Source organism: Streptomyces sp. NBC_01446 (assembly GCF_026340095.1).
GTDB lineage: Bacteria > Actinomycetota > Actinomycetes > Streptomycetales > Streptomycetaceae > Streptomyces > Streptomyces aureus.
Genome location: NZ_JAPEPO010000001.1, coordinates 972,890 through 1,088,232, shown reverse-complemented (window position 1 = coordinate 1,088,232; position 115,343 = coordinate 972,890). Strand labels below are relative to the sequence as shown.

The following is a 115,343-nucleotide window of genomic DNA, read 5'->3' as shown; positions in this document are numbered from 1 at the left end:
GGCCGTTCTTGTTGTACTTGTGCCGCGCGTCCTCGAACATCTGCACCGCACCCGGCCCGGGCTTCTCGGTCCCCATGAGGGCGACTACCAGCGTGGCGGGAGCCATTTCCTCGAACATCATCCGGCTCGCCTCCTCGGCGAGCCGCTCCCCACGCGCGTTGAACCGATCGAACAGTTCCTGGTCTATGAGGTCGAGCCCGACGATCATTTCGCGCGCGGCACCACGATCCAACTTGGCCCTACCCGTGTCGCTCCACTTCGACTGGATCAGGTAGACGTGGGCGGGATTGGCCGTGATCGCGATGGCATCCAGCCCCTGATCCTTCGCGCCGTCGATCACACACGCTGCGGCGTTCTCAGCGGTGAAGCCGGTGACCGTGCGCACGGCCAGTGCACTCATGGCCCGAGACCTCACCCGGGGAGTGCGCTCCGCCAGGCCCAGTGACGCAATGTCACCGATGTCCAGACGCTGTTCGTAGTCGCGTTTCAGCGCGATGCGAACTTGGCGGGCGAAACGTTCTGCTTCCTTGGCGCTGGTCATCTTCCCCCCACTTTCTTTACTGGCTCGCGCATGTCTAGCGGCGGTTACCGCTGGCGGTGGAGACGTCGAATTGGCCGGTCACGGCGGCGGCGATGAGGGCCTGACGGCGTTCCGTCATCAGTTCGACCTGTCGGCGAATCTTGTCGGTGAGGTTATCGATGCGTGAGTTCTGACGGCGGATGGCATCGACGATCTCGGCCTGCTCATCCAGTGATGGCACAGGGATACGCAACATCTGCAGATCGGGCACGTAGATCGTCTTATGTGTGGAGCCCATCGCCAGTCGACCCAGCAGATCCGAACGCATAGCGCGGAGGCACCAAAGCAAGAAGTACGGGTTCAACCGCGGACCGCAGGTCCAGGTGATGAAGTCCTGGCTCGTAGCCATGTCCGAGCCCATAACTCCCGAGTAACCAGCGGAAGCTGTCCGACAGAGAAAGACAGTCCCCTTCGGATGTAGCTCGGCAGCAGAGTTGGCGAGTCCCAACTCGCTGATTTTCTCGCGTGTTTCGTGGAGGTCTTCGAGGCGATCGTCTCGTACCTGCTTCACCTCGCCCGTGGTGATCCAGGGGACGGTGCAGTCCACCCACCACTCTGGGTGAGACCGGCTTGGTGTATGGCCGCTGCCCATGCGGGCCATGAGTCCGACGCGTACTTCTTGCCACGACTCCGGGATCGACTCCAGCCAGGCAAGCGTGGACGCGCGGTGCTCGGTATGTTCGCCGCCTGATACGGCAGTTACCACTCCAGCCGTCCGACGCTCGGCCAGACGGTCCAGTACGCGCTGTTCTGCGTTTACAAGGTCATCGATGCGGGAGGTCTCGGCGTCGAGGAAGTCGGCGATGCGGCGCTGCTCACGCTCGGCGGGGAAGCAAACCCGCAGATCCCGAACCTGTGTTTCATTGACGAATGGAAGTGGCCCCGAGCCAGCCAATTCACTTAGATCGATAGTGGAGAGCATGTAGACCCAGAAGCGAGGATCGCCTACTCGAGGCACTACAGCCATCAAGTTATTGTCCATTGCTGACGGTCGCTGCAGTAGTCGCCGCGGGTTCTTGAGAAGAGCTGCGCCGACCTTAGGGAAGACCACTGAGCCCGCTGGAGCCAAGCGCGCACCAAGCGTACTGATGTCGCCACGGCTGACCCAATTTTGCGCCCCGACGACGCTGTAGCCGCTTCTGTGAATAGCAAGATCGGACACCTTTAGGAACGGGTGCTCCCCAGATTCCCGCCCTTGGTAGGGGTGAGGGAATCCCACCCCGCTGATGATCCGGGCAACGCGTCCTAGCTTGACCGTAGGGTAGGGAGACATTATTCCGTCACCTCACCCAACAGCGCGTGAATTTCAGCCTCCAGCGACTTCAACTCCGCGTCAATCTCCGCCAGCGGCCTCGGCGGCTTGTACACGTAGAAGTGCCGCGTGAACGGGATCTCGTAGCCGATCTTGGTCTTTGCGTGGTCGATCCACGCGTCCGGTACGTGCGGCAGCACTTCGCGCTTGAGGTAGTCCTCGACGTCCTCGCCGAGCGGCACGTTCTCGTAGTCGCGGTGGTCCGCATCCGGTTCCGGCGCGCCCTTGACCTTCTGGACCTCGCCCTCCGGGTCCCGGATGCCGATCGTCTCTCGCACCGTCTTCGCGAACGGCGCACCCGGCGGCCAGGTCAGGCCGGCCGCGACCACCGCGTCCTTGAGCGCGATGAACGCCTCGGACTTCGTCGTCCAGGACGAACCAAGCAGCGTACGCACAGCCGCGACGAACTCCTCACTCCGCTCCAGTTTCGCCACCGGCTTGGCCTCCGCCAGCGCCGCCAACGTCTCCTCCGTCACCTCGAAGCGCAGCTTCAGGGGGCGTTCTACGGTGATGCGCTGGTAGCCGAAGTCCTCGTTGGCCAAGACCTTGACCTTGCCGTGCAGCGGGTGCTCGGGGTCCTGCGCGACCTGGACGGCCTCCGCGTACAGCCGGGTGATGTCGCCGATGTGGTTGGGGCGGCCGTTCTTCCCGTCGCCGAGCTCCTTGCGCTTGTCGCCCAGCGACTTGCGCATCTTCAGCCACTGGTCGCGTGCGTCGAGCAGCACGACCTTGCCCTTGTGGTCGGCGTCCTTGCGGTTGGTGAGGATCCAGAAGTACGTGGAGATGCCGGTGTTGTAGAAGAGCTGGTCCGGGAGGGCGACGACCGCCTCCAGCCAGTCGTTCTCCAGGATCCAGCGGCGGATGTTGGACTCGCCGGACTCGGCCGCGCCCGTGAAGAGCGGGGAGCCGTTGAAGACGATGGCGATGCGGGAGCCGCCCCCGCCGTTCACGTCCACCGGCTTCATCTTCGAGATCATGTGCTGGAGGAAGAGCAGCGAACCGTCGTTGATGCGCGGCAGGCCCGCGCCGAAGCGGCCGGCGTCGCCGAGCGACCTGTGCTCGTACTCGACCTCCTCCTTGACCTTCTTCCACTCCACGCCGAACGGCGGGTTGGCGAGGATGTAGTCGAACTTCCGGCGGGCGTGGCCGTCGTCGCTGAAGGAGTTGCCGAAGGCGATGTTCTCCGGGTCCTGACCCTTGATCATGAGGTCGGACCGGCAGATCGCCCAGGACTCGGGGTTGAGCTCCTGCCCGTACACCTCGACCGTCGCGTGCTCGTTCTCGCCCTCGATATGGTCGTCCATCGCGCTGAGCATGCCGCCAGTGCCGCAGGCAGGGTCCAGGACCGTGCGGACGGCGCCCGGCATGGTGAGGACGTCAGCATCGGGGGCGACGAGGAGCTCGACCATCAGCTTGATGACCTCGCGCGGGGTGAAGTGCTCACCGGCCGTCTCGTTCGACTGCTCCGAGAAGCGTCGGATCAACTCCTCGAAGATGTAACCCATGTTGTGGTTGGGCACGGTCTTGGGGGTCAGGTCGAGGTCCGTGAACTTGCCGATGACTCGATAGAGCAGGTTCGCCTCGTCCAGCTTCTTCACCTGCTGCTGGAAGTCGTACTTGTCGAGGACCTCACGGGCGTTCTCGGAGAAGGCGCCGACGTAGATCTGAAGGTTCTTCGCCGCGTTCTGCGGGTCGCCCGCGATGTTCTTGAGCCTGAGCTCGCTCGTGTTGTAGAAGGCGTGGCCCGAGGCGCGGCGCAGGAAGTGGTCGGTGTCGATCTCCTGGCCGTCGAACTTGGCGACGGTCTCGACGACCCTCTCGCGCGTCGGTTCCAGGACGCACTCCAGGCGGCGCAGCACGGTGAGCGGCAGGATGACCTTGCCGTAGTCGGACTGCTTGTAGTCGCCGCGCAGGAGATCGGCGACGGACCAGGCGTGGTTCGCCAGCTCCGTGTGCTTGCTGCTGTTCAAGAGGTCCCGGCTTCCTTTCGAAGAGTGCCGTCCGGGCGTTGGACGGCAGGGGATCCAGTGTGGTCGTGTGTGGTGGGACGCGTTGGGCGTTTCAGGCGGAACGGCTGTCCGGGGTGTCCGGGGTGTCCGGTGGCAGGAGTACGCCGGCGGTGAGGCCGGTGGTCAGGGTGGCCGCGGTGTCGGCGGCGAGGTTGGCGGTTCGACGGACGGCCGCGCGCAACTCGTACACGCGGCGGAAGGCCTCCCCGTAGCGCCTCTGCTCCTCCAGGGGCAGCAGTGGTACGCGCAGGCGGCCCGGTGTGACGTGCACATGGGTGCTGCCGGTGGACGCGGAGGCGATGTTGTCCTCGGCGCCGAGGAACCCGGCGAGGAACCATGGGTCGAGGCGGGCCGGGTCGGGGCGCAGGAGGTGGATGTGTGGACCGAGCAGTGCTTCGGCGTCCTGGTCGTCCGCGACCCGGGTCATCGCGGCCGCGTCGCCGCCGCCCGCGACGGCGCGTACGAGGACGTCCCCGGCGGCGACGGGTTGCGCGGCGTCCGCGTGGATGTCAACGGCCGTGCTGGACGGGGAGTTTCCGGCGGAGATGTCGTGGGCGGTGAGGACCGGCCGGTCCACGGTGGGGGCGGCGGGGCCCTTGGAGCCTCGTGTGCCGGGCGCCGCCGCCCGCACCACGGTCAGTGCCCCGCCGCGGGCCAGGTCGGAGACGGTCGCCGTACGCCACTCGCGGGCTGACGCCCCGGACGGCTGCCACCCGCCGGACGCGGAGGCGGCCGCCAGGGCGGCGACCTGCTCGGCCAGTTGCCTGTGCAGGTCGTGGACGCGCCCGGCCAGGGCGGCTGGGTCGATGTCGGCTGCGGTCGCCCGCACATGGCGGGCCGGGGTGACGTCGACGACGTCGTCGAGGAGGTCGACGAGCGGCACCGCGCGGGCGACGCCGGGCTCGTCGGCGTAGGTGTCGGGGGCGGTGGTGAACGCGGCCCACTGGCCGAGGACCCGGTCGGTCAGTCCCGCCCAGTCGAAGGAGGAGACGGAGGTGGAAGAGGCAGGGGCAGAGGAGGCGGCGGAAGAGGAGGAGCCGGATCGGCGAGGGCGCGAGCCACCGCGGGCGCCGGCGCCGGCCGTGGCCGTATCGGTGGCGGACGGCGTGCCCGTGGCGCCGTCCCGCTGCTCGCCCTCCCCGTCGACGAACAGCACCGTCGTACGATCCGTGCCGCCCGGCTCGGGGCGTTGGAACACCCAGACCTGCAGGCCGATGTGGAGCGGATACGCGGCACGCGCCGGAAGTGAGACGACGGCGCGCAGGGCCCCGCTGCGGATGAGTTCCGCGCGGATGCGGCGGCCGGAGGAGCGGAAGGCGAGAGCGGGCGGCAGCAGCATGACCGCGTGGCCGCCGGGCTCCAGGTGCGCGAGGGCGTGCTGCACCCAGGCCAGTTCGGATTCGAAGCGCGGCGGGAGTCCGTACGCCCACCTCGGGTCGTAGGCCAGCTCGTCATGACCCCAATCGCGGTCGCCGAACGGCGGGTTGCACAGGACGGCGTCCACCGTGACGTCGGGGAAGGCGTCGGCGCGCAGGCTGTCGCCGACGCGGATCGCCGTCTCGGCCTCGGGCGCGGCTAGCAGCAGCCGGACCGCGGTGCGCTGGCCCTGGACGGGGAGCGAGTCCTGCCCGAACAGCTCCTGTGCGCCCTGCCGGGCGGCGGCGGTGAGGAGCGTGCCGCTGCCGCAGGCAGGGTCGAGGACGCGGGACGTGCCGGCGGGCAGGAGCCGTGCCATGAGCAGGGCCAGGCCCTCCGGGGTCTGGTAGACGCCACTGGCGGCGCCCTCGTCCAGTTCGCGTTCGGCGAGGACGTTGACGGCGGCCTGTGCCCCCACCTCACGGACGCAACCCAGCAGCGCGCGGACCGCGCCCGCATCGTTCGGTCCGTAGCGGACCGGCTCGGCCTCGGGCACAGCTGCGGGGAGCTGGGCTGCGGCCTTCTCCGCGCGGGCGATCAGCTGGTCGTCGGGCACGGTGGCGAGTTCGGACAGCTCCTCCGGCGTGCGGCGGGACGCGGCAGCCACCAGCGGGAACAGTCGCGCGGCCACACCCGAGCCGGGTCCCAGTAGCCGTAGCGCCGTACGCAGCTCCTCGGTCGGCGAGGCGGTGGAGGTGTGCCCGCGTCCCCGCAGCCATGCCTGGACGGCCGGCAGGTCGTAGAGCGGGCTGGTTTCCGTGCCTCCGCTGGGGGCCGGGAAGTCGTCGTGGCGGCGCCGCCAATTGCTGACAGTGGCGCGCGTGACCCCTGCGATGCGGGAGATCTCGGCGGCTGTCACGTGCGCTGAGGGCGCCAGTTGGGCTGGTGGCTGCTGGGGCATGGCGTGGGGTTCCGCACCTCTCGGGCCAGTCGGATAGTGGACGGTTAACACATTACAGCGGTCGTCAAGTCTGACAAGCTGTTTGACGATGCTTTCAGTGTCGTGCTTATCTAGTTCTGCTTCCGAGTGGAAGCGGCGGCCCGAGGCGCTCTGCTGAGTCCGCGCCGCGCATCCGATCTCGTCAGACCCCTGCCGATCCCAACGGGCGTCACGCGCCGCCTGTCCTCTCTCCCGCTGCCCCCCGAGGGCTACCTGCTCGGAAAGGAAGTCAGCCATGACCATCACTGTCGACTCCTCGCGCCTCTCCCTGGTGCGTGAGGAGTCCACTTACCTGGCGATCCGCACCAGCCAGGGCGGCCGGACCGTCTACACGACGCGCATTCCGCTCGCCGACCTCTCGGTCATCCTCACCATCCCGGACCCCGCCAAGCCGGACCCGGACAACCGCAAGGTGGACATCACCCACGCCAAGGGCTTCGGCCAGTACCTCGCCGACAACCCCAGGTGGGTGGCTCCGGCCCTCCTCATCCGCGACACCGGCGGCTGCCGCTTCGAGCCGATCAGCGAAGACGGCTCGGTCGGCTACCTCACCGTCCCGTGGTCCATCGGCGGCATCGGACGCCTGATCACGATCGACGGCCAGCACCGCATCCTCGGGGTCCACCTGGAGAAGAAGCGCATCACGGACGAGGTCTCCCGCATCGACCGGGAGATCCACCGCGCCAACGAGGCCAAGAAGACGAAGCTGGAGCAAGACCGCGAGGCGCTGATCGGCCGAATGCAGCGACTCAAGGACGAGTTCGTCGGCATTGACATCTACGTGGAGCCCGACGGCGTCAGCGGCCAGCAGATGTTCGTCGACGTCGCGGACAACGCCAAGGGGATCTCCGGTGCCGTCCGGGCCCGCTTCGACACCTCGCGCATCGCCAACCGCACGCTCAGCGACATCGTCGTCCACCCCCTCTTCCTGGGCAAGGTCGACATCGAGCGGGACCGGATGACCCTGATCAACCGCAACCTGATGGGCGCCAAGCACGTCGCCGACATCACGCGGGCCGTCATCGCCGGTCCCGGTGGCCGTGTCAGCAAGAAGGTCGAGTCGCTGACCGACAACGAGGTCATCGAGAGCGTCCGCGGCTTCTTGGATGTCATCTCCATTGCTTTCACCGCGCTCGCGGAGATCACTGAGGAGGACGTGGACAACTACGATCCCTCGCTCTCCGTCAAGAAGAAGAACGAGCCGCCGGCTCCCCCCACCAAGGCCATGAGGCTGCGCGAGTCCTCGCTTCTGGGCTCGGTGGGCATGCTCCGCGTCCTGGGCGGCGTCTACCGCAACCTGAAGGAGGACGGAGCCGAGGACGGTGACATCCAGGAGTTCTTCAAGCGGCTCGACCAGCACATGACCGCCCCCGTCACCGAGGACAGCATCTGGCGCACCACGGACGCGAACGAGGACTTCGAGCCGAAGGCCTCCGCCCCGATCATGCGTCAGCAGAACGTCGTGCACCTGACCAAGGTGATCACGGACTGGTACAAGAAGGCCCCGGCTGCCATCTGACCCACCAGCACCACCGGAGCCCCTCCGCAATCTGGCAGATTCCAGGGGTCATTGCAACGCAGTGATGGCGCCTGACCCACACGGCCAAGCTCGGCGGGCGTCACGCGCCGCGCGCCCTCTTTCCCGCTGTCCCGTCGCGAAGACAAGGAGGCAACAACTGTCATGGGTCGTCGTTCTCCCCTCGCCCACGCACCGCGCCCCGCCACGTCCGCTTGCCGCCAGGTGTGCGTGAACGAAAAGGTCAAGGCCGTCGCCGGGCCGATCGTGCTGGCCACGGACGCCTCGGTCGGCCCGGACCGGGTGGCCTCCGGCTACCTCGCCACCACCGGCCACACCGGTCTGCGCGCCCACCTCTACCCGAAGCACCTCGTACGACCCCGCTCCCGCGTGGTCGTCACCGAACTGCGCGCCGTGTACTGGGGTCTCAAGGCGGTCCTCCACGCGCACCCCGGCCGACCCATCGAGGTCCGCGTGGACAACCTGCAGGCGCTGCGGCACTTGCACAGCTGGCAGCAGGGCGGGACGGACATGCCCGAGGGCTACGACACCCACCTGCGCTCCCAGGGCCGCCGGCCCAGCCTGGTCAAGCTGCAGTTGTTTGCTGAGTACACCCCTCACTTGACCTTCGTCCATGAGAAGGCCCACGCCGGTCACCCTCTCAACGAGGCCGCCGACTCCCTGGCCAAGCTAGGCCTGCGCTGCGTGCGCGGCACCGTCCCGCGCACCGAACTCCCGCGCTTGGTCCCGCTGTGGGCTACAGGCGCCCTCGCCGCCTGGGCCGCCTGACGCACATTCCAGCTTCACAAGTCACACGCACCCGCAAGGTGCATCTACATCCCCTGGGGGGGACCATGAGCCAGCAGCAGTACCCGCAGCAGCCCCAGCCCGGTTGGGGCGGCCCGCAGCAGCAGGGCTACGGCACTCCGCCGTTCCAGCCGCAGCCGCCGAAGAAGTCGAAGGCAGGAAAGATCGTCGGCTTCGGCTGCCTCGGCGTCGTTGCCCTCTTCGTTCTGATCGGCATCGCCGCCGCGGCCGGCAGCGGAAACGGCGACTCCACCGACACCGGCGCCAAGGACAAGGCCGTCGCCGCCGGCCGCACGCCGGAGTCCGACAAGGCCGAGGCGACGCCCGCGCAGAAGACGAAGACGCAGGCGGAGCAGTTCAAGGCCTGCGTCGCCAAGTCCGGCACGGCCACGGAGAAGAAGGCCGTCCAGCACGTGACGAAGGTGACCGGCGCGGACAAGCGGAACGACATCCTGGACTCGGCTGAGGTCTACACCGACTTCAGTGGCGGGCTCATGAGCGACAACCAGGGGGACGCGAAGCTCATCGCCTCTGCGTTCACGTCCTGCTACGAGTCCAAGAACGGGCTCGTCAGCGTCTACGGCCAGGATGGCGACCTCATCGCCAACGCCAACTACTGATCTCTTCGACCAAGGCCCCGCCGACCCGTGACGGTGGGCCTTGGTTCGTTCAACCGTGCACGCCCCGTACCGACTTCACACACCCTGGGGGACACGATGCGCCGCATCACCAATACCGTGATACTCGCCGCTGCCGTGCTCGCTTCGCTTGCTGCCTGTGGCAGTACCAGCGACGACAAGACGCCTGCCAAGCCGAAGGCGTCGCCGAGTGTCAGCAAGGAAGTCAAGTTCCTCGACGCCGTGCACCTTGCGTCGTGGCGCAGCTGGGCCGAGCGACAGCCATCCGACGGTGACCTCATCGACTTTCCACAGGAGTGGTGCGACGCTCTGGGCGAGGGGCACAGCGTGCAGTGGATGTTCGACGAGGGCGGTCTGTACCCGTACGGACCGGACTGGGGCACGCAGAAGCAAGAGGCGAACGAACTGCTGTTGATGGGCGTGAAGGCGTACTGCCCGGAACTGCGGGCGCAGGTCGTGAGTGAGCTACGGGACAGCGGCGCATACTAACCAGCCCGCACCGAGGAGGCCGCCCCGCGCACAGCCGCGAGCGGGGCCCGTCGTGTCCGGGCGAATTGCAGCCCCCAAGATCCGCCACCGTCTGAAATCCGTACCTTCCCGCTCAGGGAGGTGACGGTGGCGCGGCGGCAGCTCATTCTTCAGCGGCAAGTGGACCGACACCAACGCCGGCTGACTGGCTGCCCGAGCGGGTCAGTACGCCTTCGAGTGCGGCGGCGAGGCGATGCTCCGCCGCCTCCGCGCCGCCCCGGCCACGACCTGCTGCGTGGTTTTCACCCTCCGATTCCTTACCTGAAGGACAACCGTGAACCGAGCCAACGTCATTGCCATTGCCGCCTGCGGGTTGACGCCCTGTCCGTCCCCGCGGCCACGGTGGACCACGTCAGTACCCACTCTGCGCTCGCCACCGCCCGCCGCCAGGCGGCTACTGCCGACCACCGCGCCCATCAGGCCGAGTCTCGCCCGCCCAAGGTCATCACCCATACGGTCACCAAGACTGTGGACAAGCCTGTCTTCGGCCGCTCAACACTTCTCGGCGCCTATGCCTCCGGCGCGATATCGGGGGCGTGTACGTCGACGACGGCAGCATGACCTACACCGCGAGCGACAGCACCTGCTCGCAGGAGTACGCCCAGATCTCCCAGGAGCCCAGCGGCGGCACCATCCACCGTGACGCCTTCATGAAAGCCTGCCTGACCAACGTCGACGACATCGCCAAGACCGACCCCCGCGCCCTGACCGGCGGCGCTCGCGCCGACCGGCAGGTCACGTGGGCGCATCGGGCGCGGCACCCCTCAACGAGGCCGCCGACCCTCTCGCGAGCTCGGCCCGCACTTCGCGCGTGACACCGTCCCGCCCACCGAACTCCCGCGCCTGGTCACGCTGTAGGCCACCGGCGCCCTCACCGAGTACCGACGCCCTCGGGCCGCCTTTCTCCCCACTGCCGGCCGGGGGTCCGGTGAACCTGCCCCGCCTTCGGCCCGGCCCCCGGGCTCTTCCATGTTTCCCGCGCCCACCCCGGAGCACCTCATGACCGAGAAGGAACAGCCCCAGCACACCGCGCACCATTCCACCCAGCCGCCCCAGACCGCCCCGTCCATGCCCGTAGCCGAACTGGTAGAGGCCCGCCTCGCGGAGGCGGTCCTCAGCGAGCCGGTGAAGGTGCTCCTCAAGGACGCTCTGGGCGAGGGGGAGGCCGAAGGGCTGTCCTCCGTCGGCCGGATCTACCTCGACTCCGTCTCCGTGGAAGGCTTCCGTGGCATCGGCCCCCGCGCCTGGCTCAACCTCAGCCTCCGGCCGGGTGTCACCCTCGTCGTGGGCCGCAACGGCTCCGGCAAGTCCAGCATCGCCGAGGCCGTGGAGACGGCGTTCACCGGGACGAACACGCGATGGCTGGGACAGGACGCGACGCGCACCAGCAACTGGCGGAACCTGCACGAGAGTTCCAAGACGGAAGTCGAGGTCAAGCTCGCGGCAGAGGGCGACAACGGCCTGAGCACGCTCACCCGCACCTGGTCCGGCAACGACATCGGCGACTGCGCGGGCACGTTCCGGCGGCCCGAACACGGCACGGTCCCCCTCGACCAGGTGGACTGGAAGCAGGCCCTCACGGACTACCGCCCCTTCCTGTCATACGTCGATCTCGGCCGCATGATCAGCGGCAAGCCCTCCCAGATGTACGACTCCATCGCCACGATCCTCGGACTGGGGCACATCAGCGCCGCGTACAACCGCCTCGGGCAGCAGGAGAAGGCGCTGGGTGACGCCTTCAAGGCGGCGAAGAACGAGGTGCCGGAGCTCAAGGACGCGCTGTACGCACTGCAGGACGACGAACGTGCGGTCCAGGCGCTCGTAGCCATCGAGACGAAAGGTCGACCCGACTTCGAGACTCTTGAGGGGCTGGTGGTGGGCCTGCCTGCTACTGACGACGGCCTCCTCGCCGAGCTGCGCGCCGCGGCTGACGTGCAGGGACCCGACCTGGAGCAGGTCGGGGCCGCGGTGGACCGGCTGCGCGAGGCGCTCGCCGGAGTCGAGGACGTGCGCTTGACCGGGGCCGAGGACGCGCTGCAGCGTGCCCACCTCCTGGAGAAGGCACTGGCCCACAACAACCGCCACCCCGACGAAGGGTCCTGCCCCGTCTGCGGCACGGAGCAGGTCCTCGACGTCGCGTGGGCTGCCGGCGCCAGTGCTCAGATCGCCCTGCTTCGCCAGGAGGCGAAGACGGCCGAGGACGCCCGCAGCGAACTGCGATCGGCGACACGGGCGGCGCAGGACCTCGTCCAGACGCCCCAGCGGATCCCGGTCGCCCTGACCGATCCGTGGAACGCCTGGCTCGCCTGCCGGACGGTCAGCGACCCGGGTGAGCTCGCCCAGCGCGTCCACGACACTGCATTGACCCTGGCCGATGCCTGCGCCGCGGTGAAGGACAACGCCGCCAGGGAGCTGGAGAAGCGGGACGAGCGGTGGCGTCAGCTCGTCACCCGCCTGGCGAGCTGGACGGAGAAGGCCCGCGCCGCGGCGGAGGGCGAGCCCCAGTTGAGTCACGTCAGGAAGGCCCGCGCCTGGGTCAAGGCGCTCTCCGCCGAGCTGCGGGAGAAGCGCATGGAGGGCTTCACCGGTCACTCCCAGCGGATCTGGGAGAAGCTTCGCCAGGAGAGCGACATCGACCTCCAGTCAGTGACTCTTCAGGGCAGCGAGAAGGCTAATGTCCGCAAGCTCGTCATGGACGTCACCGTCGACGGCGAGGAGGCTTCGGCACTGAGCGTCATGAGCCAGGGAGAGCAGCACTCTCTCGCGCTGTCCCTGTTCCTACCCCGGGCCGCCACCGCCGACAGCCCGTTCGGCTTCATCGTCATCGACGACCCCGTGCAGTCCATGGACCCCGCCAAGGTCAACGGACTCGCCCAGGTCCTGCACGAGCTCGGCGAGCACCGGCAGGTGATCGTGTTCACCCACGACACCCGGCTCCAGCGCGCCTTCACGACCCAGGAGCTGCCGGTCACGGTGTTCGAGGTGGAGCGGGGCAAGTCGTCCAAGGTGCACGTCAAGCCGGTGACCGACCCGGTCCACCAGGCAATCGGGGACGCCAGGGCCCTTGCCAGCACCAGAAACCTGCCGGAGGCAGCACGCACCCATGTCCTGCCCAGCCTGTGCCGGATCGCCCTGGAGAACGCCTTCGTCGAGGCCGCCTGGGTCCAGCACCACCGCTCCGGAGGCTCCGAGCATGATCTCCATGCCGCCGTAGCCGACGCCGACAAGCTTATGAAGATGGCCGCGCTGGCCTTCTTCGGCGACGTCGACCGCACCGACGATGTGTATCGGGAACTCCGCACCCGCTGCGGACCGCGTTCGGTGGACCTCCTCAAGCAGTGCCAGAACGGCGCCCACGCCACGGGTGCGCGGATCGCCGATGCCCACCGCTTCGTGGACGAGATCAAGGATCTCGCACAGAAGGTGCGTACGGCAGGGGTGACCAAGTGACGACTACCCCAAGCACCTCCGTCGAAGAGCTGCTGCTGACGGCCGACCTGTTGCTCTCCGACCCCAACGTCGGGGCGACGGCGGCCCTCGGCCGGCACCGCGGGGCCTCCCTCGCGCTGCGGACGGCGCTGGAGATCGCCGTCGACCGCACGCTCGACGCAGCGATGCCGGGGCTCGCTGGCATCACCATGCGGGCCAAGATGCTCTGCCTGCGCTGCTACATCGCCGCGACGACCGCCCGCCGGACCAACGCCGTCTGGTCGCACCTCTGCCTGGGGTGCCACTACCACCAGTACGAGATCGGTCCCACCCGGGATCAGGTCCGCGCGTGGCGGACGGAAGTCGGCAATCTGGTACAGGAATTGACCCCCTGACCCGGTATTAACAACTGACCAATGTGTCTGATAAGTCTTTTGCCGGGGGCCGGGCGTATGCCCGGCGCGCGGCGCCTCTCGCGGCGCCTCTCGCGGCGCCTCTCGCGGCGCCGCAGGGGGAGGGGACGTACATGAGCACCACCACACGCGACGAGATCATCGCCGAGGAGCAGAAGGCGGTGGACCGCGCCTACGACTGCGACGAGAAGCCTCTGGCCGAACTGAGTGGCGACTTCATCACCTCGACCTCCGTAAGCGGCAAAGACAGCGTCGCCAACCGGAAAGACGCCGAAGACAAGGCCGCGGAAGACACCGGTCTCGGTGACGCGTCGCTGGTCATCAGCCGCGTGGACACGCGGGATGGGCAGGACGGGAAGCCGGATACCTGGTACGTCGGCCGTCGTGTCGTCTCCGATGTGGAAACCCGCGACACCGGCGTCGTGCTGTGGACCACCCAGCTGGCGCAGAAGTGTGCCGGTCGCACACCTTGCGGTCCTGGTGCCGTAGTTCGGTGAAATTGTCGAGTTCGAGGCCAGTGTGCCTCGGGCCGGTTATGGGAGGGACGAAGGTGCGCCAGATAGACACCCGGCTCGTTCAAACGGCCGTGATGGGCGGTCGGGACTCGGACCGCCCCGTCATCCTGCCCGAAGAGCCGCACAACCTCGACGAGTTCCGCCGTCAATACGGGACGGACCGATTCTGGTGCGGAACGCTGCTTGGTGGCTGCGGCGAGAAGCTGATGACCAAGCGCTACGAGACCAAGGTCTGCCACTTCTCCCACTATCCCGACCGTACGGGCACCGTCGCGCCGTGCCACCGGACGTCCAACGGTGTCGACAGCGCCGATCATTTGTTCATCAAGCAGCATGTCAAGGAATGGCTGATCGGTCAGGGGCATGCTGCGCAGGCCGACCTCCGCAGCCTCGGTACAGGACCTGGCGACGCCGTGGACTTCTGGCTCCGAGCCACGGGACAACATCTGCGCTTCGAACTTCGCCCCGAGGACTACCGCCGCTGGCGCAAGGCCGCCGAAAGTCTTGGGGCCCGCGAAGGGCATGTTGAGTGGGTGTTCGGCCCCGAAGGCGCGATCACGCGGGACATGGTCGCCCGACAGGGCTACGCACTGAGAGTCCGCTGTGAGACGTCCGGCAACGACCGCCGTGTCCTGATCGGGACAGTGACCGCGGATTCCCCCGTCTCATGGACTCCACTGGACACCTGCCGTTTGACCACGGACGGCATCGTGACCCCCACCCTGGACGAACTACGCGCTGCCAAGAAGATACGCAGCGGCGGCATGCGCAACAGTCCCCTCCCTGCCAGCCTCTCCCTGCAAGGCGCGCAGCTTGTCTTCGCCGTCGACACAGAGACGGACGCGCCGGCGGACTCCCCCCTGGCCGCCGATGGGCGTCTCCTATACGCGGGTTATCTCAAACCCTCCGGAAGCAGGATCGCTCGAGCCCTGCTCTCCCTGCCGAACGATGTTCCGCCACCCGCCGATGATTACGTCTACCAACTGACCGGCATGGTCCGCCTCTTGCTAACCGACCCCATCGGAACATCCGACACGTCGTGGGCCGTCCGCTCAGACGGGATCCACCGGCTGAACGGACTTGACGCGGAACGCACCGGACTGTGGCGCCCAAGCGTCGCCCTTGGCGCCCCGGAACACGCACCTCGTCGCCAGGACGCCGTTGCTCCCAAGCATGTGCGTGACGAGCCCCCCGCACAGCCCAAGCGCAGCCGCCAGGCAGCCGTCCTACGCAAGGCACTCGAACGAGTCGCGACCCAGCAGACCACCACGACATGGAAGCAACTCGCGCGAGAACACGGCCTCAGCCTGGCAAACCTCTCAGACTCCGCACGCCGCAACCTCCTTCTGGAGGCGGACCGACCCGTACCCGCAGGAGCCGTACCCCTCTGTGTATTGGTCCTTGCGCCCGGAGCCCGGCGCGCCTTGCCTTACCTGAGCACGACGCTACGCCAACTCGGTGTGGTGGCCCCCGCGTCGGATGCTGCACTGCAGCGGTGGAGCGCAGACGCGATCCGTCGAGTGCACGCGACGTACGGCAAACATGTCGCCGTGAGTGTCGCCAGCCCTCGCGCCGCAGATACCGGCCCTGCGAAGCCACCGAGCCGGGTTGAGTTGGGTGCCGCCAACCGGCATGTCCAAGCGCTGCGTTCGAAGTTGGCAGAAGCGACGAGTACTAGGTCTCGAGCGACCGGGCGTCGCGCTGCGCGACTTGCGACGGCGATCCCCCGGGCGGAAGACCACGTCAAGGGCTTCACCGAAGCACGTACGGAAGCCCGAGCCCTCCGTCAATGGATCCAAACCGGAGACCGCCTGCTGGACGAGCTCGATCGCCTGGTTGGTCCACCTGTCGAGGCGCCCGATTCAGCGACGACCCGCCCGTCCACCCCAACCCCGCCAACGAGCACGACTGCCGCTCGCACGGATCCACCGGGCGGTTCTCCCGCCACGCCGCGGGCCACGAGAAGCCTCACCGAAAGGACACCGCAGGACCTGCCGCGCATCGCGGAACTCTTCGCGGAAGCCAAGGCGTCAGGAGACCTCACGAGTGCAACTCGCCTCAAGCGCGAGACCGACGTCCTTCGCGAAGCCCGTCTCTCTTTCCAAGCGAAACTGCAACTGAGGGCGCTGAAGGATGAGATGCGTGAGTGGATCAGGAACCACGAGGCACAGGAAGCGCAGGAGTCCCTGCGTACCGTCTTCGAAACCTTGCCCCAACCGGGCGCCCCCGAGGAGCAGACCAGGCTCCGCAGCGCACTGGCCCACGCCAAGATCCTCAAGCGCCGCTGCCCAGGGCCCCTGCCAAATGACCTTTCAGACGAGTTCGACGCCCTCACGCAGCGGATGAGCGCTGCATCCGAGCGCGCGGCGCAGGGCGGTCAGAAGGCCGCGCCGAGTGGCCCCCCGGCGGAGCAGGACGGGGCCCACGCCGAGGCACGCGCCGAGTTCGACTGGCTCGTTGATGAGATGCGGACAGCACAGCAGACCGGCGACCTCGCATCTGTTGAAGCCGCACGTCGACTGGCCGGCCCTGTGTATGGGCTCCGTCTCTCGCCCGAGGACCGCGAGACGTTCACGCCTTTCATGAAGGAAGTGAAAGTATGGTGCCAGAACCACACCAACCGTCCCGAAACGGATCCTCCCCTCAAACAGATCAGACGGATGCTCGCGCGGCTCGATGCGGCCCGCGCCACGGCAACCACAACTGATATCAGCGACGTGCTCGCTGCCATTCAGGAACTCCGGGGAGCCCTGACTGGCCCCCTCCCGTCCGTAGAGGAGACGCGGTTGCGGCGTTGGCGGAGCCGGTTGAACCACCAGAGAGCCAAGTCGCAGCCCCTTACAAAGCCGGCGTCGCCACTCACGGCTGTGGACCTTCCCCGCGCCAAAAGGAATCCGTCGTTGCCGGGGCCCGACCGGCTTACCCGCGCCGCCATCGACCGGTTGGCTGACCCGGTCCGTGCCGTGCTGGTGGACACGGCCCGTGCCGGTGGGTCAGTTCTGACCTGGGGCGCACTCCGAGCGCGCATGCAGGAGGCGCTGCCTCACCTGCACCCTGACGATCAAGGAGAGCTCCTCGTCGCCGTTGACTATCGAACTCCGCACGACGAACCACTGTTGACGACCTTGATCGCAAGTGTGGATGCCTCGCAGCACTGGTTGTATCCGCACGTCCGACACAGCCTCGGCCGCCCGCGCATTCCCGACGATGAGCTGGAGGTGCACTGGGCGCAGGAGATTTTGAGGCTCCGGCAGGCGTGGCGACACAGGTGAGCGTCGCGGATGTCGATCACCAGCCGCGCCTGGCTGCTCCAGCCTCCCCACTTTCCTGCGCCGATGGACGCGACGATCTTCCCCCATTCGCTGAAAGCTCGAAGAGGCCAGCGGATCAAGCGATCGAAATGGGGCTCGTGAACGCCTCCAGGAGATAGGCGGTCTCGTCCCCGGCGAACCCGAAGGCTACTACGACCGTGCTCGAGCGGGCGGCGGCCAGCCGCGCGGGTGCCGTGGTCCAAGTGCGCGGCGCGGCTGCGGCTCGTGCTGAGGCCGAGGCGACGCCGCATCGGAAGCCGACCGAGTGCTCGGTCTCCACTATCAGGCTGAGTATGTTCTCGGACTGTCCAAGGGCGGGAGGTATGTGGGTGGGGTTGGGATTAGGCTCGATCCAGACGACACCGGATGCTGCGGCGTCCTCGACGACTTAACGGACGAGATGCCGAAGATCCGCGTTTGTGCGGACCAGTTCGACGACGGCGCGGTAGCTGCTCTGGAAGGGCGTTGAAGGACGGGTAGTGGCGGACTCTCGGGAGGAGATTCGCCGTATTAGTCGACCGGATCGATGAGAGCTTCAGCGCGCCTTCGAGGTGGAGGTGAGTTTCAGCCTTGGGTAGGCGTAGGGACAGCGGCCGGCGGTCGAGGAGCGCAAGGGGCTTACGGCCCGTTGGGGACTGCTTGCCCCTGGGGTGCGGATCGAAGACGGTTACAAGCGTGGCGATCTGGTATTCGTTGATGAGTCCGCCGAGGACCGCTGTGCGGTGGACGCGGTGCTCGGCGAGGTCGATGGGGCGCGGCGGTCCGGCTTCAGCTTGCGATGGACAGAGTTGGCTCAGCGCGCGGTGAGGGCCGGTGCCCGTTGTAGTGCTCCAGGTACCTGGTGAGGGTTCGGCGCAGGTGGCGTTCGTTGAGGATGAGTGTCCGGTCGAGGAGTTCGCGGTGAAGGGTGCCGTTGAACCTTTCGCAGTGTGCGTTCGCTTTTGGGGCCTGGGGCCGGCTTTTGAGGGCGCGCTGGCCGCCGTCGGTGAACTGGCCGCTGCGGTCACGGATCAGGAACTTGATGCCTGAGGTTAGTGGCGGTACAGATTGGCCACGTCGTTGCGCAGCCATTCATCATATTCTTGAGTCCGATGGACACCGAGGATTCGGTCTAGATGCTCCTCAAACGCCTGCTCTAGCGGGCTCAGCCCCGCGTTACGCATCACGAGGATTCCATCCGCGCGCGGAGGAAGGTGCACGCAGCCGATCCCGGGATTGCGTGCATTGCTCGCGCGGGACAGAGCACCCTCGGTGAATCCACCTGCCGCGTAGAGCACTCCGCGGTCACAACCGACGTCGAGCAGTTTGCCGACGAACTCGTCAATGGTCCCAATGCTCACCGGCCGCTTGTATCGCTTGGCCTCGATAGCAATCGTGATGTTCTGGCCGACTACCTGCCCGCGTACCAAGGCGTCGAGTTGTCGCAGGGTCCCGCTGACCAATCCCGGTATGTGAGCATCCTGCTCAACGAAAGCGCCCGAATCGAGGCCTTCGACGAGTTCGGCGACTTCTCCCTCGAAATCCTGCCACGGCTCCTTCTTCGCCCTAGCCTGACCACTCCGATTCTCCGCTCCCTGTCGACTCACCCCCGCATGGTAGCCAGATCTCCGTTTTGTGGCCCGAGGAGTTGACCTAACTTGGCCATTTCCAGCCTAGGGCTGCGGCGTAGTGGGTTTGCCTTGGTGCTGATGAGTCGGCTCAGCCATGAGCCCGCGCTCGGCCATCTTCGCAACGCCTTCGGCTCACGCCCGACGAGCCCACCAAAATCGGCTCGGTTCAGGTTCTCTGGCAGCTCGGGGCGTACTGACATCTGGCTTGTTCCTGTTCACGGGCAAATGGCCACGGGTATCGGATATGACTCGGCCTGCACGTTAGCTGACCCCTGTACGAGTGCGCTCGGTTCCTGGAACCGTATCCCTCGCGCTCGACGAGCCCGGACCTGGTTGACGCTCACCTGACGAAGGCCGTCGACAAGACACGTGAAAGTCGCTGAGCGCCGATGGTGTGGGGCTCAAATATGGGATTCGGCTGCTGATCTGCGGGTTCGTAGTGGTGTCAACTGGCGATCTGGTACTCGTTGATGAGTCCGCCGAGGACCGCTGTGCGGTGAACGCGGTGCTCGGCGAGGTCGATGGGGCGCGGCGGTCCGGCTTCAGCTTGCGATGGCCAGAGCTGGCTCAGTGCGCGGTGAGGCCGGTGCCCGTTGTAGTGCTCCAGGTACCTGGTGAGGGTTCGGCGCAGGTGCCGTTCGTTGAGGATGAGTGTCCGGTCGAGGAGCTCGCGGCGCAGGGTGCCGATGAACCTTTCGCAGTGCGCGTTCGCCTTCGGGGCCTGGGGCGGGCTTTTGAGGACGCGCAGGCCGACGTCGGCGAAGACGGCGTCGAAGGCGTCGGTGAACTGGCCGCCGCGGTCACGGATCAGGAACTTGCCTGCGATGTTCATGCCGGTGTCCATGAGGAAGTTGCGGGCGGCCTGGGTGGTCCATGGGCCGGTGGGGTGTGCGGTGACGCCGAGCAGGTGGGCGCGGCGGGTGCCGTGTTCGAGCATGACCAGGGCGTAGATGCGTTTGAGGTTGATGGTGTCGACGTGCAGGAAGTCGACGGCGACAATGTGCTCGGCCTGGGCTTGGAGGAACTGCCTCCAGGTTGCTCCGGTACGACGTGCGGCGGGGTCTATACCGGCCTGGTTGAGGATGTTCCACACGGTGGAGGCGGCCATCTTGTGGCCGAGGCGGGTGAGTTCGCCGTGGATGCGCCGATGGCCCCATCCCGGGTTCTCAGCCGCCACGCGAAAGACCAGGGCTTTGACTGCGGGGCTCGTGGGCGGGCGTCCGGGCCGGCGCCGCTGGCTGTAGTCCCACTTCTTCGCGATGAGTTTGCGGTGCCATGCCAGCAGCGTGGACGGGGTCATCGGGAAGACCTGGGCCCAGCGGTGGCGCGGTATCAGGTGCGAGAGTGCGGCGAACCACAGGCGGTCGGCTGGTTCGTAGCGCATGCGCGGGACGTGTCGGCGCAGGACCGCGTTCTCGTGTCGCAGCACCAGCAACTCGGAGTCCTTGGAGACATCACGCCGCAGCAGCAATGCGGGCAGCGAGAGCAGGCGGCGGGTGACGGTGTACACCGTGGACAGGATCACGGAGCATGGTCCCAGACGGTAGAACCGCTGCGCGGGGACCGGGTCCCGCTCCTCATGGCGACGGGCTTCAAAGCCGTACCAGATTCGTGTTTTTGAGCCCCACAGCTCTCCTCGGCTTCATCTTGTGTCTCGTTCACGTCGTGCAGTCGAGTTGCTTTGTCATGGCGGGCACATAGTCCTGCAAGAACTTCTGGAGCTTCGCTGCCCCAGCTTCGGAGTTCTCCACCTGGCTTCCGAATAGATCGATGTTGAAGAGCAAGGAGTCCGAAGGTGCAGCGTTCTGGCACTTGGCAGTGATCCTGGCGCCGTCCGCGCCGATGACGGCGGCCCCAGGGAAGGAGACCTCCCGCTTCTTGGCGTTCTTGTACTTGCTCAGCGCCGTGTCCCAGTCCTCGGACGCCAAAGGCCCGTCCAGGGTGCGGATCGTGGAGTTCAGGACCCGGCTGCCAGCGACGTTCAAGGAGCACACGATCTCTGTGGCCGCTGACCCATCCTGCTGGGTCTTGACCTCATCCCCGTCAGGAAGCAGGGCCGAGAGCGTGGACTTCTTCAACGGGGCACCACAGAACTTTCCCGGTACGTCGAGTTCTTTGCTGCTGCAGGCCGTTGCCATGGCCGCTATCGCGACGCACGCCAGAACCACAGCCCCATGCCGGACCACCTTCACTACTGATCTCCTGAGAGTCCGTCGGCATGCTCGTTACCGTCGTTCGCAGCTGCGGCGATCTGGTCGTACATACCTTGCTTGTATGAATAGCCGGGGTGCTCCTCGGCCCAGTCCGGGTTGGTCTGGTACCACTGCCGAGCGAGCTCATCGAGTTGGTGCTGCCGAGAGGTGTACGTCGCCTGGTTGTCGCTGGTGAGCTTCTCGGCCTGCTGTTGTTGCTCGTCCATAATCCAGGCCGTGGTGACGGCGTCGGCTCCGCGTTGGGCGATGTCGCCGACTCCTGGGATGAAGTTGAGGATGGCGCCGGAGGCGTGATAGCTCCACGCCTTGTCCCAGGTGTAGTCGTGCTGGTCGCCCTTGAGCGCGTTGTACCGGGCTTCCTCCATGAAGCCGATGGCATGCCCGGCCGCGTGGAGCGTGTCCTCGGGATTCCGGCTGGAGTCGTGCATGTCCCCGAGGATGGCGTAGTTCATGCCCTCGTGAAGCATCCCGTAGGAGTCCTGGCTACGGGAGACCTGCTTGGCGACTTCCATGACCTGCTGCTGGTCGAGCGAGGCCAGGGGATCGTTCGACTGGCCGCCGATCCTGCTCATGGACTGGTAGACCTCGTCACCATGACTGGTCATGATCTTGGCCATGCCGTCGCGGAATGCGGTGGGCATGTCGTCACCCTGGTCGGCGAACGTCGACATCGCGGAGCGGAAGACGCGGTCGTTGGCTGCGGTGTGGTGATCCGGGCCCTGGGCGTTGCTGTTCGGATCGTGGCCCGTGGCCGCCGCGGTGAGGGCGTCATTGAGGCCCTGGCGGTTGTCGTCGTCCATCTTGGCGCCGGCGTCGACCTCGACGTTACCGCCGGGGCCTTCGCCGCGGGTCTGGTTTATGAGGTCCCAGTCGCGGCTGCCCTCGCCGTCGCCGACGAGGTAGTCGAAGCGCTGCTTGCCCAGGGTGGTGCCGGTGTCGAGGTAGTGCGCGGAGCCCTCGGGCGTGCGGGACATGACCTGGAGGGAGGCGTCGACGGGGTCGTTTGCGAACCAGCCGCCGTCCTTGCCGCTGAAGCCCGCGCCGTACAGGTTCCAGATGCCGGGGTGGTCCTTCTCCATGGCGATCATGTCGTCGGTGACGGCCGAAGTGAACTCCGGGTCGAAGTCGCTGTGGCCCTGCTGCATCATCGTGGACAGCAGCTGGTAGCCGCGGACCTGCTGGTCGTGGCCCTTGGCGACGGTGTTGACTGCCTCCCCGGCCACCTTGAGGTCGTACTTGTCGTCGCCGACCTCGCGCAGTCCATCGCGCCAGGTGCGGTAGAACTTCGCGTCGTCGGTCTTCATCCAGTTGTGCATGGCGTCGTTGTACGCGCCGCTGCCGTGCGTCAGGGGTTTGCCGCTGGCGTCCTTGAAGGCGGGAACGCGGGTGGCGGTGGCGAGGGAGTCGGCTATGCCGCCGTTGATGTTGAGGTACGCCTTCTTGTTGCCCGTGTCCTCGTTGTACGCGAGGTCGTCGATGCCAGCGGTCAGCTTCAGCATCTTGTCCGGGCCGAGGGAGTTGAGGAAGGTCCGGCTGAACGCCTTGTCGTCGGAGTTGTCGCGCATCAGGCGCTGCCACTCCGCCAGATCACTCGGCTTGCCGCCCGCCAGGATCTCGTCGGCATACGCCTTGGCCTCGCGGGCCTCGTACACCTCGATGTCACCGACGGCCTTGCCGTTGAAGGTGTGACCCTGGCCCAGCGCCTCGTCCGCCATCCTCTCGAAGAGGCCCTTGATGCCGGCCGCCTCGTGCAGCGCGAGCTTGACGCCCAGGTCGGCGTCGTCGACGGCCCGTACCGCGTGCTTGATCTTCTTGGTCCAGGCTTCTTCGGCCTTCTTCGCCTTCGAGACGTACTCGCCGTAGTTCTCGTCGTGCCGGTACGGGGTGAGTTTGCTGAAGTCGTAGAGCACCTGGCCCTGTGCGTTGACGGAGAGATCCTGCTTCTCCGCCGAGGCGACGATTCGTTTCACCTCGCCGACAAGGCGGGTGAACTGGCCATGGGCGTCGCGCAGGATCGACGCGATCGCGCGGGCCTCGGTCTGCGCGTCGCGGTACTGCTGGCTGGTTGCGGAGAACTGGCCGGAGGCCGACCCCGCCGCGATGCCCGTCCATCCGCCGCCCTCGGGAACCCTTTTCACCTTGGCGTTATAGATGCCCTCCATCGTGCCCAGGTCCTTGGCCATGCCGTCCCAGGCTGTAGCGGCGTTGGTCAGTGCCCCGAGCTTGATGGTGATCACGTCTTGATAGGTGAGCATGCCCGCCCCGACTCCCCGTTTCTGCTGCTCTGCTGCTGGTTCAGATCTCGCGACGCGGTGCGCGTCCCGGATCGACCCGGGCTATCTGGCTCTTCACGCTGTGGTCGACGAACTGGAACTCGCCGTGCGCCTTGGTCAGCGCCGTCTGATCGTTGCCCAGGCGGCCCTTGAGGTTGGTGACCTGCAGCTCCCACTCCTTGTGAGCGTCCGCCAGGCCCTCGCTCGTGGCCCAGCCAGAGAACGTCTGCGCCGCGGTAGCCGACGCTTCACGGGCGCCGTCCCCGGCCGTGTCCGTGCCCGGCCGGATCTCTTCCTGGAGCGCCTTGACCGCGGCCCGCTTGCCCATCGGATCCGTCTTCAGGTTCTGGGCCCCGCTGCCGGTGGCGACGCCGCCGTCGGACGGGATGCTGTTCAGTTGCATGGGCTGCGGCGGCTCGCCGCGTCGTTCCCGCGCGTCCGATTTCAGTTGCTCCCACTCGTCCCACGCCATGTCATGGCCTCCCCGTGTGGTTGGTGTCCTGGTACGGCGGCCACTGCTGCCCGCCCTGCGGCGGGCCGGGCGGGGCCTGTTGGTTCCAGTCGGTCGCGTACGGCTGCTGTGGTGGAGGGGTCGGCTGCCAGGCCGGTACCGTCTGCGTGGCTGTGGCCTTCTGACGCCTACGGCCGCGCTGGGTAAGTGCGGCGACCGCGCCCCCGGCGAGAACCAAGGCTCCGACTCCACCCAAGATCCAGGGCATTGGGTTCATGCCGTCGCCGTCGGGGGCCGCCGCCGGTGCCGTGGCTCCCTTCGAAGAATCCGGCCCCGGAGCCTTCGATGCCGACGAGGAAGCCCCCGGCTTGAAGTCCGGCAGTGGGTACTCGTCGGCGGGGCCCGGATCACCGGGGTTCGCGAGCGCGATACGCGGGCGTACAGCGCCGTAGCCGATGGAGTCAGAGCGCTTCAAGCCGCTGACCGGACCGCTCGCGGTGTTCAGCAAGACCCGGAGGACCTGGTTGTTTGTCCAGTCCGGGTGCTTCGACCAGATCAGGGCCGCCGATGCCGACGCGATCGCGGTGGCGTCGCTGGTGCCGTGCGACTCGCACAGGCCCGTCTTGCCTGTGCAGGTATGGAGCATCTCGGCGCCGGGGGCGACCAGGTCGACCTGCGGGCCGTGCTGGGATTCGTTCGTCTTCTTGAGGTCCTTGCCGATCGCCCCGACGCCCACCACGCCCGGCGTGGCCGACGGGTACTCCAGCCTGTTGGTCCCGGAGCCGGTGTTGCCCACCGCAGAGAAGATCAACTTGTTCTTGGACAGTGCGTAAGAGACCGCGTCGTCCAGCTTCTTCGAGTGTTCCTCGCTGCCCAACGAGATGTTGATGATCTGGGCGTCCGAGTCGGCCGCGTAACGGATCGCCTTGGACACATAGGTGGGGAAGTCGTCCGGGTTGCCGTCGCCGTCTGCGCGGCTCCGCTCGATGAAGTCCGGCACCCGGACCGGGAGAATCTTCGTTCCCGGAGCCAGGCCGTACGAGCCGGTCGTGCTGCCCTTCGCGCCGGTGCCGGCGATCAGAACGCCCATGCTCGTCCCGTGACCGTCGTAATCCGAGTGCTCGTCGCCGGGGTAGTAGGAGTAGTCCTTCCCGGACAGCACCTGGCCCCGCAGGTCGGGCAGGCTCCGGTCCACACCAGAGTCAACGACCGCGACCGTGATCCCCTTGCCGGTGCTGGTCTTCCACATCTGCTCGGCCCGCATGGCATCCAGGTACCACTGCCGGCCACGGACGGTCTCGGCGTGGGCAGGCGCCACGGCCACGCCCGCGAGGACGACGCCGGACAGCGCCGACAGCAGCCGGAGCCTTCGGACCTGCTTGGTACGGGAACCCATGGTCATCCTTCGTGTCACACCTCGTCGTCGGGCAGGCCCGGCAGACGCGGTGGGGGCAGAGGCCGTGCCGCCTGTCGTTCGGTCTCCGACTCCTCCTGTGTGCGCCGCTCGTCGCGCGGGCGCTCCGCGGGCACAGTCCGAGCATCATCTTTGCGTGACGCCGTCGATGATCCGCGGGCGGGTCCACCACGTTGCACCGGGGCGGGGTCGCCCTCCGCACCGCGTACGAGGCCCGTCCCTCTCGTCGGGGCAGAGGGACTTCGGCGCGTCTTCGCCTGCTGGGCCTGGCCGCCGGCGATGCCGTCGGAGTGCGCGGGCATCCGGGCCCCCGTCGTCGAGCCACTGCCCCTCCCCGCGACAGGACCGGCCCCGCGGGCGGGTGTGGCTCCGGGACGCGCCCCGCTCACGGCGCCGCCCCGAGCACCGGGTGCCTGCTGCGCCGGGGTCCCCCCGACCACCGTGCCTCGAGGAATCGCACCCGAAGCTCGGCCCGTCGGTGACGTCACCGGACGGCCACCAGCAATCCCGTTGGACGGACGCCCTGGGCTCGCGGCGTTCGGGCCTCGCGCCGGCGACGCGGAGCCGCCGGGAGTCCCGGGCCCCGTCACTCCGGGGACCGCACGCCCCGGTGTCACCGTCCTTGACGTACCCGGCGCGCCAGGCGTGCCCGAGCTGGTTGGTGTGCCCAACGGTCCTCGGGGGATAGAGGAGGGAAACCGTCCACCAGTCACGCCTCGTGGTGGAACCACGGAACGGCCTGCGCCGCCGAACGCCGGTGGCATGGCCCCCGGGGGCGGGGCCGATACCTGAGTTTCCTCCGGGTAACGGGGACACCGACGGCGCGGGAGGCGCGGTGGTCGGAGCTGCCGGCGGTTGAAGCGTGCCGGCCCTGTCGATGGCAGTACTCGTACCTCCCGCCGGCAGATCCGGAACCGCCCTCGGAGCCTGAGCAGCAGCGGAAGAGTGGTGGTCGCTGCCTGCAAGGGAAGCGCCGCGGGCTGCCTCGCGGACCACAGCAGCGCCTGCCGCAGCCGCACTGACTCCTCCGGCCGCGGCTGCCGCCCCGGTGTCTGGTGATGAGGCGGAGGGGGAGTCGTCCACATCCTTGGAGCCATCAAACCGAGTAGGCACAAAGCGCTTTGGCAGCTCCGGAAACTCCGGCGCCTTCAGGGCATCGATCTGCTCCGACGACGCCGAGTACGACTGCGCCAGCTTCGTCATCAACTGCGCGGCCTCGGCACTGTCGTTGTCGTACTGCGACTTCGCCGATGTCACCGATGCCTTCGACGGGCCGCCGTCGTGATTGCCGACATCCGTCGCCTTCGCCGCATGTGCGTCCAGGATCGAGCGCGCCGAGGCGCTGGAGTTCTTCAGGATCTCCAGCTGCGGCTTGACCTCGTGCAGCGTGTCCGCCGCAGTGGACATCCATTTTCCAGCGCTCTCGCTGTAGTCACCCAGGCTCAGCGTCGCGAGCGCAGCCCCGTGGACCCACTTGCGGAACGCGTCACCGCCCTCGCCGTCCCACTCGACCGCCGTACTGTGCGTCTTAAGGTCGTCACCGATTTGGTTGATCGTCTTCGCCGCGGACGTCAGCAGCGCCCCGAGGTCGGCGGGTGTGGAGCCGTCCGCCGACTCGACCATCGCCCACAGCTCCTCCGGTGAGTTCACGGCAAAGCGGTAGTGCTTGACCATGCCCCACATGTGGTCGCCCAGGCCGCCGCTCATGCTTTGCCCTCGCCTTCGCGTTCCTCGGAATCGGCCGCTGCCACGGCAGACGCAATGTCCAGCGCTCGCCGCATCACAGCCCGCCCGCCTCGCCGTCCGTCGGCTTTGGGCTCGGCTCGCCGCCCTCGCCGCCCTTCGAACCGCTCTGATGCGAAGGTGACTTGGTGTGCGGGCCACCGGTCAGGGCATCGGCACCGCTACGGATCCGACTCAGGCGGGCCCGCACGTCCTCGTCCAGGTTGTCGTAGCCGGTCTTCGACGCGTCGACCGTGACGACCAGCGCCTCGATCTGCAGCGCCAGCATCTTGGAGAGATTCTCCAGCTGTGTGTGCACATGCGTGTAGGAGGAGTGCAGCGAATCCGCCTCGTCGAATGTACCCAGCTGCCCCGCGCCCAGCGTGCCCGTCGCGATCTTCGACGGCGCCGCGTGCGACTTCTCCAGGTCTCGCAGCAGGGCGTCTACCCGGCGCTTGAACTTCGACAGCGTCTCGCCCTCGACGCGCATCGCCTTCGCAGCCGCAGCGGTGGCACCAGCAGCGACCGCGCCAACCACCCCGAACATTCCCGAGCCCGCCACGGACGGATCCGAGCTCCCGCCCTGCGCGTCGTCGGCCGACACCGTTCCTCCCCCGTACGGTCGTGCCCCAGTGTGTGCGTGTGACCACTGGAAGCGAGATTGATCGCCCCCATGCGTAACACACGCAGCTCAGCAACGGTAGCCGCGGATTCCCGGCCCTAACGATGCCTTACCACCGGATGCCCAGGCGGTTGGCTTGAAACCGCCCCAAGAGGTCGCCATTTGCCCAGGCTGCGCGGCGATCGCCGATGATCGGCTTCACGATGGAGGAGAGGGAATGTCCGGCTACCGCCCTTCCAGGTCGTCAGCGGCTCGCTCGGCGGCCACGGCCAGGGGATAGCGCCTGGCCTTTTGCTTACGGCGCGCTTCTCGCCACCATGCCGCGAATCGCGCACGCCGACCGACGAGGACTTCAGGAATATGCTGATCAGCCATGGAGCAAGATCGTTCCACGGCCCTCGGTGTCGCGCTGTCCCCGGGATGGAGCACTTCACGCGACCTGCACCCAGGCAGTGCCGCCTTGAGCGTCCTGCGCAACGCGAATGATGCGGTATCGCCTGCCCATCTCGCGCCCTGTCTCCGTCGGGGGCCCACGCCGGGGTTGCCCCATAGTGCCTGCGAGGATCCTGGACGCCATCGGATGACCTGACCCACCAAGTACGTGGCTTGGAAGCGCACTTGACCAATGGGTGCATCGGCTGGTGCGCTTACCAACGGTGAGGCGTCGGACTCGGGGGTTGTCTACGTGTTCAGGTTGGACCTGCGTGCGACGCAGCAGTTCGTCGTCTCCGGAACGCGGGCGAAGCCGTGAGAATGCGCCGTGGAATGGCGATCGCCGCGCTCGCGGGCGGCGGCGTTGCGACGACCATGCTCGTGGGTCTCGTCACCAACGCGGTGTCCGAGGAGACCGAGTGGCCGTCGTGGCTCGGTTGGATGCAGCACCACGCCTGGCTCTCCTTCGTGCTGCTGGGGGCGGTTCTGACCGGCCTGACCATCGTGCTCGCGATGCTGTCGGACGGCGGTACACCTGAGCAGAGTCCGAGTGCGGATCCGCTAACCGGTCGGCTGGACGGGCAGTCACATCCTCCTGGTGCCGCCCTCGTCCTCCGTTCCCTCCCGCGTGACACCGCCACGTTCACCAACCGCACCGCCGAGTTGGAGCACTTGGTGAGCTCCGTGGAATCGGCCACCAGGCAGGGCACCGCGCTCCCCGTCCACGTCATCGACGGAATGCCCGGAGTCGGCAAGACGTCCTTCGCCGTGCACGCAGGGCACGCACTCGCCGCCCGCTTTCCGGACGGTCAGATCTTCGTGAACCTGAACGGGCACACGACGGGGCGAAGCCCCGTCGCTCCGGCCGAAGCCCTGGCCTCGTTGCTCGCCGCGACAGGCGTGCCGACGCAGCAGATCCCCGTGGGCGATGACGCGGGCGCGGTCACTGAGGCCCGCGCCGCGCTGTGGCGGGGACGGCTGGCGGACAAGAAGGCCCTCCTGATCCTCGACAACGCGGTCAGCTACAGCCAGTTGGAGCCGCTGCTCCCCGGCGGGAACGGCTGCCTGGTCCTGGTGACCAGCCGCCGCAGACTCGCGGCGGTCGAGGAGGTCGTCCTGCCCGTACGGGCGCTCCCGCCCGACCATGCGGTCGACCTGCTCGTACGCCTCAGCGGACGCTCCGTCGCGGATCTCGGAGCCACGGCACCCGGTGGCGCGACCGGCACGACGAGGATGCTCGAACAGCTGGCGCAGCTGTGTGGTCACCTGCCCCTCGGGCTCTCCCTTCTCGCCGCGCGCCTTCGGCACCACCCGTCGTGGAGTGCGGAGGACCTGCGGGACCGGTTGCTCGTCGCGCAGGATCGGCTTAGCGAACTGCGGGCCGGCGACCGCGCTGTCACCGCTACGTTCGACCTCTCCTACCGAGATCTCCCTCCGGAGTTGCAGCACTTCTTCCGCGGCCTCGGCCTCTACCCGGGTACGGACATCGACGCGTACGTTGCCGCCGCCCTCGGCGGCGTACGTCAGTCCCACGCCCGCCGACATCTCGATGCGCTCTACGACGCCCACCTCATCGACGAACACCCTGGGAATCGCTACCGACTTCACGACCTCCTGCGCGACTACGCCCGTGATCTCGCTGACGAGGGGGAACGTATGGATCACGTTCAGGCCGTCCAGCGCGTGTGCACGTACTACCTGGCCTCGCTCGCTGTGGCGAACCGCTACCTGGTCCGGGGAGGAGCGGACATCCCGCCGCCGCCCGAGGATGCCGGTCACGTCGAGACACCAGTCATCGAGTCGAGAGCGGCCGCCCTATCATGGCTGGAGGGCGAGCGCGCCAACGTCCTCGCGTGCATCACGCGGGCGAATCATCTGGGGCTACACGATCTCGTCGTCCGTCTCGCCGCGGCCATGGGGGCCTTCCTGAGGCAGGAGGGCCCATGGGACCAAGCCGTCGCGCTCCACCGGACCGCCGCGGATGCCGCGCGTATTGTCGGCGACGGCCATGCGCTGGCCGCCGCCCTGGCCGAGGCCGGTGTCGTACGCCGTTTCATGGCGGCCTACCAGGACGCCGCGCAGGCGCTGGGCGAAGCCGTGCGCGAGTACGACGCCGTGGGCGACCTGAGCGGGAAGGCAGCTGCCCTGAACCAGCTCGGCATCGTCTGGTACCTCATCGCGGACAACGCCGCCGCCGAGCAGTCGCAAAGCGAAGCCCTCGATGTCTACCGCCAGTTGGACGATCGGCTAGGGCAGGCAAACGCCCTCGCCGACCTCGGCATGGTGCGCCGCCAGACCAGCCGGTTCACTCCCGCGATCGAGGCCCAGAACGAAGCCCTGGCGATCTATCGCGAACTGAACGACCGTTACGGACAAGGGAATTCCCTTCGCGATCTCGGTGTCGTGCACTGCCTGATGGGCGAGTACGAGGTCGCTGAGCGTCGGCACCAGGCGGCGTACGACATCTATCAGGAACTCGACGACCGCGATCACCAGGCGTATGCCCTCAACGAGTTGGGCGTCGTGCGCCGACTGACCGGCGACCGGGAGCGCGCCAGAGCGGACAACACTCGCGCGCTGGAACTCCACACCGAGCTCGGCGACCGCTTTGGCCGGGCCAACAGCCTCCGGCACCTCGGTGTCCTCGACCGGATGGACGGCGTGCTGGACGAGGCAAGTCACAAGCTGGAGGAGGCTCTCGATCTGTACCAGGAGCTGGGAAGCCGGGGTGGAGTAGCCGCAACCCTGGGAGAGTTGGGTGTGCTGCGTGGCGCCGAGGGCGAGGCGGACGAGGCGACCGCCGCCTTCGAGGCCGGCCTGCAGATCCTGCGCGAACTCGGTGACCAGTGCGGCGAGGCCCAGGTGCTGAATCACTGGGGGAATCTGCTGCTTTCCTCCGGGGGTGTCTTGGCCGGACGCAACCGCTTCGTGGAGGCACTCGAACTCGCCCGAGAGATCGGCAACCCGCTGGAGGTTGCTCATGGCCTGGAGGGTGTGGGGCGTTGTGAGTGGGTAACGGGTGGTCGCGACGGCGCCGAGACCTGGCTGCGCGAAGCCATCGGTATCTACCGGCAGCTGGGCCTGAATGACGTCGGTGACCAGCTGGAGGAGTTGCTGGTGACACAGGGAGCTGGGTGAGCGGATGCTCTGGCGGTCGAGGCGAGTGGTGCTGCGGTACGACGAGACCGGCATCCGCCCGGCCCTCGCGCCAACATCGACGATCACATGGCCGGAATCCCTATCGTGTGCGCCATCGCCACGTTGCTACCGTGCCACGCGATCTGTGCTAGACCACCATCCTCGTCGCAGCGTATCGGCCTCCGCCGACCGCTCACTTCGACATGCAGGAGAGTTGAATGACACCACCCATGTCCACCCTGCCCGCCCCTTCCGCACCGCTCGCAGAAGCCACCGCTCCCTCGACGCCGACAGCCGGCTCCGCGGTCCTCGACCGCCTCGCGCTCCGCGTCCGGGACCGCGTCACAAGCGAGCAGTCCGCCTCCGCCGCGAACCCCTACGGTGACGGCGCGCACGCGGCGTCGCTCCCCTTCCCCTGGCCGTACTAGGCGAGGGCCGTCGACACTCCATGCCCCACGTCCCTGCTCCTTTCCGGACGTTCATCCTGAAGGTCGTCAATCGCTGCAACGTCGACTGCGATTACTGCTTCGTCTTCAACTCCAAAGATCAGGCGTGGCGCGACCTTCCCGTCCGGTTGGGCGTGGACATCGCCCGAGTGGCCGGCCAACGGATCGGTGAGCACGCCGCCGCGCACGGACTGGAGTCCGTACACATCGTGCTGCACGGCGGTGAGCCGCTGCTCGCCGGTCCCCGGCATCTGGCGGAGGCGCTGGATGCCGTACGCGCGGGGATCCCCACCCAGACGACCGTCCACTTCGAGCTGCAGACCAACGGAACGCTGATCTCAGAGAAGTGGCTCGACTTCTTCGAGGAGCACCGGATCGGTGTGGGTGTCAGTCTGGATGGCCCACCCGAGGCGAACGACCGACACCGGCTCTCGCATACCGGTCGTTCGAGCGCCGCGTCCGTCGTACGTGGCATCGAACTCCTGCGATCCCGCCCGCACCTCTTCGCCGGACTTCTCGCCGTCGTGGACCTCGCCAACGATCCCGTCGAAGTCCACGACTACCTCGCCGCCTTCGAACCGCCCACGATCGACTTCAACCTGCCCCACCACACGCACGACGAGCCGCCGCACCGCAACGACCCCGCCCTCCCCGAGTACGGGATGTGGATAAGCCGTGTCTTCGACGCCTGGCTCGCCCGGCCCGAGTACCGGCACAGCGTGCGCATGCTGGAGGACATCGCCGCGCTCAGCTCCGGGGTACACGGCGCAGTAGAGACGCTCGGGCTGGCGCCCCCGACGAGCGTCGTGGTCGAGTCCAACGGAACCATCGAAGGCGTGGACACCCTGCGATCCGTCGAGGAGGGCGCCTCCTGGCTCGGGCTAGATGTTTTCAGCAATTCCTTCGACGACGCGCTGCACCACCCCAAGCTGCAGCACCGGCTGTACGGGCGGGAAGCGCTGGCCGAACAGTGCCAGGGCTGCGAACTGGTCGATGTCTGCGGCGGAGGCTACCTGCCGCACCGCTTCAGCACCGCCGACGCCTACCGCAACCCCTCCGTCTACTGCGCGGATCTGGAGTACCTGATCCGGCATGTCCAGGGCTCGCTGCGCCGGCACGGCTGGACCCTGGAATCCGTACCCCCATCGGCCGACCGACAGCCAGGAGCTGCCCTCTCATGAGCGTCACCATCCGTCCCGTAGAGAAGAGCGATATCCAGGCGCTGGCCGGGCTGATCGAGGAGATCGAGCGGTTCTACGACTCCACGGACATCCAGCCCCTCGACGAGCGCCTGGCCCAGGTCGAGGAAGCACTCTTCGGCTCCCCGCCCCTGGCCTCCGCTCTGGTCGCCGAGGACGAGAGCGGTGACCTCGTCGGCATGGCCGCGTACTCCTTCCTGTGGCCGTCCGCGGGCTCCACCCACTCCCTCTTCCTCAAGGAGCTGTACATCCGCGACACCCTGCGGCGTCAGGGCATCGGTGCCCGGTTCATGACCGAACTGCGTGCGATCGCGACCGCACGCCCGGGGTGCAGCCGTCTGGAGTGGATGACGGACAGCGTGAACCCTGATGCGCGGGCGTTCTACCGGACGCTCGGCTTCGAGGAGCACGACGGGAAGATCGTCTACCGGGCGGGCCTCGACGGCTAGGGAGGCGGAGGCCGTCGCCCGCAGCACCTGTGCTTCCGCTCAGTCCCCAGATCCGCGATCGGTGTGCAGAACGCACCCTGCCACGTCCTCGCGCGTTCCGTCACCGCGGTGCTCGAGTACTGGGGCGCCGACGACGACCTGTGCGCGACAGCACCACTGATCGCCAGCGAACTCGTGACCAACTCCGTGATTCACGCGTCGACTTTGCCGGAGATCACCCTGCTCGTCGAGTACGCGGACGGCGTGCACATCGCCGTCCGCGACACGAGCCCGGGCCTACCCGCCCCACGCGCCGAACTCCCCGGCGAGGCCTTGATCGCGCAGAGATACAACTTCCCTTCATCCGTGGCGTGTTCGGTGATGTCGGCGAGCCACAGCCGGTTCGGTCCGGCCGCGGTGAAGTCACGCTGGACGAGGTCGTCGTGGACCGGCGGGCCGGCCTTCTTGGTCCGGCCACGATTCTTGCCGAACACGCTCCACCAGCGGTTGTCCCGGCAGATCCGCCACGCGGTCCGGTCTGCCATTGCGCTTGCCGAAAACCTCATCGACGCACGTTATGCGGCATGTTGGTACTCATGGAGGGTGCCGCCCAGGCGATCGCATCGGCGTATGTCGAGGCGGGCTATCTTGTCCGGATCGGCGATGGGCGCAGGCAAGGGATGGAGCGGGGCGGCGTTCGCGATGCCCTGGTGCGGGCGGTGTCCGTTGTAGAACTGTTCGAACTCGCGCAGGGCGTGGAGCAGATGCCGCTGGTTCCAGATCAAGGTTCGGTCCAGGAGCTCACGGCGGCAGGTCTGCACCCATCTCTCCATGATCGAGTTCATTCTCGGCATCTGAACGCCGCTGAGCACAACTTCGATCCCCGCATCCGCCAGGACGGCGTCGAACAGGGCGGGGAACTTGCCGTCGCGGTCACGGATCAAGAACCGGGCCCGGCAGCCCACATCCTCCAAGTCCATGACGAGGTTCTTCGCGGCTTGCACCACCCAGGAAGCGGTTGGATGCGCGGTCGCGCCCATGACCCGGATACGGCGACTGCCGTGCTCGATCGCCGCGAACACGTAGATCCGCGCCCCGGACAAGGTGACCGTCTCCAGGAAGTCGCACGCCAGTAAGGCGTCGGCCTGGGAGCGTAGGAAATCGGCCCAGGTACTGGAGCTCCGTTCGGGCGCCGGGTCGATACCGGCATCCTTCAAAATCTCCCAGACCGTGGAGCCGGCCACCTTCACCCCGAGCACGAGCAGTTCGCCGTGCAGGCGTCTGTACCCCCAGCTGGGATTCTCCCGAGACAGGCGCAACACCAGGGCGCGGATGGAGCTCACCGTGCGCGGCCGTCCAGGGCGCTTCGGTCGGGACTGGGCCGCATGGTGGCGCGCGACCAGGTCGCGGTGCCAACGCAGCACCGTATCCGGCCGGACCAGCAGCCGCAGCCTGCGCAACACGTCCAGTGGCAGCCGGTGCAGCAGTGCCGCCAAGAACGCCCGATCGCTCGGGGTGAACCGCACCTTCTCCTTGCCCAGTTGGCGCTCCAACACCGTGATCTGATGGCGCAGGGCGAGGATCTCCTTGTCCTTCTCCGCGTCGCCCATTGGTAGCAGGCGCAGCATCGCGAACGCGTTCGTCACACCCAGATAGGCCAGTCGCAGCAGCACGGTGGACCATCATGCCGCGTTGATCACCAACCTCACCAGCACGCGATCCCGGCCGACCGCGATCAACCCGTGCACCGCCTCCCACTAGGGCGGATGTGGTTATCGGCATGGGCAGGTTCGCCGAACTGACCAACAAACAGATACGGCGAGGTGTCCACAGATCCGTCCAGGCCCTCGAGAAGGACATCCGCAGCTGGATCGCCACCTGGAACACCGACCCGAAGCCCTACGTCTGGACGAAGACCGCAGACGAAATCCTCGAACGCCTCGCCAGCTATCTGAATAGAATTCCTGACTCGGAACACTAGTACGGCTGAAGGGGTTGGACTATCCGTTGTGTGCTTCGAGCTCGGTCGCCAGCGTCTGTTGGGTGGCCGCCCACGACGCCAAGAGCGCCAAATTGTCAGCGGTCGGTGTGCCCGCGGGTGCGGTGTAGATGTTGAGGTGCAGGCCGGGTTCGGCGGGCAGTTCCAGGGATTCGACGTCCAAGTCGAGCTGGCCCACGATCGGATGGTGCATACGCTTGCGGCCGGACCGGTGCAGCCGCACGTCCTGAGATGCCCACCGCTGCCGAAATAGCTCACTGCACGTTGACAGTTCGCCGACTAGGGCGATCAGTTCCTCGTCGTGCGGATTGCGGCCGGCTGCCATGCGCAGCTTCGCGGCCGCGTCACCGGCAACCTGGTCGTAGTCGACAAAGAAATCTCTGGCCGTCGCGGGGTTCAGATAGACGAACCGCGCTGTGTTCGCGGGCCGTCGCGGGTCAGCCAGCACCGGTGAATACAGCGCGCGAGCGAGTTGATTCATGGCGAGCACGTCATAACGGCCGTTACCGATCCAGGCCGGCGCATCGGAGATCGCGTCGAGCACCTGCTGCAGCGTCGAGCGCACCGCCACGGCAGGCCTGCGCCGGCGTGGGCTGCGGGGCGCCCTCGATTGGCGCGCGAGGTGGAACAGGTGGTCGCGCTCGGCTTCGTCGAGCTGCAAGGCAGAGGCCAACGCCTCGAGCACGCCGTCGGAGGCACCGGCGAGGCTGCCGCGCTCCATGCGCACGTAGTAGTCGACCGATACCCCCGCCAGTAGCGCGACCTCCTCGCGGCGCAGACCTTTGACCCGGCGGTTGCCGCCGTAAGCGGGCAGGCCCGCCTGCTCGGGTGCGATGCGGGCGCGACGTGAGCTGAGAAACTCCCGGATCTCGGTGCGTAGATCCATCGCGGTTATCTCCTCACCGTAAGCCCGTCCCGCAGTCTAATTGATACCCGATGCGGTCGTTGCGGTACCGCCGTCCACCGGGATGATGGCGCCCGTGAGGTAGGACCCAGCCCGGCTGGCGAGAAACACGGCGGCACCCGCCATGTCGTCGTCGCGGCCGAGCCGGCGCAGAGGGGCCGACGCCGCGATCGTGTCGCCGATGGCATCGAGCGTGGAGTCCATCATCTGCGACGGGAACACTCCCGGTGCTACCGCGTTCACCGTGACGTGCTGTGGGCCCAGCTCCCTGGCAAGTACCCTGGTGAGTTGATGGAGTGCCGCTTTGCTGCTGGCGTACGAGTAGTTGGGCGACGGGGCGACGTGGATGGCGGCGATGCTGCCGATGTTGATGATCCGTGCGGGATCATCGGCGGTGCCCGCCTTACGAAGTGCCGGGAGCAGTGCCTGCACCAGCCAGAACGGCGACTTGAGGTTGAGGTCGAGCACTGCATCCCAGGCCTCGTCCGGGAACGTCGCCAGCGGCTCGCGCCGCATCGCTCCCGCGTTGTTGACAAGGATGTCCAGGCGTTCCGAGTCGGCCTGGACAAGATCAGCGAGGCGCTGACACTCGTCGTGCCTGGACAGGTCGGCGGGGATTGCTCGCACGTCGCCGAATTCGGACAGTAGACGCTGTGCCTCCGCGCACGTGTCTGCGTTGCGTGAGCTGATGACGACGCGGGCGCCCGCCTGGAGAAGGCCGCGCGCTATCATCATCCCAATGCCTCTGGTGCCGCCAGTGACAAGGGCGTACTTTCCCCTCAGGTCGAAAAGTTCTGTGTGAGTGGTGAACTGGTTCTCCGCCATTGGTCTCCGTCCCTTCTGTCGTAAAAGAATGCGCCGACACGGTCGCGTATTCGGGGCAGCTGAATTGAATGATGATGGTAAAGCTGCAGTGCGTTTTCATGGAGTGTTGTCGGCGCTTTCGACTCAACCAGGTTGACAGGCGTTTGGAACGTCGGGGAGACCCTGGTGATACAGGTACTGTCAGAACCCCCCTTCCCTGGTGCGCTGAGTCCGGATCACCCCGGCTTGATGCCCGTGGATGGTTCACCCAGAAACGAAGAAGTTCCTTGCGACCTGCGATGATGGGGTTTTTCTAGGACCGTGTGGGGCTCGAAAAGTCATCGCTGCAGTTCAAGCGGCATGTCGGTACTCGTTGATTGGTCCGCTGAGCCCGGATCCACCGGCTTGATTTTGGAGTGATCGTTTCGGGTGGTTCGGGGGCGGTCCGAGGCCGAGCTGCGGATTCGGGCATGGGGTGCCCGCTGGTCTGCCCAGCTTTTCCACATGCTCGGAGGTCTCAGGCCCTTGCGGGCGGGGTGGTCAAGGCTTGTCGACGGCGGGTGGTGGCGCGTGTGCGAGGTCGAAGAGCTGGGTGAAGTCGTCCCGCCAGGGCCAGCGTTGGGGCAGGTGGAGAGTAAGGCGGCGGGCCGAACGTGCCAGCCGAGCAGGCACGTTGATCAGGTGGTCGCGGATTGTGCCGGTGGTCGCCTTGGCGTGGAAGGCGGATGCCAGGGTGCCGGCGGCGCGGGTCAGGTTGTGCGCGAGGGCGGCCAGGGCGAGCCAGGCTGCGTTCGCCTGGAAGTGCCCGGAGGGGGCGTGCGCGAACGGGCCGTTCTTCACATCCGCGATCACCTGTTCCACGACTGCGTGACGCCTGTGATCACGCTCGGCAGCGGCCAGGGAGAGCGGAGAGTTGGTGAACGCGCCGTGATAGCGCCAGGTGTCGAAAAGCGTGCCCTGCCCCTCGGGGATCGCCCCGGGGTTGAGGCGCTTGACGCGGCGCACGATCAGGCGGGCGGTGACCTGCTGATTCTTCGGCTTGGAGGTGAAGGCGGTGTAGGTGGCCTCGGCTATCTCCGCGTCCGAGATCCAGCACTGCCCCTCTTCGTCCCACACCGCCTTCGGGTACTTGACCGCTTTCCATGCGGCTTCGTCGATGCCCGCAATCGCGGCCTTGATCGAGGCGTTCATCCGCACCGTGACGGAGAAGCGGGCATCCAGGGCCCGGCAGGCGCCGATGACGTCGGCGCCGTAGAACGCGGAGTCGGCCCGCACGAGGAGCAGTCCGGTAGCGCCGCTGGCGCGGGACGTGCGGATGGTCTCGGCGACGAAGGCGGCGGCCCCGCGTGCGGAGTTGGTCGGGCCCTTGCGCAGACGGGTGGCGGCGATCACGGGGGCGGACAGGGGTGTGGAGACGATCCCGAGCAGCGCGTTGAGGCCCTTGACCTTGCTGTATCCGTAACCCGCCCCCTGCTTGGCGTAGCCGTAGGTGCGGCGGATCGTGTCATCGATGTCCACATGGGCGACCGATTCGGCGCCGGACAGCAGCCCGGTGTGCGCGGCCAGTTCGGGCAGGAACCTCCCTGCCACCGCGTGCAGTTGCTTCACGTGCCCGTGAGTGAAGGAACGCAGGAACGAGCCCAGCGTGGACGGCGCCCGCACCCCGGCGAACAGGCGCGGCAGAGCGCCGTGCCGCAGCCGGTCCATGTCATCGATGCTGTCCGCGCCCGCGACCATGCCGCCCACCAGCGACATCAGCTTCGCCGCGGGGAAGGCACCCGTGCCGTCCTTCGAGACCGGCAACCGGACGTGTTCGCTGGCCAGCGCGGGCAGTCCGCACCGCTCGGCCAGGCGCACCACCGGCTCCAGTCCGCCGTACCCGACCAGATTCGGATCATCGAACCGTGCGGAGACCTTCGCGGCGGCATGGGAAGATTGCATCTCGGAAGTGCCTTGTCGATCGTGCCTGATGTGGTCCTAGAGAAACCCCATCATCGCAGGTCACAAGGCACTTTCTCGTTTCCCCGAGAGTCATCCACAGACATCAAGCCGGTGGATCCGGGCTGAGGATCCGGGTGCGCAAGAGCTTGCGGGGCTCGAAACCATCCAGGACTGCTGGCTGTTCCTGGGCCTCGGGCGGTCGTTGATCGCGGGATCGGTGCGGCCGATGTCTGTTGTAGTGGTCCTGGTACTCGGCGAGGACCTGCCGGGCGTGGGCCTCGTTCAGGAGCAGAACGTGGTCGAGTGCCTCGCGGCGGATCGTGCCGATCACGCGCTCGCAGTGGGCGTTCATGCGCGGTGCCTGGGGTGCGCTGAGCAGCACGTCCATGCCTTCGGCTTCGAAGACGGCGTCGAAGGAGCCGGTGTACTTGCTGTCGCGGTCGCGGAGCACGAAGCGCAGCGACTCGACGCGGCTGCCCAGGTCATCGGCGAGATTGCGCGCCTGCTGGGTCGCTCACTGTGCGGTGGGGTGGGCGGTGACGCCGGTGATGTGGAGTCTGCGGGTGCCGTGTTCGAGGAACGCCAGCGCGTACAGCCGGCTGCCGGTGATCGTGTCGACGTGGAAGAAGTCCGCCGCGATGATCCCCTCGGCCTGCGCGGTGAGGAACTCGCGCCAGCTCGGGCCGGTGCGGCGCGGGGCGGGGTCGATGCCGGCCTTGTGCAGGATCTCCCAGACCGTGGACGGCGCGATCGGGTGCCCCAGTCGGGCCAGTTCGCCCTGGATCCGCCGGTGGCCCCACCGCGGATTCTCCTGCGCCAGGCGCAGCACCAGCTTCTTGAGCGCGGCCGCCGTGGGTGGACGCCCGGTGCGTCGGCGTCGGTCGGAGTAGTCCCACTCCTTGGCGATCAGCCTGCGGTGCCAGGCCAGTAGCGTCCCCGGCGTGACCGCGAAGACGCTGCTCCAGCAGCGGCGCGGTATCAGCGACGACAGCGCGGCCAGCCAGAACCGGTCCGCGGGCTCGTAGCGGACCGGACCGTTGAGTTGTCGTCGCAACACCGAGTTTTCGTGCTGCAGCACCAGCAGTTCGGCGTCCTTGGCCGTGTCCCGGCGCAGCAGGACCGCGGGTATGGACAGCAGCGCCCGGGTGGCCCGGTACAGCATCGAGATGATCACACGCGCAGCATCCCAGCCACCGCGGAGGGCCTGGCACGTAGGCTCCCACCTGCAGCGATGACTTTACGAGCCCCACACCCGCCGGGCCGCCCGAACGTGGGAAGAGTCGATCACCGCCCGAGACCAGTCCAGCTGGTTCTTCGACCGCAGTTCCTTCAGCAGCACCGCGTGGAGCTGGTCCCACACGCCGGCCTCGTTCCAGGCAGCCAGGCGCCGCCAGCAGGTCATGCCTGATCCGAAGCCCAACTCCTGGGGCAGGTACTCCCATTGGATGCCGGTGTGCAGGACGAACAGGATCCCGCAGAACGCTTGCCGGTCCGGTACCCGCGGTCGGCCCTCGACCAGTTTCGGGCCCGGCTTGGGTAGTAACGGTTCGATGAGCGACCACAGTTCGTCCGACACGATCCACGGCCGCGACTGACGTTTCCCCATGAACAGACCAACGACCCGACAAGCCAACAGTCACATGATCAACAGCTTTTGTTAGAGCCAGTAACAGCAACACCCAGCCGTGGACGGTACACATCGTCTCCGGAGCGGCGCAGGGCTGACCCGGGAGCAGGTGGACAGGGGCTGCCAGGGCGAGTGCCTGGCCCGCGTGAGGTCGCTGAAGTACATGGCGGTGGTGGAGAGAGCGACTTTTCGTATGGTTCTCGATCCCGTGCGGCGCAGTTGAGCTGGCGGACGGGGTTTCTTGCGGGGAAGGAGGGGATGTGGCGCGGGCCGCGGCCCGTGTGCTCAGCGGTGGGCGGAGCGGTTCAGTTCGAGGAGCTGCTCCCGCGTGGGCGTGGAGGTGAACTCGAGGACGCGCTCCAGCATGCGGTCCCGGACGCGCGGGGCCGCGTCCCGGTCGGCCGCGTTGAGGGCCTTCTCCAGGTCCCGCAAGTCCAGTTCGGTGCAGTAGGCGGGCATCATCGGCTGCTGGCGCCAGGAGTCGGCCAGAGTGCCGGCGTCGAAGGGGTCGAATCCGGATTCGTCCACCAGACGCATGCCCACGCGCCGCGCCTCCTCCGTGTCTGCCGCGACCGGCAGCGCGATGCGGTCCGGGGTGCCCGCGGGAGCGTCCATGAGCTCGAGCGTTTGTGACAGTACGGCGTTCCACGCCTTGACCACGGGCCGCCCCAGCTGCTCGGTGACCCACAGGCTTTCCACCTGGCCGTTGTCCACCGCCTCGATGGCGCCGTCCCGGTGGGGAAAGTAGTTCGAGGTGTCGATGACTACGGTCTGGTCGGGTACGGAGGCGAACAGCGGAGCCACCGCCGGGATTCGCGCGAACGGGATGGACAGAACGATGACGTCCTTGTCCTTGACGGTGTCGGCCGAGGTCACCGCATGCGCCCCGAATTCCAGTGCCTCGGCACCGATCGTCTCGGGTCCCCGAGAATTGGCGACCGCAACGTCGTGTCCGCCGGCGCTGAACCTCCGCGCCAACGTCGTCCCGATCGACCCGGCTCCAATAATGCCAATTTTCACTATTTATCTCTTTCAGAGTTGTGCCAGTCCCGGGGAGTGGCGGATTGTCATGGACGGCTCCGCGGGGGGAATCTCCGGCGCTCTTGAGGGCGCCGACAGCCGTCTGTGAAGAAGGCGGCCGGTGACCTACTCCGCGTTGTCCTGTTCGCGGTATCCGCTCTTGGTGGGTCCACGCAGACGGTCGAGTGATTCCTCGTCGGGGGCTCGGGTCTCATTGAGCCAGGCGGTGGAGATCGCCGCGAGGGAGAGGGCGTGCCCTTTACTGACTGCCTAGCGTGGCCCGCAAGGTGAGTGGCCCGCAGGCACTCTTCGGTGGTGACGATGAGGTCGCCGCAGGGGAGCGTGAGCGGTTCCGGCAGTCCGCTGAAGGCGCTGAATACTCCTCCATCGCCCGCAGCCGCTGTCACAACGCCTAGTACTACAGCCGGTGGTCTTACGGTGAGTGAGCGCGGGCGGTTCGGGTGCGGTAGTGGCTGGTTCGGGCTCGGGTCTGGTGGCGGGTGCGCCAGCGGTGCCAGTGCATGGCCAGCCAGGTCCGGGCGGTGCGGGCGGGAGCGAGGACGATCCGGTCGTACAGGCGGCGGATCTCGTTCACGGTCGGGGGTCGGGAGTCATCGGTGGGGCGGGTATGAGCCGGCTCCGGACGGTGACGAGGAAGGCCATGGCGAGCATGCACACGGTGGTGTGCCGGTACCACGAGCACCATTTGCGTACCTCGTGCTCGTCCAGCCCCACCTGTCCCTTGGCGACCTGGAACGACTCCTCCACCATCCAGCGCTGTCCGGCGGCGACGACCATCTCGGCCAGGGTTGTGTCCAGGTGGGTGTGGCACAGGAAGTAGGCGATCTCCCGGACGAGTTCGCCGGTCTTCTTGTCCTTCTTGTTGGGCACGATCGAGCGGCGGATCAGCAGATGCCGCTCGAAGTCCCCTTCAGTGGTGGCGAGTTGGACGGTGGCCCAGTCGTACTCGCGCGGGCCCTTGGCGCCGTCCGCGCAGGGCCGGCGCTCGAAGGCGTCCTCGGGTACCAGCGCCCACAGCTCGCGGGCCTGCCGGGTGCGCCCGTCGGGCAGCGGCAGCACCTCATCTTTCGGGACGGCGAGCACGTAGCGGACGTGGTGTTCCTCCAGCCAGGCGCGCAGCGCCCGGCACTGCCCGTATGCCTCGTCGGCCAGGAAGTAGGTGAACGGCACCGAGGCCGCCAGCGCGCGCTCCAGCATCCGCCGGGCCAGCTCCGGTTTGGTGACCACCGCGCTCGCGCGTTCGGGCGGGATGCCCTGCTCGGCGCAGCGGCGTTCGTGCTCCACGGTGGTGCCGGCCCAGTTCCTGCCGAGGTAGAGCTCGGCGTCGATCAGAGTGCGACCCCGGCGGGATCCGTACGACAGGTGCACGCTGACCTGGGCATTCTCGACCCTGCCCGCAGTTCCGGTGTACTGCCGCTGGACACCGGCGGTCTTGGTGCCCTTCTTGATGTCGCCGGTCTCGTCCGCGATCAGCACCGCGTCGTCGTCGGCCAGGGCGTCGACCGCGACGGCGCGGACCCGGTCGCGCAGTTCGTCCGCATCCCACGCGGCCTTGGCCAAAAAGCCCTGCAGCCGGTCCGGGTTGGGGTGGCCGGCCGCCTCCGCGAGCTGCCACAGGTTCTTGCGCGGCACCTCGCTCAGCAGCCCACGCACCATCGCCCGCAGGTTCTCCCGGGAGGCCGGACGCGCAAACACATCGTCTACCGAGGCACACAACGCCTCCAGCTCCCCCTCAAGCTCCCGCACTTGGCCCTCGGCCAGCTCGTCCGTCCGCACCACACCAAGCGACAGTTTCAACCCCACGAACGGAGCAACGAGCCAACCATCGTCACGTCACGTGAACCACCGGCTGTAGTACTAGAAGACTCATGAAGATCTTGCTGAGGGGTTGTCCGGCCGCAGGCCGGGCGGCCCCTCCGGCTATGTATTGACCGGGGTGAGGTGCCAGGTTCCGTTGGTTCGGGTGAGTCCGAGGTTGATCAGTCGGCGGAGGTTGAGGGCGGCTGCTCGGGTGTGGAGCCAGGCGTCGTTCTTGATGGTGCCGCGGTAGCGGAGTTTGCGGTTGTTGTGGTGGACGAGCCAGGCGACGGCGCGTTCGACTGGTGGTCTCCAGCGCCGGTAGTCAGCCTGCCAGTCGGGATCGGTGGCGGTCTGGTGGCGAGCGGCGGCGAGCAGGTCGTGGTGCGGACGGATGGTCAGGATCCGCCCGGCCTTGGCCTTGGTGCACCGCTCACGAAGGGGGCATCCGGCGCACACGTCCTTGAACGAGGCTTTGCGCTGGTGGTGCTGCCCGGCGGGAGCGGATAAAGGGACGGTGTGTCCGGCGGGGCAGGTCACGGTGGCGGCGCCGGTGTCGATGATGAAGTCGTCGAGGGTGAAGCCGCCAGGGACGGCGGGCCGCAGTGGTGCGGGTTTGAGGAACAGCCGGTGACCGGCAGTTTCGAGGCTGTGGCGGGCGTCGCCGGTGGAGTAGGCGGTGTCACCGAAGGCGTCAACGGGCTCGTCCTCGTCGGTGAGCAGGTCGATTCCGACCATCGCCTCGTGGTGCTCGGGACCGGCTCCGGGCCGCAGGGCGACGGCGGTGTATAACCCGGTCTCGGGCTCCATGGCGAGGTGGGCCTTGAAGCCATCCTGTTGGTGGGTGCGGGTCTTGTGCACGTGCCGGGCTTCGGGGTCGACAGTGGAGACCATCCGGTTTGGTGCGGTGCCCTGGGTGATGCGCCAGCGCCCGTCGCGGCCGTCGGAGTCCTCGGCGGGCTCCACGTCCTGACCTGCGACCAGGGCCAGGATGCCGACCGCGTTCGCGGCCTTCTCGTCGAGCTGCTGCTCGGGCAGATGGCCCAGCAGCCGCAGTGCGTCACCGACCAGGGCGTCGACCAGGTCGGCACGGGCCTGCTCGTCGTTCCAGGCGATCCTCGGCTTGCCCGGGTCGTTGTAGTCGTGCGCGGTGCACTGCACGGCTGCCACCTCGCCGGCCCCGGGGACTTCCCGGATCACCGCCCGGATGGCGGCGATGATCTGGGTGACGGTGTCCTGGGTGGCCACCGCGTCGTCCAGCACAGTGGAATCCAGCGCCCGGCGGTGCTTGCCCTTGAGGACACCGGTGGCCTTCACGACCTCACGCACAGCCTCGAATACCCGGTTCGGCCGGGCGGAACGGGCCAGCCGGCGGCGGAAGTAGGCCAGCAACGACGGATCGAACGCCATGTCATGAAGGCCCAGTCCACAGGCGGCCTTCCACCGCAGGTCGCACCGCAGCTCCTGGACCGTCTCGAAGTCCGAAAGCCCGTGCAGGGCCTGTAGCGTGATCGAAGCGGCCAGGATCTGCGGCGGCATGCTCGGCCGCCCGTTCGCCGACGGGTACATGTCCGCAAACATCTCCGCTTCGAACAGCGCGCTGCGATGCTCGGCCAGGAACGCGAACACACTCCCTGCCGGGATCAAATCCCGGCAGGTCTCCCATACATCCGGCCCGATCGTCTCCCAGGGCTTGATCAAGTTCCGTGGGTGTCCTGGTTGTTGATGATGCCCAGGATCGGGAGTGCCCGTCGTGGTTCGTCGCGGATCGCCCGGGTGGTTTTGGCGATGTTCTCGGCGCCGAGGGTCTTCAGCACGCCGATGGCCAGGTTGCGGAAGGTGGCCATGGCTCGGGGTGCGGCCCCGGTGTGGACGGTGGAGGCGTCCTCGGCGAAGGTGACGTCTCTGATGTGGTGGCTGGAGTTTTCCACTCCCCAGTGCCCGCGAATCGCGGCGGCGAGGTCCGCGGGGCTGGTCTGGTGGGCTTCGAGGCTGGTCACGGCGTAGACGCTCTCGCGACTCTCGCGGCTGCCGGTCGGCCGGCGGCGGCGGTGGACGCGGATGGCGAGCTTCGCGTGCGGAAAGGCGATGCCACCGAGTTCGTCCGCGATGCCGCAGGTCTTGATCGAACGGGACTCGCGCCGGCCGTGCCCGACCTCGGAGTGGGTGTGCTGGACGGCGATGTCACGCCACGGCAGCGTGGCGAGCTGGCTGTGGGCGGTGGGCTGGTTGGTCTTGATCACGGCGATGTAGTGGGCCTTCTTCGTCTCGACCAGCCAGGTGATGTTCGCCTTGACCGAGTGCAGCGCATCGAAGGTGACGAGAGTGCCGGCCAGGTCCAGCGGTGCCAGCAGCGGCTTAAAGTGCGTGGTTTCGTTGGTCTTCGCGCCGACCTCGGCCTGCGCGAGTGTCACGACGGTGGTGTGGCTGACCGCCGACAGCAGGTGACGGCGGGTCACGTCCAAACGCGCTGAGCCCTTGAGCGTCTTGCCGTCCACCGCGATGGCCCGCCGGTGCGCGGTGGACACGACGGTGCGGTGCCGGTCGGTGAGGTAGGCGCCCACCGCGGCGTCCAGGGCATCGCCGTCGACGGCGATCAGCACCCGCCCGATCGTCGCCGGCGACGGTGTACGCCGCCACCGCAGTGCATGGCGGCGTACACCGAGGGCGGCCAGCAGCCCACCCGAGGCCCGGGCGCCCCATTCGGCGAGCTCGTCGATGCTCCTGGCGCCCGAGACGACCGCACAGGCACACACCATCAAGATCGCCGTCAGCGAGTACCACCGGCCCCGCCGCGAGCGCGGGTCGGGGATGGAGTCGAAGTAGGGGCGCAGATCAGCGACCTGGCCGGGTTCCAGCGGACCCAGCTTCACAAGTACGGCAGGGATCGGGGAGGATGCAGCAGCAGGCACGGGACCTTCTCATGATCACGAGGCGTAGACACCCTAATGATCACGAAGCCCGCGCCTGCACCGCTACCCACCCCTCACAGCAACAACCAGCACAACCACGGAACTTGAAGCCGCCCTGATCGTCTCCCCGGCCCATTCCCCCATCACCACAACAAACAGTCTGGCCCCGCCGCTCACGCGGCGGGGCCAGAACCCAAGATCTTCATGAGTCTTCTAGGAGGCGTCCTCGAGCCGCGCGATGTCCGCCCGGCGGGCCGGACGCCCACCTCCCTGGCCACCGCATCCACGGAGGTGGCGATCCCTTCCCTCGGGAAGTGCTGCTGCGCCGCTTGCAGGGCTGCACGGTTGCGCTGGACGCCCGCACGAGGCTTGCGCCTCTGTCGTCCCTCGGCGCTCATGCACCCTCCCATTGCTTGCGTTTCCGCGATCACGACAAAACGGAGCCTGTCTCCGTATGGAGTCGAGCGTAAAACGGATGCAGCCTCCGGTCAAACTCGCCACCGCCTCCCTGGACCTCCGTCCTACCGGACGAGCCGACGGGGCACGGCTGTGACGGCCCGTGCGTTGCGGCTACTTGACGTCGATCGACTACGCGTCGATGAGTTCCCGGAACTTCGCGCCGTGCCAAACGAGCGGCTCGTTCTGGCCGACGCCGAGCTGTTTCACCTGGAGCAGGGCCATCCAGTGGTCGCCTGCCTCGGAAACCTCATGGATCGAGCACTCGAGCCACAGCGCTGCGTCTTCGATGAAGATGGCGCCTTCGTCGCCGACTTCGATCGCGACCTGCTCGAAGCGGGCAGCACGGTCCTTGCTTGCGAGCTTGCGCAGCAGATCGCCCTGGCCTTTGCCGAATATGGATACGCCGAGCGAGTCGGCAGCCTTGATCAGGCCCCATGTCTCAGAAGACTTCTGCACAGCGACCGCGACGAGGCACGGTTCGAGCGACGCGCCCACCATGAAAGACGACGCGACGAGCGCGTGCTTCGCGCCGCCGATGTCGACCGCGAGCACCGCCACGCCGGACGGGAACTGCGCGAACGCGTTTCGGACGATCATCGGGTCGTCGCTGGACGTGCGCACCTTGGACCGGGTCATAAGTCCTCCTCCTTTCGCGGGGCACATGCATGGACCCCACTGTCCGCCCCGTCGCTTGCTTGATCACGTCAATGTGACCGAGATGGGAACACTGCAACGCTCTGGGTGAGCCAGAGCTGAAGAAACTTCCGTTGTGATTACGGGTATTGCCGGCCCGTCGGCATCGCGCCGCGGGACACCAGCGTCATGGCGTGTTCGCCGCCCATTCCTGGCCCTGCTCCGGGGCCGACGGCAACTCGTCCGCCGATGTCGAGTGGGCCGGAGTAATCGTCAATTCGGCTTCGTCACGCCGACCGCGTGATGCGGAGACGTCGACGGGGAGCGCCGTGAATCTGCTGCGAAGAGGCAAGCGGACGTCATGCTTCGGCTGAGTCCGACGCGTCGTGCGAGCAGGCCGACGTCGATCCGTGCGCGCCCTGCGCGACGCTGCGCCTCAACAGCGTCCACAACGCGCAGAATTGCCCACCGAGGCGGCGGCCGACGCGCGGTCATCGCGCACCCGCTTCGGGTGAAGTTGATGTCGCCCACTTGCGGACGTCCTCAACATCTGTCGCCAGCTGCTCCACAAGATCCTCGACGTCACGAAACCGTCGCTGGGGGCGGAGGCGGGTCACGAGATGAACCGATATTTGCCGGTCGTACAGATCGATCTCCACGTCGAGAAGATGGGCTTCGAGGAGTCGTTGGCCGTGGCGGCCGTAGAAGGTGGTCCTCCGGCCGACGGAGACCGCAGCGGGCCAGTGTCGGCCGTCATCCTCCGTGACGACTACGGCGGACCAGACACCGTCCAGGTGAGCGCTGGTCTCCATGGTGAGGTTGGCGGTGGGAAATCCCAGCAATCGACCGCGGGCATCGCCGTGTTGGACGATGCCGGTGACAACCTGGTCTTGGGGCTGAACGCTTTCGATCGCGGACGGCCGGCTCGCGGCCAGGTACTGGGCACGGACCTGCCGAGTCATCTGCCGCACTGGGATCCTCCTCGCTGCGGTCAGGGGCCACATCAGTTCACGAGCCGCGTCGTCAGCAGTGTTCGCCGACGAGGTCGTTGTTGTCGTAGTCACGCTGGGCCTGCCGGCGACACCACCCGACTTCTTCGGGGCGCACTGGTCCTTGATGTGGATGCCAGCGATACCAGCCTTGATGAAGTCGGCCACCGTACGTTGCATATTGATCGGCGCCCCGAAACCGGTGTCGGCACCGCAGTAGATCGAGGTGTCTGCAGCGCACACCGTGCGCTTCGCGTGATGGACGACCTCGGGCGGGGTGAGCCACCCCGCATCCGAAATAGCCTGCCCCCAAGCCGACATCCCGCCCGCATCGCCGGATTCGGTTCGTCCCGTGACGGCGAGCCTGAACTGTTGAGGATCAGGGAATGCCATCTGCCTTCATTCCTTCATGAATGGTCGGACGTCAGGCGCGCAGACCCGCGTCGCGCATGAGCGGGAAGATCTGCTCGTTCATCCGGTCGAGACCCTCGTCGTAGTCGACGAGTCCGGTGCAGATGCCCGTGATGCCCGAGTCGTGCAGCTTCTGGAGCCCGTCGACGATCATCTCGGGTGTGCCGACGAGCGGAACGAGACCGGCCCGGAAGAACGTCCTGATGGTCTCGTCCTGCTTCGGGTCCTCGGACTTCTTGTAGTGATCCCAGCTCCACCCGCGGGCGTCGCCGTTCTGGATGATGTGCTTGTAGCGGAGGGCGCTCTCGTAATCGCCCTTCTCCTCGATGTACTCGAGGTACTCCTTGGCTTCCTTCTCCGTGTCCTTGCAGATGATGTGCACACCGGACCACAGGCCGAGGTCCTCACGCCCGGCCGCGTCGGCGTTCTCGCGCAGCTTGGGTGTCACCGACTGGCTGTGCTCGACGCTGCCGATCGCCGCGAACAAGATGTTGGCGTGCTTGAACGCGAACTGCTGGCCGGCAGGGCTGGATCCCGCGCTCATCACCATCGGCCCGGGCGTCTGAACAGGCTTGGGCCACGACTGGGCACCCTGGAGGTGGAAGAAGTCCCCGTCGAAGTCGAACTGGTAGTCGTCTTCGACTGCCCAGAGTCGCTCGACGATGGTCATCCACTCGTCGGCCAGCTCATAGCGCTTGTCGTGCTCGGGCACCTCGACACCGAACATGTGGTACTCGGGCTTGAAGTAGCCGGCTGTGGCGTTCAGGCCCATGCGGCCGCCGCTGATGTGGTCGACGGTGGCCATCATCTTCGCCGCCATCACCGGGTGGATGAAAGGAACGAGGCAGGTGGCGAAGATCTGCATGTTCTGCGTCGCCGCTGCCAGACCCGCTGCCCACGTGAACGTCTCGTACTGTCGGCCCCACGGGCGGTCGGGGCCCGAGAGTCCCTGCCAGCGGGCGATGGGGATGAACCCGTCGACACCGTACCGGTCGGCCTTCTGCGCGAGACCCTGGATCTCGCCCCAGTTGCCGAGCTTGATCGTGTTCTCGGCGAGGTTGAGACCGCCCTGGCCGGTCGTCACGTTCGCGCCGAAAACCGCGACCTTGAACCTGTTTGGGCCGCCAATCATGGGGCGCTGAGAACGTGCGACGGTGTGATCGGCCACGAAGTCGCGTGGTGCGATATTCTGCGTCATGGGTTTTCTCCATACTGTTGCGACTCTGGATACCGAAGGGCGTCCGGCCCATATCGGTTCCTGTAAATAGGAATTCGACTACTGCGGTCGCGAGCGGCGATGTCGACCCTGCCGCTAGGGGCGACTTCGAACGGTGGGAGTGCTCACCGATCTCCTGTGGTGTCGCTGCGTCGGCTTCTCTGCCCCGTTGATGAATGACGCTAAGAGCGCCAGCACCGGACCACCATGGCAAGGGACGCCATCAACGCAGGAAAACGCGCCAAGGTGTCACCACTTGCCGGTTGGTGGCGTGAGATGTAAGGCTTCTGGCGTTACTTCCGACGCCAGACGGTGCTCCTGTCGCCGCGGCGCCTCCGGAGCGGCACCCCATCGCCTCAACGAAGAGGAGAGAGAGATGGATTCTCCGACCGTTCCCCCCGGCATTCCAGCGAACATGCCATGCAGTGGAACGACATCCGTGTCAGCTTCGTCGGCCCCCCTTGGCCGGCCGGCTCCCCACCGCGGCGAAAGTGCCCAGCGATGAAGCTGAACTCGTACCAGAACCTGCGCGTGCCGAACTTCAGTGTGCACGCGCTGTGCCAGCTGCTCAAGGAAGCGGATCTCGACTGGCGAACCGCGCTCGCGAATGCCGAGATCGACCCCGGCGCGCTGAATCGACCGGGAAGCACCATTCCTGCAAAGAAGGAGCTGGCATTCCAGCTTCAGTTCGTCGCTCTCACAAGAGATCGCGTCGATCTTTGGGTGCGGGCAATGCGTGCTTACACGACGAGTACCTACGGCGTTCGCGGAATGGCCCTGGCGACCGCCCCGACCGTTGAGGCGTGGGTGGAAGTTGCCAGCGCAACTGACAATGCCCCTGGGCTCCTCGAAATCAGGCCTCTCCGAGCATCAGGTGGGGCAGTGGTGGGAATTGAATACGCCTATCCTGACGCCCCGGACGAGTTGATCCCGTTCAGCGTGTACCGTGATCTATTTGCCAGCACCCGATCACTCGCGTGGCTGTACGGAGACACCTTCCCTTTTACTCAGGTCGAAGTGCCTATCGCAGAAATATCGCCCGAGGCTTTGGCGTACGTTTCCTGCGAAATCGAATGTGGCGCAGAGGCGTTGCGGCTGCGGTGGAGCCCTGCTACATCGAAGGAGGAACTGCCCTTCGGTAACGCATTCCAGCACGAGGCATGGGTCAGAGCGGATACCCAGATCATCGACTCATTCAGGGCGACTGGCGACTGGCCCCACACTGTCGCGAAAGTCATAAGGGCCGCGCCCAATCTCTACCGCACATTGGCAAATGTGGCCGCGGCGCTGCAAGTCTCCCCACGTACCCTGCAACGCAAGCTTGAACTCACGGGCAAAGACTTCGGCCGGGTGCGAGACGAGACTTTGAGTGAACTGGCCTGCGATCTGCTCTCGAATACAGATCACTCCGTATCGGAAATATCCCGCAAGCTGGGCTATACGGATCCGGCCAGCTTCACCATGGCCTTCAAACGGTGGAGGGGGATGCCTCCGACGGCGTTCAGGGAGGCTTCTCGGTACAGCGCCAAGAATTCCTAACGGAAGTGGTTGGCCGTGTGACTGTTGGTGTGTCCGCTCGCTCGGCCCCCGGCAGCTTCTGCCGGGGGCCGACCATACTGAGACACCTCTGTGGGTACCGTTCGCGCGCGCAGGCGGCGAGGAGGATCGACCGTCCGGGGCCTCAGTGATCCCTACCTTGTTGATCGGGATGAGCGAGCCATTCGTAGGGTTGGCTCACCCAGGGGTGCCGGGTGTGGCTTTCAGTGGTCTGCCGTCTGTGGCTTCTTACGATTCGCCGCCCGACACCCCGCGACGACTCGGCTGCTGATTAGGAATTGCGATCCGATCGCTGAGTAGGGACTCGCCAGCGAGGTCGTCTGTGGTGCGGTAGACGAACGAGGTTGGAGCGCGCGTGACAGCGATTTGGGCCGGCATCGATGCCGGGAAGGCCCATCACCACTGCGTAGTGATCGACGAGACCGGCAAACGGCTCCTGTCGAGACGGGTGGCCAACGACGAGCCGGAACTCCTGCAGCTGCTGGCCGACGTGCTTGCGCTGAGCGATGAGGCCATCTGGGGAATCGACCTGGCCGACGGCGGGGCCGCCCTGCTGATCGACCTGTTGCTCGGCCACGGCCAGCACACGCTCTACATCCCCGGCATGGCCGTCAACCGGGCCTCCGAGGGCTACCGGGGTGCAGGCAAGACCGATGCCAAGGACGCGGCGATCATTGCCGACCAGGCCCGGGTTCGACGGGATCTTCATCCGCTGCGGCCCGGCGACGAACTGGTCGCCGAACTCAAGATCCTCACCGTTCGTCGGCGCGATCTCATCGAGGACCGCACTCGCGTGATCAACCGGCTGCGAGGCCACCTCACCAGCATCTTTCCAGCCCTGGAGCGGGCCTTGGACCTTACCAACTCGGGCCCGCTGGTCCTGCTCACCGGATATCAGACCCCAGCCGCCATCCGCAGGGCCGGCACCCGCCGACTGGAAACGTGGCTGCGTAACCGCAAAGTCAGAGGCGCCGACCAGCTCGCCCAGGCCGCCATGGCGGCCGCCGACAGCCAGTACACCAGCGTGACCGGCGAGAAGCCGACGGCCCAACTCGTCGACACGCTCGCGAAGGAGGTGAAGCGTCTCAATGAGCAGGTGGCCGGGGTCGACAAGCTCATCGAGGCCCGGTTTCGCGAGCACAAGCACGCTGAGGTGATCACGAGTATGCCCGGGATCGGTCCTCTCCTTGGCGCCGAGTTCGTAGTCGCCACGGGCGGAGACATGGCGCCCTTCGGCACACCTGACCGTCTCGCGGGGTTCGCCGGTGTCGCTCCGGCTCCTCGTGACTCGGGCAAGATCAGCGGCAATCTGCACCGGCCCAAGAGGTATAGCCGTGGTCTCCAACGCGTCTTCTATACCTCCGCGTTGGTCAGCATTCGCTGCTGTGACGAATCCAGGCGCTTCTATGACCGCAAGCGTGCCGAAGGCAAGCGACACACCCAGGCCGTCCTTGCCCTCGCCAGACGTCGCGTGAACGTCTTGTGGGCCTTGCTCCGTGACGGACGGTGCTACGAGGCGATACCGCCCGTCACGGCTGCAGCTTGACAACGAGATTAGGAATCGTAGGCAGCAACGATGCGGCCGACGACTCCGCCCTTGCGGAGGCGGTCCAGACCTTCCGGGATTTCGTGCGGTGCGATCCGGTTGATCGGCGGGTTGAGTGCTCCGCTGCGCATGAGTTCGTACAGCTCGGCCAGGTCCTGTTGGGTGCCCGAGAGGGAGCCGAAGATACGCAGCTGCTTGAAGATGAGGGCCTGGGTGTTCACCGTGGCCTGCAAGCGGCCGAGGCCGACTTGCACGAGCGTCCCGGACTTGCCCAGCGTCTCCATCGCTTGAGCGGTGGTAGTTCCGAAGCCCGCGTAGTCCACGATCAGCGGCAGATCCTTGTCGGCGAACTCGATGATCGACTCGGCGACGCCCGCCAGCCCGATCTCGGCGGCGAGCTCCCGTGAGGACGGGGAGATGTCGGCGGCGTAGACCTCGGCTCCCTTGAGGACGGCGACACGCGCGCCGATGTAGCCGAGCCCACCCAGGCCGATCACGCCGACCCGCATGCCCTTCTTCAGGCCGCCGACGGTGACCATGGCGTGGTACGAGGTGATGCCCGCGTCGGTCGCCATCGCGCCCAGCTCGAAGGAAAGCTCGTCGGGCAGGCGTACCAGGTTCGCCTTGGTGGCCCGGATCTTGGGGCCGTAGCCGCCGTCCCAGGCGCCATAGCCGATGGCGTCGCCGTCGGGCATCACGGGTGCCAGCCCGACGCGGTCGCCGACCTTCCAGTCCTCCGTTCCGGGGCCGACCTCGCTGATCACCCCGGCATTCTCGTGCCCGAACGTCATCGGAATGCGTGGGAACGACTTCATCCACTGTGGGTCGTCGAGCGCGCCGACATCCGAGTGGCACAGGCCGGCGGACTTGACGTCGACGACGACCTCGCCCGGCCCCGCGTGCGGGTCCGGTACCTCTTCCAGGGTCAGCGGCTGGCCGGTTCCGTGGAATCGCCATGACTTCATTGGTCTCACTTCTCCTTTGCTGCGGGAGACACGTACGGTCGGCGCATTGCTCCCACTTGCTGTCGCGGACGCGGGTCCTTGTGGTCCGATCACGCGGTTGCAGGGTCGAACACGACGACTCCGGGCTCGACAAGCCGCGCGTCGGTGTTGGTCAGGGTGCCGTACGGCTGAAGGCGGTCGCGGAACATGTCGTCGAAGGCCCGCTCGACGTCCTGCACGGTCCACGAGTCGCGCGTCAGCGGCCGGTCCAGGACCTGGGGATGGGTCATCAGGTGCAGCTCGCGCCCGTTCGCGAGGCGTACGACCTGACCGTTGACACCCTTGCTCAGGTCGGACAGCAAGTAGAGAACGACGGGCGCGTTCGTCGCGGGCGGCGGCGCGACCGCCTGCCCGCCGAAGTACTTCGTGTAAGCGGCCGTACCAGCGTCCATCATGGGCGTGGAGGCATGCGGGGCCATGGCATTGACCCGGATGTCCCCGCCCTGGCCGCCGAACTCGTCGAACTCGTTTGCCCAGGCGTACGTGAGCGAGGCGACCGCACCCTTGGCCGCCGCGTACGCGCTCATCATCCGCAGACCGACCTGCGCGCCCGAGGTTACGTTGACGATGGACCCGCTGCCCTGCATCGCGGCGAGCCCATGAACCGACATGAAGTAGGTCCCGTAGACGCCGATGTCGATGTGCCGGCGAATATCGGCCTCGGTTTCGGTGCCCGCGACCGCAGGATTCAGGTAACCGGCGTTGTTCACCAGGCCGTCGAGCTTGCCAAAGCGCTCCACAGCTGCTGCGACGAGCTTCTCGCAGCTGTCCCAGTCGGTGACGTCGGAGACGACCGCGAGCGCTTCGCCGCCCGCCTCGTTGATCGACGCGGCGACCGCCTCGACAGGCTCCGCGTTGATGTCCGAGACGACGACGCGCGCCCCCTCGGTGACGGCCGCACGCGCGTACGCCTCGCCGAGACCGCGGCCTGCGCCGGTTATGAGGACGTGCTTGCCCTGGAGGACTCCCGTGCTGGGCATGGTTCAAACTCCCTTGTCTGAGCTGGTCTGGTCTGGGTGTCATGTCGCTCGGGCCGGTGCGGCCGGAGGGCATCGGTCACCACCGTGTCGGTGTAGGCGTGGTTGCAGCAGAGCTACTCGACCTTGTCTGTCAGCCACACAGCGACCGCGGTTCCTCGCTTGTCGCGGCCGGCGCTGCCTGCGTTTGTGCTGTCCCAGGTCAACTGCTTGGCGATGATGGGCAGGGTCTCCCAACGGCCCTTGCTGTACTCGAGGCCGCCCCCGACGACGACGGACGTCGCGTCGGAGTCGAGCACGCCGTGGGGAGCCTCGAACGCCGCGCCGTACTGCTCCTCCGGCGGGGGTCTGCGCGGGTCGCACCTGCTGGGCGCATCCCTGCGTCCCGACCGTCGAGCTCAGTCATGTTCGGGCCTCTCAGACCAGCAGCAGCATCGGGTTTTCGATCCGCTCGACGAACGCCGTGAGCCACTGTGCGGCGAGCGCGCCGTCGATCACGCGGTGGTCGGCCGAGAGCGTCACTGTCATCACCGTGCCCACGGCCAGCTCTCCGTCGTCCACGACGGGCACTTGTCGGACCGCGCCGACCGCTAGGATCCCCACCTGCGGCGGGTTGATGATCGCGGAGAACTCCTGGCTTCCGTACATGCCGAGGTTCGACACGGAGAAGGAGCAGCCCTCGAGCTCGTGCTGCCTGAGGCGCCCGGCCCGGGCGCGCTCGGCGAGGTCCCGCACGGTGAGCGCTATCTCGCTGACGGCCAGCCGGTCCACGTTGCGTACGACGGGGGTGACGAGCCCGCCCTCGATCGCGACGGCCACCGCGACGTCGACCGTGAGGTGGCGGTACAGGACGGTCTCGCCCCAGGTGGCGTTCGCCTCCGGGATCGCACGCAGGACTCCCGCGACGGCCTTGAGTACGAAGTCGTTGACCGACACCTTGACGTCGGCGACCGCGTTGACCTGCTTGCGCAGGGCAAGCAGCTCGTCGACCCGTGCGTCCGCGACGAGGTAGAAGTGCGGCACCGAGGTCTTGCTCTCAGTGAGACGGCGGGCGATCGCGCGCCGCATGGAGGTCAGCGGGACCTCCTCCACGCCGTCCGGGGCGGAGGCGCCAGAGGCCGGCGCCGCAGGTGCGGCGGGTGCCGGTGCCGGGACGGGCGACGCAGTCGCTGCAGGCTCGGTGCCGGACGCCGCCGGGGACATGGGAACATCGCGTCCCTCGCGGACCGCGCCCTCGATGTCACGGCGCACGATACGGCCGTTCGGCCCCGTCCCCGTGACCGTGGCGAGGTCGATGTCGTGCTCCTTCGCCAGCCTGCGCACGAGCGGGCTGGTGAAGCGTCGGCCAGAGGGCTCGGCCGGCCCACGGGCGGCGGAGCAGGACTGGGGCACGGCGCTCAAGGCCTCGGTCGAGGGGGCGGCAGGGGCAGTGGCTGCGGGGGAGGAGGTGGCCGGTGTCGCCCCGCCGGGCACCCCCTCCACGGCCTCGCCCGGCGCGCCGACCGCGACGATCGGGTCTCCGACCGTGACGGTGGCGCCCTCGTCGGCGAAGAGGTGCAGTACGGTCCCCTCGACCTCGGAGGCGTACTCGACGACCGCTTTGTCGGTCTCGATCTCGGCGAGGGTTGTGCCGATGGCGATCTCCTGGCCGAGTGCGACCAGCCAGGTGGTGATCGCGGCCTCGGTGGTGTCGGCGAGCACCTCGGGCATGCGCACGATAGTGGCCATCAGGCACCCCCCATCCCGGCGCGGACCTGCCCGATTCCCGCGACGACCTCTTCGGTGCGGGCTATGGCGGCGCGCTCGAGCACCTTGGAGATGCTGGGGCTGGCCTCCGAGCCGGTGACCCGCTGGACGGGCTGGTCGAGCCAGTCGAACAGGCGGCGGTGGAGTTCGTCGGCGAGCCACCCGCCGTACGAGGTGCCCTTGGCACCTTGCTCGACGATCAGCACGGCGTTGGTCTTCCGCACCGACGTCTCGATGGTCTCCCAGTCGACTGAGGCGCGGTCGAGCCAGCGCAGGTCGACAACGTCGGCGTCGAGACCGGTCTCCTCGACCGACTCCAGGACGTGGTGGACCATCGATAGGTAGCTGATGATCGTGACGTCGGAGCCCTCGTGCCGCAGTGCGGCCTTGCCGAACGGCAGTTGGTAGTCAAGGTTTTCGGGGATCTCGTCGGCCCGGGCGTACAGGTCGACGTGCTCGATCACGAGCACCGGGTCCTCCAGAGCTAGTGCGGCGTTCATCAGGCCGACGTAGTCGGCGGCCGTCGACGGTGCGACGATCCGCCAGCCGGGGCTGGTCGCGAAGACGCCTGCGGGGTCCATGAGGTGCTGGGAGCCGTACCCGGAGCCCATCGCGACCTTGGTGCGCAGCACGAGCGGCACGGGGTTGACGCCGCCGAACATGTGGCGGGCCTTGCCGATCTGGTTGAAAACCTGGTCGGCGGCGACCCACATGAAGTCGGGGTACATGAACTCGACCACGGGACGGAAACGACCGTCGAGGGCAAGGCCGCCCCCGAGTCCGACGAAGGCGTTCTCGCTGATCGGGGTGGGGAGGACGCGCTCGGGGAAGCGCTCGGCCAGGCCTTTGGTGGCTCCGTTGGTGCCACCACCGAGGCGGTGCACGTCCTCGCCCATGACGACGATCCGGTCGTCCTGCTCCATGCGGCGGCCCATCACGGCCGAGACGGCGTCGATGAACTTGCCGCGCTTGCCGACGACCGGAGTGGTCGCCGGGTCGAGCGTGCGCGCGCCGTCCAGCTCGCTGGTGTCACCACGCAGACCCACGTCGACGAACCCCGGCTCGGGCCACAGCTCGGGGCGGATGCGCCGCTTGCCGTCGGCATCGGGGTCGGCCTCGAGCAGCTGTGCGGTGACTTCGCGCATCGCCTGCCGTGCCTGATCGCGCACCGAGTCGACCTGGGCCTGGCTCACTAGGCCCAGGCCTTGCATCTCCGTGGCGACGCGCAGCAGCGGGTCGCGCTCGCGCCACGCCGCCTCCTCTTCCTTGGTGCGGTAGCCGAAGGCGCTGCCGGGATAGGGCCCGTTCTGGTGGAGGAAGCGGTACACCTGGGCCTCGATGACAGCCGGGCCCTCGCCTGCACGCATCCGTTCGGCGGCCTCGGTCGTCGCGAGGTGCACGGCGAGGGGGTCCATGCCGTCGACGCGCCAGCCCGGCACGCCGAACCCTTGGCCGCGCACCGACAGGCGGGGGTCGGCGGTGATCTCGGAGACGTGCGTGGAGACGCCGTAGAGATTGTTCTCGATGAAGAACCCGGTGGGGAGTTTCCACACGGCCGCGAGGTTCATGCTCTCGAGCACGGAGCCAATCTGGCCGGCTCCGTCGCCGAAGTAGTTGATCGTCAGGTCGGTGGTTCCCGCATGCTTCTGCGCCCACGCGTTGCCGGTGGCCATTGGGGCGCCGCCGCCCACGATCGCGTTGGTGCCGAGCGCCCCTGCCTCGAACCACTGCAGGTGCATCGACCCACCGCGCCCACGGCAGTACCCCTGCGCGAGACCGAGGATCTCGGCGAGTGTCTTCTGCAGGACGTCACGGATCTCGGGCGTGACGAGGGTGGTGAGGTCGGAGCGGACACCGCCCACGTGGGTCAGCGCCTTCGCGAGGAACTGGTGGTGCCCGCGGTGGGACCCGTTGACGGCGTCCGTCGAGCGCAGGCCGATGATCGAGCCGACCGCTCCGCCCTCCTGGCCGATGCTCGAGTGGGCAGGCCCGTGGACGAGCCCCTCGCCGGCGAGCTCGAGCACGGTCTCCTCGAAGGAGCGGATCAGGTGCAGCTGGGCCAGCACGCCCGCGAGGAGCGCGGGGTCGGCACGCTTCCAGTCCGCGGGGGTGGTACTCAGCTCGACCCACGGGGTCTGCGTGTCCAGTTGCCGATGCTTCGGCATGGTCGTCCCTTCAGCGCACGCCGGCGTGCGCGTCGTCCTCGTGGAAGTGGTGTGGGGTGCGGGATGGAAGAAGCGCCGGTGTCAGGCGGCGGTCTGGATCATCTCGTCGCGCTGGTAGTGGTCGAGCAGCTCGGCGCCGTTGGCGGTGATCACGACGAGGTTCTCGAGCCGGACGCCGCCCACGCGGTGCTGCCCTTCGATGCCCTCGATCGCGATGACCATGCCTTCCTTGATCTCCTCGGGGTGGTCGAAGGACCACTCACGGGTGATCACCGGCGGGTTGTAGTGGATGGCGCGCGAACCGGCGTTGACCAGGCCGACCCCGTGTCCGAGCTCAAGGCTGAAGCACTCGGTCTCCGACCCGAAGCCCAGCTCCTCGGCGGGGGCGAGCACGGCCGCGACGTCCGCGGTGCTCGCGCCGGGACGCATCAGGGAGATCGCGTGGTCGAGGCGGTCGGTGAGCTTCGTGTACGACGAGCTCTCCATCGCGGTCGGCGCGCGGCCGACAATGAACTGGCGGTACAGACACGCGGTGTAGCCCATGTAGGACGTCCCGCAGGTCAACAGGTAGGCGAGGTCGCCGTATTCGACGATGCGGTCGCCGCCGCTGATCCCCCGCGGGAAGGACAGCGGGCCCGACAGCAGGCGGGCCGCGCCGGCCTCGGCGCCCGCGTCCTCGATGGCGCGCCGGGCTGCGGTCGCGAGCTGCGCCTGGCGGACGCCGGGGCGCAGGTTCGCACGGACCGTCTCGTAGCCGGCGGTCGCCAGGCTGGCGGCCATGGAGATACAGGCGATCTCGTCGGCCGTTTTGACGGTCCCGCACTCGAGCAGCAGTGGCAGGCCGGGGACCGTGTCGATGCCTGCGGCGTGGAGAGCACGCATCCCCGCCTCGTCGATCTCGCTCACGGCGAGCTGCTCGCCCGTGAGGGACCGCTCGGCGAGCTCGTCACGGATCTGCGCGGCGAAAGCGGCGGACAGTTCCGTGATCGCCGAAGCAGGGGCCACGCCGCCCAGCCAGGAGATGGCCGGACGCCACTCGGACACCCACGGCGTCTGGTCGGGCATCTGCTGCAGGGAGCCCGCGGGGGAGAACACGACCGGGTCGCCCTCGGCGAAGAACAGGGCGTATCCGGTCTGCAGCTGGAATTCACCCCAGTGGAATCCCGTGAGGTAGCGGACGTTGTCGGCGCCGGCCAGCAGAAGCGTGGGCACACCCTTCGCGCGCATGAGCGCGCGCATCCGGTCTGCGCGCTCGCGGCGCATCCGGTCGATGTCCACGCCGACGTGGAGCTCGGAGCGGGCAGGGCCGAAGTGCAGTTTCTGGTGGTGTCGAGGGGGCATTGGGTGCCTTTCTTCGCGTACTGGGACCGCGGGGCGGGAAGGCGGGCTCAGGCGCCGCTGAGCGTGTGCCGGGTCCGGTCGAACGGGACGACCCGCTCGAGCCCGCCGTCGCGGACCTTCTCGACCCACGCGGGGTCTGCGATCAGGGCACGGCCGAGGGCGACCACGTCGAACTCGCCGGCGTCGAACTGCTCGGCGAGCAGCTCCAGGCGTTCCTCGAGCGACTCGCGGATCACGACGGGGACCTTCTCGGCAGCGGCCCCGGCGCCGCGGAACTCGGTGTCGACCCCGACGGACCCGACGGTGATGACGTGCGCCCCGGTGAGGCGCTTCGCCCACCCGGCCAGGCTGAGCGTCGGGTCGTCCTCGGGGAACTCGGGCAGCCAGTGGCGCCGGGTGGAGGCGTGGAGGACGTCCACCCCGGCATCGACCAGCGGCACGAGGAGGCTCTCGAGGTCGTGGGGAGTCTCGGCGATGCGTTCCGTGTAGTGGTCGGCCTTCCACTGCGAGAAGCGGAAGACGATCGCGAGGTCGTCGCCCACGGCGCCCCGCACGGCCTTCACGATCTCGGTCGGCAGGACGGTGCGGTTGCCGTAGCGGTCCTCGCGCTGGTTCGTGCGGTGCCAGAGGAACTCGTCGAGCAAGTAGCCGTGCGCACCGTGCAGTTCGACGCCGTCGAATCCGATCCGGCGGGCGAGCGCGGCCGCCTCTGCGAAGCTCGCGACGACCGCGTCGATTTCGGCGGTCGTCAGGGGCTCGCCGAGCGGTCTCCCGTCGAGATCGAGGCCGGACGGCGACTGCGGTGGCACCCCCGGGTTGAGCGGGGAGGCGGTGCCACGCAGCGCCCCCACGTGCCACAGCTGCGGGACGATCGCCGAACCCTCGGCGTGCACGGCATCGACGACCTTCCGCCAGCCGTCGGCCGCGGGATCGGTGAGGTGCGGCACCGTCACTTTGTGCCCCGACGCCTCCCCGCCGACGTAGGTGCCCTCGGTGATGATCAGCGCCACTCCGCCCGCAGCACGGGCCCGGTAGTGCTCGGCGTTCTCGGCCACGGGTATCCCGGTAGGCGACATTTCGCGGGTCATCGGGGCGAGCGCGAACCGGTTGCGCAGGTGCAGCGACCTGACGTCCAGCGGCGAGTGCAGCGCGTCCAAGAGACCGCGGGTGGGCGCGCCCATCACTCGCCGCCCGCCTGGATCTGCTCCCATCGGACGGTGGACGGGTGGACGACCAGCGGTGTCACCGTGATGTCGAGGTACTGGAAGAGCGGCAGGCCGCTGATCAGTGTGTGCAGCTCGTCGTTGTCCTCGACGTCCCAGACCGCGAGCGTGGCGTATGCCCCGGCCTTGCGCCAGACGTGCAGCTGCTTGCCGGAGCGCCGGGCCTCCATCCCGTAGTTGCTCTCGGCCTGCGTCAGTGCCTCCCACGCGTCGGCGTCGAGCGTCTCGGGCTTGCGGACTTGAATGTCCACCAGGAAGAGCATGACTGTTCTCCTCTCTCAGGCGGGCTGGACCACCGGCGTACCGGTGATCGCGGCCAGCGCCTTTGCGACTGTGGCGGGGGTGTCGTCGGTGACACGGGCCAGGACGTGGCCGTCCGGGCGGACGAGTACGGCGCCGTCGGCATGGATCCCGTAGGTGGCCAGCGCCCCTGGGGGCAGGGCGACGGACGTGGCGGGCACACCGTGGTCGGCCGCTGCACGGATCGCCTCGTCCGCGGCGCGTGCTCCGGTGGCGGCGAAGACCGTCACCCCTGCGCCGAGCACGTCGAGGGCCGAAGTGGTCCGGGCCTCGTCGAGCCACACGTGCGGGGCCCGCTCGCCGGGGGCGGCGCTCGGGGTGTACGTGCTGACCGGCCACGGGCCGTGGGGCTGGCCCGGCTCCAGGACGACCGCCCCCTGGTAGTAGCGGTAGCCGATGTCCAGGCCCAGGTGGTGGAAGTTCTCGGTGCGGAATGTGCGTGGTCCGTCGTGCTCGGCCCCCACATGCGACCGGAAGTTCAGGACCGCCTCCTCGCGGTCGAACAGCGCGACCGGGCGCCGCTCCGGGCCGTAGGTGTCGAGCAGCGCTGGGCTGGCCCAGCCCCGTAGGACGGCGGCGAGCTTCCAGGCGAGGTTGTGGACGTCCTGGATGCCGGCGTTCTGGTTGAACCCGCCGTAAGGAGGCAAGACGTGCGTCGCATCGCCCGCGAGGAAGACCCGGCCCTTCTGATAGTCGCTCGCCACCCAGGCGCCGACATCCCACGTGCGACAGTCGATGATTTCGACGTCCAGGTCGGGATCCCCGGTGGCCAGGCGGAGTTGCTCCTGCCAGTCGACCTGGTCGACCGGCAGACGGTCGAGGATCGGAGGTCGGCCGAGCATCGCCACGCGTCCTTCGGTGTCGACCGGTGCGAACACCACGGTGCCGACGGTGTCCGGGTTGTCGATGTAGATGAAGGCGGACTCGCTGTCCGTGCGCGACCTGATGAGATCGGAGCGGAACAGCACACTCACGGACTGCTGCAGTGAGGGCTCGCCGTCACGCTCGATGCCGAGCTGCTCCCGGATTCCGCTCTGCGCACCGTCGGCGCCGATCACGTAGGCCGCCTCGACCGTCGCGGTGCTGCCGTCCAGCCGGGAGCGCAGCTCGAGCCGCACACCGTCCTCGATCTCGGTCACCGACAGGACCTCTGTCGACAGGCGGACGTCGACGGGAGGCCGCAGCGCGGCCTCGCGCAGGACCGGCTCCAGGATGTCCTGCGAGCACAAGAACACCTCGAGAGGGAGTGGGGAGAGGTCGTTCTCGCCTCCGTCGGGGACGACCGAGGACTCGACGACGTCACTCCAGGGGGAGACAACGTCCTTGCCGAGAAAGCGCACGGGAGGAGTTGCGAGCCCGGCGGCGCGCACCCGCTCCTCGATGCCCCATGAACGGAAGATCTCCATGGTGCGGACGTTCACGGCGCGGGACTTCGGGTGGAGCGCGGGCTCGGCATGCTTGTCGATCACCATGACGCTGATGCCCCGGCGGGCCAGGTCGATCGTCGCGGTCAGCCCGACGGGCCCGGCGCCGACCACCGCAACATCGATGCGGGTCATAAAAGTGTCCTAACGCGAAATCGCCGTCACATTTTGAGAGTTGAGCCGTTGGATGGGTTCACCAGTCGGCGTCGTAGATCGGGTCGTCCGGATACAGGCCACCGAAGACCGAGGTGGACGGGATCTTGAACAGCTCGGTGTAGTCCGCCTCCGGTCCCAGGCGCTGCGCCCAGTCCCACACGCAGGTGCGCGACAGCACCTTCCACACGCCCTGGCGGTGCTCGCAGAGGTCCCGGTAGCGCCCGCAGAGCACGTCCGAGGGGCCGCCGTCCGGGCGCACCCGCACGTAGATGAACGCCGTCTCCCGCCGCGCGCGATCGCCGTCCAGGTCGACCAGCATGTTCGTCACGTAGTGGTTGGCCCGGTGGCCGAGCTGCTCCTGGAGCTCCATCGTCCAGTCGCAGAAGTCGTGTGAGGTGCCCACGAACATGCCGTGGTTCTCGGTCGACTCGGGCCAGTAGGTCGACTTCATGAGATCGAGCTCCTTGCGGTCCATGCCGCGGCAGTAGCGCGCCATGTTCTCCGAGAGTTCCTGCTTGGCGAGCAGGGTGCGCAGTCGCTCCCGCTCGGTGCCCGTCAGGGGGCCTGTGGCGCTCGTCGATGGTGTGTCGGCCATCTTCGATGCCTCCTTGCGTGAGTGCTTTCGGGGCGGCCCGGGGCCAGGATTGGCCCCGGGCCGGGCAGCCAGGTGGCGAGCGATCTCCGGGGACGGGGCTGCATCGGGAAGGCCGTCGGCACCTTCGGGAACAGCGGGAGGACCATCCTCAGGACGTCGTACGGCCTCGGGGGGACCGGCAGGAACATGCCGGCAGCGGCTCGGCGATCACGCCGTCGTGTCCTGGCAGGGGCGGCTCAGGCCGACTCCTCCACCTTCGTGGGCTGCCAGCCCGTGCCGATGGCGACGAGGCCCTCGGTCATCATGCCGTGGCTGACGCCTTGGAGCATGACCTTCTTGAGCTCGGCGAGCATGAGCATGCGCGTGCTGCGCAAGGTCAGTTGGGGCTGCTTGACGATCTGGCGGGCCAGCTCGTATGCGCGCGTCACCACCTGGTCCTTGGGGACGACCTCGTTGACGGCACCCCACTCGAGGGCCTTCTGCGCGTCGATCTCCGTGCCGGTGAGAAGCATGTAACGGGCGCGGTTGAGGCCGATCACGGCCGGCCAGATGACCTGCATGCCGTCACCGGGGACGACGCCCACCGAGAAGTGCGGGTGGTCGCCGAACACGGTGTCCTCCGACGCGATCGAGATGTCACACAGCAGCGCCTGCTCACTGTGGACGCGTGCGGGGCCGTTGATCGCCGCGATCATGGGCACCTCGATCTCGAGGTGGTCGAGCACGAGACGCTTCGCGTCGGCATGGAGCTTGATCCAGATCTCAGGGGTGACCCAGCCCTTGTCCGGGATCGGGACCTCCCGGTCGATGAAGGTCTCGCCCCCGCCGGTGAGGATGACGGCCTTGTTCTCCGGGTCCTTGCCGATGTCGCCCCAGACCGACGACAGGTTGTCGTGGACGTCCGTGCCCCAGTAGACCTCGGCACCGTCGGTGTGGATCGTGACGAGGAGGATGCCGTCCTCGTCACGATCCAGCTTGAGGTGCTTGTACTTGTCCTTGTAGTCGGCGAAGCGAGTCACAGTCATGGTGTCTTCTCCTTGAAGGTGGGGTGGGGTCCTGCTCTGGGGTGGAGGTTCAGACGACGTCGAGGTGCAGCGCCGGGGCCCGCTCAAGCACGGAGAAGCCCGCGCGGGGCCCGTCCTCGAGACGTGGGAAGTCCGACGCGGCGACGGTCAGCGACAGGCGCGTTCCCCGGTCGAGTCGCACGGCGGTCGGCCCGAGATCCACGCTGACCGTCTCGCCCTGCCTGGCGCTGGCGGTGGTGCGACTGGAGCCCTCGGCCAGCAGCACCGACTCGCCGTCCTGGTTGGTCGTCGACAGCTTGACGACGACCGCAGTGGGCGCATCGCTCGCCACGGCGAGCGTGCAGGTGATGCCCCCGAGGACGTCGGTGTCCTCGGGCAACGGGTCGGAGACGAGCGCGACGACGTCGTCGCGCTCGCTCAGGGGTCCTTGGGGGCGGGGGCCGGCGTTCGCGGCGACCTTGTACCCGGGGAAGAACGTGCGCCCGCCGATCGTCGGGACGGGCTCGGCCGACACGAGAGCGTGCGGGGAACCGTCCACGCGCAGCGGGACCTCGACCGGCCGGGCCTCTTGCGGAGGCCAGGTCGAGAAGGACCGCCACTCATTGGCACCCATGACGAACGCGGTGACGGGGTCGGCGGGCGCCGGGCCGCCGTCACGCAGCGTCTCGAACCAACCGAGCTGGAGCCCGGTCGGGTCGAGCGCGTCGAACGACGCCGCCGGACCGTAGGTGTGTCCGGGGAACCAGCCACCCATCACGCCGTGCGCCCAGGGACCGACGAGCAGCCGGTCGTGCGGCTGCCGGGTGCCGGCGGCATCGCGGCGGGTGTAACTGGCGACGGATCCTGGTCCGAAGATGTCGAACCACCCGGAGATCACAAGCACGGGCAGGCGGACGCGCCCGGCCGCCTCGGGGTCCACGATCTCCCCGCTCCGGTCCCGCCAGTCCGGTAGGTAGGGGGCGAGGTCGCCCGCGGCCTTGATGAGGTCATCGAATGTGCGGCAGCTGCCATCCGTCACGCCCTGGACGAGGGCGGCGGCGCGGGCGCGGTCCTCGGGGGAGAGGTCCTTACTGCTGGCCGCGAGCACGGACACCCAGTGCGCGAGGAATCCGAACGTCAGGTTCTGCTCCTCGTGCGTCCAGCCCGTGGTGACGTCGTCCGCCGTGCTGCCCGGCACGATGCCCAGGAGTCCCTTGGGTGCGCGGGTGGCGGCCAGCCACTGGGTGATGCCCACGTACGAGCCGCCGACCATGCCGACGTGCCCGTCGGACCACGGCTGTTCGCGGACCCACGCGATTGTGTCGGTTCCGTCGTCGGCCTCGTGTGCGAAGGGGACGAAGGTGCCGCCGCTGCGAAACCGGCCGCGTACGTCCTGGACGACGACGGCCCACCCGCTCTCGGCGGCGCGCAGCACGTTGATCCAGGTGTTGGCGTGTGCGGGATCGTCCTTGCTGTAGGGGGTGCGGATCAGCACGGTGGAGCGGGGTTCCGCCCCCTCGGGCCGGTAGACGTCGGCCGCGAGGACCGTGCCGTCGCGCATGGTGACGGGGACGTGCTTGTCGACGACGAGACTCATGACCACCTCCTCGTGGTGTCTCTGATGCGGTCGGCGGACCAGCAGGCCGGCCGACCGGCAGGTCCGGGTCAGCTGGTGAACTCGAACCCCTCGTACTTCTCGCCGAGGTACTCGTCGACGTCAGCGACGTAGCGGTCGAACCCGCCCGCGTACGGCAGGAAGAAGCGCGACCCGTCGTACCGGTTGACGTGCACCATGTAGTTGTCCACGGCCCGGCGCAGCATCGGCTCGGCGATCTCGTTGCAGTGGTCGCCCCACTTCTTCTCGGCGTCGAGGGTCGGCTCGACGCGCTCGGCCCTAGCCTCCTCGGCGTAGCCGATGATCTTGTCGACGAGGTCGACGTGGTAGTTGTTCAGCGTGAAGAAGTTCGCCAGCACGCTGGGGCTCTGGATCCCCGTGAGGGTGAACAGGTTGGGGAAGGCGTTCGACATGAGCCCCAGGTAGGTCTGCGGCTTGTACGCCCACCGGTCGCTGGGCTGCTGCCCGTGCTCGTTGCGGACGTTGGCCTGGTCCAGGGCGCCGGTGAACGCCTCGAACCCGAGGGCGAACACGATGACGTCGACCTCGTACTCGGCCTCGCGGGTCTTGATGCCGGTCGCCGTGATGCGCTCGATCGGGTTGTCGCGCACGTCGACGAGAGAGACGTTGTCCTGATTGAAGATCGGGTAGTAGCCGGTGTCGATGACCAGTCGTCGGGTGCCGAGGGGGTACGACGTCGGCATCAGCTTTGCCACGGTCTGCGGGTCATCGACCTGCTGGGCGACCTTGCTGCGCACGAACTGCGAGACCACGTCGTTGATCTCGATGTTCGTTCCCTGGTCGGTGAACGTGCTGAGCAGGCACTGCCCGCCGAACGCCCACCGGGTCTCCAGGATCTGCAGGCGCTGCTCGGGCGAGTAGTCGACGCCGCGGCCCACGGGGGGCGGCAGCACATACCCGACCGGCGTCGCGTAGCTCTCGTCGCGGAACTCCAGGACCTTGCGCGACAGACGCTCCTTCTTCACCGGGTCGGCCGGACGGTTGTGCGCCGGGACGACGTAGTGCGGGGTGCGCTGCATGACGTAGAGGTGCCCGGCTGTCTTGGCGATCTCGGTCGCCGCTTGGACGCCCGAGGAACCCGTGCCGATGACGGCGACCCGCTTGCCCGCGTAGTCGACGGGCGTCTGCGGCCAGTGGGAGGTCTGGTACCACTCGCCCTCGAAGTCGCCCAGGCCCTTGAAATCGGGGTCTTTGGGACGGGACAGGTTGCCCGTCGCCATGACCAGGTAGCGCGCCCGCACCGTGCGGCCGGTGTCGGTCTTGATCAGGTACCTGTTCTCCTCAGGATTCCACTGCGCCGACGTCACCCGGGTGCTGAGCGAGAGGTTGCGGCGCACGTCGAGCCGGTCGGCGACGTAGTTCAGGTAGCGCAGGATCTCGGGCTGGGCGGCGTACCGCTCGCTCCAGTCCCAGCCGGTGTAGAGCTCCTCGTCGAACATGTACGAGTAGCTGTCGCTCTCGAGGTCGACGCGGGCGCCCGGGTAGGCGTTGTGGTACCAGACGCCGCCCACACCGGGCGCCCCCTCGAAGCCGTGCACGGAGTGCCCCAGCTCGGCGAAGCGGTGCAGGGCGTAGATGCCGCCCATCCCCGCGCCGACCACGACGACCGAATACTCTTCAACCTGACCGTTCACTGGACACTCCTTCTTCAGCGCACGTCCTCGCGGGAACCGGCCGCTCAGGCCTCGGGCAGAGAGACGGTCGCGACGGCGGTCGTGGTCTCGACGCCCAGTTGGTTGACGGCCTTGAGCGTGAGTTCGGCGCAGGCGCCGTGCGTCTCGTCCTCGAATACGCGGGTGACCTCGCCGCCGATCCACTGGGTGTCACCGAAGACGCCGGGCTGCTTGATGCGCACGGAGATCTTCAGGAGGTCGGCGTCGTCGCCCATCCAGTTGGTCAAGCAGTGCGTCATCCAGGACACGCGCTGGTTGCCGTTGTCGTAGGCGCCGGGCATTCCGATGGCGCGGGCCATCGCGGCGTCCTGGTGACCGAGGCTCGGGAACGGCTCGGACAGGAAGTGCTCGGGACCGAGGTTGGTCGGCGCCAGCGGGTGGCCGTTGCGCACACGCTCCTGCTGGCGCACGCGCGTCTCGACGCCGCGGTAGCCGGCGGTGCCGATCGCACCCGCGTAGTAGGCGGTCATGGTGATCAGGTCCAGGGGACCCTTGACGACCTTGGGGATCACGTCACCGACGTGCACGGTGCCGGCGAAGCGGGCACGCGGTCCGCGGACCTCTTCGGCGAGGATCTCGGCACGGATCTCGGCCATCTCCTCGTCGGTGTACAGGTGCGGGTCGCGGGGCTCGTGCATGCGTGTGCTCTCGGTGCTGCGAGCGACGCAGACGATCGTGTTGCGCACGGTGCCGACGAGCTCCTCGCCAACGAAGTAGTCGGTGCGGCCGACCTGTTCGACCAGGCGGCCGGAGCGGCGGCCCTCACGTTCGCGCACATCCTCGACGAAGGAGCGGGCCCTGATGCGCTCGCCCAGGCGGATCGGGCGGTGGAACTCGACGTCGGCGCCGAGGTGGAGCGCCTGCAGACCCTCGGACATGCCCATCGCGAGCTCGGCGTCGCAGACTGAGTACAGGAAGGTCGGCGGGGCGACGCGGGTGGCGAAGCGCGTGTTCCTCGCGTACGTCTCGTCGAGCCACAGGGGGTTCTCGTCACCGATGCCCCACGCGTAGTGGCGGATCGTGTCGGCGCTCGCCTCCTCGTTCCACTGGACGACCACGGCCGATTGGCCGATGAAGCTCTTCATGTAGGCGACGTCCTCGTCGCTGATCTGCTTGCTGGGGACGGCCTTGCCGGTGGGGGCGGTGGTGGTCATCAGTTCGTTCCTTCCGGAGTGAGGTGGACAGACACGACGGCGTCGACGACCGTGACGGTTGCCGTCTCGGGGTCTGCCAGGATCGGGTTGAACTCGAACTCGTGGACGTCCCCGCGCTGCTCCGCCCACGCGATGAGGTCCATCACCGCGTCGGTCAGGGCGTCGAGGGTGTGTGCGCCTGGGGCTTTGCGCAGCCCGGCTGCGACGACGTGCACTGCGGTGATCGCGTCGCGTACCTCGGGGCGCGAGGTGGGCAGCGGCAGGATGCCGATGTCGTCGATGGCCTCCGTCATGCTGCCGCCGGCGCCCAGGACCAGCACGGGGCCGAACTCGGGGTCGCGGCGCAGGCCCACGAGCACCTCGGTCTTGCCGGGGGCCATGGTCTGTACGGAGATCGTGGCGTTCTCGGACTGGATGGCGGTCAGACGGACTGCTGCATGGCGCGCGGCCTCGGTGCTGTCGACGCTGATGAAAACGCCCCCTGCGTCGGCCTTGTGGAGGATGTCGGGGTCGTCGATCTTGATCGCGACGGGGAAGCCGATCTCCTCGGCTGCGCAGACGACGGACTCGACGTCGCGTGCGGCACGGCTGGCGGGTACGGGGATGCCGGCCGCGGCGAGCTCCTCGGCGATCTCCCGGAACGTGAGGTGCTCGGTTGTGCCGGCAGCGGACGCTGAGCGCAGGGACGTGCCGACGAGGCGACCGCGCGCGGCGCGCGTGCGCCGGACCTTCGACCACGAGGCAGCGGACGCGATCGCGTCGAGGGCGCGGGTGGCGGTCGGCAGCGCGATCGCTCCTGCGGCGCGCAACACCTGAGCCTGCTCGGTCGTGACGCGGTCGTCCTCGGACAGCGGGACGACGACGACCCGTACACCCTCCGGGGCGTCCATCGCCGCGATGCCGGCGGCGAGTTCGTCGAAGTCGTGCGCCAGGCGCGTCGCGGTGACGATGACCCACCCGCCCGTCGAGGTCGTGACCACGCTGTCGACGATGCGTACGTAGTCGGCGGTGGTCAGCTGCACGCCGACGTCGACGGGGTTGCCCACGTGGTCGCTGCCCACGGCCGCGGCGATCCTGGCGGCTGCCTCGGTACCGAGGTCGCGGAAGGTGAGGTCGCGGTCCTCCGCGAGGTCGTTCCAGAGGACGGCCTGTGCGCCGGAGGTGGTGACGACTGTGAGCTCGTGGTCGTCTCCGGCGAGCCTGCCGGCGAAGACATCGAACGTCTCCGTCAGATCGAGGAGCTGCTCGGGCGAGGTGCATACCGACCCGAAGCGGTGGCGCAGGACGCTCTGGGCGACCCGGCCGCTGCCCGCGAGCTTCCCCGTGTGCGACCGCGCGCCGAGCGCGCCGCGGGCGGAGCGCCCGAGCTTGAGCACGGCCACGGGGACCCCGCGCTCGCCGGCTGCCGCAGCCGCGGCCTCGAGGTCGTCGCCCGGACGGAAGCTCTCGACGATGGAGGCCACGACATGCGTGTCCTCCTCGGCGGTGAGCCAGCCGACCCAGTCGGTGAAGCCCAGCGAGATCTCGTTGCCGGAGCTGCTCCAGGCGCTCAGCCCGCTGACGCCGCGCGCGACCAGGGACTGCATGAGCGCGTTGCCCAGCCCGCCGCTCTGGCTGAACAGCGCCACGTGCCCGACCGGAAGAGGGGCGCGCTGCAGGACTGACGAGAACGTCGCGGTCAGGGACCGACCGACGTGCATGAAGCCGATGCAGTTGGGGCCGATCAGGCGTGTGCTGCCCCCGGCGAGCACCGCACGAGTCTTCTCGTCGCGGTCGTGCCGGCCGGTCTCGCCGAACCCGCTGGCGAAGGCGACGGCGAAGGGGACGCCCATGACCACGGCCTCGCGCAGGTCCTCGATCACGCGGTCTGCGGGGCCGACGAGCACCGCGACGTCCGGGACCTCGGGCAGGGCGGAAAGCGATGGGTACGTGGATACCCCGAGCACCTCGTCGTGGAGGGGGCTGACCGCGTAGTACCGCCCGTCGAACCGGAGCCGGGACAGGTAGTCGAGCGTGCGGCCCGACGTCTTCCATGGGTCGCGGGAGGGGCCGACGACGGCCACACTCTCGGCCCGAAGGGGGTTGTCGATCCGGGGCGTCCGCGGGCCGGCCGGGTCGGGCTCCGTGGCCCCGGCGGTCCGGCGGACCTCGCCGGGGCGGCGCACGTCGGGAACCTCGATCGCCTCGATCACGGCACCGAGGTCCTTCTCGGTGTCGAAGTAGGCGAACCCGCCATCTCCGTTCAGGCCGTAGCCCCGGGCCGTCTGGGTCACGAGGTACCCCGACTCGGCCATGCGGGCGATCGCTCCGTCCAGGTCGTCCACGAAGACGCCGAGGTGGTGCAGGCCGACGTGGCCCTCATCGAGGAAGTCCTGGTAGATGCTCGGGCCGGTGATCGGCTGGATGAGCTCGACCTGCGGGCTGGAGCCGCCCATGGCGAGCAGCATCTCGAACCTGCCCTCGGCGTCGCCGTAGCGGGACCAGCGCAAGAACTCAGGTGTGTAGTGGTAGCAGGTCCACTCCTCGATCCCGAACATACGGCCGTAGAGGTCGAGCGCGGCGTCGAAGTCGTTGACGAGGATCCCGATCTGCCCGACGTCACCGATCGGCGTCGATGCGATGGGAGGGACTGCCAGCGGCGGCGTAGCCGTCATGGTGTCTCCAGTTCCGCCATGGAAAACTATCGCCATGCGATAGAGGCTTTCGCGATGAGGCATTCCTAGTGGGCGGCTGAGCGCGGTGTCAATGGATGTGACAACCGCATTGCGAATCAATGTCGCCCAAACTTTCACCATGTGAGTGATATCCTGATGGGGTGATGGCCAGGAACTCTGAATCTGACCCTGCGGCACCTCGCGACCTGGTCCAGTCGGTCGTCCGGGCCCTCGACATCGTTGACATCGTCGCCGAGAGCGACACGCCGCTGCGTGCGCAGGTCATCGCGCAGCGCGCGGGCCTGCACCTGGCCACGGTGTCGCACCTGCTGTCCACCCTCGTGTACACCGGCTATCTGCAGCGTCATGAGCGCGAATACAGCCTGGGGGGCGGCAAGATCCTCTCCCTGAGCTCACGCGTCGAGGCGGACTGGCGGCCCAGCCGGCAGGCCTACGACATGCTGGAAACCGTCGTCAGCACGACCGGAGAAACGGCCTACCTGTCGGCGTGGCACGACGGAGACGTGACCATCGTGGCGATCCAGGAGGGGTCACATTCGGTGCGCGTGGCCGACCTGCGCGTGGGGGTGTCGGGAGACATCCATGCGCGCGCGTCGGGCAAGGCGCTCCTCGCGTACGGCGCGCCCGCAGCGGTCGACAGGCTCGGGGATGCCGACGGGAAGCTGCCGGCACGCACCGAGAACACGGTGACATCCCGCGAGGCACTCGTCGCCGAACTCGAAAGGACGCGCGAGCGCGGGTACGCGATCGACGAGCAGGAGTACGTGAATGGTGCGTGCGGGCTCGCGGTCCCGATCTTCGAGGGCGCGCGGTGGCCGCAGACGGCCCTGTCGATCACGACGCCCCTGCACCGCTACGAGGACCCTAAGCACCGCGAGCTGTACGTCAAGGCCCTGCGCAGGGTGCGGGAGCTGGACGCGTCGATGGGCTGAACCTGCTCATTGGGCGAATTCGGTGGGGGCGCTCTTGATCCAGTCCTTGTAGATCGGGTCGTCCTCACGCCAGGCACCCCAGTGCGAGACCCGGGGGACATTCACGGTGCCCCAGTCGGTGTTGGTCTCCCTCACGTCGATCCAGTCCCAGACGCAGGTGCGGTGGAGGATCTTCCACTCTCCGTCGCGCTTCTCGCACAGGTCGCGGTAGCGGCCCGCCTGGTACATCGTCATGCCGGTCTCCTTGAAGGGCACGACGCAGATGAACATCGACTCGCGCTTGGCGCGGTTGCCTTCGATCTCGGACAGGACGTTGGTGACGTGGTGGCTGCAGCTGAGGATCTGGTCCTCCCAGGCGAGCGCGGCATCTGCCCAGCCCGGCCCGTCACCGACGTACGCTCCGTGGTTGTCCCAGGAGTCGGGCCAGTAGGCCGACAAAATGAGGTCGCGGTCGTGGCGGTCGGCCCCGCGAACGTACAACATCAGGTTGTCGTGGAGAGCCTGCTTGTCCCACAGTTCCACCAGCTGAGCATCGGTCAGAGTCATTGAGAACCTCGCCCTCCTGCGAAGTCGAGGGCCGCGTCGTCGCTGACCCTCGCCAGGAAAGACGGTAGGAGGAGGCGGCCGGGGAGCGTGCTGGGACGACACGACATCCCACGAAGAATGCACGCCAAAAAGCACGGAGCTGTCGTTCACGCGGCGGTGGCGGCGGCCTGAGGAGCGTCGTCAGAAGGGGGCCGTCCAGCCCAGGGCTGGGGAAACGCACCCTGTTCGGGCCGTAGTTGACGGCGCTCGTGGCGTCGGCCACCTGCAGCAGGTCGGTGGACAGGCCTCCCGGGTATCAGGCCCCCCTGCGTACCGGCGACGGTGCGCCCCCACGGTCAGGCCGCCGGCTTGGGTGTGTCCCTGCAGGGCCAACTGGTGCGGATCAACGGGGCGTTCGCCGTCGTGGTCGCGATCTCCGCCGACCGCCCTGGCCGGACGACGAGACCGTCACCCCGCCCCGGGCGCGAGGTTGGCCTTCTGAGACACCGCACGCCAACCTCTTTTCATTTCGTATTGCGACTACTACCTTCGCGATGTGCGAGTTGCCTTGGCGGGGAGCTCGCACCAATGAAGGTCACGACGGCGTACTTTCACAGGTGCATCGTGTCGATCGCAGAGAGGCGAGGTCCTCGAGACACCTCGGCGACCGAGAAGTTACGCAGCCTCTCGTCGATGACACCTTCCTCGACTCCGGCCTTGGATCCAGCTTCTGCCAGAGGTGGCCCCCCACCGTCGCGGTAGTCGGCTACCTCGCCCCGTGATGCCCCAGACCAGATCACCACCGTTCAGACCGAGGCTGCTCTTCGCCCGGTGACGTGTGCATCGCCGTCAGAGCGGGACATCCACGCTCAACGCAAGCTCGCGCGAGCACCCGAGACTCCATGCCGAGTACGACCGCGCGACCGAGGAAGTGACCGACCACGCAACTGAATTGGCGAAGCAACCAGAGTGAAGGACGGCGCAGGTATGAACATTGTTCCTGAGGTGACCTCCCAGCCGGATCGCTCCATGCTGAGGCGAGTTGCCGCTGCAGGTGGAATCGGCAACTCGTCGAATGGTTCGACTACGCGCTCTACGGGTACCTCGCCACCACCGTCGCCACGGTGTTCTTCCCGTCGCACAACCGGGCCCTCTCCCTGCTGGCGACGTTCGCGGCTTTCGGTGTCTCGTTCCTGCTGCGACCGCTGGGCGGACTGATATTCGGCAAGCTCGGCGACAGGGTTGGCCGGCAGCGCACACTGACCACGATCATCGTCATGATGTCCGCGTCGACATTCGTGATCGGCCTGCTGCCCACTCACCATCAGATTGGCGTCCTCGCCCCGGCACTCCTCGTTCTGGTGCGTTGCATCCAAGGCTTCTCAGCAGGTGGCGAGGTTGCGGGAGCTGCCTCGTTCACGGTCGAACACGCTCCCGCCGGCAAGCGCGCCACCTACGCGAGTGTGCTGCCGATGAGCAGCTCGCTCGCGTTCGTCGCCGCCGCGGGTCTTACGGCTCTTCTCACGGCCTCGCTCTCCGCGTCGGACTTCAGCTCCTGGGGCTGGCGTCTCCCCTTCCTGATAGCCGGCCCGCTCGGGCTGATCGGCCTCTACATCCGGCGCAGCGTGGAGGACACCCCCGCGTTCCGCAAGGTGCAAAGGGAAGGAAGGGTGGCCACGGCACCTCTGAAGGAGAGCCTCCGGACTCAGCGCAAGCCGATCCTGCTGCTGCTCGGCTTCCTGATGACGAACAGCGTCGGGTTCAACATGCTCGCCACGTACCTGCCCTCGTACTTCCAGGAACGGATCAAGCTCGACAGCGACACCGCGCTTTTCACGAACATGGCCGCTTTGCTTCTGCACGTGGTGTTGATCGGAGTCTCCGCGGTCATGGCGGATCGCGTGGGACGCAAGCCGATCATGCTCGGCTCCTGCCTCGCGTTCGTCCTGCTCACCATCCCGGCCTTCCTGCTGGCGCAGCAGGAGTCGATCGGGGCACTCCTGGGGGCCCAGGCGATGCTGGCCACCGCGGAGGCAGGCACCTCTGCGGTGAACAGCCTGCTGCTCGTGGAGATGTTCCCGACGCGAGTGCGGTACACGTCGGCCGCGGTGAGCTACAACCTTGCGTACATGCTCTTCGGGGGGACCGCACCCTTCGTGGCGACCTTGCTCGTATCGCAGACCGGAAGCGGGCTTGCGGTCGCGCTGTACATGACGACCATCGCCGTCATCTCCCTGATCGCCGTGCTGCAGATCCGGGAGACCAAGAACGTCTCCCTGCTAGGAGATGCGGATGTTGAGTAGCCCGCACGCGCGGACACGCCCGTGGCCGGGGGAGAACCTCTGGGCTGACCGGGGCGAACTGAAAGCCGTTCATCGCGCGTCCGCGCCGGCGGGTGGGCTCATGCGTGTGGCGATTGCGTGGCCGGGCGGCCCTCGGGCCGCCCTACTCGGACCCGAGAGCGTCCTGGTTGATCGCACCCTTGCCACCGTCGACCACGAGGTCGACGCCGTTGACGTAGCTGGCCTTGTCGGAGGCGAGGAAGACGACGGCCTCGGAAACCTCGCTCGCGTCCGCGAAGCGCCTCGCCGGGATGTGCTTCGTCACGGATGCGATCGCCTCGTCGGACAGCGCATCCCGGGCCATGGGCGTCATGATGGCGCCCGGCATGACAGCGTTGACCCGGATCGCGTACTTGCCGAACTCGAAGGCAGCCTGCTTGGTGAAGCCTCGGATGGCGAACTTGGACGCCGAGTATGCAGGGTTCACCGTCGTGTCATAGCGCATGCCGGCCAGGGATGAGATGTTGACGATGGAGCCCTTGCCGTTCTCGACCATGGTGGGCAGCACCGCTTGCATGCCGAAGAAGGTCCCGGCCAAGTTGATGTCCATGATGCTGCGGTAGAGGTACTCACTGACCTCGAGGAGACCGACGATCGGGCCGGCGATCCCGGCGTTGTTGACCAGGACATCGACGGTGCCGAACACCGCCTTCGTCTCCTGGACCGCCTCCTCCCAGCTGCCCGGGTCGGTGACGTCGAGCTCGACGAAGAGGGCGTCACCGCCCAGTTCGTCCGCGAGCTTCTTGCCGCTCTCGACGTCCAGGTCGGCGACGACAACCTTCGCACCCTGCTCGACGAACTTCCGGACGTGTGCCTCGCCCATTCCCTTCGCACCGCCGGTGATAATGGCGACCTTGCTGTCCAGGATGCCCATGGTTCTCCTCCTTCTGTCTGCTTTGCTCCTGCTGGGTCTCGCTCCACCGTCAGGGCGTCGGCGCCGCACCTTGCTCACCGAGCCGACCTACTGTTCGGCAACGGCCACCGGACTCACACCCTCTCCACGTTCGCGGCGTCCTCCGGCAGCACCGAGTCCAGCTCGGGAGCGAGATGCACCATCTGGTCACGGAACGACTCGCTCGCGTTGTGGAACACGCGCATCTCGCCGTCCTTCGTCAGGGCCTCGGCCTGCTCGACCCACGCCTCGGGCGTGGCCGCCGCGGCATCGACGCGTTCCATGCCCGCGATGGCCACACGGCCCGCCGCGACACCCGCGATCTCGAACGTGTCGGCGTACGTCGTGGTGTCCTGGTGGGCGAGGTAGGTCACGAAGGCCGACACTGCCTCCGGCGGGACGTTCTTCTTCATGGCCTCCTGCACCACGGGGTTCGGGAACGCGTCCTGAGTCATCGGCGTCCAGGCCACGGGCATGAGCGTCGTCACCTGCACACCGACCTCGCGCGCCTCGATCGCGAGACCGATGCTGAGGCCCCACACCGCGGCCTTGGCCGCGGAGTAGGCCGAGTCGAGCGGCACACCCATGAGGCCGTTCGAGGAGATGTTGATCAGACGCCCGGTGCCCGAGGCCATGAGGTGCGGCATCGCGGCGCGCGACACCTCGACGACGCCCTTGACCGCGACGTCGAAGACGCGCCACCACGTGTCGCGGTCCATCTCCCAGAACGTGCCGAACGCGTTGATGCCCGCGTTGTTCACGACGACGTCGAGCCGGCCGTACGCGTCGATCGCGGTGTGCACGATGGCTTCCGCGCCGGTGACGACGTTGTTGATGTCGACCACGGCGGTACCGCCGTGGTCGATGATCTCTGCAACGACCGAAGCGGCGTTGTCCGCGTTGAGGTCGTTCACGACGACGCGCGCGCCGCGCGAGGCGAGCATCTTGGCGTGAGCGCGCCCCATGCCCTGGCCCGCGCCGGTGACGATCGCGACGCGGCCGCCGAAGTCGAGCTTCTGTGCAGGCATGTCCCTGCTCCTCCTGAGGAGTTCTGCCATGTCGGTGCGGGGCCGCTCTCGCGGCCCCGGGGCGGGCCGTCTACTTGCCCGCGACGTAGCCGCCGTCGACCGGCAGCGTCACACCCGTGACCATCCGCGCCTGGTCGGAGCAGAGCCACACGACGGCGTTGGCCTGGTCCTCCGGCTCTGCCAGCACTCCCATCGGGATGCCCGCCAGGATGCTGTTCCTGAACTCCTCGCCGGGGTTCTGCTCGAAGGCGTTCATCATCATCGGGGTGGCCGTGGAGCCGGGGGCGAGTGCGTTGACCCGGATGCCCTTGGCCCCGTAGTCCATGGCGACGTTCCGGGTCATGCCGACCACGCCGAACTTGGCTGCGGTGTAGGGCGCGTTGTAAGCGATGCCGATCAGCCCGGCGCCGGAGGCGGTGTTGACGATCGACCCGCCCCCGTTCTCCTCCATCGCGCGCACCTCGTGCTTCAGGCAGTAGAAGACGCTGTAGAGGCTGATCTTCATCACGCGGTCCCAGACCGCGCTGTCCATGTCGCCGATCGGCGCGAAGACACCGTTGGTGCCCGCGTTGTTGAACGCGAAGTCCAGCTTCCCGAAGGCGGACACCGTCGCGTCGACGAGCGCCTTGACCTGCGCCTCGTCGCTGACGTCGCAGCGCAGGAACGCCGCGGTGCCGCCCTCCTTCTCGATCAACGCGACCGTCTCGGCACCGGCCTTCTCGTCGATGTCCGAGACCATCACGGAGGCTTGGGCCCGGGCCAGGGCGACCGCGGCCGCCTGCCCGATCCCAGACGCCGCGCCGGTCACCAGACCGGCCTTGCCACTCATCGAACTTGTCATGACTCAGACTTCCTTTTCGGATGGGCTGCGGAGACGCGGAAGCGCCGCCGGCGGGGGATCGTCAGTACGTCTCTCCTGCGTGCAGGCTGCTCTCGTAGTCGCGCTGCGCGTCCTGCGGGAGGTACTTCTCCTCGATGCGACGCACCTCCTCGGAGGAGGGACGGCCGAACATGGCTCCCCAGCCGATGTCGTACTTCGTCCCGGCGTCACCGGTCACCTTCTGGAGGTACTCGGGGAAGCCCGTCGCCTCGCCGCTCTCGATGGCGTCGACCATGAAGTGGTAGACCTCGCGGACCCCGGGCAGGAAGACGGGCAGTGACTGCACCGCCTGCCCCATCGCCGTCATCTCGGCGACCGTCCGGGTCCCGATCAGCGGGACACCGACGACGTACGCGGGGCCAGGAGTCTCCTTTAGGGCGATCTCGGCCTGCTCCCACGTGTGGAAGCCCTCGTAGAAGATGACGTCGGCGCCGGTCTCGGCCTTGTAGAGCTGTGCGCGGCGGATCGCCTCCTCGAGGCCGCCGCCGGCCGCCCCGTACCCGTCGGTGCGCGCGACGATGACGAAGTCCTCGTCGGACTTGTCACGCGCGTCGCACGCGGCGTTCAGCCGACCGATCGCCTCGACGTCGGAGACGAGTTCGACGCCGGCGACACCGCCCGACTTCTTCGGCTCGCGCTGGTCCTCGATGTGGATGCCCGCGACACCGGCGTCGATGAACTCCAGCACCGTGCGCTGCACGTTGAGGGGTGCACCGTAGCCGGTGTCGCCGTCACAGTAGATGGGGATGTCGGCAGCGCGCGCCGTGCGGCGCGCGAGGTCGACGACCTCGGTCATGGTGAGCCAGCCGACGTCCGAGACGCCCTGCCACCAGGCCGACACACCGCCGGAGAGCTGGAACGCACCGAAGCCCGCGTGCTGCGCCATCTGCGCGTGGATCGGGACCGAACCGAGCGGCAGCAACTCGGTCTTCTCGCTCTCGAAGACCGCGCGCAGCGCCTTGCCGGGTGAGGTCGGGCTCATGCTGCGGCCCCCTCGGCGGTGTTGAAGCCGACGGTGACGACGACGTAGACACAGTCCTCGTCGTAGGGGTTCTTCCAGGCGTGGGGCACGCCGGCCATGACGAGCAGGTCGCCGGGCACGAGGGTGCGCTTCTTGCCACCAGGGAGCACCAGGTCGACCTTGCCGGAGATGACGACCTCGTAGTCGATGGTGTCGCTGGCATGCATCCCGGCGTCGTTGTCGTCGCCGGTCGCTGACATGCTCTCGTCGAGGGTCGAGGCGTCGACCTCGCCCGACGAGTGCGCCGGGAAGCTGCTGATGCCGAACGTGGACCCGTTCGGCCCGGCCAGGGAGACCTTGGTGGGCGGCGCCCCGAAGGAGGTCTTGCTGTGGCCGCCCTCGACGGCCCAGTAGAAGGCGCCGGAGGACACACCGGGGAAGTCGAACTCGGCGGCAGGGCCCGGGTTGAGGAAGTCTGCCTCGCCAGATTCGTTCTGGCCGGCGACGACCAGGCGGAACTTTTTGGGGTCGGGGAACGTGCTCATGTCTCTGAGCTCCTCTGTTGAAGGACGGGGAAGGGGTGGGCCGGGCATGGTGTCTCGGCGCCGGGCCAGGGGGAGGTGTTAGGCGTGCAGGCCGATCTCCCGCATTAGGGGGACGGCGTCGCAGAGTCTCTGCAGGACCTCGCTGATCACCTCGGGGCGCCGCCCAGAGGGTCAGGCCGAGTCGCGGGGTGATGTGAACGGACTCGTCCGGCCGGGGTCGTTGCACTGCTTGCAGATGTCCCGGTCCGGCTGGGGACGTCGCCCTTCATGGAGATCCGCTGCCAACGCACGGCGCTCTACCCGTCGCCCTTGCCTCGACGGAGACGTGCTCCCAGGCTTCCTTCTGGTGTCCTGGCAGCCGAGGTGGGACACCTGCCCACAGGGCCAGGTCCTCGCGGCCGGTCGGCCGCGCCCGTGTGCACCTTGCTCACGAGCCTCCTCGCGGCGCCCATGCCAGGCGGCCCCTGCCAGGACGGGGCGCATGCCGCGCTCGACGGTGTGGTTCGTCTCCAGGGATGCGACAGCAGTCATCCTTCTCTCCACTCCGTCGTGGTGTCCTGGCAGGGAAACCGGGCCGATGGCCACGCCTGACCCTCTTGGGCACGACGGTAGGCGCTGTCCAGGGGCACATAGTCACGGCCAAAGGCGCCATCAGAGCGGGAAATTGCGCCACCTGTCCGCGTACTGATCTCTGCGTGGCTGCGGCAGGATTTGCGTAGCTGGAGAACACCTCGGTGTCATGGCCGGCGCGTCCGCTGAGCAGCGGCAGTGGGATGCGGGTGACGCGTTTTCCGGCCTTGTTGGCGTCGAATACCGTGCCGGTCCGATGCGGACGGCTCCTAACCTGAGCCGCGAACCGCGACCATCTCGAGACGATGTCAGCAGCTCCCAGCTCCCGGCTCGCCGCTTGTGACCACTACGCGCTCGTCCAGCAAGGAGTTGCACCGTCTTGGAGCCCACCGAAGCGACCGACCCGCAGTCTCCCCCCGCAGAGTGGACCGGCATATCCGATCGGGACCGTCTTGCCTACGCATATAGCTGCTCAGGCGATGAACCCTATGAACTCGGCGAAGAGTCCCAGTACCAGGCCGGAATCCCTCGAGGGCAGATTCACGAGCACCGGCTCCGCGACTGCACTGTCTACCCCGGGGCCCCGCACCGCTACTGGGTCTACGTTCCCGCCCAGTACGACGGCAGCGCCGACGCCTCACTGCTGGTCTTCCTGGACGGCCAGATCTACCTCGATCCGGCAGTCAACACACCAGCCGTGCTGGACAACCTCATCGCCGCTGGCGACATACCCGTCACGATCGCCGTCTTCGTCGATCCCGGTCCCAACGGGCCCGGCCTGCCGGTGTACGGCGGATCCGACAACAGGAGCCGGGAGTACGACTCGCTCGGCGGCGACTACGCGGGATTCCTCCTGGAGGACCTTCTCCCCGGCATTTCGCAGAGCTACCGCATCACCGCCGAGCCCACGCGCCGCGGGATCTGCGGGATCAGCTCGGGCGGGATCTGCGCATTCACTGTGGCATGGGAGCGCCCTGACGCGTTCGGCAACGTCATCAGCCACTGCGGCAGTTTCACGAACATCCGAGGCGGTCACGCCTACCCGTCCCTGATCCGGCGAGGCGAAAAGAAGCCACTGCGGGTGTTCCTCCAGACCGGACACAAGGACCTCAACATCGTGTTCGGCGACTGGGAGCTCGCCAACCGTGACATGGCTGCGGCCCTCCAGTACCGCGGCTACGACTACAAGCTGGAAGTCGGCCAGGGAGGGCACACACCCCTGCATGGCGCCGCGATCCTCCCCGACACACTCCGATGGCTCTGGCGCGACGACGATGGCGCCTGGAACGACGTGCGGGAGACCCCGGCGACCAGGCCATGAATTTCGGCCCCGACGTCGGCACTGCATCATTCCGAGCATCTTCAACGACACGGCTGCCGCCGCGCCGCCGGACTCGGTGGCCCGTCATGTGCGGGCGGGGGTGAGGTCGAGGGCCTGAGCGAGCAGCGTGCGGGAGTGGGCGCGGGTCGCGGGATCGGCGACCATGTCCTGGACCATGACCTCATCGACGCCGGCGGCCTTGGTCATCTGCTCCAGCTGGTCCCGTACGGTCCCCGGGCTGCCGGCGAGTTGGAGGGGCCAGCGTCCGTCGGTGATGACCGTGGGGGCGTCTTTTTGTGCCTGGGTGAGTTCGCGCGCAGCCTCCTCGACGGTGGGCACCTGTGCACCGGTGCCGGCGCGGGCCAGGCGTGCCATGAGGGCCGTTCGGATCCAGCTCAGGCGCTGGGCTTCGGCGTCGGTGTCGGCCACCACGACGCTGACGGACAGGATGCCGCGCGGCCTCGCCGGACTGCCTGCGGTGTGGGCGGCGTGGCGGAGCAGGGCTCGGGCGGCCAGGCCGGGGTTGATGAAACCGGCGAACGCGTAGCCGAGGCCGAGCTGTCCGGCCATCTGGGCGCTGGAGCCGGAGGAGCCGAGGATCCACACCTCGGGCCGGAATGAGATGCCGGCCGTGGGGTCGAGGCGCGCGAAGGGGTGGTCGGCGGGGAAGCCGCCGTGGAGGTGGGCGAGGACCTCTTGGACCTGTTCGGCGAAGTCGTCGGTGGGCGGTACGTCGCGGTCGCGGCGCAGGGCGAGGTCGACGACGGGTCCTGCGGTAGCGCGGCCGAGGCCGAGGTCGATACGGCCCGGGGCGACGGCTTCGAGCTGGAGGAAGGTCTCGGCAACCTTGTAGGGGCTGTAGTGGTTGAGCAGCACCGCGCCGGAGCCGACCCGGATGCGGGAGGTGGCGCTGGCCGCCAGGGCGATGAGGATCTCCGGCGCGGTGGAGGCGGTGCTGGCGGAGTCGTGGTGCTCGGCGTACCAGATGCGGTGGTAGCCGAGGTCCTCCGCCTGTTGCGCGGCGTCGACCGAGTCCTTGAGAGCTTGGGCCTTGTCGCTGCCGGGAGAGACGGTGGAGAGCTCGACGAGAGAGAGTTTCATGGTCTTTCGATTCCTGCTGCCGGCTCTGCTGGAGGGTCGGCGGGAGATGTGTTCGGGGAAGGTTGAAGGTTCGTGAGGGGTTCGGGCAGCGCGGCGCACCCGTGGCGGTGCTCGACCGGACGCTGCTGATTCCGGACCACCGGAACACCGGCGCCAGGATCAAGCGATACCTGGGCGCCGGTGGTCCGGTGGGCACCCCCGGCTCAGTCCTGTCGAGCGGGCTGCTTGGCCTTCCCGACAAAGACGGCTCCGATGATGGCGAGGCAGGCGATGACCGCCGCCGTCGTGAAGGCGGTCTGCGCTGCCGAGACGGACTGGGCCAGGTTCAGTGTTCCCGCGTCCTGTGCGTGCGACCCGATGGTGTAGGCCGAGACCAGGATCGCGCCGCCCGCGGCGCCCGCCAGCTGCTGGACGGTGTTGAACGCCGCGCTGCCGTGCGGGTAGAGCTCGGCACGCAGCGAGGCCAGTGCGGCCGTCGTCATCGGCGCCCACATGAGGGCCTGACCGACGATCATGATGAGGTAGGCGATCAGGAGTGTCGTGGTACTGGTGCCCGCGTCGACTTGGCTCAGGAACCACAGGGCGGCCGTCCAGATGATCGCTCCGGGAATCGCCAGGGGACGCGGCCCGACGCGGTCGTAGAGCCGCCCGCCGAGGGCTGAGACCACGGAGACCACCACTCCGCCGGGGAGCATGAAGAAGCCGATCTCCATAGTGCTCAGCCCGGACACGTGGGCGAGGATCAGCGGCAGGACCATCGGCACGCCGAACCCGATCAGCGGGACGACGACCATGACCAGCTGCGGCACGGTGAACGAGCTGGTTCGGAAGATCCTCATGTCGAGGAACGCGTCGTCGGTGCGCTGCAGCACGATCTGCCGGTGGACGAACGCCGCGATGAAGAGGACCCCGGCCACGATGGGGAGATAGGGCGGGACGGGCGCGTGGCCGGAGACCGACTCACCGATCGTGGCCAGACCGTAGATGAGCGCGCCGAACCCGACGGCGGACAGGATGAGCGACAGCACATCCAGCGTGGCCGGTTCGGGAGTGGTGATGTTGCGCAGCTTGGCGGCTCCCAGTACCAGTCCGGCCAGGGCGACGGGCAGGACGAGGATGAACAGCCACCGCCAGCTGAGCTGGGAGACGATGATTCCGGAGAGCGCGGGTCCGACCGCGGGCGCCACCGCGCCCACGGCGGTGACCAGCGCCATCATCCGGCCCCGGCGGCCTTGGGGGACCAGGCGCATCACTGTGGCCATGAGCAACGGCATCAGGGCGGCCGTGCCCACTGCCTGGATGATGCGACCGGTGAACAGCACGCCGAACCCCGGAGCGACGGCGGCGATCACGGTACCGGCGGTGAACAGGGACATCGAGGTGATGAAGATCGTGCGGAGGTTGAACCGCCGCATGACGAAGCCGGTGGCCGGGATGAGGACGGCCAGTGTCAGCAGATAGCCCGTCGTGAGCCACTGCCCCGTGCTCGGCGTGATGCCGAGCTCGTCGATCAGCGTGGGCAGCGCCACGCCCACCAGCAGTTCGTTCAGCAGGGCGATGAACGTGGAGAGGGTCAGGACCCAGATGATGAGGGAGTCCCGGGCCGGCAGCTTGTCACTGGCGCGGTGGGAGGGTGGTGGAACGGCGGCGTCCGGAGCGGCGTGCGTCGACGTTTCGTCGAGGGACATGTACGTGATCTCTTTCGCGCTATGGCAGGCAAGCAGGCAGGGGTTGGTGACTGCGGTGGTCTGCCGGTGGGTTGGGGAACGGGGCCGGGGGAGTGGCCCGAGGAGAAGTGGCCGCAGCGTCAGGAAGCGAGCGGTGTGTGGGTGCCGAAGGAGCGGTGGTGGTAGGTGAGGGGCCTGAGGATTCCCAGGTCGCCCTCGCCCTGTTCGGCGGCGTGGACGTGGGCGAGCAGGACGGTGTGGTCTCCGGCACCGACGTAGTCGTCGACTTCGGCGGCGATCCATGCCGCCGAGCCCGGCAGGCGGGGCAGTTCCTGGCTCGGTGACCAGGTCACGCCGTCGAACTTGTCCGGTCCCGAGCGGGCGAAGACGTCGGCGAGGTCGGCCTGGTGGGCGCCCAGGATGTTGAGGCCGAAGCGGCCGGTGCGGCGAATGATCGTCAGCAGCTGGGAGCGGTTGTCCAGGGACGTCAGCACCATCGGGGGCGTCAGGGACAGTGAGGCGAAGGCGCTGACCGTGGTGCCGTGCGGGCGGGGGCCGTCCATGGCGGTGACCACGGCGACGGGGGAGGGGACGGTGGCCATGGCGTCGCGGAACGCCTGGAAGGTGACGCTGTCGGGGACGTGGGTGGAGGTCATGACCGGGCTGTTTCCGTGACGCGGGGATCGAGGCCGTACTGGTCGCGGGCTCCGAGGTTCTCGCGCAGGGTGTCGCCCTCGTAGTCGTGGTGGAAGAGGCCGCGTTCCTGCAGGAGCGGCACGACTTGGTCGACGAAGGCGTCGACGCCGTCGTGGTAGCCGTCGATGGCCAGCGAGAAGCCGTCGCAGGCGCCCGCCTCGAACCATTCCTGCATGTGGTCGGCCACGTCAGTGGCGGTGCCGGCGACGACCGGGTGGTAGTCGATGACGCCGTGCGCCAGGACGTCCCGCAGACTCCAGCCCTCCCGCGCCACCTCGAGGGCGCGGGCGGAGCGTGCGTCATGCGGACTGGGTACGGCGTCGGCCAACTGGCCCGCGGTCAGCGGCTCGTCGAGCTGTTCGTGGCTCAGCGGCAGACCGATCATGGCGCCGAGATAGCGCACGCGTTGGCGCAGGTCGACGGACTCGTCCAGGAAGCGCCGCCGGTCCAGGGCGGCGGCGCGGGAGGAGGCGATGGTCGGCATGAAGCCGGCGAGCATCTTCACCTCGTCCGGGTCGCGCCCGGCCCGCTCGGTGGCGTCCCGCAAGGCTTCTCGCTGGGCGATGGCGTCGTCGATCGTCATCGGGTTGGCGTACACGCCGCTGGCGTACCGGCCGGCCAGCTCCAGGCCGTAACTGCCGCCGCCCGCCTGGAAGATGACCGGTTGGCCCTGCTCGGACGGTGGAATGGGCAGCGGCCCGCGGGAGGCGACGTGGCGGCCCTGCAGGTTGACCGGCTGGATCTTGCCCATGTCGGCGAACCGCTTGCCCTCGACGTCGAGGACCCAGGCGTCCTTCTCCCAGCTGCCCCACAGTGCCTGCACGATCTGGACGAACTCGTGGGCACGCTCGTACTTCTCTGCACGGGGCGGGACCGGAGAGCCGAAGTTCGCCGCGGCCGCCGGGTGGGAGGTGGTGACTGCGTTCCATCCGGCCCGGCCGTGGCTGATCACATCCAGGGCCTTGAACTGGCGGGCGAGGTTGAAGGGTTCGTTGAAGGTGGTGGAGCCGGTGGCCACCAGGCCGATCCGCTCGGTCTCGCGGGCGATGACGGTGAGGACGAGGATCGGGTCGATGGGGTGGTGCGGGTGCTCGTTCTCCAGGTCCACGTCCAGGACCGGGGTGTCCGCGATGAACAGCAGCTGGATCTTGCCGCGCTCGGCGGCCTGTGCGTAACGCACGAACTGGTCCATGTTCGTGTAGCTGGACAGGTTGGCCCCGGGCAGCCGCCATGCCCCGGGCTCGGATCCGTAGCCGCTGGTGAACTGCATGGCCAGGAGCATCTGCGGGATGGTCATAGTTGTCTCTCCAGACGAGGCGAGAAAAAACGGAGAGTGCATCCGCTTACCTTCTCGACAATACGGAGGGAGCCTCCGTATTGCAAATGGTCCGGATCCGGGAAAGGGGAGGGCGGTTCGCGGGCACCCGGGACTGCAGGTGCGCGAACCCGCGGCGGAGACACCAGGAACCACACAGCTCCCCCACTGCGCGAGGCGCGGCGGACAGCAAGGGCTGCCGGGAGGGGGAGCTGCGTAGTGATGCGACCTTGGCAGAGCCTCAGCCCCGGTCGGCCGCCCAGAGCCCGTCGAGGGCCCGCTCAGTACAGCTGGCCGGGCGTGCTCGCCGGATTGTTAGTGCGGGAGGAAGAGCTACTGCCCGTCCAGGACGCCAGGGGTGCCGTGCAGGACCACGCTCTGCTCGAGCGGGATGCGCCCCATGCGGAAGCTGTTTGCCGGTGCGGTCACGTCGGCTGTACCGAAGGAGATGCCGAACAGCAGCTTGAGCTCCTTCGGAACGCCCAGGTGCTCGCGGATGGTGTCGGCGTAGAACCCGAGCTTGGTCTGGGGGATGCCGTCCAGCCCCCGGGCTGCCAGCGCGAGCAGGAAGTTCTGCGCGTACATACCGATGTCACCGGCCGCTCGTACCCCGTCGCCGAATGTCGGCATGAACAGGAAGGCGATGTGCGGGGCGCCGAAGAAGGCCAGGTTCTCGCGGGCTGCGGCCTTCCTGGCCCTCCGGTCCGAGCGCGGTATCCCCAGGGCCTGGTAGAGGGTCGCGGCGTGCTGGTGCGCCCTGTCAAGGTAGCTGCCCTCGCCGAAGTCGGCGTAGTCGAAGGTGAAGTCGTAGGAGAACCGTCCCTCCTCGTCGGCCTTGAGTAGATGTCCGCTCAGGGCGTCCCGCTCCGCGCCCGAGACGACGTGCACTGTCCAGGGCTGGGTGTTGCAGTTCGAGGGGGCGGTTTGAGCGTCCTCCAGCACGCCGCGGATGTCCGACAGGGACGGCGGGGTGGGCCGGAATCCACGCACGGAGCGCCGGGACCGGACAAGGTCGCTGAACGTTGATGCTGTGCTGGGCAAGGTGATCCTCTCTGCGGCACTTACTCCCCGCCACGGCGGTTTGGGGCGGCGACTGGGGCGCGGCGCAGCGCGGCAGGCCGCGGAACGACGCGGTCGGCATGAAGACGGCACAGGACGTGCCACCGCCCTCTTCGATCGGGGCGCTTGCCAAGCAGGGTCGTGCTGGAGCCGTACGCTGCAACAGGGGGTGCGTGTTCTTTGCGTCCGTGACGCCGCCGCCTTCGTGTCGTCCCGTATGCGACGGCGGCGGCGCCGGACGGGTCAGCGGTGGGCGGCGCGATTCATCTCGACGACGTCGGCCAGGGTGGGGTCGGCCGGCAGAGCGGCGAAGCGCTCCGGCAGGCTGTTGCGGACGCGGACGTCCTTGGCGCGGTCGGCCGCGGCCAGGGCCGCCGGCAGTTCGTCGAGGGTCAGCTCGGTGCAGTAGGCAGGGCCGTTCGGCTGCTGGCGCCAGGAATCGGCCAATGTGCCGGCGTCGTAGGGGTCGAAGCCGGTGTCGTCCACGAGCTGCATGGCCACGCGCCGCGCCTCCTCGGAGTCGCCGGCGACGGGGATGGCGATGCGGCCCGGGGTGCCTGCCGGGACACCCTTGGTCTGCTGGGTTCCGGCCAGGGCGGCGTTCCACGCCTTGACCACGGGGCGGCCCAGCTGCTCGGCGTTCCACACGCTCTCGACCTGGCCGTTGTCCACGGCCTCGATCTGCCCGCTGAGGTGCGGGTAGTAGTTCGAGGTGTCGATGACGACCGTCTCGTCCGGGACCGTGGCGAACAGGTCGGCCAGCTTTCCCGCCACCCCGAAGGGGATGGCCAGGACGATGACGTCGCGGTCCTGGACGGCGTCGGCGAGGTCCGCTGCGCGGGCCCCGGACTCCAGCACCTCGGCCCGGACGGCCTCGGGACCGCGAGCGTCGGCGATCTGGACGTCGTGACCGGCCGTGCTGAGCTTGGCAGCGAGGTTCCCGCCGATGGCACCGGCACCGATAACAGTAATTTTCATGATTTGTCCCTTGGGAGGTCGTGCTGCCCTTAGGGCAGCACGGTGTGATGGTTGGGTGGTGGGAGGGGGTGCTTGCGGCGGTCTACGGCTGGGCGTTCCGCTGGCGGTAGCCGCTCGCGATGAGTGTGCGGAGGCGGTCGAGTGATTCCTCGTCGGTGCCGTTGCCCTTGATCCAGGCGGTGGAGCAGGCTGCGAGGAACAGGTCGTAGCCCCTCACCCCCGCGCGCACGTGCCCTGCGCTCTGCGCGGCTTGCACGTGCTCGTCGGTGGCGGTGATGAGGATGTCGCAGGGGATCGTGAGCGGGTTGTCCGGCTCCTGTGCCCGGGCCGCGGCCATGAGCGGTTCCGGCAGCCCACTGAAGGCGCTGAAGTAGTCCTCCATCGCCCGCAGCCACTGCTCCAATGCCTCGGCGGCATCGCCGAGTTGCTCGATGTCCGCCTGGCGGGCCACCAACTCCTCGGAGCGCGTCTGCAGCACGGCCGCCAGCAGCGCCTCCCGCGTGGGGAAGTGCCGGTACAGGGTGCCGGGCCCCACGCCCGCTTCCTTGGCCACCGCCTCGAGCGAGGTACCCACCCCGTGCTGCAGGAAGTGGCGCTGCGCGGTCTCCAGGAGGGCGGCGCGATTGCGCTGGACGTCCGCACGGGGCTTGCGGCCCCGCTGTTCAGTGGCGCTCATGCGCCCTCCCGCTCCGGTGATCTTGCGGCCGCATCAAAACGGATGCTGCCTCCGTACTGATTCGAGAGTAAAGCGGAGGCTGCATCCGGTCAAATGAGTGCGGTCGGACGGGGCCGGGATGTCAAGCCGAGGGGGCGAAGGAACGCTGGTGGTGGGTGAGGGGGCGCACGTGGCTCGCGCCCGCCTCGGCGGCGGCGACGCAGGTGAGGAGGACGGTGTGGTCCCCGACGGTGACGTCTTCGTCGAACTCGGCGGTCTCGTAGGCCGCCGAGCCCGGTAGGCGGGGCAGGTCTTCGCTCGGCGACCAAGAGGGCCGCCGAACTTGTCCGGGCCGGGCGGGCGAAGGAAGTGGTGGGACGGCCTGGTGTACGCGGCTCCGAGATTTGCCGGGTAGAGACCGCGCCCGAACAGGTCCGCTCTGGCGAGCGTGTCTGGGGCGGGCTCCCTGTGCGCTTCGCCGGCGTCACCGACCTCCAAGCCAGGGTCACCGGAGAGACCTGCTCGGTGACCAACTACGGCAACACCGACCGTGTGCCCCCTGGCCGTCGTCGGCCAGGGCCCCTACTTCGAGTCCGCCAACACCCTGTAGAGCACCGGATACTTGAGGGCGGGCAGGGTGCGCTTCAACACCCTGGAGAACAAGATCTTGAGGTTTGTCACGGTGAAGACCCCGAACACGCTCATGGGCACCGTCGCCGCCTCGGTCATCGACCCCGGCGGCGCAGACACCTCCACCCTCACTGTCTCGTCCGGCGCACGGGTGAGGTGGCTCCGAACGGGCAGCCGCCCTCCGTGATCGAGCTCGGTGGCCCGCGGGTGCCGGCGTGCGGGTGGACCTTTCAGGCGTTGATCGACGATGCGCGGGAGTCCGGCCGGCCACTCTTGGAGTTCACGGCGCAGCCTCCCGACGGGTACTCCTCCGATTTCGCCCCGCAGGTCGATGCTCCTCGGGCGCCGTTCCAAGCGGGCTGGTGCCTGCGGTCTGATCTGGGAGTTCCGGTCTACGTGTGGGTGTTCTCCGAGGGGCAACTCGCCGATGCCTCTGATGAGTTGGATCTGCGGCGGCGGGGGATCGCGCGCTACGTGGCGCACTCGGTGTGTACGCGCGGAGGAAGGGGATGGGCCCATGCCATCGCGGAGGACATGGAGACGTGGACTCCGATCGTGGCGCCTGACCCGAGCGTCGTGGACGCCGACCGGTATGGCGACCGCGCTCCCGTTTACCGCACGTTACTAGGCGTTGCTCCACCCGGTTGTGCTGGAATACGAGTCCAGCAGGTCCACCACGAAGACCAGGGTCGAGCCCGCCGGGATCAACGGCGAGGGCGACTGATTGCCGTAGCCGAGACGCGGGGGAACGATGATCTCGCGCCGACCGCCGACCTTCATCCCCCTCACCCCCCGGTCCCAGCCCTTGATGACCCTGCCACCGCCCAGGGCGAACTTGAACGGCTCACCCCGGTCCCAGGAGGCATCGAACTCCTTCCCGGACTCGAAGGTCACCCCGACATAGTGGACCCTGACCACCATGCCGTTCTTCACTTCAGCCCCGTCCCCGACGACCAGGTCCCGGATGGTCAGCTCGGTGGGAGCGTCACCCTCCGGAACGTCGACCTCGGGCTTCGTCAGTTCACTCATTGCCGCCTCATCACTCTCCGTCGGGGACCCTTGCACGGGCCAGCCGGACACATGGACACCCCATGCAGCAGATGGCCACGCTACCGAGGATGCCGATCCACGGAGCACGCCAAATCCGGGCGGCCACACGTGATGATCTTTCGTATAGCCGATGAACGCGACCCCGCGCGTGGCTAGGGCGGTGTTCCGCGGGTCTGGCAGGCGCTGTCGTACGCAGTAGGGCGCCCCTGGCGGACGTGGCATCAGGCAAGCGCGTCCGGGGCAGGCTCTCTGTATGAGCGGTGAGCTGGAGCTTGGCTGGCAACGGCGGCGAACAGCCGCATACAGCACCGTGTGGTTGCGCAGCGTTCCTGACGGCGTTGTGCATCTCGTGACGTGCGCGAACAGCTGCCTTCTGCCCCCTCGGCGCTGCCGACGGCGCGTTACGTTCGCCAAGATCTGGTGACGAATTCCGCACTTTGCTGGGGGTCAAGGGGTCGCAGGTTCAAATCCTGTCGTCCCGACAGTTCGAACGTATCGAACGTCGCAGGTGAAGGGCCGTTTTCATAACGGCCCTTTTTCTGTTTCCGGAGCCGCTCCCTGGGAGCGGTGGGAGGGAGCATGCTCCCTTCCGGCCCCCTTAACTGATTGCTCCCACCCGGGCCACTGTCCACATATTCGATTCCTTGCCCGCGTGTTCACATTCGTGTCCGTTTTGTGACCGCAGGCTCCCCGTCGTTCGGGGGGTCTTATGGGTATGGGCTAGCGCTCTTCGCGCAGGTCGCACTCGCTCCCAGTGGGAGCGGGGCTGGGAGCGACGTCCACATAACTGGAGCCGATGGTATGGGGCCATGTGAAATCTTGGCCCCATGTCCGATTTCGAGGACCCCATATGCCGGATTTCCGTCCGGGCCGTTGTGCGCGGCATCGAGACGTTGAACGCGGTTGGGAGATGCCACCAAGGAGGGAGGGGCGCGGCGCGGCAGCAAGTAGGCAGGGTTTCGGTGGCTTTCCGGGGGACCAATTCCTCGATAGTGGTCGAACGCCGCCCCGACCCGTGGCCCGGGCTGGGGCGGCGTTCGACGCGGGCAGGACTCAGCCCGGATCCACCGCCTTGATTGTGGTGTGATCGGTTCGGGGTCGTGCAGGGTGTGTCGGGGCTGAGTTGCGGATTCGGGCGTGGGGTGACCGCTGGTCTGCCCAGCCTTTCCACTTTTCCGCAAGTCTCGGGCCCTTTCGGGCGGGTCGGTCAGGGAGTGTCAGAGGGCTGGTGGCGCGTGCACGATGCTGAAGAGCTGAATGAAGTCCGTGCTCCAGGGCCAGCGTTCGGGCAGGTGCAGGGTGAGGCGGCGGGCCGAGCGGGCCAGGCGGGCGGGCACGTTGATCAGGTGGTCACGGATGGTGGCGGTGGTCGCTCTGGCATGGAACGTTCCGGCCAGGGCGCCGGCGGCGCGGGTCAGGTTGTGCGCCAGGGCTGCCAGAGCGAGCCATGCGGCATTGGCCTGGAAATGGCCGGACGGCGCGTGAGCGAAGGCGCTGTTCTTGACATCCGCGATCACCTGCTCGACGACAGCGTGCCGACGGTGATCGGCTTCGGCGTCCTTCAGGGAGAGCGGGGAGTCGGTGAACGCGGCGTGGTAGCGCCAGGTGTCGAAGAGCGTGCCCTGCCCGGCGGGAACGGCGCCAGAGTCCAGGCGCTTGACTCGGCGCACGATCAGACGGGCGGTGACCTGTTGCTTCTTCGGCTTGGAAGTGAAGGCGGTGTAGCCGGTCTCGGCTATCTCGGCGTCGGAGATCCAGCACTGGCCCTCCTCGTCCCAGACCGCCTTGGGGTACTTGATCGGCGTCCAGGTGCCCTCGTCGATGCGGGCGATGACGGCCTTGACGGAGGCGTTCATCCGCACGGTGATGGAGAAACGCGCGTCGAGCGCCCGGCAGGAGTTCACGACGTCGGCGCCGTAGAACGCGGAGTCCGCCCGCATCACCATGAGGCCACTGGCGCCGCAGGCGCGGGCGGTGCGGATGGTCTCGGCGACGAACGCTGCCGCCCCGCGCGCGGAGTTCGAGGGTCCCTTGCGCAGCCTGGTGGCGGCGATCACCGGGGCGGCCAGGGGTGTGGAGACGATGCCGAGCAGCGCGTTCAGGCCCTTGACCTTGCTGTATCCGTAACCGGCGCCCTGCTTGGCGTAGCCGTAGGTGCGGCGGATGGTGTCATCGATGTCCACGTAGGCGACCTGGTCCGCGCCGGGCAGCAGCGGGGCGTGACGGGCCAGTTCAGGAAGGAACCGGCGGGCCACAGCGTGCAGTTGCTTCACATGCCCGTGCGTGAAGGAACGCAGAAACGACCCCAGCGTGGACGGGGCCCGCACACCGGAGAACAGGCGGCCCATCGCGCCGTGCCGTAGCCGGTGCATGTCATCGATGCTGTCGGCGCCCGCGATCATGCCGCCCACCAGCGACATCACTTTCGCCGTGGGGAAGGCACCGGTGCCGTCCTTCGAGGCCGGCAGACGGATGTACTCCCCGACCAGTGCGGGCAGACCGCACCGCTCGGCCAACCGCACCACCGGCTCCAGCCCGCCGTACGCGATCAGGTTCGGGTCATCGAACGCGGATGAGACCGCCGCTGCGGCATGGGAAGATTGCATCTCGGAAGTGCCTTGCTGATCGTGCCTGATGTGGTCCTAGAGAAACCCCATCATCGCAGGTCACAAGGCACTTCTTCATTCCCCGAAAAACTGCCCACAGACATCAAGCCGGTGGATCCGGGCTCAGTTGCCTCCGCTTTCCGAGTCATGGTCGAAACGGTAGGGCATCCGAACGACGGCGGAGAAAGGCCGTCTGGCTCTGCCGAGACATCAGCTTGGGAATCACGAGCCGTCAGACCCTTCCTGGGGTTCTGACGCGTAAATACCAACACGTATAGGCAAAACCGCAGGTTGCTGAACTCGCCTCCTGCGTTATCGCCCCGCGACGCCGTGTTGATCAAGGGCTACGGGGTGTCCGGCGTGCCTATTTGCCTGCCCCCACGGCGGGTGGCGAAGCCGCCCTGGGTCGCTGACCAGCAATGACGTGACTGGTCAATGGGGTGGGAGGCGAGCCGTCGTGCCCGGCGTTGACCGCTGCCGGCCGGTCCAACTGGCACGGATGTGGCACGTGTCTCGGTCTGCGCGACAACCCCGACCTTGCGCCGTTGTGGGCCGTCGTGGCGACGTGCGCTGGACTGGCGCCCGCTCGCCCGTCGGGCACCGCGTTGCGGTTGCGGCTCCCCCCACCGCCGCAGACTGTGGGGGGATGGGTGATCGTGTCCCGGCCGGGGACGGGCTAGTCGGCTGGTGGGTGGAGCTGCCCCCGGGAGCAGGAACAGCGGTGATGGCGACCGGGATTGTCTCCATCGGGCTGCACCTGGTCGGGCAGGAGACGCTCTCATTGATCCTGCTCGTCCTCGCCGCCATCGTATGGCTCGCCCTCGCCGTCGACTTCGCGCGGCAGCTACTGCGCGAACGGGAACAGTGGGAGATCAAGGCAGACAAGCCGCCCGCGCTGACCGCAGTGGCCGCGACGACCATCCTCGGGACCTGGTTCGCACTACAGGGATGGTCGAGTGTCGCCGTCGCCGCGCTGGTCGTCGCGGTGCTGATCTGGCCGGTGTTGCTGACGGCGGTGGTGCGGCACTGGCGGCGGCGCTTGCCGGGCACGGTGTTCCTGGTCTGTGTCGCGACGCAGGGCCTGGCCGTGCTGGGCGGAACACTGGCCCTCTCGCTGCCGTCCGGGTGGCTCGCCTGGCCGGCGCTGGGCTGCTTCCTGCTCGGGCTGGCGCTCTACCCGATCGCCTTTCTCCGCTTCGACCTCGGCCAGGTACGGTCCGGCGCGGGCGACCAATGGGTGGCCGGCGGCACGCTGGCGATCTCCGCGCTCGCCGGGTCGAAGTTGCTGGCCGTGCCCGCCTGGCGCGGCACCGCTGTACAAGACGCGCTGCGTGCGCTCACTCTGGTCACGCTCGCGCTGTCCGTGTGCTGGTACGCCGTACTCGTCTTCGCCGAGGCACGCTGGCCGCGTCCGCACTACGACATGAGGCGCTGGGCGACAGTTTTCCCGATGGGCATGACGGCCGTCGCCATCCTGTCCGTCGCCGACGCCCTGGCCGTGGGCTGGTTGCGGACGCCGGGGCAGGTACTGCTCTGGATCGCCGTCGCCGCCTGGGTGCTCGCACTCGTCGGGCTGGTCAGGCACTTGGCCACGTACTCGCGGTGACCTGTGCCGGGAGGGCGGCAGGAGGCCCTTCTGGTCACCTCTGGCGCGGCGGTACTCACCAAGCCGCTACACCGACCGCGGAAGTACGTTTGGGTACCCACCTGGCGAGCGACGGGATCAGTGCATGTCCGGCACAGGCCATCGATAGACGACACGGCAGACATCCTCCGGGCGCAGCTGCGTGCAGCAACTTCATCGAGCGGCCCCTCGGCTAGACCCGCCGTCGGGCCAAGGTCATCGACCGCTTCCTCAGTGAGACCACCTGCATCAGCCTGGTCTGGGCCGTCCTCGACCGGGCCTCGCACGGCTTCGCATGCCCGCGCCGGCCTCCGCTGCCTCCAAGACTTCCGCTGATCCCTGGCCAACCCCCCGGACCTCGATCAGGCGAACCGCCGCCGAGCTCAACGGCACATTCACAGACGCCGCGTAATATCCACTCCACGGCACCTTCCTCGTCGAGCTTTACACCGCTCCGAGGATGCGACCGTGTGAACCGGAGGCCGTTAGATGTTTATCCCGAAACCGCTCCGCTCCCTGCCCCCGGCACAGCGGCGACGGCTGGCCTTGTTGGCATTCGTGCGCATCCTGGCCACCTCGCTGGGCCTGGTCGCGTTGTACTACCTCGCCCCGCTGCAGCAACTCGAGGAGTTGTCGGTCCCGGTCCCGGCGTCATTGTCAGTCGCGCTGCTGATCCTTGCCGGAGTCGTGACCTGGGAGGTCATTTCGATCACCCGCGCCGACTACCCCGCCATCCGGGCGGCCGAGGCGCTCTCGGTCACCACACCACTATTCCTGCTGCTGTTCGCCGCAGCGTATTTCATCCTCGCCCAAGATAATCCGGCCAACTTCAGTTCCCACACCCTCACTCGCACCGACACCCTCTACTTCACGGTGTCGACCTTCACCACGGTCGGCTTCGGCGACATCACCGCCACCAGCGAAGCCGCCCACCTGATCGTCACCGTCCAGATGCTGCTCGATCTCCTCGTCCTAGGTCTTGGACTTCGACTTTTCGTCGGAGCAGTCCGGACCGGCGAGAGCCGGCTATCCGATACAGCCACCGACGCCTCCCCGTGAGACCGGGCACCCCGCAATCAGCCAGCAGACGGCACCCCGGCGCGATCTACTGGAACGAGCATTCAAGGGTCGTCGATTGCCGCCTTCGCAGTAAGTAGGCAATCGGCACATTGGTGATTTGCTGAAATTTACCCATGATTGTGACCATGAATTCGTGGGCTGCGACAATATCGACCGATATGGCGGAGGTCACGGCTCGCTGTTCCTCCTCGGCGTGTTCTTCGCCGAGGTACGTTCCGGAACTGTTTGAATCCTCCGCATGACCAAGAGAGACGCTGCGGCCCTGTTCGGCAACCGTTTCCTGACCGTGCCCGCTCCCTCGGAGACCTTCCCCGAGGAAGGCATGACCGCGACGGACGCGATGAGGCTGCTGGATGAGGACCTCGCCATGGAGGGTGACCCGCAGCGCAATCTCGCCACGTTTGTCACCACGTGGATGGAGCCGGAGGCGCAGCGGATCATCGCCGAGAATCTCCACCGCAATTTCATCGACCATGCGGAGTACCCGATTTCCGCCGAGATCGAGCAGCGTTGCGTGCGCATGCTCGCCGACCTCTTCAACGCGCCGGGCAGGACCACCGGATGTCGGACCCAGGGCTCGTCCGAGGCGATCATGCTCGGGGCGCTGTCGCTGAAGTGGAAGTGGCGGAAGCGCCGCCAGGCGGCCAATCTGTCGGTCGACCGACCCAACTTGATCTTCGGCGGGGACGTCCACGTCGTGTGGGAGAAGTTCTGCCGCTACTTCGACGTCGAGCCGCGGATCGTGCCGCTTGCCGAGGGCAAGTACACGATCGGCCCGGAGGACGTGGAGCCTCTCCTCGACGAGAACACGATCGGCGTCGTGGCCGTCCTCGGCACCACGTTCACCGGCCACAAGGACGACGTCGTCGGGATCGACAAGCTCCTGCGGGACGTCCGCAAGGAGCGGGACCTCGACATCCCGATCCACGTCGACGGAGCCAGTGGCGCATTCGTGTGGCCCTTCCTCTACCCGGACTCGAAGTGGGACTTCCGGCTCGAGCAGGTCCGTTCGATCAACGTCTCGGGACACAAGTACGGCCTGGTCTACCCCGGCATCGGCTGGCTGGTCTTCCGCGAGGAGTCCGACCTGCCCAAGGATCTCGTATTCCACGAGAACTACTTGGGCAAGACCGACGCGACGTTCACCCTGAACTTCTCCACCGGCGCGTCGATGGTGCTCGCGCAGTACTACAACTTCGTGCGACTGGGTCGGCAGGGCTACACCTACGTCATGGAGACGATGCAGCAGAACGCCCGCGCGCTGGCGGACAACCTGCGGAGCAGCGGCCGCTTCGAAGTGATCGGGAGCGACCTCGAGCAGCTGCCGCTGGTCGCTTTCCGCCTTGCCGGCAAGCACGCCTACGACGAGTCCGACGTCGCCTGGCAACTCGCGGCCGAGCGCGGCTGGATGGTGCCGGCGTACACGCTCCCGCCCAACGCGGAGCGGGTGAAGATCATGCGTGCCCTGGTCAAGGAGACCCTGAGCCGTGACCAGATCGATCGTCTGACCCAGGACATCGACGACGCGTGCAGCACCTTGGACCACAAGGGCGCGACCCATGAGCTCGAGCGGGCCCAGATCAAGCGCGGCACCGGCTACTGACGCCCGCAACTCTGTCGGGGAGTTGAACCCAAGTCTCTCGTCCGGAACTATCGGCCGCGAGGTCATTGCGGTCCAAGACGGTGCTCGTGAAGTCATCGGCGGCCGTTGATAACCGCTTCGGTTGCGGTGGTTGCGGTACTCCGCTGCTATGCAGCAGGCCTTGTGACCGGGCGGGCGCTTGCCGTCCCAGCCGTCGGCTTCACTGAGTCGGACCGAGTACCTCGTCGGCGCTGCGGGGCTCCGTGCGCGGCTGCTTGTTCAGCTTGTGGCGCTCGATGGAGGATCGCCGGTAGACCTTCTTACGGGCCCGCATGATGTTGCCCAGGGGTGCGTGCTCGGCGGTGACCCGCCAGGGCGTGAAGGACAGCGCGTCCATCTTCTCCAGGTTTTCCGGGCCGGAGATGTCCTGCTGCGGCAGCCGCAGCTTGGCCACGGTGACGGGCGGAGAGAGCTGCTCGGGCCACTCCACGGTGGTGTCCTCCACCGGCATCCGCTCCAGGTCGGTGCTGAGCTGGACCTGGATGTCGAAGGCGTAGGGCCGCTCCTGCAGCTCGGCCACCAGGGCCGGTCGGAAGACCTCCGCCGCCGAGGTCGGGTCGAGGGTGCGCCGGACCACCGCGGCGGCGAAGGACGGGTCGGGGGTGATGCGCACCTTGGCGATGTAGTCCCCGTGCCGGACCGCGCCCATGGTCCAGTAGCTCGACAGCAGCACATTGACCGGGGGGATCTTCGACAGGCGCAGGAAGGCCAGGAATTCGTCCCATGCCCAGTTGTCCTGGTCCAGGGTTCCCTTTCCGGTCACGAACTCGGTGAAGAATCGATGTGCGCCGGGTTTGCCCTGGGAGAAGTAGGCCGGCGCGTTCAGGAACAGTTCCTGGATGAACAGGTAGTGCTCGACTGTGTTGCAGAAGAAGACCGGTGCGTTGATGTTGGCGTAGTCGAAGGTGCCTGTGTCCGGTTCGTCTTCCAGCAGGGTCGGGCCGCGGATGCCGAAGATCTTCAGTGCCAGTCCGGTGGCGGCACCCAGTCGCGCGTCGGCTCCGGCGTGAGGCGAGCCGTTGGAGAAGCGGATGAGCGCATCGTGGGTTCCCGGAGTCGCGTAGATGCCTTGGGCGTACTCGGGGGGAAGCCCGCCCAGGATCTCCACTTCCCCGCGGACCAGCCCGTACCCCTTGGCATGGGCGTCGCGGAGGGCCCGGCCGGTGCCACCGGCCGTGACCGACTCGGCGATGTAGCGCTCGGTCTTTTCGATCACCGTATGCAGGTTCTCGTCGAAGTTGGGCTCACAGATATCGACGTCAGGCGTGTAGGGGACGAACGGTGCTGCCATGACTTCGACCTTTCCTCGAAGACCGTGGTCAGGCCTCAGGGGGCAGGGACCGCCCTCAGTCCTCCAGCTCCGCGATCCAACGCAGGGCGCGCAGACCTGGCAGGAAGCAGTACTCACCGCCGCGGATGACCACGAAGCTGGGCAGGTTCCGCAGGCGGCGCCGGACCGGCTTCTCGGGGATGGTGGCGCTGCCGGTTCCGTCGTGATGCCCGGCTACCGGGTCCTTCTCGCCGGGGTAGCCGATGAAGTTACCGTCGTTGACCCATTCGGCCTTGATGAACTCAAACTGCCGTTCCAGGTGGGCTCCGATGAACGCTCCGACGAGGCCCCGGTCGGCGCCGTCGTCCTCCAGCACGCCCTCGGGTAGCGGCGGTCCGTAGGTGGTGCCGCGGCGGATGAGGCGGTGCATCCGTGCGTCGCCGATGATCGTGGAGTCGCGGGGGTTGATGCGCCGGATGTGCGCACCGGCCGGGCACCGGTAGCCGCGATCGTCGTTCTCCCGGTACAGGAAGTTGTTGACACGGTGCGGATCGGCCGCCAGCTCCGGGTCATCGTGCTCCGGCGCCAGCGTCAGCGGCGCCCCGCTGGGCCAGCGCCCGACCATCTTCGCCGCCAGGAGCGCCTCCTCCTCGGCGCTGGAGCTGTTCGCGCGCAGGTACTGCCGCCAGGCCGCCACATTGGTGTGGGCCTTGCGCACGGCCACATAGGTCCCGTTGCGGCCCAGCACATCGGGGCTGGGCATGGGCGGCAGATTGCCGGTTTCGTCGGGGTAACCGAGGATGAACTCGCCCGCCTTGATGGGGACTTCCTGCGGGTTGGAGCCGGGAAGTCCGACGCCCTCGATGTTCGGATGGCTGATGCCGTCGCGGAAGCCGAAGGTGGTTCGCCCCGTGGGTAGCTGGTGGACGTCCTGCTGCCAGATCACCTGGACACCGGGCGTGTCCTCGTAGGCGACGCGCGCCCGCTCGAGCTCCTTGTCCAGCTGGGCCGCATCGGAGGACAGGGCGCTCAAGGCGATATGAACTTCGCCCGTTCCGAACGGTGCCTCCCAATGGGCCGGGGCGCTCTCGCCTACGTCGCCGATCAGCTCCGCCCGGGCGGCCATGCCCTCACGAAACGCCTGCGGAAAGCTGTCCAGCGACTCCTGGGGCACACCCAGGGCCCGCAGTCCCTGGTAGGTGAACGCCACAGCCACCCAGGCTTCCTGGATCCGGTCCGCGCTGGGTAGACCACCCGCGGTCACCGGGAGCAGCCGCCGCAGCAGGGCACGGCCGGCATGGCGGTCATCGACGCGCAGGAAGACGTACTTTCCCTGGTAGGGCACGGGCCGTGGACGCAGCGCCCCGCTTTGGACGTCGTCGATCTCGACGCCCACACCGGCTGCGTTGCTGCTGTCCGCCGTGTTCATGATTGCTTGTGCCTCCGCATCGGTCTCTGCCCGGGCAGCCCTGCAACAGCTGGTACGCACCCGTTGGAGCGGTCCAACGACGTTTGGGTCGGTTCTGAGGGTTGGTTGTGTCCGGGTTCTAGGCCGAGGCTTCCTCCAGCAGCTTCTGGAAGGCCGGCGTGCCCACCAGCTCGGCGTTGGCCGGGTTGTCCAGCATCGCCCGGAACTCGGACGTGTCCAGCACCTCCTCGAACGCCTCGTCCACTCGGTGGTCCTTCCAGATCTGCTGCATGGTCAGATCGGGAGAGGAGGTGATGAAGAGCCCCGCGGGCTCCTGGTGGGCGACGAACCAGTCCTTCGCCCCTGGATCGTGGATGCCAGGGAACCCTTCGCAGTGCGCGAAGATCGTTGCGAAGCGGTCCCCCATTACCGTCTTGGCGAAATCGTCGATGTAGGTGTCCCAGGAGCCGTCGAAGGAGCTGCAGAACATGAACCGGGTGTCGTTGTCGAAGATCACGTGCCGCCCTTCGTGCAGGGTGCCGATCTCGCGCAGTGCCGCACGGGCCCTCTCGTCATCCTTCCCTCCGGAGAGCGTGGCGAGATCCTCACGCAACGCATCAGCATGGCCCGGCTTGATCTCGGCGAAGATGGTGAACTCGCTGATCACCCCATCCGTCGTGCCCGGGCGCTTGGACTGAGCCGGCTGGGCTCCACCTGTCGTCGCAGTCATCGTGAGATTCTCCTGCCACGGATCGGTGCGAGGGTCGCCAAGCGCTCGAACATGGGGCGCCATCGCCCTCACATATCAATCCTCACTGGGGATGCGCTGCCTCGCATCTGCGCCCCTGGGCGTAGTGGTCACCTGGGGCGGATTCCCGGGAAGCTCCGGCACTGCGGGGTCCAGCCTGCCCGGTGCGGCAGGCCCAATGCCGGGGCACTCGCGTACCCCGAGACTCCCGAGGACAGATCCGGCCAAGCGCAGGAGGATGGAACTGGTGGGACGTGCCGAGTACGTCGTCGTCGCCATCCTCGGGCAGCCACTTCCGCGCAGCCGAAGACAGCGGCGCAGCCGATCGCACAGCAGCCCGGTGCGCCGCCCAGGCCGTCGTGGCGTCCGCTTGCGCCAAGCCTCTGCGCCACCCTGATCCCCACCTGGAGGCAACCATGGGCGCAGTTCTCGGTGACGTGCTGGGTTTTGCGGCCGCGGTCGCGATCAGCCCGCTCCCGATCATCGCCATCATCCTCATACTCGCCACACCTCGGGGGCGTCTCAACGGACCCCTCTTCACCGTCGGCTGGATCCTGGGACTCTCGGCACTGGGCGCGATAATGCTGGCAATCGCTTCCCCCGCAGGGGCCTCCGCCCACAATCACCCTGCCACGTGGGTGGGAGCCCTCAAGCTCGCTCTGGGCGTACTCCTCGTCCTCTTCGGCGCCCGGCAATGGCACCGGCGCCCGAAGGATCCCTCACAAGCGCAGCTGCCGAAGTGGATGGGTGCGATCGACCGCCTCACGCCGGTCAAGGTCTTCGGACTCGGACTGGGCCTGGCCGCGCTCAACGCCAAGAACGCCCCGCTGACCATCGCCGCGGCCGCCTCCATCGGCTCAGCCGGGCTGCCGGTCGGGCAGCAGATCGCATCGCTGGCCATCTTCGTCCTGATCGCCACCCTCGGCCTGCTGGCCCCACTGGGAGTCTTCCTGCTCGGGGGAGAGCGAGCGAAGACCACACTCGGCAACTGGAAAGACTGGGCAGCTCAGCACAACGTCGCCGTGATGGCGGTCCTGTTCCTCGTCCTCGGGCTGAAACTGCTCGGAGACGGCATCTCTATCCTCGCCTCCTGACGGGCTTACTCACGTGTGGCGGTGTGGACCGATCACAGACGCGCAACAGAGAAGGTCGGCGGAGCGGCTTTGGGGCGAATGATCATAGCCCCTTAAGCGTCCGGAGAGTCGGGCAGTCACTGAGGCTGAGGTCAACGCACGCGTGGAATAGAGACACCCTTCAGGGTCGGCCCAGGGCCTTGTGCGTGCCGATAATTACGCCCTTGCAGGTCAGGAAGCGTGTTGGTACTCGTGGAGCACGCCGCCGAGACGGTCGCGTCGGCGTATGCCAAGACGCTCGATCTGTACTGGTTCGAGCGGTTCGGGGACGGCGTGGAGAGGCGCGGCAGCCTGCAGCCTGCAGCCTGCAGGGTGCGGTGGGTGCGGTGATGGTTGTAGTGCTGCTCGTACTCGCGGAGCGCTCGCCGGAGGTGGGCTTCGTTCCAGAGCAGGGCGCGATCGAGGAGTTCACGGTGCAAGCTGCGAACCCAGCGTTCCATGATTGAGTTCATGCGCGGCGTGCGGACGGCGGTGAGCACGGTACGGATCCCGGCCTGACCGAGGATCTCGTCGATGACAGCGGGGTATTTCGCGTCGCGGTCGCGGATCATGAACTTGATGGCGGCGAGTTGTCCGGCATCTTCGAGGTCCATGACCAGGTTCTTGATTGCCTGGGTGACCCAGGCGTGGGTGGGGTGCGCGGTGGTGCCGAGCACACGGACACCTCGGCGGGCGTGGTGGATGGCGGCGAGGATGTACTGACGCTGCCCGGTGAGGGTGACGGTCTCGATGAAGTCCATTGCGAGGATGGCCTCGGCCTGGGAGTGCAGGAAGGTGGCCCAGGTGACGTTCGAGCGCTGGGTCGCGGGATCGATGCCTTCGGCCTTGAGGATTTCCCAGACGGTGGAGGGCGCCAGCTTGATGCCGAGGAGCGCGAGTTCGCCGTGGATGCGCCGGTAGCCCCAGGCGGGGTTTTCCTCCGCGAGGCGGAGTATGAGGCGGCGGACGGAAGTGACTGTGCGGGGGCGGCCGGGACGCCGGTTGCGGCTGAGGCGAACGTGACGGTTATTCATGAAGTCGCGGTGCCAGCGCAGGACAGTGTCCGGGGAGACGATGAGCCGCAGCCGGCGCAGGGCGGCTCGTGGCAGCGGGGCGAGGAGAGAGGTCAGGAAGGCGCGGTCGGCCGCCTGAAAACCGGGGCGCTGGTTGCCGAGCCGACGTTGCAGGACGGCGAGCTGGCGACGCAACGCGAGGATTTCGACGTCCTTGTCGTGGTCGTTCATCGGGATCAGCCGCAGGGCGGTGAAGGCGTGAGTGACGGCGATGCAGGCAAGGCGTACGAGCGTGAGCAGTGATCATTGCCGACCGCTGTCGTCGGCGCGATAGCGGGGCTGAACTGCACCGACGTAATATTCGGCACCCACACCGCGCAGCGTTCACGCGTAGGCGTCCTCGACAGCGAATCGTCGCACCGTACGCAGCGTCGACTGGAGACTGTCCAGATCGGTCGAGCCCAGAGCGAGGCGGATCGCCTGCGGTGTGTGCGTCGAGGTGGTGAACGGCTCAGCGGTGGATACCGAGACGTGCTGACGCGCGAGGGTGGCGGTCAGGCGATCGGCGCGCGCGTCGTCGGGCAACGGCAGCCAGGTGAAGTAGGACGAGGCGTGGCTGATGAGTGGGAGGCCCGCCAGCTCTTGTCGGGCGATGGCCTGGCGGGCCTTGGCGTCCTCTCGCTTCTGCGCTTCCAAGTGGTCCACCGTGCCGTCCTCGAGCCATCGGCACGCGATCGCGGTGGTGAGGGCCGGAGTGTTCCAGGTGGTCGCCCTGATCGCGCGTTCGAGCGACGACGCCGCGGAGGGCGGAGCGACGACGAAGCCGACCCGGAGTCCGGTGGCGACGCTCTTGGACAGCCCCGAGACATAGACGGTGATGTCCGGCGCGGTTGCCGCCAGAGGGGGTGGAGCGTCCTCGACCAGGTAGGCGTAGGAGGCGTCCTCGATGATGAGCGAACCGTGCTGTCGGGCGAGGTTGACCAGACGGGTCCGGTCAGTCGGCGGCATGACCCAGCCCAGCGGGTTGTGCAACGTGGGCATGGTGTAGATCGCGCGCACAGGGCGGGTCGCGCACAACTTCTCGAGGGCGTCGAGATCCGGCCCGTCGGCGGTGGCGGGTATCGGCGCCAGGTCGAGATGAAGGGCATGCGCAAGGACCTTGAAGCCCGGGTAGGTGAGTGCGTCGACCGCGACGACGTCGCCGGCGTTGAGGGCGGCCATGACGGTGATGGCAAGGCCGTGCTGCGCACCGGTGGTGATGAGGATCCGATCCGAGTCGGTGGTGATTCCTCGACGCCTAAGGTGCCGTGCGATCGAGGCTCTGTCCTGGGGACGCCCTCGATGCGGTTGGTAGTGCAGCAGCGAGTCGATATCACCGGAGGTGGCCACCTCTCGCAGGGCCTGCCGAAGGAGGTCGGCTTGCCCAGGCAGCGACGGGTAGTTGAAGTTGAGGTCCACCGCATCGGTGGCGACAACCTGCTGATCGATGCCGTGACCGGCGGGAACAGCGATGTCACGCACGAACGTACCGCGGCCCTGTTCCCGGCTCACCAGGCCCATCGTTTCCAGCTCGGCGTACACCCGGGTCGCAGTCACCACGGCGATGCCCTCACGGGCGGCGAGCCCGCGGTGAGTGGGCAGACGCACGCCCGCGGCGAGCCGCCCGGTCCGGATGTCGGATGCGAGCGCGTCGACCAGCGTCTTGTACCGCGAGGCTGCCATGCGCCGGATTGTACGCATGACAATTCTTTGACTGTCCTGTTCGCGGGTCCTTACGGTCAAACCCACCCAGCCTCCAGCCGGAAGGACCGCCGCCGTGCACATCGCCATCCTCACCTTCGAGGGCTACAACGAGCTCGACTCGCTGATCGCGCTCGGAGTGCTCAACCGCATCAAGAGCGACGGCTGGCGCGTCAGCATCGCCACTCCCAGCCCCAAGGTGAACTCCATGAACGGGGTGGTTCTCGAGCAGATGTCCACTCTTGAGGAGGCATGCGCCGCTGACGCCGTCATCGTCGGCAGTGGCATCGCCACCCGAGAGGCCGTCGAAGACCCGGCGATCATGAACATCCTGCGCGGCCTGGACCCCTCGCGCCAACTCATCGCCGCCCAGTGCTCCGGCGCGCTCGTGCTGGCCAAGCTCGGCCTGCTCAACGACATTCCCGCGTGCACCGACCTGACCACCAAGCCCTGGGTCGTCGCCGCGGGCGTCGAGGTGCTCAACCAGCCCTTCTTCGCCAAGGACAACATCGCGACAGCGGGCGGATGCCTGGCCTCGCAGTACCTCGCTGCCTGGGTCATCGCCCGCCTCGAGGGCAACGACGCCGCCGAGAGTGCGCTGCACTACGTCGCCCCGGTCGGCGAGAAGGAGGAGTACATCGAGCGCGCCTGGCGCAACATCACCCCCTACCTGCCCGCTCCCACACCGGCGCTTGTCTGAACAGCCGGCCCCGAGCAGTGACTTGCCGGGAGGCCACGGCCCCGGCAGCCCCGGGCGCCGTGCGTTGGCCTGCCGAACTCACCGGGGAATTTAACTTCGGTAGGTGTGTTCTTGGCTGCGAATTTGTCTCCGAGTCAGACCCCATGCGAGAAGTGACATTCTGTCGCCCAACTGCGCTGTGACGGATGGCGGTTCATGTGATGGATGCGCCGCCCGTGACTTTCTTCAGTGGCCCTTCGGGCCCTTCTTTGGGGTGGAAACTTCGTGAGTCCTCGTGTGTCTCATGCGTACAGAACATTGAGTTTGAAGCGGAGGGCGTGGATCACCCTCGGCGCTGTCGTCCTGGGCGGCGGGGGCGTGGCGGCCTACGCCGTAGCCTCTCCGTCCGACGGCGGAGGCGGCGCGGCGCTGCGCGACAAGCGGCCCGTCAAGGTCTACGACCTCGCGCTGCCGGCCGTCGCGACCGACCGCCGCGAGCTGCCTCGCAAGGACACGGAGCAGTTCTCCCTGCTCGGCGTCTCCTGGACCGGCGCCGCCAAGCGGCTCCACGGCACCGCGCAGGTGCGGACGCACAGCATCGCGACCGGCGAGTGGAGCGGCTGGCGCGACCTCGAGCTCGACGCCGACCCGCTGGAGAAGCCGGAGACGGGCACGCGCGGCGCGTCCGAGCCTCTCTGGGTCGGTGCATCCGACGGCGTCCAGGTGCAGGTGGCCCGTAAGGACGGCACCACCACGGCACTGCCCAAGGGACTTCAGGTCAACCTGGTCGACCCGGGTGTGGTGACCGACGCCGAGGCCAAGCAGCCCGAGGTCACGGCTCAGCCGGCCGGGTTCGCCGTGGAGAGCGACAGCCCCACCGCATCGACGAGCGCGGCGCCCACGGACACGATCTCGACGAGCGCGACGCCCACGGACACGATCTCGACGAGCGCGACGCCCACGGCCTCCGCGTCGACCTCCGCCTCCGAGTCCACCTCGCCGAGCGCGTCCGCCACCGTGCCCACCGCACCCCCGTCAACCGTGCCCAAGCCGCCGATCACCTCGCGTGCTGGCTGGGGCGCCGACGAGTCCAAGGTCGATGACCCGCCGACGTACAACACGGACGTGAAGGCCGTCTTCGTCCACCACACGGACGGCGCGAACGACTACTCCTGCGCCGACTCGGCCTCGATCGTGCGCGGCATCTACGCGTACCACGTGGACGTCGAGGGCTGGAACGACATCGGCTACAACTTCCTCGTCGACAAGTGCGGCACCGTCTTCGAGGGCCGTGCGGGCGGCACCGACCTGCCGGTGCTCGGCGCGCACACGTACGGCTGGAACCGCGAGTCCACGGGCATCGCGGTCCTCGGCAACTACGTCTCCACCACCGCGTCGAACGCCGCCTTGACGTCGATCGCGCGCATCGCCGCCTGGAAGCTCGGCCAGTACGGTGGTGACCCGGCCGGCACCGTCCAGCTCACCGCGGGCGCGACCCAGACCAACTACTTCGCCAAGAGTTTCACCGCGGGCACCAAGTACACGTTCAACCGGATCTCCGGTCACCGCGACGGCTTCAACACCCAGTGCCCGGGCGGCTCCCTCTACGGCCAGTTGCAGACCATTCGTGACTGGGCCGCCGGTCCGGTCCAGGGCCTGAAGACCACGACGGTCGATGGCGCCGGCCTGTCCGGCAGCACGTACTACACCAAGGGCGCCATCACCCTGCACTGGTCGGCCACCACACCGGCCTTGCTGATCTCCAAGTACGAGCTACTGGTGGACGGCAAGGCGGCCGCCACCACGGGTGGCAGTGCGACCTCCGCCGCCGCGACCCTCGCCCTCGGCAGCCACACCGTCGCCGTCCGCGCCACGCACCAGTCCGGCAGGACGACGACCACGCCCGCGCTGACGGTCGTCGCGGAGGCCACCGCACCGACCTTCTCCACGACGCCGAAGATCTCCCTTCGCACCGGCACGGTCAACACCACCGCCGTCCCCGTCACGCTTGGCTGGAAGGCGGCGGACGACAAGGCGCTGCGCGAGGTGAAGCTGCTCTCGCCGACCACGGCCACCTTCGGCCCGACCACCACCACCTCCAGCCGCACGGCGGCCTCCGGCGCGGCCTCTACCTGGTCGATGCGGGTCTACGACTTCGCGGGCAACTACCGCGCGTCGTCCCCCTCCTACACGCCCGTGATCCTTCAGGAGACGTCGGCGGTCAAGTCCAGTAGCTGGACGTCCCGTTCGAGCACCAGCTACCTCGGCGGCAAGTCGTACTCCAGCGGTACCAAGGGCGCGAGCCTGACGTGGACTTTCACCGGCAGCTCCGCTTCGTGGGTGGTGTCCCGGGCGACCGGCTCGGGTCAGGCATACGTCTATGTGGACGGCGTCAAGGTCAGCACCGTCGACCTGAAGTCCTCCACCACCCAGTACCGGCAGGCGGTCTGGACCAAGACCTGGTCGAGCAGCGCCACCCACAAGGTGAAGATCGTGGTGGTCGGCACGAGCGGCCGCCCGACGATCACGACGGACGGGCTCGTCTACATCAAGTAGTCACGCGTGGAGGTGTCGGTGACTGGCTGAATGCCGGGGCGCCGACACCTTCACGTCACCGGTAGCGGAGGTGGACCATCGGACCGCACGTGAGGTCGAAGGGCTGAGCTCCGTGCGCATCCCGGCGACGTACGCCGGAAGCGGGCCGTCACCTTCAGGCCCTGAGAGCGGCCCGGCCGTCCCTGGCCCCGCCTCCATCGTGTCAGCGGGTCGACCGGGCAGACGCGGCCGAGCGGCGGGTTCTGCCCGCGTCGGGGACGGGAGGGGCATGGCCGGTCCGTTCCGACCCGTGTTCGAGGGCTACTTGCTGTATGTCTGCCTGTAGAGATCCCCGGTGTAGTACTCAGCGGGGTCGGGGTTGTGGTCGAGCTGCTTGTTGCGGACGAAGAAGTCGCCCAGCTTCTTCAGCCACTGGTTCACCTCGCCGCTCTTGGTCTTTGCGGCCAGGTCCTTGGTGGAGAGGGTCTCGACGTGAGAGGCGTCGGCCTTGGCCTGGGCCTCGGTGACCTGGAGCATCTTGGCGGTGAGCGTGAGGGTCTCTTCGGGGTGTTGCTTGCGCCAGTCGTTGGCTTGCTGCAGCACCTTGATCACCTTGCTGTTCTTCGCCTCGGGCACCTTGTTGCCGGCGACGAACGCGGTGGGGAAGGCGTCCCCGGTGTCCTTGGTGCTGGCTATCTCCTCGGTGCCCGGGACCTTCTTCTTGATGGTGTCGATGGCGGGGTAGAAGAAGCCGGCACCGTCGATCTTTCCGGAGGAGAAGGCGGAGACGATGGTGGACGGGTCCATGTTGACCTTGTCGATGTCCTTCGCGGTCATCCCGGCCTTCTCCAAGGCGATGTTGAGGACCATGTCGCCGGAGGTGCCCTCTGGTACACCGACTCGCTTGCCTTTGAGGTCCTTCATGGACGTCATGCCGGGCTGGCCGATGACCCGGTCGGCGTACGTGAGGGTGTCGATGGCGATGACCTTGGCCTTGCCGGAGGCGGGCAGCCACATCGCGCCGGGACCGATGTAGCCGTAGTCGAGGTCGCCGGCGCTGAGTGCCTGGATCTGTACCGGACCGTTGTTGAACGACTTCACCTGCGCGGTCAGGCCCGCCTTCTTCCAAAGCCCCTGCTTCTCGGCGATCGCCAGCAGACTGGCACCGTTGTAGTCACCGATGTAACCGAATCGGACCGTGCTGTTGTCCTCGGAAGCGCTGCCGGAGCAGGCGCTGACGGTGAGCGAGAGCATGAACGCGACGGGCAGTGCCACGGCGGCGTGCCTGATCGTGCTTCTGGGCATGCGGGAAGTCCTCTCGGGGTGGTGCGCGGGTTGAATTCTGCGAAGTGCCCAGGGGGAGGCGGCGGGAGACGACGGGTCAGGCGGCCTGCGGCGGGACTTCCTGGTGGTACACGGAGGTCCACACCTCGTTGCGGATACGCCGGAACTCGGGCGAGAGCCGGATCTCCTCGGTGCGGGGGTAGGGCAGGTCCACGTCGATGACACGGTGGATGCGACCGGGCCTGGCGGCCATGACGACGACCCGGCTGGCGAGGTAGACGGCCTCGTCCACGTCGTGGGTGATGAACAGCACGGTGCGCTTCTCCTGGCTCCAGGTCGCAAGCAGCTGGTCCTGCAGCTGCACCCGGGTCAGGGCGTCGAGCGCGCCGAACGGTTCGTCCATCAGCAGCACTTGTGGGTCGACCGCGTACGCACGGGCGATGGCGCAGCGCTGTTTCATGCCGCCGGACAGCGTCTTGGGCAGGGCGTCGGCGAAGTCGCTCAGGCCGACGAGGTCGATGGCCTGGTCGGTACGCCGGCGTCGCTCCGCAGGGGGCACGGAGGCGAGCTTCAGTCCGAACTCCACGTTCTGCCGCACGGTCAGCCAGGGGAACAGGGCGTACTGCTGGAAGATCACCCCGCGGTCGGGGCCGGGCCCGGACACCGGCGTCCCGTCGACCAGGACGCTGCCCGAGTCGGGCTCCTGCAGCCCTGCGGCCATGCTCATCAGGGTGGACTTGCCGCAGCCGGAGGGGCCCACGACGGTGACGAACTCCTGGTCCGCGATCTCCAGGCTCACCCCGCCCAGCGCGGTGAAGGCCGCGCCCTTCAGCGGGAAGGTCTTCACCACGTCGCGGAAAGTGATCTTGCTGTTCATCGCCGCTCCTGCCAGCCGGTGAGGCGTCGCTCGGCCAGCAGCAGTAGCCGGTCCATGACGAGCCCGAGCAGGCCGATCGTGATCAGGGACACGAAGATCGCGTCCATTTCGAACCAGGTGGACGCCTTCTGCATCCGGTAGCCCAACCCCTCTTGTGCGCCGATAAGTTCGGCGGCGACCACCGTGGCCCAGGACGCGCCGAGCCCGATCCGCATGCCGACGAGGATGAACGGAGTGGAGGCCGGGACGACGACCTTGGCGAAGATGGTGCGGTCCGAGGCGCCGAGCACCCGGGCCGCGTTGATCAGGGTCTTGTCGACGTCGATGACGCCCTGGAAGGAGGAGAGGACGCAGGACATGAACGAGGCCAGGAAGATCACGGCGATCTTCGGCACCTCGCCGATCCCCAGCAGTACGACCGCCAGCGGAATCAGTGCGAGCGGCGGGATGGTGCGGAAGAACTGGATGTACGGCTCGATCAGGGCGCGCACGGTGGGGTACCAGCCCATGAGGAATCCGACCGGCACGGCCACGGCCACGCCGAGGGCGTAGCCGAGGAAGACCCGGCGCAGGCTGGCGAACGTATCGGACGCCAGGGTGCCGTCGGAGATCATGGTGCCGGCCTTCTGCGCGACCGCCGTCGGCGTGGGCAGGTTGTCGACCAGGCCCAGGGCGGCCACGACGCCCCACACGGCGATACCTGCCGCCACTGCGACGGCGTTGAGGAGCAGGGGCCGGTGCCGGGAGCGGCGCGGTTGCTGCTGCCGCGCATCGGCGACGGTCTTCTCGACAGGAGTGATCACGGCCATGGGTTCCTCGCTGGTGGCTTCACGCGTTCTCCTCGGAGACGGGCTGCGGGTAGTGGGAGAGCAAGGGGGATTCATGGAGAACGAGGGCGATGCCGCCCAGCGCGCTGCCCGCCTCGCCGAGCGTCGCGCGCCGTACGTCCACGTGATGGCGGGCCAGCGGCATCAGCTGCTGCCGCAGGGCCCGTTCGACCGGCTCGAGCAGAGCGGGGCCGGCCCCTGCCAGCTCGCCGCCGACGACGATGACGCCCGGGCCGACGGCATGACAGACCGCGGCCAGCACCCCGCCGACGTCGTTGCCGACGCGTTCCAGCACGTCCAGGGCGGACGGTTCGCCGGTAGCGGCCTTGTCGAGGAAACCGGCGAGGTCGTCGGCCCGGCCCCCCGCTTCGCGGTAGCGGCACAGGACCGCGTCGAGTGAGGCACGCGTCTCCAGACAGCCGGTCCCGCCGCACTCGCAGGGTCTGCCGACGGGGTCCACGGTGATGTGCCCGAACTCGCCGGACAGGCCGTATCTGCCGCGGTGCAGCGCGCCGCCCACGACCAGGCCTCCGCCGACGCCGTGCGACAACCGCAGGTAGAGCACGTCGCTGGCGTCCGCCGCCGCACCCCATACGGCTTCGGCGAGCGCTGCGAGTCGGGTGTTGTTGTCCAGGAGGACCGGCACGCCGAACTGTTTGCGCAGCAGGTCCGGCAGGCCGTCGATGCCCTGCGCACGAGCGTTCTCGCTGCCGGGGTCGGTGATCGGTCCGACCACGCCGACGCCGATCGCGCTGAGTGCGTCGAGGTGGACGGTGCCCGACCGGCCACGTCGGCCGTCGTCCGCGGAACCAGAGCCGGAACCAGCAGCACCAGCACCAGAGCCAGGTCCGGAGCCAGAACCAGCACCAGAACTCACGGACGATCCCGATCCGGTGGCCAACGAGGTGAGAAGACGTCCCGCGATGTCGATCCGCTCGGGCCAGGACAGGTCCGCGGCGTGCGCCTCGCTCGCCGAACCAATCACCTCGTGGGCGAAGTTGACCGCCGCGACGTGCACGGCACGGCGCGCGAAGTCGATGCCGACTGCCTCGCCGGCGGCTGGGTTGAGGCTGAGTTTCTCCACCGGACGGCCGCGCTTGCGCACCTCGACGTGTGGTGTGCTGGCGACCACGGAGCCATTGCCCACCACCTCGGCGACGATGTCGTGGAGGGTGGTGCGGGACAGCCCGCTGCGGGTGCCCAACTCGGCGCGGCTCAGCGGACCGTGCTTGCGAAGCAGCTCGAGAACTGCTTGCTCATGGCCGCGTCGGAGCCGTGTCAGCGGACCGTCGTGTTCGTGCATGCAGGACAGCATGGGAGCGCCGAGTATTTTCGTCAATGAGTCGAAACAAAATGTTCACGCCATCGATATCGCCACCGTCATCACCGCCATCACCGACGTCGCCATCGCCCAAAGGTGATCCACGCTCACCGCTTGGTGGCCGGCATCCCGCCGCACGACGTTCGGGCAGCGCAGGCAGGGGCCACGCACCTCGGCCCGGGGTGTCTCAGCGCGATTTATGTCCGTACCCTTGACTTAATTCATCGCCGGGCCTGAGCATGCGTCACGCGGCACCTTCGGGCACGCACCGTGAGCCGCACCGGCCATCCCGAAGAGGCTTCCGCCGAGGTGGCATGACGGCGTGCCAGAAATCCCGACGTCCGATGCGTCCGCCCGCCCAGGTCGACGCGCGAGCCGGACCGACTCGAAAGGCCCTCCGTGCGCCACAACATGCTCTTCCTGATGACCGACCAGCACCGGGTGGACACCCTGGGAGCGTATGGCAACCCGCACACGTACACCCCGAACCTCGACCGGCTCGCGGCTGAGGGCACCCGCTTCGACAGCTTCTACACCCCCACCGCGATCTGCACCCCGGCGCGAGCCAGCCTGCTCACCGGGGCGGCCCCGTTCCGGCACAAGCTGCTTGCCAACTACGAGCGGAACGTCGGCTATCTCGAGGACCTCTCCGACGACCAGTTCACCTTCCCCGAGCAACTGCGCGCCGAGGGCTACAACCTGGGCCTGGTCGGCAAATGGCACGGTGGTGTGCGGCGCACCGCCGCCGACTACGGCTTCGAGGGCCCCGACCTGGCCGGCTGGCACAACCCTGTGGACCACCCCGACTACCTCGCCTACCTGGCGGAGAACGGCCTGCCTCAGTACCGCATCACGGATCCGGTACGGGGCACCACGCCCAACGGCAGCCCCGGAAACCTCCTTGCCGCCCGCCTCCACCAGCCGGTCGAAGCCACCTTCGAGTACTACCTGGCCACGCGCACCATCGAGATGCTCCACCGCTTCGCCGCGCAGGAGAGCCACGGTGACGGGGCGCCGTTCTTCCTGGCCACCCACTTCTTCGGCCCGCACCTGCCGTACATCCTCCCGGACGCCTACTACGACATGTACGACCCCGGCCTGGTCGAACTACCCGCCTCGGTGTGTGAGACCTTCGAGGCGAAACCGGCTGTCCAGCGCAACTACAGCAAGCTGTGGGCCTTCGACACCATGACGCCGCAGGAGTCGAGGAAGCTGATCGCCGTCTACTGGGGTTACGTCACGCTCATCGACGAGCAGATCGGCCGCATCCTCGACGCCATGGGGGAGTTGGGCCTGGACGAGAGGACGGCGGTCTTCTTCACCGCCGACCACGGCGAGTTCACCGGCGCCCACCGCCTCCACGACAAGGGGCCGGCGATGTACGAGGACATCTACCGCATCCCCGGGCTGATGAAGGTCCCCGGCGCCCCGTACGGCCAGGTGCGCGAGGAGTTCGTCTCTCTCACGGACTGCACCGCCACCATCCTCGACCTGGCGAACAGCCAGACCGAGCCGGCCGTGGACAGCCGCAGCCTGCTGCCCCTCGTACGCGGCGAACACCCTCAGTGGGACGAGCATCACCTCGCTGAGTTCCACGGCCACCACTTCCCGTACCCGCAGCGGATGCTGCGCACCAGAAGCCACAAGCTGGTGATCAACCCCGAGTCCCGCAACGAGCTGTACGACCTCGACGCCGACCCCGACGAACTGCACAACCGCCATGACCATCCCGAGATGCGGGACATACGCACGGCACTGACCCGGCGGCTGTACGACCTGCTCCGCGAGCGAGGCGACAACTTCTACCACTGGATGACGCCGATGTACGACGTGGAGACGGACTACGACACCACTCTCTCCGCATTCGAAACCGACGAGTTCGCAGCGCACACCGAGGCCGGAAGCGATGCCCGACGGTGAACAGCGCAGAACGCCAAAAGTGATCCCCCGACAGCACCGGTGCCCTCGACCAAGAAGGAGACGCTACTGATGACCGGATCCGAGGACGGAACGCACGTGGGCCGACGGTCCATGCTGGCCGGCATCGCCGGTTCCCTAGGAGTGGCCGCACTCCCCATAGGCACCGCAACTGCCCAGGCGCTGCCTGCGAAGGCCGCGACGACGAAGCGTCACCCGTCGAACTGGCCCGCCCTCGAACC

Annotated in this window: 89 protein-coding genes and 5 pseudogenes (2 of these 94 running past the window's edge); 27 read left to right on the top strand and 67 right to left on the bottom strand. The window is 67.7% G+C overall.

All coding sequences use genetic code 11. From position 1 onward, the window contains the following. The 4 genes from OG456_RS04920 to OG456_RS04905 all read right to left on the bottom strand — a co-directional run. A protein-coding gene (locus tag OG456_RS04920) for an AIPR family protein (protein ID WP_266557558.1) crosses the window boundary here: on the bottom strand, window positions 1–400 show its 5' end (the start). Its footprint begins 1,595 nt before the window's first position; 400 of the gene's 1,995 nt are visible here — the first part of the coding sequence; it begins with the start codon at window positions 398–400; its stop codon lies off the left edge, out of view. A 175-nt stretch (window positions 401–575) separates the two neighbouring features. After that, a complete protein-coding gene (locus OG456_RS04915) occupies window positions 576–1,547 on the bottom strand; it encodes a restriction endonuclease subunit S (protein ID WP_266557556.1) in 972 nt (323 codons plus the stop codon). 305 nt (window positions 1,548–1,852) lie between these two features. Next, complete coding sequence (locus tag OG456_RS04910) at window positions 1,853–3,862, bottom strand: class I SAM-dependent DNA methyltransferase (RefSeq protein ID WP_266557554.1); 2,010 nt, start codon at window positions 3,860–3,862, stop codon at window positions 1,853–1,855. Window positions 3,863–3,953: 91 nt separating this feature from the next. Beyond that, window positions 3,954–6,176: an N-6 DNA methylase gene (locus tag OG456_RS04905; protein WP_266557552.1), complete on the bottom strand. Its 2,223-nt coding sequence runs from the start codon at window positions 6,174–6,176 to the stop codon at window positions 3,954–3,956. Between the two features lie 316 nt (window positions 6,177–6,492). On the opposite strand from OG456_RS04905, the gene OG456_RS04900 reads away from it, so the two are divergent. The 9 genes from OG456_RS04900 to OG456_RS04860 all read left to right on the top strand — a co-directional run bounded on the left by OG456_RS04900 (window position 6,493) and on the right by OG456_RS04860 (window position 17,375). After that, entirely contained in the window at window positions 6,493–7,776 is a 1,284-nt protein-coding gene (locus tag OG456_RS04900; RefSeq protein ID WP_266557550.1) for a DNA sulfur modification protein DndB, read from the top strand. Window positions 7,777–7,938: 162 nt separating this feature from the next. Continuing rightward, window positions 7,939–8,562, top strand: a complete 624-nt coding sequence (locus tag OG456_RS04895; RefSeq protein ID WP_266557548.1) for a ribonuclease HI — start codon at window positions 7,939–7,941, stop codon at window positions 8,560–8,562. A 65-nt stretch (window positions 8,563–8,627) separates the two neighbouring features. Next, entirely contained in the window at window positions 8,628–9,200 is a 573-nt protein-coding gene (locus OG456_RS04890) for a hypothetical protein (protein WP_266557546.1), read from the top strand. A gap of 96 nt (window positions 9,201–9,296) precedes the next feature. Beyond that, window positions 9,297–9,707, top strand: a complete 411-nt coding sequence (locus OG456_RS04885; RefSeq protein ID WP_266557544.1) for a hypothetical protein — start codon at window positions 9,297–9,299, stop codon at window positions 9,705–9,707. A 596-nt stretch (window positions 9,708–10,303) separates the two neighbouring features. Further along, window positions 10,304–10,561, top strand: a complete 258-nt coding sequence (locus OG456_RS04880) for a hypothetical protein (protein WP_266557542.1) — start codon at window positions 10,304–10,306, stop codon at window positions 10,559–10,561. Window positions 10,562–10,745: 184 nt separating this feature from the next. After that, window positions 10,746–13,196 (top strand): AAA family ATPase, encoded by a 2,451-nt coding sequence (locus OG456_RS04875; protein WP_266557540.1) that lies wholly within the window; start codon window positions 10,746–10,748, stop codon window positions 13,194–13,196. After that, window positions 13,193–13,570 (top strand): hypothetical protein, encoded by a 378-nt coding sequence (locus OG456_RS04870; protein ID WP_266557538.1) that lies wholly within the window; start codon window positions 13,193–13,195, stop codon window positions 13,568–13,570. The genes OG456_RS04875 and OG456_RS04870 overlap by 4 nt, the downstream gene beginning before the upstream one ends. A gap of 131 nt (window positions 13,571–13,701) precedes the next feature. Then, on the top strand, window positions 13,702–14,085 hold the full coding sequence (locus OG456_RS04865) for a hypothetical protein (RefSeq protein WP_266557536.1): 384 nt from the start codon (window positions 13,702–13,704) through the stop codon (window positions 14,083–14,085). Between the two features lie 53 nt (window positions 14,086–14,138). Beyond that, a complete protein-coding gene (locus tag OG456_RS04860; protein WP_266557534.1) occupies window positions 14,139–17,375 on the top strand; it encodes a hypothetical protein in 3,237 nt (1,078 codons plus the stop codon). A gap of 807 nt (window positions 17,376–18,182) precedes the next feature. Here OG456_RS04860 and OG456_RS50790 read toward each other — a convergent pair. From OG456_RS50790 to OG456_RS04820, 8 genes are all read right to left on the bottom strand, one after another. Continuing rightward, window positions 18,183–18,485: an integrase core domain-containing protein gene (locus OG456_RS50790; RefSeq protein ID WP_354006138.1), complete on the bottom strand. Its 303-nt coding sequence runs from the start codon at window positions 18,483–18,485 to the stop codon at window positions 18,183–18,185. Next, window positions 18,446–19,000, bottom strand: a complete 555-nt coding sequence (locus tag OG456_RS04850) for a restriction endonuclease (protein WP_266557530.1) — start codon at window positions 18,998–19,000, stop codon at window positions 18,446–18,448. The genes OG456_RS50790 and OG456_RS04850 overlap by 40 nt, the downstream gene beginning before the upstream one ends. A gap of 469 nt (window positions 19,001–19,469) precedes the next feature. Beyond that, a complete protein-coding gene (locus OG456_RS04845; protein ID WP_266557528.1) occupies window positions 19,470–20,549 on the bottom strand; it encodes an integrase core domain-containing protein in 1,080 nt (359 codons plus the stop codon). A gap of 133 nt (window positions 20,550–20,682) precedes the next feature. Beyond that, entirely contained in the window at window positions 20,683–21,216 is a 534-nt protein-coding gene (locus OG456_RS04840) for a hypothetical protein (RefSeq protein WP_266557526.1), read from the bottom strand. Further along, window positions 21,216–23,492: a hypothetical protein gene (locus OG456_RS04835; RefSeq protein ID WP_266557524.1), complete on the bottom strand. Its 2,277-nt coding sequence runs from the start codon at window positions 23,490–23,492 to the stop codon at window positions 21,216–21,218. The genes OG456_RS04840 and OG456_RS04835 overlap by 1 nt, the downstream gene beginning before the upstream one ends. Window positions 23,493–23,532: 40 nt before the next feature. Continuing rightward, window positions 23,533–23,982 carry a hypothetical protein gene (locus OG456_RS04830; RefSeq protein WP_266557522.1) on the bottom strand — a complete coding sequence of 150 codons (450 nt, stop codon included), beginning with the start codon at window positions 23,980–23,982 and terminating at the stop codon, window positions 23,533–23,535. A gap of 1 nt (window position 23,983) precedes the next feature. Continuing rightward, window positions 23,984–25,357: a type VII secretion-associated serine protease mycosin gene (gene mycP / locus OG456_RS04825; protein ID WP_266557520.1), complete on the bottom strand. Its 1,374-nt coding sequence runs from the start codon at window positions 25,355–25,357 to the stop codon at window positions 23,984–23,986. Between the two features lie 1,798 nt (window positions 25,358–27,155). Further along, the gene (locus OG456_RS04820) at window positions 27,156–27,701 is read right to left on the bottom strand and encodes a DUF2563 family protein (protein WP_266557518.1); all 546 of its coding nucleotides are present in this window, start codon (window positions 27,699–27,701) and stop codon (window positions 27,156–27,158) included. Between the two features lie 783 nt (window positions 27,702–28,484). Here OG456_RS04820 and haaT point away from each other — a divergent pair. From haaT to haaN, 4 genes are all read left to right on the top strand, one after another. Beyond that, window positions 28,485–31,289 carry a cyclophane-containing RiPP biosynthesis TPR protein HaaT gene (haaT, locus tag OG456_RS04815; protein ID WP_266557516.1) on the top strand — a complete coding sequence of 935 codons (2,805 nt, stop codon included), beginning with the start codon at window positions 28,485–28,487 and terminating at the stop codon, window positions 31,287–31,289. 218 nt (window positions 31,290–31,507) lie between these two features. Next, entirely contained in the window at window positions 31,508–31,717 is a 210-nt protein-coding gene (gene haaA, locus OG456_RS04810) for a HaaA family cyclophane-containing RiPP peptide (RefSeq protein WP_266557514.1), read from the top strand. Window positions 31,718–31,737: 20 nt separating this feature from the next. Next, window positions 31,738–32,916, top strand: coding sequence for an FxsB family cyclophane-forming radical SAM/SPASM peptide maturase (locus tag OG456_RS04805; protein WP_266557512.1), 1,179 nt, complete (start codon window positions 31,738–31,740; stop codon window positions 32,914–32,916). Then, complete coding sequence (haaN, locus tag OG456_RS04800; RefSeq protein ID WP_266557510.1) at window positions 32,913–33,383, top strand: cyclophane-containing RiPP N-acetyltransferase HaaN; 471 nt, start codon at window positions 32,913–32,915, stop codon at window positions 33,381–33,383. The genes OG456_RS04805 and haaN overlap by 4 nt, the downstream gene beginning before the upstream one ends. Window positions 33,384–33,694: 311 nt before the next feature. On the opposite strand, the pseudogene OG456_RS04795 reads toward haaN, so the two are convergent. After that, a pseudogene (locus OG456_RS04795) lies at window positions 33,695–33,814 on the bottom strand (IS3 family transposase); the annotation flags it as partial. A gap of 123 nt (window positions 33,815–33,937) precedes the next feature. Further along, window positions 33,938–35,035, bottom strand: a complete 1,098-nt coding sequence (locus tag OG456_RS04790; protein WP_266557508.1) for an integrase core domain-containing protein — start codon at window positions 35,033–35,035, stop codon at window positions 33,938–33,940. A gap of 116 nt (window positions 35,036–35,151) precedes the next feature. On the opposite strand from OG456_RS04790, the pseudogene OG456_RS04785 reads away from it, so the two are divergent. Further along, window positions 35,152–35,343 (top strand): annotated as a pseudogene (locus OG456_RS04785) (IS630 family transposase); the annotation flags it as partial. 19 nt (window positions 35,344–35,362) lie between these two features. Here OG456_RS04785 and OG456_RS04780 read toward each other — a convergent pair. From OG456_RS04780 to OG456_RS04720, 13 genes and pseudogenes are all read right to left on the bottom strand, one after another. After that, window positions 35,363–36,247, bottom strand: coding sequence for a helix-turn-helix transcriptional regulator (locus OG456_RS04780; RefSeq protein ID WP_014179858.1), 885 nt, complete (start codon window positions 36,245–36,247; stop codon window positions 35,363–35,365). Window positions 36,248–36,283: 36 nt separating this feature from the next. Continuing rightward, window positions 36,284–37,090 (bottom strand): SDR family oxidoreductase, encoded by an 807-nt coding sequence (locus OG456_RS04775; protein ID WP_266557504.1) that lies wholly within the window; start codon window positions 37,088–37,090, stop codon window positions 36,284–36,286. 519 nt (window positions 37,091–37,609) lie between these two features. Continuing rightward, window positions 37,610–39,010 carry an IS1380 family transposase gene (locus OG456_RS04770; RefSeq protein WP_266557502.1) on the bottom strand — a complete coding sequence of 467 codons (1,401 nt, stop codon included), beginning with the start codon at window positions 39,008–39,010 and terminating at the stop codon, window positions 37,610–37,612. Between the two features lie 103 nt (window positions 39,011–39,113). Then, window positions 39,114–40,184 (bottom strand): annotated as a pseudogene (locus OG456_RS04765) (integrase core domain-containing protein). Between the two features lie 87 nt (window positions 40,185–40,271). Further along, window positions 40,272–40,616, bottom strand: a pseudogene (locus OG456_RS04760) (IS5 family transposase); the annotation flags it as partial. A 306-nt stretch (window positions 40,617–40,922) separates the two neighbouring features. Beyond that, the gene (locus OG456_RS04755; RefSeq protein ID WP_266557500.1) at window positions 40,923–41,657 is read right to left on the bottom strand and encodes an NADPH-dependent F420 reductase; all 735 of its coding nucleotides are present in this window, start codon (window positions 41,655–41,657) and stop codon (window positions 40,923–40,925) included. A gap of 433 nt (window positions 41,658–42,090) precedes the next feature. Then, entirely contained in the window at window positions 42,091–42,252 is a 162-nt protein-coding gene (locus OG456_RS04750) for a hypothetical protein (protein ID WP_164324575.1), read from the bottom strand. Beyond that, complete coding sequence (locus tag OG456_RS04745; protein ID WP_266556846.1) at window positions 42,249–43,481, bottom strand: IS701 family transposase; 1,233 nt, start codon at window positions 43,479–43,481, stop codon at window positions 42,249–42,251. Before OG456_RS04745 ends, OG456_RS04750 begins: the two co-directional genes overlap by 4 nt. Window positions 43,482–43,598: 117 nt before the next feature. Beyond that, a complete protein-coding gene (locus OG456_RS04740; RefSeq protein WP_266557498.1) occupies window positions 43,599–45,176 on the bottom strand; it encodes an IS1182 family transposase in 1,578 nt (525 codons plus the stop codon). After that, entirely contained in the window at window positions 45,173–46,387 is a 1,215-nt protein-coding gene (locus tag OG456_RS04735; RefSeq protein WP_266557496.1) for an ISAs1 family transposase, read from the bottom strand. Before OG456_RS04735 ends, OG456_RS04740 begins: the two co-directional genes overlap by 4 nt. A gap of 588 nt (window positions 46,388–46,975) precedes the next feature. Continuing rightward, the gene (locus tag OG456_RS04730; RefSeq protein WP_266557494.1) at window positions 46,976–47,482 is read right to left on the bottom strand and encodes a flavin reductase family protein; all 507 of its coding nucleotides are present in this window, start codon (window positions 47,480–47,482) and stop codon (window positions 46,976–46,978) included. 488 nt (window positions 47,483–47,970) lie between these two features. Next, window positions 47,971–48,861: a riboflavin kinase gene (locus tag OG456_RS04725; RefSeq protein WP_266557492.1), complete on the bottom strand. Its 891-nt coding sequence runs from the start codon at window positions 48,859–48,861 to the stop codon at window positions 47,971–47,973. A 31-nt stretch (window positions 48,862–48,892) separates the two neighbouring features. Then, the gene (locus OG456_RS04720; RefSeq protein ID WP_266557490.1) at window positions 48,893–50,077 is read right to left on the bottom strand and encodes an LLM class flavin-dependent oxidoreductase; all 1,185 of its coding nucleotides are present in this window, start codon (window positions 50,075–50,077) and stop codon (window positions 48,893–48,895) included. Window positions 50,078–50,596: 519 nt separating this feature from the next. Between OG456_RS04720 and OG456_RS04715 the strand changes: the two genes are divergently transcribed. Then, window positions 50,597–51,634 (top strand): AraC family transcriptional regulator, encoded by a 1,038-nt coding sequence (locus tag OG456_RS04715; protein WP_266557488.1) that lies wholly within the window; start codon window positions 50,597–50,599, stop codon window positions 51,632–51,634. A gap of 373 nt (window positions 51,635–52,007) precedes the next feature. Continuing rightward, window positions 52,008–53,198 (top strand): IS110 family transposase, encoded by a 1,191-nt coding sequence (locus OG456_RS04710; RefSeq protein WP_266557486.1) that lies wholly within the window; start codon window positions 52,008–52,010, stop codon window positions 53,196–53,198. A gap of 8 nt (window positions 53,199–53,206) precedes the next feature. On the opposite strand, the gene OG456_RS04705 is transcribed toward OG456_RS04710, so the two are convergent. From OG456_RS04705 to OG456_RS04635, 15 genes are all read right to left on the bottom strand, one after another. Then, the gene (locus OG456_RS04705; protein ID WP_266557484.1) at window positions 53,207–54,163 is read right to left on the bottom strand and encodes a zinc-binding dehydrogenase; all 957 of its coding nucleotides are present in this window, start codon (window positions 54,161–54,163) and stop codon (window positions 53,207–53,209) included. Window positions 54,164–54,252: 89 nt separating this feature from the next. Next, the gene (locus OG456_RS04700; protein WP_266557482.1) at window positions 54,253–55,182 is read right to left on the bottom strand and encodes an SDR family NAD(P)-dependent oxidoreductase; all 930 of its coding nucleotides are present in this window, start codon (window positions 55,180–55,182) and stop codon (window positions 54,253–54,255) included. A gap of 113 nt (window positions 55,183–55,295) precedes the next feature. Further along, on the bottom strand, window positions 55,296–55,478 hold the full coding sequence (locus OG456_RS04695) for a hypothetical protein (protein ID WP_266557480.1): 183 nt from the start codon (window positions 55,476–55,478) through the stop codon (window positions 55,296–55,298). A gap of 118 nt (window positions 55,479–55,596) precedes the next feature. Next, entirely contained in the window at window positions 55,597–56,907 is a 1,311-nt protein-coding gene (locus tag OG456_RS04690) for a dihydrolipoamide acetyltransferase family protein (protein WP_266557478.1), read from the bottom strand. Beyond that, window positions 56,907–59,090: a thiamine pyrophosphate-dependent enzyme gene (locus OG456_RS04685; RefSeq protein ID WP_266557476.1), complete on the bottom strand. Its 2,184-nt coding sequence runs from the start codon at window positions 59,088–59,090 to the stop codon at window positions 56,907–56,909. The genes OG456_RS04690 and OG456_RS04685 overlap by 1 nt, the downstream gene beginning before the upstream one ends. 81 nt (window positions 59,091–59,171) lie before the next feature. Then, a complete protein-coding gene (locus OG456_RS04680; RefSeq protein ID WP_266557474.1) occupies window positions 59,172–60,431 on the bottom strand; it encodes a Xaa-Pro peptidase family protein in 1,260 nt (419 codons plus the stop codon). 47 nt (window positions 60,432–60,478) lie between these two features. Beyond that, a complete protein-coding gene (locus OG456_RS04675) occupies window positions 60,479–61,612 on the bottom strand; it encodes a 12-oxophytodienoate reductase (protein ID WP_266557472.1) in 1,134 nt (377 codons plus the stop codon). Further along, complete coding sequence (locus tag OG456_RS04670; protein ID WP_266557470.1) at window positions 61,612–61,917, bottom strand: muconolactone Delta-isomerase family protein; 306 nt, start codon at window positions 61,915–61,917, stop codon at window positions 61,612–61,614. Before OG456_RS04670 ends, OG456_RS04675 begins: the two co-directional genes overlap by 1 nt. Window positions 61,918–61,932: 15 nt before the next feature. Continuing rightward, window positions 61,933–63,513, bottom strand: a complete 1,581-nt coding sequence (locus OG456_RS04665; protein WP_266557468.1) for an FAD-dependent oxidoreductase — start codon at window positions 63,511–63,513, stop codon at window positions 61,933–61,935. Window positions 63,514–63,571: 58 nt separating this feature from the next. Continuing rightward, the gene (locus tag OG456_RS04660) at window positions 63,572–64,129 is read right to left on the bottom strand and encodes a nuclear transport factor 2 family protein (protein WP_266557466.1); all 558 of its coding nucleotides are present in this window, start codon (window positions 64,127–64,129) and stop codon (window positions 63,572–63,574) included. A gap of 236 nt (window positions 64,130–64,365) precedes the next feature. Continuing rightward, the gene (locus OG456_RS04655) at window positions 64,366–65,154 is read right to left on the bottom strand and encodes an enoyl-CoA hydratase/isomerase family protein (RefSeq protein WP_266557464.1); all 789 of its coding nucleotides are present in this window, start codon (window positions 65,152–65,154) and stop codon (window positions 64,366–64,368) included. A gap of 49 nt (window positions 65,155–65,203) precedes the next feature. After that, the gene (locus OG456_RS04650) at window positions 65,204–66,730 is read right to left on the bottom strand and encodes a CocE/NonD family hydrolase (RefSeq protein WP_266557462.1); all 1,527 of its coding nucleotides are present in this window, start codon (window positions 66,728–66,730) and stop codon (window positions 65,204–65,206) included. A 68-nt stretch (window positions 66,731–66,798) separates the two neighbouring features. Then, window positions 66,799–68,403 (bottom strand): NAD(P)/FAD-dependent oxidoreductase, encoded by a 1,605-nt coding sequence (locus OG456_RS04645; protein ID WP_266557460.1) that lies wholly within the window; start codon window positions 68,401–68,403, stop codon window positions 66,799–66,801. Window positions 68,404–68,447: 44 nt separating this feature from the next. Continuing rightward, window positions 68,448–69,596, bottom strand: a complete 1,149-nt coding sequence (locus tag OG456_RS04640) for a MaoC family dehydratase N-terminal domain-containing protein (RefSeq protein ID WP_266557458.1) — start codon at window positions 69,594–69,596, stop codon at window positions 68,448–68,450. Continuing rightward, window positions 69,596–72,250 (bottom strand): acetate--CoA ligase family protein, encoded by a 2,655-nt coding sequence (locus OG456_RS04635; RefSeq protein WP_266557456.1) that lies wholly within the window; start codon window positions 72,248–72,250, stop codon window positions 69,596–69,598. The genes OG456_RS04640 and OG456_RS04635 overlap by 1 nt, the downstream gene beginning before the upstream one ends. A gap of 164 nt (window positions 72,251–72,414) precedes the next feature. On the opposite strand from OG456_RS04635, the gene OG456_RS04630 reads away from it, so the two are divergent. Then, the gene (locus OG456_RS04630; RefSeq protein ID WP_266557454.1) at window positions 72,415–73,203 is read left to right on the top strand and encodes an IclR family transcriptional regulator; all 789 of its coding nucleotides are present in this window, start codon (window positions 72,415–72,417) and stop codon (window positions 73,201–73,203) included. 6 nt (window positions 73,204–73,209) lie between these two features. On the opposite strand, the gene OG456_RS04625 is transcribed toward OG456_RS04630, so the two are convergent. Continuing rightward, window positions 73,210–73,749 (bottom strand): nuclear transport factor 2 family protein, encoded by a 540-nt coding sequence (locus tag OG456_RS04625; protein ID WP_266557452.1) that lies wholly within the window; start codon window positions 73,747–73,749, stop codon window positions 73,210–73,212. Between the two features lie 1,058 nt (window positions 73,750–74,807). Here OG456_RS04625 and OG456_RS04620 point away from each other — a divergent pair. Next, window positions 74,808–76,031, top strand: a pseudogene (locus tag OG456_RS04620) (MFS transporter); the annotation flags it as partial. A gap of 142 nt (window positions 76,032–76,173) precedes the next feature. Here the strand turns inward: OG456_RS04620 and OG456_RS04615 are convergent. From OG456_RS04615 to OG456_RS04595, 5 genes are all read right to left on the bottom strand, one after another. Beyond that, the gene (locus OG456_RS04615; RefSeq protein WP_266557450.1) at window positions 76,174–76,944 is read right to left on the bottom strand and encodes an SDR family NAD(P)-dependent oxidoreductase; all 771 of its coding nucleotides are present in this window, start codon (window positions 76,942–76,944) and stop codon (window positions 76,174–76,176) included. Between the two features lie 113 nt (window positions 76,945–77,057). Next, a complete protein-coding gene (locus OG456_RS04610; protein WP_266557448.1) occupies window positions 77,058–77,990 on the bottom strand; it encodes an SDR family NAD(P)-dependent oxidoreductase in 933 nt (310 codons plus the stop codon). A gap of 70 nt (window positions 77,991–78,060) precedes the next feature. After that, window positions 78,061–78,831: an SDR family NAD(P)-dependent oxidoreductase gene (locus OG456_RS04605; protein WP_266557446.1), complete on the bottom strand. Its 771-nt coding sequence runs from the start codon at window positions 78,829–78,831 to the stop codon at window positions 78,061–78,063. Between the two features lie 61 nt (window positions 78,832–78,892). Next, a complete protein-coding gene (locus OG456_RS04600) occupies window positions 78,893–79,852 on the bottom strand; it encodes an oxaloacetate decarboxylase (RefSeq protein WP_266557444.1) in 960 nt (319 codons plus the stop codon). Then, window positions 79,849–80,376, bottom strand: coding sequence for a cupin domain-containing protein (locus OG456_RS04595; RefSeq protein ID WP_266557442.1), 528 nt, complete (start codon window positions 80,374–80,376; stop codon window positions 79,849–79,851). Before OG456_RS04595 ends, OG456_RS04600 begins: the two co-directional genes overlap by 4 nt. Before the next feature lie 949 nt (window positions 80,377–81,325). On the opposite strand from OG456_RS04595, the gene OG456_RS04590 reads away from it, so the two are divergent. Continuing rightward, window positions 81,326–82,267 (top strand): esterase family protein, encoded by a 942-nt coding sequence (locus tag OG456_RS04590; protein ID WP_266557440.1) that lies wholly within the window; start codon window positions 81,326–81,328, stop codon window positions 82,265–82,267. Window positions 82,268–82,351: 84 nt separating this feature from the next. On the opposite strand, the gene OG456_RS04585 is transcribed toward OG456_RS04590, so the two are convergent. From OG456_RS04585 to OG456_RS04540, 10 genes are all read right to left on the bottom strand, one after another. After that, complete coding sequence (locus OG456_RS04585) at window positions 82,352–83,368, bottom strand: LLM class flavin-dependent oxidoreductase (RefSeq protein WP_266557438.1); 1,017 nt, start codon at window positions 83,366–83,368, stop codon at window positions 82,352–82,354. Window positions 83,369–83,571: 203 nt separating this feature from the next. Continuing rightward, complete coding sequence (locus OG456_RS04580) at window positions 83,572–85,056, bottom strand: DHA2 family efflux MFS transporter permease subunit (protein ID WP_266557436.1); 1,485 nt, start codon at window positions 85,054–85,056, stop codon at window positions 83,572–83,574. A 119-nt stretch (window positions 85,057–85,175) separates the two neighbouring features. Continuing rightward, on the bottom strand, window positions 85,176–85,691 hold the full coding sequence (locus OG456_RS04575) for a flavin reductase family protein (RefSeq protein ID WP_266557434.1): 516 nt from the start codon (window positions 85,689–85,691) through the stop codon (window positions 85,176–85,178). Next, window positions 85,688–87,028: an NtaA/DmoA family FMN-dependent monooxygenase gene (locus OG456_RS04570; RefSeq protein ID WP_266557432.1), complete on the bottom strand. Its 1,341-nt coding sequence runs from the start codon at window positions 87,026–87,028 to the stop codon at window positions 85,688–85,690. The genes OG456_RS04575 and OG456_RS04570 overlap by 4 nt, the downstream gene beginning before the upstream one ends. Before the next feature lie 351 nt (window positions 87,029–87,379). Further along, a complete protein-coding gene (locus OG456_RS04565) occupies window positions 87,380–88,087 on the bottom strand; it encodes a nitroreductase (protein ID WP_266557430.1) in 708 nt (235 codons plus the stop codon). Between the two features lie 261 nt (window positions 88,088–88,348). After that, window positions 88,349–89,083, bottom strand: coding sequence for an NADPH-dependent F420 reductase (locus OG456_RS04560; RefSeq protein ID WP_266557428.1), 735 nt, complete (start codon window positions 89,081–89,083; stop codon window positions 88,349–88,351). A gap of 82 nt (window positions 89,084–89,165) precedes the next feature. Further along, on the bottom strand, window positions 89,166–89,759 hold the full coding sequence (locus tag OG456_RS04555) for a TetR/AcrR family transcriptional regulator (RefSeq protein WP_266557426.1): 594 nt from the start codon (window positions 89,757–89,759) through the stop codon (window positions 89,166–89,168). Window positions 89,760–90,320: 561 nt separating this feature from the next. Further along, window positions 90,321–90,722, bottom strand: a complete 402-nt coding sequence (locus OG456_RS04550; protein WP_266557424.1) for a hypothetical protein — start codon at window positions 90,720–90,722, stop codon at window positions 90,321–90,323. 270 nt (window positions 90,723–90,992) lie between these two features. Then, entirely contained in the window at window positions 90,993–91,397 is a 405-nt protein-coding gene (locus OG456_RS04545; protein WP_323136297.1) for an FKBP-type peptidyl-prolyl cis-trans isomerase, read from the bottom strand. A 1,238-nt stretch (window positions 91,398–92,635) separates the two neighbouring features. Continuing rightward, window positions 92,636–94,024 (bottom strand): IS1380 family transposase, encoded by a 1,389-nt coding sequence (locus OG456_RS04540; protein ID WP_266557422.1) that lies wholly within the window; start codon window positions 94,022–94,024, stop codon window positions 92,636–92,638. A gap of 646 nt (window positions 94,025–94,670) precedes the next feature. Between OG456_RS04540 and OG456_RS04535 the strand changes: the two genes are divergently transcribed. From OG456_RS04535 to OG456_RS04525, 3 genes are all read left to right on the top strand, one after another. Then, the gene (locus tag OG456_RS04535; RefSeq protein ID WP_266557420.1) at window positions 94,671–95,630 is read left to right on the top strand and encodes a tellurite resistance/C4-dicarboxylate transporter family protein; all 960 of its coding nucleotides are present in this window, start codon (window positions 94,671–94,673) and stop codon (window positions 95,628–95,630) included. A 507-nt stretch (window positions 95,631–96,137) separates the two neighbouring features. Further along, entirely contained in the window at window positions 96,138–96,707 is a 570-nt protein-coding gene (locus OG456_RS04530) for a potassium channel family protein (RefSeq protein ID WP_266557418.1), read from the top strand. Between the two features lie 259 nt (window positions 96,708–96,966). After that, the gene (locus OG456_RS04525) at window positions 96,967–98,331 is read left to right on the top strand and encodes a glutamate decarboxylase (protein WP_266557416.1); all 1,365 of its coding nucleotides are present in this window, start codon (window positions 96,967–96,969) and stop codon (window positions 98,329–98,331) included. A 199-nt stretch (window positions 98,332–98,530) separates the two neighbouring features. Here the strand turns inward: OG456_RS04525 and OG456_RS04520 are convergent, their stop codons facing one another. The 3 genes from OG456_RS04520 to OG456_RS04510 all read right to left on the bottom strand — a co-directional run bounded on the left by OG456_RS04520 (window position 98,531) and on the right by OG456_RS04510 (window position 101,841). Next, window positions 98,531–99,661, bottom strand: a complete 1,131-nt coding sequence (locus OG456_RS04520) for a catalase family protein (RefSeq protein ID WP_266557414.1) — start codon at window positions 99,659–99,661, stop codon at window positions 98,531–98,533. A 55-nt stretch (window positions 99,662–99,716) separates the two neighbouring features. Continuing rightward, window positions 99,717–101,069, bottom strand: coding sequence for a peroxidase (locus OG456_RS04515; protein ID WP_266557412.1), 1,353 nt, complete (start codon window positions 101,067–101,069; stop codon window positions 99,717–99,719). Between the two features lie 118 nt (window positions 101,070–101,187). Then, window positions 101,188–101,841 (bottom strand): hypothetical protein, encoded by a 654-nt coding sequence (locus OG456_RS04510; protein ID WP_266569032.1) that lies wholly within the window; start codon window positions 101,839–101,841, stop codon window positions 101,188–101,190. Window positions 101,842–102,212: 371 nt separating this feature from the next. On the opposite strand from OG456_RS04510, the gene OG456_RS04505 reads away from it, so the two are divergent. Then, complete coding sequence (locus tag OG456_RS04505; RefSeq protein ID WP_266557411.1) at window positions 102,213–102,890, top strand: GAP family protein; 678 nt, start codon at window positions 102,213–102,215, stop codon at window positions 102,888–102,890. Between the two features lie 131 nt (window positions 102,891–103,021). Here the strand turns inward: OG456_RS04505 and OG456_RS04500 are convergent, their stop codons facing one another. Both OG456_RS04500 and OG456_RS04495 read right to left on the bottom strand, forming a co-directional pair. Continuing rightward, window positions 103,022–104,152, bottom strand: a complete 1,131-nt coding sequence (locus OG456_RS04500; RefSeq protein ID WP_323136296.1) for an integrase core domain-containing protein — start codon at window positions 104,150–104,152, stop codon at window positions 103,022–103,024. Window positions 104,153–104,305: 153 nt separating this feature from the next. Then, window positions 104,306–105,745, bottom strand: coding sequence for a PLP-dependent aminotransferase family protein (locus OG456_RS04495; RefSeq protein WP_266557410.1), 1,440 nt, complete (start codon window positions 105,743–105,745; stop codon window positions 104,306–104,308). Between OG456_RS04495 and OG456_RS04490 the strand changes: the two genes are divergently transcribed. Then, window positions 105,738–106,361 (top strand): DJ-1/PfpI family protein, encoded by a 624-nt coding sequence (locus tag OG456_RS04490; protein ID WP_266557408.1) that lies wholly within the window; start codon window positions 105,738–105,740, stop codon window positions 106,359–106,361. The genes OG456_RS04495 and OG456_RS04490 overlap by 8 nt on opposite strands. 303 nt (window positions 106,362–106,664) lie before the next feature. Next, complete coding sequence (locus OG456_RS04485; RefSeq protein ID WP_266557406.1) at window positions 106,665–108,896, top strand: peptidoglycan recognition protein; 2,232 nt, start codon at window positions 106,665–106,667, stop codon at window positions 108,894–108,896. Between the two features lie 300 nt (window positions 108,897–109,196). Here the strand turns inward: OG456_RS04485 and OG456_RS04480 are convergent, their stop codons facing one another. The 4 genes from OG456_RS04480 to OG456_RS04465 all read right to left on the bottom strand — a co-directional run bounded on the left by OG456_RS04480 (window position 109,197) and on the right by OG456_RS04465 (window position 113,178). Beyond that, window positions 109,197–110,180: an aliphatic sulfonate ABC transporter substrate-binding protein gene (locus OG456_RS04480; protein ID WP_266557404.1), complete on the bottom strand. Its 984-nt coding sequence runs from the start codon at window positions 110,178–110,180 to the stop codon at window positions 109,197–109,199. Between the two features lie 76 nt (window positions 110,181–110,256). After that, window positions 110,257–111,036: an ABC transporter ATP-binding protein gene (locus OG456_RS04475; protein WP_266557402.1), complete on the bottom strand. Its 780-nt coding sequence runs from the start codon at window positions 111,034–111,036 to the stop codon at window positions 110,257–110,259. Next, the gene (locus tag OG456_RS04470; protein WP_266557400.1) at window positions 111,033–111,845 is read right to left on the bottom strand and encodes an ABC transporter permease; all 813 of its coding nucleotides are present in this window, start codon (window positions 111,843–111,845) and stop codon (window positions 111,033–111,035) included. Before OG456_RS04470 ends, OG456_RS04475 begins: the two co-directional genes overlap by 4 nt. A 19-nt stretch (window positions 111,846–111,864) precedes the next feature. Then, window positions 111,865–113,178, bottom strand: coding sequence for an ROK family transcriptional regulator (locus tag OG456_RS04465; protein ID WP_266557398.1), 1,314 nt, complete (start codon window positions 113,176–113,178; stop codon window positions 111,865–111,867). A gap of 417 nt (window positions 113,179–113,595) precedes the next feature. Here OG456_RS04465 and OG456_RS04460 point away from each other — a divergent pair, with 417 nt between their 5' ends. Together OG456_RS04460 and OG456_RS04455 are read left to right on the top strand one after the other, a co-directional pair. Then, on the top strand, window positions 113,596–115,104 hold the full coding sequence (locus OG456_RS04460; RefSeq protein ID WP_266569030.1) for a sulfatase-like hydrolase/transferase: 1,509 nt from the start codon (window positions 113,596–113,598) through the stop codon (window positions 115,102–115,104). Between the two features lie 69 nt (window positions 115,105–115,173). Beyond that, a protein-coding gene (locus OG456_RS04455) for a family 43 glycosylhydrolase (protein ID WP_266557396.1) crosses the window boundary here: on the top strand, window positions 115,174–115,343 show its 5' end (the start). The gene runs 1,159 nt beyond the window's last position; only the first 170 of its 1,329 coding nucleotides appear in the window; it begins with the start codon at window positions 115,174–115,176; its stop codon lies off the right edge, out of view.

Excerpts from the sequence above, each read along its gene's own strand:
- OG456_RS04915 (WP_266557556.1), bottom strand. The coding sequence starts at position 1,547 with ATGGCTGTAGTGCCTCGAGTAGGCGATCCTCGCTTCTGGGTCTACATG.
- OG456_RS04900 (WP_266557550.1), top strand. The coding sequence starts at position 6,493 with ATGACCATCACTGTCGACTCCTCGCGCCTCTCCCTGGTGCGTGAGGAG.
- OG456_RS04895 (WP_266557548.1), top strand. The coding sequence starts at position 7,939 with ATGGGTCGTCGTTCTCCCCTCGCCCACGCACCGCGCCCCGCCACGTCC.
- OG456_RS04890 (WP_266557546.1), top strand. The coding sequence starts at position 8,628 with ATGAGCCAGCAGCAGTACCCGCAGCAGCCCCAGCCCGGTTGGGGCGGC.
- OG456_RS04885 (WP_266557544.1), top strand. The coding sequence starts at position 9,297 with ATGCGCCGCATCACCAATACCGTGATACTCGCCGCTGCCGTGCTCGCT.
- OG456_RS04880 (WP_266557542.1), top strand. The coding sequence starts at position 10,304 with ATGACCTACACCGCGAGCGACAGCACCTGCTCGCAGGAGTACGCCCAG.
- OG456_RS04875 (WP_266557540.1), top strand. The coding sequence starts at position 10,746 with ATGACCGAGAAGGAACAGCCCCAGCACACCGCGCACCATTCCACCCAG.
- OG456_RS04865 (WP_266557536.1), top strand. The coding sequence starts at position 13,702 with ATGAGCACCACCACACGCGACGAGATCATCGCCGAGGAGCAGAAGGCG.
- OG456_RS50790 (WP_354006138.1), bottom strand. The coding sequence starts at position 18,485 with ATGGCTGCGCAACGACGTGGCCAATCTGTACCGCCACTAACCTCAGGC.
- OG456_RS04835 (WP_266557524.1), bottom strand. The coding sequence starts at position 23,492 with ATGCTCACCTATCAAGACGTGATCACCATCAAGCTCGGGGCACTGACC.
- OG456_RS04830 (WP_266557522.1), bottom strand. The coding sequence starts at position 23,982 with ATGGCGTGGGACGAGTGGGAGCAACTGAAATCGGACGCGCGGGAACGA.
- mycP (WP_266557520.1), bottom strand. The coding sequence starts at position 25,357 with ATGGGTTCCCGTACCAAGCAGGTCCGAAGGCTCCGGCTGCTGTCGGCG.
- haaT (WP_266557516.1), top strand. The coding sequence starts at position 28,485 with ATGGCGATCGCCGCGCTCGCGGGCGGCGGCGTTGCGACGACCATGCTC.
- haaA (WP_266557514.1), top strand. The coding sequence starts at position 31,508 with ATGACACCACCCATGTCCACCCTGCCCGCCCCTTCCGCACCGCTCGCA.
- OG456_RS04805 (WP_266557512.1), top strand. The coding sequence starts at position 31,738 with ATGCCCCACGTCCCTGCTCCTTTCCGGACGTTCATCCTGAAGGTCGTC.
- haaN (WP_266557510.1), top strand. The coding sequence starts at position 32,913 with ATGAGCGTCACCATCCGTCCCGTAGAGAAGAGCGATATCCAGGCGCTG.
- OG456_RS04780 (WP_014179858.1), bottom strand. The coding sequence starts at position 36,247 with ATGGATCTACGCACCGAGATCCGGGAGTTTCTCAGCTCACGTCGCGCC.
- OG456_RS04775 (WP_266557504.1), bottom strand. The coding sequence starts at position 37,090 with ATGGCGGAGAACCAGTTCACCACTCACACAGAACTTTTCGACCTGAGG.
- OG456_RS04770 (WP_266557502.1), bottom strand. The coding sequence starts at position 39,010 with ATGCAATCTTCCCATGCCGCCGCGAAGGTCTCCGCACGGTTCGATGAT.
- OG456_RS04730 (WP_266557494.1), bottom strand. The coding sequence starts at position 47,482 with ATGACCCGGTCCAAGGTGCGCACGTCCAGCGACGACCCGATGATCGTC.
- OG456_RS04725 (WP_266557492.1), bottom strand. The coding sequence starts at position 48,861 with ATGGCATTCCCTGATCCTCAACAGTTCAGGCTCGCCGTCACGGGACGA.
- OG456_RS04720 (WP_266557490.1), bottom strand. The coding sequence starts at position 50,077 with ATGACGCAGAATATCGCACCACGCGACTTCGTGGCCGATCACACCGTC.
- OG456_RS04715 (WP_266557488.1), top strand. The coding sequence starts at position 50,597 with ATGAAGCTGAACTCGTACCAGAACCTGCGCGTGCCGAACTTCAGTGTG.
- OG456_RS04705 (WP_266557484.1), bottom strand. The coding sequence starts at position 54,163 with ATGAAGTCATGGCGATTCCACGGAACCGGCCAGCCGCTGACCCTGGAA.
- OG456_RS04700 (WP_266557482.1), bottom strand. The coding sequence starts at position 55,182 with ATGCCCAGCACGGGAGTCCTCCAGGGCAAGCACGTCCTCATAACCGGC.
- OG456_RS04690 (WP_266557478.1), bottom strand. The coding sequence starts at position 56,907 with ATGGCCACTATCGTGCGCATGCCCGAGGTGCTCGCCGACACCACCGAG.
- OG456_RS04685 (WP_266557476.1), bottom strand. The coding sequence starts at position 59,090 with ATGCCGAAGCATCGGCAACTGGACACGCAGACCCCGTGGGTCGAGCTG.
- OG456_RS04680 (WP_266557474.1), bottom strand. The coding sequence starts at position 60,431 with ATGCCCCCTCGACACCACCAGAAACTGCACTTCGGCCCTGCCCGCTCC.
- OG456_RS04675 (WP_266557472.1), bottom strand. The coding sequence starts at position 61,612 with ATGGGCGCGCCCACCCGCGGTCTCTTGGACGCGCTGCACTCGCCGCTG.
- OG456_RS04670 (WP_266557470.1), bottom strand. The coding sequence starts at position 61,917 with ATGCTCTTCCTGGTGGACATTCAAGTCCGCAAGCCCGAGACGCTCGAC.
- OG456_RS04665 (WP_266557468.1), bottom strand. The coding sequence starts at position 63,513 with ATGACCCGCATCGATGTTGCGGTGGTCGGCGCCGGGCCCGTCGGGCTG.
- OG456_RS04660 (WP_266557466.1), bottom strand. The coding sequence starts at position 64,129 with ATGGCCGACACACCATCGACGAGCGCCACAGGCCCCCTGACGGGCACC.
- OG456_RS04655 (WP_266557464.1), bottom strand. The coding sequence starts at position 65,154 with ATGACTGTGACTCGCTTCGCCGACTACAAGGACAAGTACAAGCACCTC.
- OG456_RS04650 (WP_266557462.1), bottom strand. The coding sequence starts at position 66,730 with ATGAGTCTCGTCGTCGACAAGCACGTCCCCGTCACCATGCGCGACGGC.
- OG456_RS04640 (WP_266557458.1), bottom strand. The coding sequence starts at position 69,596 with ATGACCACCACCGCCCCCACCGGCAAGGCCGTCCCCAGCAAGCAGATC.
- OG456_RS04635 (WP_266557456.1), bottom strand. The coding sequence starts at position 72,250 with ATGACGGCTACGCCGCCGCTGGCAGTCCCTCCCATCGCATCGACGCCG.
- OG456_RS04630 (WP_266557454.1), top strand. The coding sequence starts at position 72,415 with ATGGCCAGGAACTCTGAATCTGACCCTGCGGCACCTCGCGACCTGGTC.
- OG456_RS04625 (WP_266557452.1), bottom strand. The coding sequence starts at position 73,749 with ATGACTCTGACCGATGCTCAGCTGGTGGAACTGTGGGACAAGCAGGCT.
- OG456_RS04615 (WP_266557450.1), bottom strand. The coding sequence starts at position 76,944 with ATGGGCATCCTGGACAGCAAGGTCGCCATTATCACCGGCGGTGCGAAG.
- OG456_RS04610 (WP_266557448.1), bottom strand. The coding sequence starts at position 77,990 with ATGCCTGCACAGAAGCTCGACTTCGGCGGCCGCGTCGCGATCGTCACC.
- OG456_RS04605 (WP_266557446.1), bottom strand. The coding sequence starts at position 78,831 with ATGACAAGTTCGATGAGTGGCAAGGCCGGTCTGGTGACCGGCGCGGCG.
- OG456_RS04600 (WP_266557444.1), bottom strand. The coding sequence starts at position 79,852 with ATGAGCCCGACCTCACCCGGCAAGGCGCTGCGCGCGGTCTTCGAGAGC.
- OG456_RS04595 (WP_266557442.1), bottom strand. The coding sequence starts at position 80,376 with ATGAGCACGTTCCCCGACCCCAAAAAGTTCCGCCTGGTCGTCGCCGGC.
- OG456_RS04585 (WP_266557438.1), bottom strand. The coding sequence starts at position 83,368 with ATGAAACTCTCTCTCGTCGAGCTCTCCACCGTCTCTCCCGGCAGCGAC.
- OG456_RS04580 (WP_266557436.1), bottom strand. The coding sequence starts at position 85,056 with ATGTCCCTCGACGAAACGTCGACGCACGCCGCTCCGGACGCCGCCGTT.
- OG456_RS04575 (WP_266557434.1), bottom strand. The coding sequence starts at position 85,691 with ATGACCTCCACCCACGTCCCCGACAGCGTCACCTTCCAGGCGTTCCGC.
- OG456_RS04570 (WP_266557432.1), bottom strand. The coding sequence starts at position 87,028 with ATGACCATCCCGCAGATGCTCCTGGCCATGCAGTTCACCAGCGGCTAC.
- OG456_RS04560 (WP_266557428.1), bottom strand. The coding sequence starts at position 89,083 with ATGAAAATTACTGTTATCGGTGCCGGTGCCATCGGCGGGAACCTCGCT.
- OG456_RS04555 (WP_266557426.1), bottom strand. The coding sequence starts at position 89,759 with ATGAGCGCCACTGAACAGCGGGGCCGCAAGCCCCGTGCGGACGTCCAG.
- OG456_RS04545 (WP_323136297.1), bottom strand. The coding sequence starts at position 91,397 with ATGAGTGAACTGACGAAGCCCGAGGTCGACGTTCCGGAGGGTGACGCT.
- OG456_RS04540 (WP_266557422.1), bottom strand. The coding sequence starts at position 94,024 with ATGCAATCTTCCCATGCCGCAGCGGCGGTCTCATCCGCGTTCGATGAC.
- OG456_RS04535 (WP_266557420.1), top strand. The coding sequence starts at position 94,671 with ATGGGTGATCGTGTCCCGGCCGGGGACGGGCTAGTCGGCTGGTGGGTG.
- OG456_RS04530 (WP_266557418.1), top strand. The coding sequence starts at position 96,138 with ATGTTTATCCCGAAACCGCTCCGCTCCCTGCCCCCGGCACAGCGGCGA.
- OG456_RS04525 (WP_266557416.1), top strand. The coding sequence starts at position 96,967 with ATGACCAAGAGAGACGCTGCGGCCCTGTTCGGCAACCGTTTCCTGACC.
- OG456_RS04520 (WP_266557414.1), bottom strand. The coding sequence starts at position 99,661 with ATGGCAGCACCGTTCGTCCCCTACACGCCTGACGTCGATATCTGTGAG.
- OG456_RS04515 (WP_266557412.1), bottom strand. The coding sequence starts at position 101,069 with ATGAACACGGCGGACAGCAGCAACGCAGCCGGTGTGGGCGTCGAGATC.
- OG456_RS04510 (WP_266569032.1), bottom strand. The coding sequence starts at position 101,841 with ATGGCGCCCCATGTTCGAGCGCTTGGCGACCCTCGCACCGATCCGTGG.
- OG456_RS04505 (WP_266557411.1), top strand. The coding sequence starts at position 102,213 with ATGGGCGCAGTTCTCGGTGACGTGCTGGGTTTTGCGGCCGCGGTCGCG.
- OG456_RS04500 (WP_323136296.1), bottom strand. The coding sequence starts at position 104,152 with ATGAACGACCACGACAAGGACGTCGAAATCCTCGCGTTGCGTCGCCAG.
- OG456_RS04495 (WP_266557410.1), bottom strand. The coding sequence starts at position 105,745 with ATGTGCACGGCGGCGGTCCTTCCGGCTGGAGGCTGGGTGGGTTTGACC.
- OG456_RS04480 (WP_266557404.1), bottom strand. The coding sequence starts at position 110,180 with ATGCCCAGAAGCACGATCAGGCACGCCGCCGTGGCACTGCCCGTCGCG.
- OG456_RS04475 (WP_266557402.1), bottom strand. The coding sequence starts at position 111,036 with ATGAACAGCAAGATCACTTTCCGCGACGTGGTGAAGACCTTCCCGCTG.
- OG456_RS04470 (WP_266557400.1), bottom strand. The coding sequence starts at position 111,845 with ATGGCCGTGATCACTCCTGTCGAGAAGACCGTCGCCGATGCGCGGCAG.
- OG456_RS04465 (WP_266557398.1), bottom strand. The coding sequence starts at position 113,178 with ATGCTGTCCTGCATGCACGAACACGACGGTCCGCTGACACGGCTCCGA.
- OG456_RS04460 (WP_266569030.1), top strand. The coding sequence starts at position 113,596 with ATGCTCTTCCTGATGACCGACCAGCACCGGGTGGACACCCTGGGAGCG.